At 71.8% G+C, this 112,897-nt stretch carries 113 protein-coding genes and 9 pseudogenes (2 of these 122 running past the window's edge); 61 read left to right on the top strand and 61 right to left on the bottom strand.

The window, feature by feature from the left end; genetic code table 11:
• The 7 genes from Pdca_RS12130 to Pdca_RS12095 all read left to right on the top strand — a co-directional run.
• Nucleotides 1–725, top strand: partial view of an ATP-binding protein gene (locus Pdca_RS12130; RefSeq protein ID WP_094927163.1) — the 3' portion only. The gene continues 700 nt to the left of window position 1, outside the view; the window shows 725 of its 1,425 coding nt (coding positions 701–1,425); the start codon falls outside the window, past its left edge; its stop codon occupies nt 723–725.
• Nucleotides 722–2,545, top strand: a complete 1,824-nt coding sequence (locus tag Pdca_RS12125; protein ID WP_085914923.1) for a type IV secretory system conjugative DNA transfer family protein — start codon at nt 722–724, stop codon at nt 2,543–2,545. The genes Pdca_RS12130 and Pdca_RS12125 overlap by 4 nt, the downstream gene beginning before the upstream one ends.
• Nucleotides 2,542–3,075: a DUF4913 domain-containing protein gene (locus Pdca_RS12120; protein WP_197719975.1), complete on the top strand. Its 534-nt coding sequence runs from the start codon at nt 2,542–2,544 to the stop codon at nt 3,073–3,075. The genes Pdca_RS12125 and Pdca_RS12120 overlap by 4 nt, the downstream gene beginning before the upstream one ends.
• 4 nt (nt 3,076–3,079) lie before the next feature.
• The gene (locus Pdca_RS12115) at nt 3,080–4,216 is read left to right on the top strand and encodes a VldE C-terminal domain-containing protein (protein ID WP_085914924.1); all 1,137 of its coding nucleotides are present in this window, start codon (nt 3,080–3,082) and stop codon (nt 4,214–4,216) included.
• A 103-nt stretch (nt 4,217–4,319) separates the two neighbouring features.
• A complete protein-coding gene (locus Pdca_RS12110; RefSeq protein WP_085914925.1) occupies nt 4,320–4,574 on the top strand; it encodes a hypothetical protein in 255 nt (84 codons plus the stop codon).
• A 154-nt stretch (nt 4,575–4,728) separates the two neighbouring features.
• A complete protein-coding gene (locus Pdca_RS12105) occupies nt 4,729–5,532 on the top strand; it encodes an HARBI1 family protein (RefSeq protein ID WP_166666051.1) in 804 nt (267 codons plus the stop codon).
• Between the two features lie 848 nt (nt 5,533–6,380).
• Nucleotides 6,381–7,301 (top strand): HAD family hydrolase, encoded by a 921-nt coding sequence (locus Pdca_RS12095; RefSeq protein WP_085914928.1) that lies wholly within the window; start codon nt 6,381–6,383, stop codon nt 7,299–7,301.
• On the opposite strand, the gene Pdca_RS12090 is transcribed toward Pdca_RS12095, so the two are convergent.
• Nucleotides 7,279–8,514: an NsdA family TPR-like regulatory protein gene (locus tag Pdca_RS12090; RefSeq protein WP_085914929.1), complete on the bottom strand. Its 1,236-nt coding sequence runs from the start codon at nt 8,512–8,514 to the stop codon at nt 7,279–7,281. The genes Pdca_RS12095 and Pdca_RS12090 overlap by 23 nt on opposite strands.
• Before the next feature lie 693 nt (nt 8,515–9,207).
• On the opposite strand from Pdca_RS12090, the gene Pdca_RS12085 reads away from it, so the two are divergent.
• Nucleotides 9,208–10,269 carry a magnesium and cobalt transport protein CorA gene (locus Pdca_RS12085; protein ID WP_197719974.1) on the top strand — a complete coding sequence of 354 codons (1,062 nt, stop codon included), beginning with the start codon at nt 9,208–9,210 and terminating at the stop codon, nt 10,267–10,269.
• A 73-nt stretch (nt 10,270–10,342) separates the two neighbouring features.
• Here the strand turns inward: Pdca_RS12085 and Pdca_RS12080 are convergent, their stop codons facing one another.
• The 4 genes from Pdca_RS12080 to Pdca_RS12065 all read right to left on the bottom strand — a co-directional run bounded on the left by Pdca_RS12080 (nt 10,343) and on the right by Pdca_RS12065 (nt 13,388).
• Complete coding sequence (locus Pdca_RS12080; RefSeq protein ID WP_125911374.1) at nt 10,343–10,633, bottom strand: vWA domain-containing protein; 291 nt, start codon at nt 10,631–10,633, stop codon at nt 10,343–10,345.
• Between the two features lie 123 nt (nt 10,634–10,756).
• Nucleotides 10,757–11,152 carry a DNA gyrase inhibitor YacG gene (gene yacG / locus Pdca_RS12075; protein ID WP_085916920.1) on the bottom strand — a complete coding sequence of 132 codons (396 nt, stop codon included), beginning with the start codon at nt 11,150–11,152 and terminating at the stop codon, nt 10,757–10,759.
• Nucleotides 11,149–12,012 carry an IS21-like element helper ATPase IstB gene (gene istB / locus Pdca_RS12070; RefSeq protein WP_085916919.1) on the bottom strand — a complete coding sequence of 288 codons (864 nt, stop codon included), beginning with the start codon at nt 12,010–12,012 and terminating at the stop codon, nt 11,149–11,151. The genes yacG and istB overlap by 4 nt, the downstream gene beginning before the upstream one ends.
• Nucleotides 12,009–13,388 carry a Mu transposase domain-containing protein gene (locus tag Pdca_RS12065; protein WP_085916918.1) on the bottom strand — a complete coding sequence of 460 codons (1,380 nt, stop codon included), beginning with the start codon at nt 13,386–13,388 and terminating at the stop codon, nt 12,009–12,011. The genes istB and Pdca_RS12065 overlap by 4 nt, the downstream gene beginning before the upstream one ends.
• An 81-nt stretch (nt 13,389–13,469) precedes the next feature.
• On the opposite strand from Pdca_RS12065, the pseudogene Pdca_RS12060 reads away from it, so the two are divergent.
• Nucleotides 13,470–14,087: pseudogene (locus Pdca_RS12060) on the top strand (IS3 family transposase); the annotation flags it as partial.
• Complete coding sequence (locus tag Pdca_RS12055) at nt 14,047–14,355, top strand: Sua5 family C-terminal domain-containing protein (protein WP_085916851.1); 309 nt, start codon at nt 14,047–14,049, stop codon at nt 14,353–14,355. The pseudogene Pdca_RS12060 and the gene Pdca_RS12055, both read left to right, overlap by 41 nt.
• On the opposite strand, the gene Pdca_RS12050 is transcribed toward Pdca_RS12055, so the two are convergent.
• Genes Pdca_RS12050 through Pdca_RS12040 form a run of 3 tightly spaced genes read right to left on the bottom strand, consistent with a single transcriptional unit; the run spans nt 14,342 to nt 16,943 of the window.
• Complete coding sequence (locus tag Pdca_RS12050; protein WP_232021539.1) at nt 14,342–15,754, bottom strand: UDP-N-acetylmuramoyl-tripeptide--D-alanyl-D-alanine ligase; 1,413 nt, start codon at nt 15,752–15,754, stop codon at nt 14,342–14,344. The genes Pdca_RS12055 and Pdca_RS12050 overlap by 14 nt on opposite strands.
• Nucleotides 15,755–15,786: 32 nt before the next feature.
• Nucleotides 15,787–16,656: a DUF6671 family protein gene (locus Pdca_RS12045; RefSeq protein ID WP_085916850.1), complete on the bottom strand. Its 870-nt coding sequence runs from the start codon at nt 16,654–16,656 to the stop codon at nt 15,787–15,789.
• Nucleotides 16,656–16,943, bottom strand: a complete 288-nt coding sequence (locus Pdca_RS12040) for a helix-turn-helix transcriptional regulator (protein ID WP_307724091.1) — start codon at nt 16,941–16,943, stop codon at nt 16,656–16,658. Before Pdca_RS12040 ends, Pdca_RS12045 begins: the two co-directional genes overlap by 1 nt.
• A gap of 138 nt (nt 16,944–17,081) precedes the next feature.
• Here Pdca_RS12040 and Pdca_RS12035 point away from each other — a divergent pair, with 138 nt between their 5' ends.
• The 3 genes from Pdca_RS12035 (at nt 17,082) to Pdca_RS12025 (ending at nt 20,146) form a co-directional block, all read left to right on the top strand.
• Complete coding sequence (locus tag Pdca_RS12035) at nt 17,082–17,543, top strand: hypothetical protein (protein WP_085916847.1); 462 nt, start codon at nt 17,082–17,084, stop codon at nt 17,541–17,543.
• Complete coding sequence (locus tag Pdca_RS12030; RefSeq protein ID WP_085916846.1) at nt 17,540–19,123, top strand: proton-conducting transporter transmembrane domain-containing protein; 1,584 nt, start codon at nt 17,540–17,542, stop codon at nt 19,121–19,123. The genes Pdca_RS12035 and Pdca_RS12030 overlap by 4 nt, the downstream gene beginning before the upstream one ends.
• Before the next feature lie 150 nt (nt 19,124–19,273).
• Nucleotides 19,274–20,146 (top strand): putative inorganic carbon transporter subunit DabA, encoded by an 873-nt coding sequence (locus tag Pdca_RS12025; protein ID WP_141287136.1) that lies wholly within the window; start codon nt 19,274–19,276, stop codon nt 20,144–20,146.
• 27 nt (nt 20,147–20,173) lie between these two features.
• Here Pdca_RS12025 and Pdca_RS12020 read toward each other — a convergent pair whose 3' ends face one another.
• Nucleotides 20,174–21,070, bottom strand: a complete 897-nt coding sequence (locus tag Pdca_RS12020; protein ID WP_125911301.1) for an IS3 family transposase — start codon at nt 21,068–21,070, stop codon at nt 20,174–20,176.
• Nucleotides 21,067–21,378 carry a transposase gene (locus Pdca_RS12015; protein ID WP_166665856.1) on the bottom strand — a complete coding sequence of 104 codons (312 nt, stop codon included), beginning with the start codon at nt 21,376–21,378 and terminating at the stop codon, nt 21,067–21,069. Before Pdca_RS12015 ends, Pdca_RS12020 begins: the two co-directional genes overlap by 4 nt.
• Before the next feature lie 85 nt (nt 21,379–21,463).
• On the opposite strand from Pdca_RS12015, the gene Pdca_RS12010 reads away from it, so the two are divergent.
• Genes Pdca_RS12010 through Pdca_RS11995 form a run of 4 tightly spaced genes read left to right on the top strand, consistent with a single transcriptional unit; the run spans nt 21,464 to nt 24,727 of the window.
• Nucleotides 21,464–22,375, top strand: a complete 912-nt coding sequence (locus tag Pdca_RS12010; RefSeq protein ID WP_331852686.1) for a putative inorganic carbon transporter subunit DabA — start codon at nt 21,464–21,466, stop codon at nt 22,373–22,375.
• Between the two features lie 50 nt (nt 22,376–22,425).
• Nucleotides 22,426–22,902, top strand: a complete 477-nt coding sequence (locus Pdca_RS36060; RefSeq protein ID WP_179956585.1) for a transposase — start codon at nt 22,426–22,428, stop codon at nt 22,900–22,902.
• On the top strand, nt 22,899–23,909 hold the full coding sequence (locus Pdca_RS12000; RefSeq protein ID WP_125911267.1) for an IS3 family transposase: 1,011 nt from the start codon (nt 22,899–22,901) through the stop codon (nt 23,907–23,909). The genes Pdca_RS36060 and Pdca_RS12000 overlap by 4 nt, the downstream gene beginning before the upstream one ends.
• Nucleotides 23,873–24,727 (top strand): putative inorganic carbon transporter subunit DabA, encoded by an 855-nt coding sequence (locus Pdca_RS11995; protein ID WP_232021537.1) that lies wholly within the window; start codon nt 23,873–23,875, stop codon nt 24,725–24,727. The genes Pdca_RS12000 and Pdca_RS11995 overlap by 37 nt, the downstream gene beginning before the upstream one ends.
• Nucleotides 24,728–24,780: 53 nt before the next feature.
• Here Pdca_RS11995 and Pdca_RS11990 read toward each other — a convergent pair whose 3' ends face one another.
• Entirely contained in the window at nt 24,781–26,037 is a 1,257-nt protein-coding gene (locus Pdca_RS11990) for an IS256 family transposase (protein ID WP_125911373.1), read from the bottom strand.
• A 48-nt stretch (nt 26,038–26,085) separates the two neighbouring features.
• Between Pdca_RS11990 and Pdca_RS35515 the strand changes: the two genes are divergently transcribed.
• The 7 genes from Pdca_RS35515 to Pdca_RS11960 all read left to right on the top strand — a co-directional run bounded on the left by Pdca_RS35515 (nt 26,086) and on the right by Pdca_RS11960 (nt 32,755).
• Entirely contained in the window at nt 26,086–26,226 is a 141-nt protein-coding gene (locus Pdca_RS35515; protein ID WP_166665940.1) for a hypothetical protein, read from the top strand.
• Nucleotides 26,227–26,405: 179 nt separating this feature from the next.
• Nucleotides 26,406–26,972, top strand: coding sequence for a hypothetical protein (locus Pdca_RS11985; protein ID WP_125911372.1), 567 nt, complete (start codon nt 26,406–26,408; stop codon nt 26,970–26,972).
• Between the two features lie 41 nt (nt 26,973–27,013).
• A complete protein-coding gene (locus Pdca_RS11980) occupies nt 27,014–28,459 on the top strand; it encodes an NADP-dependent isocitrate dehydrogenase (RefSeq protein WP_085916877.1) in 1,446 nt (481 codons plus the stop codon).
• 35 nt (nt 28,460–28,494) lie between these two features.
• Entirely contained in the window at nt 28,495–30,177 is a 1,683-nt protein-coding gene (ilvD, locus tag Pdca_RS11975) for a dihydroxy-acid dehydratase (RefSeq protein WP_085916878.1), read from the top strand.
• A 249-nt stretch (nt 30,178–30,426) separates the two neighbouring features.
• Nucleotides 30,427–31,212, top strand: a complete 786-nt coding sequence (gene fabI, locus Pdca_RS11970; RefSeq protein ID WP_085916879.1) for an enoyl-ACP reductase FabI — start codon at nt 30,427–30,429, stop codon at nt 31,210–31,212.
• Nucleotides 31,213–31,620: 408 nt separating this feature from the next.
• Nucleotides 31,621–32,409: an ATP-dependent dethiobiotin synthetase BioD gene (bioD, locus tag Pdca_RS11965; RefSeq protein WP_158228474.1), complete on the top strand. Its 789-nt coding sequence runs from the start codon at nt 31,621–31,623 to the stop codon at nt 32,407–32,409.
• Between the two features lie 106 nt (nt 32,410–32,515).
• Nucleotides 32,516–32,755, top strand: coding sequence for a phosphoadenosine phosphosulfate reductase domain-containing protein (locus Pdca_RS11960; protein ID WP_094931934.1), 240 nt, complete (start codon nt 32,516–32,518; stop codon nt 32,753–32,755).
• A gap of 13 nt (nt 32,756–32,768) precedes the next feature.
• On the opposite strand, the gene Pdca_RS37995 is transcribed toward Pdca_RS11960, so the two are convergent.
• A complete protein-coding gene (locus Pdca_RS37995) occupies nt 32,769–33,407 on the bottom strand; it encodes an IS3 family transposase (protein ID WP_281289208.1) in 639 nt (212 codons plus the stop codon).
• A gap of 17 nt (nt 33,408–33,424) precedes the next feature.
• Nucleotides 33,425–33,694: pseudogene (locus Pdca_RS37990) on the bottom strand (IS3 family transposase); the annotation flags it as partial.
• Nucleotides 33,695–33,798: 104 nt separating this feature from the next.
• Between Pdca_RS37990 and Pdca_RS38170 the strand changes: the two are divergent.
• A pseudogene (locus Pdca_RS38170) lies at nt 33,799–33,999 on the top strand (helix-turn-helix domain-containing protein); the annotation flags it as partial.
• Nucleotides 34,000–34,040: 41 nt separating this feature from the next.
• Here Pdca_RS38170 and Pdca_RS11950 read toward each other — a convergent pair.
• Entirely contained in the window at nt 34,041–35,051 is a 1,011-nt protein-coding gene (locus tag Pdca_RS11950; RefSeq protein WP_125911267.1) for an IS3 family transposase, read from the bottom strand.
• On the bottom strand, nt 35,048–35,524 hold the full coding sequence (locus Pdca_RS36055; RefSeq protein ID WP_179956585.1) for a transposase: 477 nt from the start codon (nt 35,522–35,524) through the stop codon (nt 35,048–35,050). The genes Pdca_RS11950 and Pdca_RS36055 overlap by 4 nt, the downstream gene beginning before the upstream one ends.
• A gap of 138 nt (nt 35,525–35,662) precedes the next feature.
• Between Pdca_RS36055 and Pdca_RS11940 the strand changes: the two genes are divergently transcribed.
• The 3 genes and pseudogenes from Pdca_RS11940 to Pdca_RS36050 all read left to right on the top strand — a co-directional run.
• Nucleotides 35,663–35,974, top strand: a complete 312-nt coding sequence (locus Pdca_RS11940) for a transposase (RefSeq protein WP_166665856.1) — start codon at nt 35,663–35,665, stop codon at nt 35,972–35,974.
• On the top strand, nt 35,971–36,867 hold the full coding sequence (locus Pdca_RS11935) for an IS3 family transposase (protein ID WP_125911301.1): 897 nt from the start codon (nt 35,971–35,973) through the stop codon (nt 36,865–36,867). The genes Pdca_RS11940 and Pdca_RS11935 overlap by 4 nt, the downstream gene beginning before the upstream one ends.
• A pseudogene (locus tag Pdca_RS36050) lies at nt 36,868–37,851 on the top strand (IS30 family transposase); the annotation flags it as partial.
• Between the two features lie 65 nt (nt 37,852–37,916).
• Here Pdca_RS36050 and Pdca_RS37985 read toward each other — a convergent pair.
• Both Pdca_RS37985 and Pdca_RS11920 read right to left on the bottom strand, forming a co-directional pair.
• Nucleotides 37,917–38,132 (bottom strand): annotated as a pseudogene (locus Pdca_RS37985) (transposase); the annotation flags it as partial.
• Between the two features lie 59 nt (nt 38,133–38,191).
• Nucleotides 38,192–39,013: an IS4 family transposase gene (locus tag Pdca_RS11920; RefSeq protein ID WP_232021535.1), complete on the bottom strand. Its 822-nt coding sequence runs from the start codon at nt 39,011–39,013 to the stop codon at nt 38,192–38,194.
• 245 nt (nt 39,014–39,258) lie between these two features.
• Between Pdca_RS11920 and Pdca_RS11915 the strand changes: the two genes are divergently transcribed.
• Nucleotides 39,259–39,483, top strand: a complete 225-nt coding sequence (locus tag Pdca_RS11915) for a hypothetical protein (protein ID WP_197719973.1) — start codon at nt 39,259–39,261, stop codon at nt 39,481–39,483.
• Here the strand turns inward: Pdca_RS11915 and Pdca_RS11910 are convergent.
• Nucleotides 39,476–40,684, bottom strand: coding sequence for an ISAs1 family transposase (locus Pdca_RS11910; RefSeq protein ID WP_197719823.1), 1,209 nt, complete (start codon nt 40,682–40,684; stop codon nt 39,476–39,478). The two genes, Pdca_RS11915 and Pdca_RS11910, sit on opposite strands and share 8 nt — an antisense overlap.
• Before the next feature lie 159 nt (nt 40,685–40,843).
• Between Pdca_RS11910 and Pdca_RS11905 the strand changes: the two genes are divergently transcribed.
• The 3 genes from Pdca_RS11905 to Pdca_RS35495 all read left to right on the top strand — a co-directional run bounded on the left by Pdca_RS11905 (nt 40,844) and on the right by Pdca_RS35495 (nt 42,439).
• A complete protein-coding gene (locus tag Pdca_RS11905; RefSeq protein WP_125911369.1) occupies nt 40,844–41,101 on the top strand; it encodes a hypothetical protein in 258 nt (85 codons plus the stop codon).
• The gene (locus tag Pdca_RS11900) at nt 41,098–42,108 is read left to right on the top strand and encodes an IS3 family transposase (RefSeq protein WP_125911267.1); all 1,011 of its coding nucleotides are present in this window, start codon (nt 41,098–41,100) and stop codon (nt 42,106–42,108) included. Before Pdca_RS11905 ends, Pdca_RS11900 begins: the two co-directional genes overlap by 4 nt.
• 154 nt (nt 42,109–42,262) lie before the next feature.
• The gene (locus Pdca_RS35495; RefSeq protein ID WP_158092386.1) at nt 42,263–42,439 is read left to right on the top strand and encodes a hypothetical protein; all 177 of its coding nucleotides are present in this window, start codon (nt 42,263–42,265) and stop codon (nt 42,437–42,439) included.
• Nucleotides 42,440–42,550: 111 nt separating this feature from the next.
• Here Pdca_RS35495 and Pdca_RS11895 read toward each other — a convergent pair whose 3' ends face one another.
• The 6 genes from Pdca_RS11895 to Pdca_RS11870 form a co-directional block, all read right to left on the bottom strand.
• Nucleotides 42,551–43,126 (bottom strand): methyltransferase domain-containing protein, encoded by a 576-nt coding sequence (locus Pdca_RS11895; protein ID WP_085916814.1) that lies wholly within the window; start codon nt 43,124–43,126, stop codon nt 42,551–42,553.
• Nucleotides 43,123–44,208: a TerC family protein gene (locus tag Pdca_RS11890; protein ID WP_085916821.1), complete on the bottom strand. Its 1,086-nt coding sequence runs from the start codon at nt 44,206–44,208 to the stop codon at nt 43,123–43,125. The genes Pdca_RS11895 and Pdca_RS11890 overlap by 4 nt, the downstream gene beginning before the upstream one ends.
• Nucleotides 44,102–44,845, bottom strand: coding sequence for a baeRF3 domain-containing protein (locus Pdca_RS11885; RefSeq protein ID WP_125911368.1), 744 nt, complete (start codon nt 44,843–44,845; stop codon nt 44,102–44,104). Before Pdca_RS11885 ends, Pdca_RS11890 begins: the two co-directional genes overlap by 107 nt.
• A complete protein-coding gene (locus tag Pdca_RS11880; RefSeq protein WP_085916815.1) occupies nt 44,731–45,420 on the bottom strand; it encodes a hypothetical protein in 690 nt (229 codons plus the stop codon). The genes Pdca_RS11885 and Pdca_RS11880 overlap by 115 nt, the downstream gene beginning before the upstream one ends.
• Complete coding sequence (locus Pdca_RS11875; protein WP_125911367.1) at nt 45,417–45,827, bottom strand: hypothetical protein; 411 nt, start codon at nt 45,825–45,827, stop codon at nt 45,417–45,419. The genes Pdca_RS11880 and Pdca_RS11875 overlap by 4 nt, the downstream gene beginning before the upstream one ends.
• Before the next feature lie 316 nt (nt 45,828–46,143).
• A complete protein-coding gene (locus Pdca_RS11870) occupies nt 46,144–46,632 on the bottom strand; it encodes a carbonic anhydrase (protein ID WP_085916817.1) in 489 nt (162 codons plus the stop codon).
• Between the two features lie 130 nt (nt 46,633–46,762).
• Between Pdca_RS11870 and Pdca_RS37980 the strand changes: the two genes are divergently transcribed.
• Entirely contained in the window at nt 46,763–47,413 is a 651-nt protein-coding gene (locus tag Pdca_RS37980) for a helix-turn-helix transcriptional regulator (RefSeq protein WP_373865555.1), read from the top strand.
• 177 nt (nt 47,414–47,590) lie between these two features.
• Here Pdca_RS37980 and Pdca_RS11860 read toward each other — a convergent pair.
• Both Pdca_RS11860 and Pdca_RS11855 read right to left on the bottom strand, forming a co-directional pair.
• Nucleotides 47,591–48,451: pseudogene (locus Pdca_RS11860) on the bottom strand (IS3 family transposase); the annotation flags it as partial.
• An 86-nt stretch (nt 48,452–48,537) separates the two neighbouring features.
• Nucleotides 48,538–48,828 carry a transposase gene (locus Pdca_RS11855; RefSeq protein WP_158092387.1) on the bottom strand — a complete coding sequence of 97 codons (291 nt, stop codon included), beginning with the start codon at nt 48,826–48,828 and terminating at the stop codon, nt 48,538–48,540.
• 148 nt (nt 48,829–48,976) lie between these two features.
• Between Pdca_RS11855 and Pdca_RS11850 the strand changes: the two genes are divergently transcribed.
• The 6 genes and pseudogenes from Pdca_RS11850 to Pdca_RS11825 form a co-directional block, all read left to right on the top strand.
• The gene (locus Pdca_RS11850) at nt 48,977–49,891 is read left to right on the top strand and encodes an IS3 family transposase (protein WP_085916820.1); all 915 of its coding nucleotides are present in this window, start codon (nt 48,977–48,979) and stop codon (nt 49,889–49,891) included.
• Nucleotides 49,892–49,906: 15 nt separating this feature from the next.
• Nucleotides 49,907–50,260: pseudogene (locus Pdca_RS36835) on the top strand (helix-turn-helix domain-containing protein); the annotation flags it as partial.
• Nucleotides 50,261–50,332: 72 nt separating this feature from the next.
• Nucleotides 50,333–50,809 (top strand): transposase, encoded by a 477-nt coding sequence (locus tag Pdca_RS36045; protein ID WP_179956585.1) that lies wholly within the window; start codon nt 50,333–50,335, stop codon nt 50,807–50,809.
• Nucleotides 50,806–51,816 carry an IS3 family transposase gene (locus Pdca_RS11835; RefSeq protein WP_125911267.1) on the top strand — a complete coding sequence of 337 codons (1,011 nt, stop codon included), beginning with the start codon at nt 50,806–50,808 and terminating at the stop codon, nt 51,814–51,816. Before Pdca_RS36045 ends, Pdca_RS11835 begins: the two co-directional genes overlap by 4 nt.
• A 31-nt stretch (nt 51,817–51,847) precedes the next feature.
• A pseudogene (locus Pdca_RS11830) lies at nt 51,848–52,891 on the top strand (IS30 family transposase); the annotation flags it as partial.
• Nucleotides 52,892–52,898: 7 nt separating this feature from the next.
• Nucleotides 52,899–53,201 (top strand): annotated as a pseudogene (locus tag Pdca_RS11825) (transposase); the annotation flags it as partial.
• On the opposite strand, the gene Pdca_RS11820 reads toward Pdca_RS11825, so the two are convergent.
• A complete protein-coding gene (locus Pdca_RS11820; RefSeq protein ID WP_125911366.1) occupies nt 53,184–54,563 on the bottom strand; it encodes a bifunctional folylpolyglutamate synthase/dihydrofolate synthase in 1,380 nt (459 codons plus the stop codon). The pseudogene Pdca_RS11825 and the gene Pdca_RS11820 overlap by 18 nt on opposite strands.
• Nucleotides 54,564–54,750: 187 nt before the next feature.
• Nucleotides 54,751–54,912 carry a hypothetical protein gene (locus Pdca_RS35490; protein ID WP_158228327.1) on the bottom strand — a complete coding sequence of 54 codons (162 nt, stop codon included), beginning with the start codon at nt 54,910–54,912 and terminating at the stop codon, nt 54,751–54,753.
• A gap of 254 nt (nt 54,913–55,166) precedes the next feature.
• Between Pdca_RS35490 and Pdca_RS37975 the strand changes: the two genes are divergently transcribed.
• The gene (locus Pdca_RS37975) at nt 55,167–55,340 is read left to right on the top strand and encodes a hypothetical protein (protein WP_158092275.1); all 174 of its coding nucleotides are present in this window, start codon (nt 55,167–55,169) and stop codon (nt 55,338–55,340) included.
• 282 nt (nt 55,341–55,622) lie between these two features.
• On the opposite strand, the gene chrA is transcribed toward Pdca_RS37975, so the two are convergent.
• The 3 genes from chrA to Pdca_RS11805 are packed head-to-tail and all read right to left on the bottom strand — an operon-like array spanning nt 55,623 to nt 58,062.
• Nucleotides 55,623–57,089, bottom strand: a complete 1,467-nt coding sequence (chrA, locus tag Pdca_RS11815) for a chromate efflux transporter (RefSeq protein WP_085915310.1) — start codon at nt 57,087–57,089, stop codon at nt 55,623–55,625.
• Nucleotides 57,090–57,127: 38 nt separating this feature from the next.
• Nucleotides 57,128–57,559, bottom strand: a complete 432-nt coding sequence (locus tag Pdca_RS11810) for a chromate resistance protein ChrB domain-containing protein (RefSeq protein WP_085915311.1) — start codon at nt 57,557–57,559, stop codon at nt 57,128–57,130.
• A complete protein-coding gene (locus Pdca_RS11805; RefSeq protein ID WP_085915312.1) occupies nt 57,556–58,062 on the bottom strand; it encodes a Chromate resistance protein ChrB in 507 nt (168 codons plus the stop codon). Before Pdca_RS11805 ends, Pdca_RS11810 begins: the two co-directional genes overlap by 4 nt.
• Nucleotides 58,063–58,659: 597 nt before the next feature.
• On the opposite strand from Pdca_RS11805, the gene Pdca_RS11800 reads away from it, so the two are divergent.
• A complete protein-coding gene (locus Pdca_RS11800; protein ID WP_085915313.1) occupies nt 58,660–58,851 on the top strand; it encodes a helix-turn-helix transcriptional regulator in 192 nt (63 codons plus the stop codon).
• A 68-nt stretch (nt 58,852–58,919) separates the two neighbouring features.
• Nucleotides 58,920–60,155, top strand: coding sequence for a tyrosine-type recombinase/integrase (locus tag Pdca_RS11795; protein ID WP_085915314.1), 1,236 nt, complete (start codon nt 58,920–58,922; stop codon nt 60,153–60,155).
• 315 nt (nt 60,156–60,470) lie between these two features.
• Here Pdca_RS11795 and Pdca_RS11790 read toward each other — a convergent pair whose 3' ends face one another.
• Complete coding sequence (locus Pdca_RS11790) at nt 60,471–61,058, bottom strand: TetR/AcrR family transcriptional regulator (RefSeq protein WP_085915315.1); 588 nt, start codon at nt 61,056–61,058, stop codon at nt 60,471–60,473.
• Between the two features lie 27 nt (nt 61,059–61,085).
• Here Pdca_RS11790 and Pdca_RS11785 point away from each other — a divergent pair, with 27 nt between their 5' ends.
• Nucleotides 61,086–61,640: an SRPBCC family protein gene (locus tag Pdca_RS11785; protein ID WP_197719972.1), complete on the top strand. Its 555-nt coding sequence runs from the start codon at nt 61,086–61,088 to the stop codon at nt 61,638–61,640.
• Nucleotides 61,641–61,656: 16 nt separating this feature from the next.
• On the opposite strand, the gene Pdca_RS11780 is transcribed toward Pdca_RS11785, so the two are convergent.
• A complete protein-coding gene (locus tag Pdca_RS11780; protein ID WP_197719971.1) occupies nt 61,657–62,142 on the bottom strand; it encodes a PaaI family thioesterase in 486 nt (161 codons plus the stop codon).
• 117 nt (nt 62,143–62,259) lie between these two features.
• Between Pdca_RS11780 and Pdca_RS11775 the strand changes: the two genes are divergently transcribed.
• Together Pdca_RS11775 and Pdca_RS11770 are read left to right on the top strand one after the other, a co-directional pair.
• Nucleotides 62,260–63,594 (top strand): aminotransferase-like domain-containing protein, encoded by a 1,335-nt coding sequence (locus Pdca_RS11775; protein WP_085915317.1) that lies wholly within the window; start codon nt 62,260–62,262, stop codon nt 63,592–63,594.
• Nucleotides 63,595–63,654: 60 nt separating this feature from the next.
• Entirely contained in the window at nt 63,655–64,329 is a 675-nt protein-coding gene (locus tag Pdca_RS11770; protein ID WP_085915318.1) for a class I SAM-dependent methyltransferase, read from the top strand.
• Between the two features lie 108 nt (nt 64,330–64,437).
• On the opposite strand, the gene Pdca_RS11765 is transcribed toward Pdca_RS11770, so the two are convergent.
• The 6 genes from Pdca_RS11765 to Pdca_RS11740 form a co-directional block, all read right to left on the bottom strand.
• On the bottom strand, nt 64,438–65,358 hold the full coding sequence (locus tag Pdca_RS11765) for an SIP domain-containing protein (RefSeq protein WP_085915319.1): 921 nt from the start codon (nt 65,356–65,358) through the stop codon (nt 64,438–64,440).
• A complete protein-coding gene (locus tag Pdca_RS11760) occupies nt 65,355–66,035 on the bottom strand; it encodes an isochorismatase family protein (protein ID WP_085915320.1) in 681 nt (226 codons plus the stop codon). The genes Pdca_RS11765 and Pdca_RS11760 overlap by 4 nt, the downstream gene beginning before the upstream one ends.
• A 25-nt stretch (nt 66,036–66,060) precedes the next feature.
• On the bottom strand, nt 66,061–67,269 hold the full coding sequence (locus Pdca_RS11755; protein ID WP_232021533.1) for an isochorismate synthase: 1,209 nt from the start codon (nt 67,267–67,269) through the stop codon (nt 66,061–66,063).
• 57 nt (nt 67,270–67,326) lie between these two features.
• Nucleotides 67,327–68,631 (bottom strand): lysine N(6)-hydroxylase/L-ornithine N(5)-oxygenase family protein, encoded by a 1,305-nt coding sequence (locus Pdca_RS11750; RefSeq protein WP_232021532.1) that lies wholly within the window; start codon nt 68,629–68,631, stop codon nt 67,327–67,329.
• The gene (locus Pdca_RS11745; RefSeq protein ID WP_085915321.1) at nt 68,624–68,860 is read right to left on the bottom strand and encodes an MbtH family protein; all 237 of its coding nucleotides are present in this window, start codon (nt 68,858–68,860) and stop codon (nt 68,624–68,626) included. Before Pdca_RS11745 ends, Pdca_RS11750 begins: the two co-directional genes overlap by 8 nt.
• Nucleotides 68,861–69,105: 245 nt before the next feature.
• Entirely contained in the window at nt 69,106–69,372 is a 267-nt protein-coding gene (locus tag Pdca_RS11740; protein WP_085915322.1) for a GlsB/YeaQ/YmgE family stress response membrane protein, read from the bottom strand.
• Nucleotides 69,373–69,592: 220 nt separating this feature from the next.
• Here Pdca_RS11740 and Pdca_RS11735 point away from each other — a divergent pair, with 220 nt between their 5' ends.
• Complete coding sequence (locus tag Pdca_RS11735; RefSeq protein ID WP_085915323.1) at nt 69,593–70,678, top strand: isopenicillin N synthase family dioxygenase; 1,086 nt, start codon at nt 69,593–69,595, stop codon at nt 70,676–70,678.
• Between the two features lie 295 nt (nt 70,679–70,973).
• Here Pdca_RS11735 and Pdca_RS11730 read toward each other — a convergent pair whose 3' ends face one another.
• From Pdca_RS11730 to Pdca_RS11715, 4 genes are read right to left on the bottom strand one after another with little or no spacing between them, the layout of a single operon-like run.
• The gene (locus Pdca_RS11730) at nt 70,974–71,408 is read right to left on the bottom strand and encodes a GlcG/HbpS family heme-binding protein (RefSeq protein WP_085915355.1); all 435 of its coding nucleotides are present in this window, start codon (nt 71,406–71,408) and stop codon (nt 70,974–70,976) included.
• A 34-nt stretch (nt 71,409–71,442) separates the two neighbouring features.
• Complete coding sequence (locus Pdca_RS11725) at nt 71,443–71,865, bottom strand: nitroreductase/quinone reductase family protein (protein WP_085915356.1); 423 nt, start codon at nt 71,863–71,865, stop codon at nt 71,443–71,445.
• 13 nt (nt 71,866–71,878) lie between these two features.
• Nucleotides 71,879–72,592 carry a M50 family metallopeptidase gene (locus Pdca_RS11720; RefSeq protein WP_085915324.1) on the bottom strand — a complete coding sequence of 238 codons (714 nt, stop codon included), beginning with the start codon at nt 72,590–72,592 and terminating at the stop codon, nt 71,879–71,881.
• A gap of 30 nt (nt 72,593–72,622) precedes the next feature.
• Nucleotides 72,623–73,513 (bottom strand): TIGR03619 family F420-dependent LLM class oxidoreductase, encoded by an 891-nt coding sequence (locus Pdca_RS11715; protein WP_085915325.1) that lies wholly within the window; start codon nt 73,511–73,513, stop codon nt 72,623–72,625.
• Nucleotides 73,514–73,551: 38 nt separating this feature from the next.
• On the opposite strand from Pdca_RS11715, the gene Pdca_RS11710 reads away from it, so the two are divergent.
• A complete protein-coding gene (locus tag Pdca_RS11710; RefSeq protein WP_232021531.1) occupies nt 73,552–74,511 on the top strand; it encodes a MerR family transcriptional regulator in 960 nt (319 codons plus the stop codon).
• On the opposite strand, the gene Pdca_RS11705 is transcribed toward Pdca_RS11710, so the two are convergent.
• On the bottom strand, nt 74,493–77,525 hold the full coding sequence (locus tag Pdca_RS11705) for a bifunctional [glutamine synthetase] adenylyltransferase/[glutamine synthetase]-adenylyl-L-tyrosine phosphorylase (RefSeq protein ID WP_085915327.1): 3,033 nt from the start codon (nt 77,523–77,525) through the stop codon (nt 74,493–74,495). The genes Pdca_RS11710 and Pdca_RS11705 overlap by 19 nt on opposite strands.
• A gap of 134 nt (nt 77,526–77,659) precedes the next feature.
• Between Pdca_RS11705 and Pdca_RS11700 the strand changes: the two genes are divergently transcribed.
• On the top strand, nt 77,660–78,871 hold the full coding sequence (locus tag Pdca_RS11700) for an FAD-dependent monooxygenase (protein WP_085915328.1): 1,212 nt from the start codon (nt 77,660–77,662) through the stop codon (nt 78,869–78,871).
• Between the two features lie 801 nt (nt 78,872–79,672).
• Here Pdca_RS11700 and Pdca_RS11695 read toward each other — a convergent pair.
• The 4 genes from Pdca_RS11695 to Pdca_RS11680 all read right to left on the bottom strand — a co-directional run bounded on the left by Pdca_RS11695 (nt 79,673) and on the right by Pdca_RS11680 (nt 84,201).
• Nucleotides 79,673–80,497: an alpha/beta fold hydrolase gene (locus tag Pdca_RS11695; RefSeq protein ID WP_166665937.1), complete on the bottom strand. Its 825-nt coding sequence runs from the start codon at nt 80,495–80,497 to the stop codon at nt 79,673–79,675.
• A gap of 144 nt (nt 80,498–80,641) precedes the next feature.
• The gene (locus Pdca_RS11690; protein ID WP_197719970.1) at nt 80,642–81,127 is read right to left on the bottom strand and encodes a cupin domain-containing protein; all 486 of its coding nucleotides are present in this window, start codon (nt 81,125–81,127) and stop codon (nt 80,642–80,644) included.
• Nucleotides 81,124–82,467, bottom strand: coding sequence for a glutamine synthetase family protein (locus tag Pdca_RS11685; RefSeq protein ID WP_085915329.1), 1,344 nt, complete (start codon nt 82,465–82,467; stop codon nt 81,124–81,126). Before Pdca_RS11685 ends, Pdca_RS11690 begins: the two co-directional genes overlap by 4 nt.
• Before the next feature lie 93 nt (nt 82,468–82,560).
• Nucleotides 82,561–84,201, bottom strand: coding sequence for an alpha/beta hydrolase (locus tag Pdca_RS11680; protein WP_232021530.1), 1,641 nt, complete (start codon nt 84,199–84,201; stop codon nt 82,561–82,563).
• 200 nt (nt 84,202–84,401) lie between these two features.
• Between Pdca_RS11680 and panB the strand changes: the two genes are divergently transcribed.
• Nucleotides 84,402–85,256: a 3-methyl-2-oxobutanoate hydroxymethyltransferase gene (gene panB, locus Pdca_RS11675; protein WP_085915331.1), complete on the top strand. Its 855-nt coding sequence runs from the start codon at nt 84,402–84,404 to the stop codon at nt 85,254–85,256.
• A gap of 59 nt (nt 85,257–85,315) precedes the next feature.
• Here panB and Pdca_RS11670 read toward each other — a convergent pair whose 3' ends face one another.
• Nucleotides 85,316–86,467, bottom strand: coding sequence for a glutamate-cysteine ligase family protein (locus Pdca_RS11670; protein ID WP_085915332.1), 1,152 nt, complete (start codon nt 86,465–86,467; stop codon nt 85,316–85,318).
• A gap of 185 nt (nt 86,468–86,652) precedes the next feature.
• Between Pdca_RS11670 and Pdca_RS35480 the strand changes: the two genes are divergently transcribed.
• Together Pdca_RS35480 and Pdca_RS11665 are read left to right on the top strand one after the other, a co-directional pair.
• Nucleotides 86,653–86,820 carry a hypothetical protein gene (locus Pdca_RS35480; protein WP_158092276.1) on the top strand — a complete coding sequence of 56 codons (168 nt, stop codon included), beginning with the start codon at nt 86,653–86,655 and terminating at the stop codon, nt 86,818–86,820.
• A gap of 5 nt (nt 86,821–86,825) precedes the next feature.
• Nucleotides 86,826–87,596, top strand: a complete 771-nt coding sequence (locus Pdca_RS11665; RefSeq protein WP_085915333.1) for a hypothetical protein — start codon at nt 86,826–86,828, stop codon at nt 87,594–87,596.
• A gap of 4 nt (nt 87,597–87,600) precedes the next feature.
• Here Pdca_RS11665 and Pdca_RS11660 read toward each other — a convergent pair whose 3' ends face one another.
• From Pdca_RS11660 to Pdca_RS11650, 3 genes are all read right to left on the bottom strand, one after another.
• Complete coding sequence (locus tag Pdca_RS11660; protein WP_232021529.1) at nt 87,601–88,377, bottom strand: maleylpyruvate isomerase family mycothiol-dependent enzyme; 777 nt, start codon at nt 88,375–88,377, stop codon at nt 87,601–87,603.
• The gene (locus tag Pdca_RS11655; protein ID WP_085915334.1) at nt 88,374–89,213 is read right to left on the bottom strand and encodes a fumarylacetoacetate hydrolase family protein; all 840 of its coding nucleotides are present in this window, start codon (nt 89,211–89,213) and stop codon (nt 88,374–88,376) included. The genes Pdca_RS11660 and Pdca_RS11655 overlap by 4 nt, the downstream gene beginning before the upstream one ends.
• 120 nt (nt 89,214–89,333) lie before the next feature.
• Complete coding sequence (locus Pdca_RS11650) at nt 89,334–91,709, bottom strand: xanthine dehydrogenase family protein molybdopterin-binding subunit (RefSeq protein ID WP_085915335.1); 2,376 nt, start codon at nt 91,707–91,709, stop codon at nt 89,334–89,336.
• Nucleotides 91,710–91,832: 123 nt separating this feature from the next.
• Between Pdca_RS11650 and Pdca_RS11645 the strand changes: the two genes are divergently transcribed.
• Complete coding sequence (locus tag Pdca_RS11645) at nt 91,833–93,482, top strand: fumarate hydratase (protein WP_085915336.1); 1,650 nt, start codon at nt 91,833–91,835, stop codon at nt 93,480–93,482.
• Between the two features lie 60 nt (nt 93,483–93,542).
• Here Pdca_RS11645 and Pdca_RS11640 read toward each other — a convergent pair whose 3' ends face one another.
• Genes Pdca_RS11640 through Pdca_RS11630 form a run of 3 tightly spaced genes read right to left on the bottom strand, consistent with a single transcriptional unit; the run spans nt 93,543 to nt 98,417 of the window.
• Complete coding sequence (locus Pdca_RS11640; protein WP_085915337.1) at nt 93,543–96,254, bottom strand: bifunctional acetate--CoA ligase family protein/GNAT family N-acetyltransferase; 2,712 nt, start codon at nt 96,252–96,254, stop codon at nt 93,543–93,545.
• 20 nt (nt 96,255–96,274) lie between these two features.
• On the bottom strand, nt 96,275–97,447 hold the full coding sequence (locus Pdca_RS11635) for an acetoin utilization protein AcuC (RefSeq protein WP_085915338.1): 1,173 nt from the start codon (nt 97,445–97,447) through the stop codon (nt 96,275–96,277).
• Between the two features lie 34 nt (nt 97,448–97,481).
• Complete coding sequence (locus Pdca_RS11630; RefSeq protein ID WP_085915360.1) at nt 97,482–98,417, bottom strand: sulfurtransferase; 936 nt, start codon at nt 98,415–98,417, stop codon at nt 97,482–97,484.
• Nucleotides 98,418–98,510: 93 nt separating this feature from the next.
• Between Pdca_RS11630 and Pdca_RS11625 the strand changes: the two genes are divergently transcribed.
• Both Pdca_RS11625 and galE read left to right on the top strand, forming a co-directional pair.
• A complete protein-coding gene (locus tag Pdca_RS11625) occupies nt 98,511–99,227 on the top strand; it encodes an iron-dependent transcriptional repressor DtxR (protein WP_166665936.1) in 717 nt (238 codons plus the stop codon).
• 87 nt (nt 99,228–99,314) lie between these two features.
• Entirely contained in the window at nt 99,315–100,283 is a 969-nt protein-coding gene (galE, locus tag Pdca_RS11620; RefSeq protein WP_085915340.1) for a UDP-glucose 4-epimerase GalE, read from the top strand.
• A gap of 5 nt (nt 100,284–100,288) precedes the next feature.
• Here galE and Pdca_RS11615 read toward each other — a convergent pair whose 3' ends face one another.
• Entirely contained in the window at nt 100,289–101,521 is a 1,233-nt protein-coding gene (locus Pdca_RS11615; RefSeq protein WP_085915341.1) for a DUF4192 domain-containing protein, read from the bottom strand.
• A 249-nt stretch (nt 101,522–101,770) separates the two neighbouring features.
• Between Pdca_RS11615 and Pdca_RS11610 the strand changes: the two genes are divergently transcribed.
• Together Pdca_RS11610 and sthA are read left to right on the top strand one after the other, a co-directional pair.
• The gene (locus Pdca_RS11610; protein ID WP_085915342.1) at nt 101,771–103,261 is read left to right on the top strand and encodes an FGGY-family carbohydrate kinase; all 1,491 of its coding nucleotides are present in this window, start codon (nt 101,771–101,773) and stop codon (nt 103,259–103,261) included.
• Nucleotides 103,262–103,319: 58 nt separating this feature from the next.
• Nucleotides 103,320–104,753 carry a Si-specific NAD(P)(+) transhydrogenase gene (sthA, locus tag Pdca_RS11605; protein WP_232021527.1) on the top strand — a complete coding sequence of 478 codons (1,434 nt, stop codon included), beginning with the start codon at nt 103,320–103,322 and terminating at the stop codon, nt 104,751–104,753.
• Here the strand turns inward: sthA and Pdca_RS36825 are convergent, their stop codons facing one another.
• A complete protein-coding gene (locus tag Pdca_RS36825; RefSeq protein ID WP_232021526.1) occupies nt 104,754–105,668 on the bottom strand; it encodes a M23 family metallopeptidase in 915 nt (304 codons plus the stop codon).
• Between the two features lie 567 nt (nt 105,669–106,235).
• Between Pdca_RS36825 and Pdca_RS11595 the strand changes: the two genes are divergently transcribed.
• The 3 genes from Pdca_RS11595 to Pdca_RS11585 all read left to right on the top strand — a co-directional run bounded on the left by Pdca_RS11595 (nt 106,236) and on the right by Pdca_RS11585 (nt 108,530).
• Nucleotides 106,236–107,048, top strand: coding sequence for an SGNH/GDSL hydrolase family protein (locus tag Pdca_RS11595; RefSeq protein WP_158092277.1), 813 nt, complete (start codon nt 106,236–106,238; stop codon nt 107,046–107,048).
• A gap of 83 nt (nt 107,049–107,131) precedes the next feature.
• A complete protein-coding gene (locus Pdca_RS11590; protein WP_085915362.1) occupies nt 107,132–107,953 on the top strand; it encodes a glycerophosphodiester phosphodiesterase in 822 nt (273 codons plus the stop codon).
• Between the two features lie 112 nt (nt 107,954–108,065).
• Nucleotides 108,066–108,530, top strand: coding sequence for a hypothetical protein (locus tag Pdca_RS11585; RefSeq protein ID WP_085915345.1), 465 nt, complete (start codon nt 108,066–108,068; stop codon nt 108,528–108,530).
• On the opposite strand, the gene Pdca_RS11580 is transcribed toward Pdca_RS11585, so the two are convergent.
• The 3 genes from Pdca_RS11580 to Pdca_RS11570 all read right to left on the bottom strand — a co-directional run bounded on the left by Pdca_RS11580 (nt 108,503) and on the right by Pdca_RS11570 (nt 109,900).
• Nucleotides 108,503–108,907, bottom strand: a complete 405-nt coding sequence (locus tag Pdca_RS11580) for a DUF1232 domain-containing protein (RefSeq protein WP_085915346.1) — start codon at nt 108,905–108,907, stop codon at nt 108,503–108,505. The genes Pdca_RS11585 and Pdca_RS11580 overlap by 28 nt on opposite strands.
• An 87-nt stretch (nt 108,908–108,994) precedes the next feature.
• Entirely contained in the window at nt 108,995–109,438 is a 444-nt protein-coding gene (locus tag Pdca_RS11575; protein WP_085915363.1) for a CBS domain-containing protein, read from the bottom strand.
• 111 nt (nt 109,439–109,549) lie between these two features.
• Entirely contained in the window at nt 109,550–109,900 is a 351-nt protein-coding gene (locus tag Pdca_RS11570; RefSeq protein ID WP_085915347.1) for a hypothetical protein, read from the bottom strand.
• 293 nt (nt 109,901–110,193) lie between these two features.
• On the opposite strand from Pdca_RS11570, the gene Pdca_RS11565 reads away from it, so the two are divergent.
• Nucleotides 110,194–110,853 carry a PadR family transcriptional regulator gene (locus tag Pdca_RS11565; RefSeq protein WP_232021525.1) on the top strand — a complete coding sequence of 220 codons (660 nt, stop codon included), beginning with the start codon at nt 110,194–110,196 and terminating at the stop codon, nt 110,851–110,853.
• An 18-nt stretch (nt 110,854–110,871) separates the two neighbouring features.
• Here the strand turns inward: Pdca_RS11565 and Pdca_RS11560 are convergent, their stop codons facing one another.
• A complete protein-coding gene (locus Pdca_RS11560) occupies nt 110,872–112,173 on the bottom strand; it encodes an MFS transporter (protein ID WP_085915348.1) in 1,302 nt (433 codons plus the stop codon).
• 163 nt (nt 112,174–112,336) lie between these two features.
• Between Pdca_RS11560 and Pdca_RS11555 the strand changes: the two genes are divergently transcribed.
• Nucleotides 112,337–112,897: the 5' portion of a proteasome assembly chaperone family protein gene (locus Pdca_RS11555; protein WP_085915349.1), read on the top strand. The gene runs 396 nt beyond the window's last position; only the first 561 of its 957 coding nucleotides appear in the window; its start codon is at nt 112,337–112,339; its stop codon lies beyond the right edge, outside the window.

Raw genomic sequence — 112,897 nt, 5'->3', positions numbered from 1 at the left:
CCATCGCCGCCACGCAGGACGATCTCGAGTTCCGTCGCACGTCGCGGACGCTGGTCAACGCGCTCGGGTTGCTGTGCGAGGGCGCGATCCGCGGCATCTTCGACCGCCCCAGCAGCGCCCGGTTCGATCCCGACACCCCCGCCCTCTCGCTGGACATCAGCGCGCTCGACGACGATGACGACGACGTCGTCGCGGCCGCGATGCTGTGCTCGTGGGCGTGGTCGGCGGCCCTGGCCGATGCCGCCGCCTACGGCGAGCGGCGCCGCAACGTCGTCCAGGTCCAGGACGAACTGTGGCGCGCCCTGCGTGTGGCTCCCGGCCTCGTGGAGCGCTCCGACCGGATCACCCGTCTCGGCCGCCACCGCGGCGTCGCGTCCTTCCAGGTCACCCACTCCCTCGACGACCTCGAAGCCCTCCCCACCGAGGCCGACCGCGCCAAGGCTCGCGGGCTCGCGTCCCGCAACGGGGTGCTGCTGCTCGGCGGCATGGCCGAGAAGGAACTCGATGGGCTGCGCCGTATCACCTCACTCAGCGAGGGCGAGGCCGCGTTGATCACCTCGTGGGCCGCGCCGCCGACCTGGCACGCCGGTCGGATCCATCCCGGCCGCGGCAAGTACCTGATCAAGTCCGGCCAGCGCGTCGGGCTCCCGGTCGCACTCACGCTCACCCCCAGCGAGATCGCGCTGCACGACACGGACCGCGCGTTCCGGCCCGGTGCCCGATGACGCCCGGACTGCTCCGCGAGGCAGCCGCGCCGCTGCTGCTGCTCGGCACGATCGCCGCGACGGCGCTGCTCGCCGTCGACGTGTGGGCCGCTGCCGGGGCCGCCGCACTCACCGGTACCGGCCACTGGACCCCGCCACCGGCCGGCCCGGCGCTGCTGTTCGGACTGCTCCGCGACGGGCCCGACGGAGTCCTCGCCGCCGGGGCCAGCACACCGGTGTTCTTCGCCGTCCTGGTCACGACCGTGACCCTGGAAGTGGCCGTCGGGATCGTCGCGGCGGTGCTGATCGGCAACCAGACCGGATCCCACGACCCACAGCGGTCTCTCCTGCAGGCCCGTGAACTGGGAGATCTGACCGGACAGGCCGCGATGAGCCGCGCTCGGAAACTCCGGCCGGGCACCGGCGACCTCGGCCCGTCGGATCAGGGCCTGCGCCTGCTGTCCATCCAGCGGCGCGAAGTCTGGATGTCCTGGGAGGACGTCGCCCTGGTCATCATGGGCCCGCGGTCGAACAAGACCAGCGCCATCGCCGTCCCGACCGTGCTCGCCGCGCCCGGGCTTGTCGTCGCCACCTCGAACAAGGCCGACCTGTGGGCGCTCACCTCCGGCATGCGCGCCAACGCCGGACCGGTGTGGACCTTCGACCCCCAACGCATCGCCCACGTCGAGCAGACCTGGTGGTGGGACCCGCTGCGCGCCATCGCCGACGCCGACCCCGCCGAGCGGGTCGAGGCCGCCGCCCGCCTCGCCGGGCACTTCGTCGGCACCATCGGCGGCGAACGCCGCGACCCGTTCTTCCACGCCGCCGGCGAACAGGTCCTCACCAACACCCTGCTCGCCGCCGCGCTCAGTGACGGCACCATGCGCGACGTCGTCACCTGGCTCCAACCCGGCCAACGCGGAGCGATCGCCGCCCTCGACAAGGCCGGCGCCGGCACCGAGGCCGCCGACCTCGAAGCCACCCTGTCCGGCGCCGACGTCACCACCAAGGGCATCTACCAGACCGCGCGCACCGCCACCAAGGCGCTGACCTCCGAGCGGCTCATGCGCTGGGTCAGCCCACCCGACACCTGGCGCGACGCGCCCACGACCACCGCGCCCGTCGAGCTGGACCTCTGGGACCTCCACGCCGCCGCCCGCCACGGCCGCGCCACCATCCACCTGCTGTCCAAGGAAGGCGCAGGCACCGCCGCCCCCGTCGTCACCGCGCTGGTCGACCGCATCCTGGAGATCGCCGAACTCCTCGCCCAGGCCTCCGGGGGACGGCTCGAACCACCAGTCGTGGCCGTGCTCGACGAGGCCGCGAACATCTGCCCCATCCGCGCCCTGCCCCAGCTCTACAGCCACTACGGGTCCCGCGGCATCCAGGTCCTCACCATGCTGCAGAGCTACCAGCAGGGCGTCGGCGTGTGGGGCGAGCAGGGCATGCAGGCCCTCTGGTCCGCCGCCACCGTCAAGCTCGTCGGCGCCGGCGTCGACGACCACGCCTTCCTGCAGAAGCTCTCCGGACTCATCGGCGACCACTACGTCGAACGAATCTCCACCAGCGTCGACCGCAGCCGCACCTCACGCCAGTACGCCCAGGCCCGTGAACCCGTCATGCCCGCCTCCGCCCTGCGCGCGATCACCCGCGACCACGCCGTCCTGCTCTCGACGGGACGCCAGGTCGGGCTCGGCCGGCTGCACCCCTGGTACCGCGAGCACGACCACGCCGACATCGGCGCCTACGCCGACACCGCCCTCGCCGAGCTGCGACGCGCAGCCGCGCGGGCCCTCGGGCCCGACAACCCCGTCAATCAGGCCGAAGGAGACCGACCATGACACCCGACGACCGGCCGATCGAGTCGACAATCAGCCCTCCGCCGGAGCGGTTGGTGGCGGAACTGTGCGCCCGCGTCCAGGCCCTGGAGGCCTGGCGGACCCACCAGACCGACCTGCTCGACGAACTCCTCAACGGCATGCCGGCCACCGAGCAGAGCCCATCGGATGCCGGTGAGGACGACGACCTCGACGGAGACGGACTCGACGCCGACGCTCTCATCGTCTGGGTGCACGACACGATCACCTCGATGATCGCCCGACCGCTGCGCGGAGAGCTCACCTGGTGTCCGCTGTGGTGGGAGCACCCCGAAGCGGTCTTCCGGCTCGAAGCGCTGCGCCGAGCCTGGACCGAACTCGCCCCCGAACCCGGCGCCGCCATGTCCATCTGGATCCGAGACCACCTCGACCCCTGCCTGCGTGAGCTGCTCACCCCACTCGGCCCCTTCGCCGACTGCGCCCACAACGAGCGCTACCGCGCCCTCAACGGACACACCCCGATCGCGACGCTGCCGACCCGGACACCGGCGTGACGGCATGCGGGGTCCGCTCATCGCGGGCGGCGGCCTGGTCGCCAGCCTGCTCCTCCCCCTGCTTCTGATCGCCGCACTGCTCGGCGGGCTCGCCAGCGCCGCACCGGTCCAGGCGGTGAAGACCGCAGCCATCCCGCCGCTCGCCGCGCAGCACTTCGAGACCATCGCCGAGATCACCACGACCACCTGCCCGGAGCTCCCGGCGCTCTGGATCATCGCCCACGTCCAGGCCGAGTCCAGCTGGGATCCGACCGCCTTCAGCGCCGACCGCAACGGCGGCGCCGCCGGGCTCTACCAACTCAACGAGGCCAACTGGACCAACGCCGGAGGCGCGGCGTGGTCGGCAACCCCGCCGCCCGATAACGCCGACGTCCTCCAGCCTGACGAGCACCTGCGCCGTGCGATCCCGTGGGTGTGCGCCAACCTGCGCGCCGCCAGCTCGCACATCGACGCGAGCGGCAAACCGATCAGCGCCCTGGACGGCATGCTCGTGTGCCACATCGCGGGGTGCGGTCGCCTCACCGGGTCGACCACGGGCATCCCCGCCGCGGGCGAGGCCGGCTGCGACCGATCCTGCGCCAACCTCGTCGCGACCTACATTGACCGCGTCCACGGGTTCGTCCAGCAATACGGTGCCGCGTCAGGGCCGATAGCCGTGGACGACCTGCCCGCCCCGACCCCGTTCACCGGCGTGAGCGCCATCTGCAGCGGCACCGACCCCACCGGCGGCCGCTGCCTCACCCCCGCCACCCGCCACGCCCACGACGAGATCACCCGCGCCTTCGGCCCACCCGGCCCTGGAGCCCCGATCCGCTCCGCAGGCTGCTGGGACGAACACGCCTGGAACCCCACCAGCGACCACCCCCAGGGCCGCGCCTGCGACTACTTCCTCGACGACGCCGGCACCTTCCCGCAGGGCCAGGAACTCCAGAACGGATGGCGACTCGCCACCTGGCTCCGCACCCACGCCCCCGCTCTCAAGGTCAAGTACGTGATCTGGCAGGGCCGCATCTGGTCGCCCGACACTTCCGACACCGACGACGGCTGGGGACGCCCCTACACCGGCGGCGGCATCTACGACGCCGACGACGCGACCGGCGGCCACTTCGACCACGTGCACATTTCGATCGAGAGCGAGTGATCATTGTTGCCCTGGATGCAGGATCGGCCCCCTCCCAAGGAGTTCTCCACAGGACGAGGAGGACTCGCTTGCGGATCGGACGCATCGTGCCGAGCCTGGGCCGATGCCGATCCTTTCCGCCCGCGGCATCGCCCTGCTCGTCATGGCCATCATGTTCGTGGCCGGATGCTCGACCAAGCCGGCATCGTCGGGTAATCTCGACCGGCGGACCGGGTGCTCGTCGGTGGTGGCCGGACGAAGCGTGGTCGGGGCGCAGGTGGTGATGGACGTGCGCGCAATCGACTGTCGCGGCCAGAACGGTCAGCTGCTGGAAGGTGCACTGGCAGTCGACCGGGTCGCGCACGCTGTGTGGCACTGAGCCTTTCCCGGTAGCGGGAGCAGCTGCTGGTGACACGCCGTGGGCGTGGAGATGATCAACGTGGGCGCGGGACCCCGGTAGAAGAGGTCGGTCCGCCTAAAGATCGACTCCACCACCGAGGTCCCGCGTGTCCGATCCTGTCATCTACACCGCCGTGCTCCCGATCGGGGAGCCCACCGCCGCGTTCGTGTCCCAGCTACTGGCCGGCGAACGCGCACGACGAGGCACCCGCCGGGGACGTCGTGCGCTGGGCTGCTACCGCCAAGCGGTGCTGGTGCTGCGCTGGTTCCTCGACGCCACCCGCGTCGCTCAACTCGCCGCAGACAACCAGCTTTCGAGTTCCACGACCTACCGCTACCTGCACGAAGGGATCGACGTGCTGGCCGCCGCCGCGCCCGGGCTACACGGGGCACTGCTGGCCGCACGAGCGGCCGGATACACCCACGTTCATCTCGACGGCACCCTGATCCGCACCGACCGATCCAGGGCCCTCGGACCGAACGTCCGGGTCGATCTCTGGTGGTCAGGAAAACACCGCCACCACGGCGGCAACATCCAGGCCCTCACCGCACCCGACGGGTGGCCACTGTGGACCTCGCAGGTCCGGCCAGGCCGGGAGCACGACACCACCTGCGCCCGCACCCACGACGGACTCCTCGACACCCTCCACGACTGGACCGACCAGACCCACGTCGTGCTCGCCGACCTCGGCTACGAGGGCGAGAACACCCGGCTGACCTGCCCGTTCAAAGCCCCGGCCGGAGGTGGGCTGCCCGTGGACCAGCGCGCCTACAACATGCTGCACTCCGCTACCCGAGCCCTGGCCGAGCGTGGGAACTCGCTGCTCAAGACGACCTTCCGCGCCCTGCGTCGGGTCACCCTGTGTCCCTGGCGGATCGGCGCAATCACCGCGGCGGCGCTGGTCCTGCTTCATCACGATCATGACCGAACAACCTGATCAACTCGCTACTGGGAAAGGTTCACTCACTCGAACTCCCCGTCGACGCCGTTCGCGTGAGCGTTGTCGCAACGGGGGGACCACCTGAGGACACGCCGACGACATTCACCCGCGACGAGCTCACCGAGCGGTTCGGTCGGGGCCCGTCCGGGGTCGTGTGGCCGGCGCGCGACAGGTCGAACGAGAGCATCTGGGTCGTTCTGCCTCTGGCGTACCTCGCCGCCGGTGTGGCGATGCTGCTCCTGGCACGACGCTTACGACGCGCGGGCCTGGTGGTCGTGCTTCTGCGCCGCTGACCCGACCAGCGGGGGGCCGTGCGCAGCGCCAGGCGCGGTGCCCCTGGATGGCCGGGCCAGGCCGGAAGTGGCGCGCAGCGGACGGGACAACGTCCACTCGCTCACGAACGTCGTGTGCCTTCCGGCCACACGACTTCGATCGAGCGTCCGCGGTCACGGGCATAGGCCACGGCGTCTGCCGTGCCGCCGCTGCTGGTTGCCGGCGAGCCATCCCAGACGGCGAGGAGCAGGTCGCAGCGGTCGATGAGGTGCTGGCTGGCGGCGAGGTAGGCCGCCGGACCGGACCTTTCGTGAGGCATCGTCACCGTCGACGCGGCCGCGTCGAGGTACGCCTCGCAACGCTCCCGGCTGGCCGGATCGGAGATCCCGGTGAAGTAGTCGCTCGCCGGGATGACGACTTCGAGAGCCCGCCGAGTTCCAGGACCGCATCGGCGAACGCCTGGTCGGCGCCCCGGCGAGGCAGGTCAACCCGACCAGGTCCTTCACGCGGGACCGGAGCAGGTCGATCAGCTCGCGCCGCACGAGATCGATCGATCCGCCTGTCAGATTCGAATGGCCGGTCACGCCGACGACAGCCATGCCGTACCCCTCCCTGCATCCGAACAGTGCCAAACCTATCCACCGGCGAGAGCCGGTTCCGAGCGCAGCCAGCCTGCTCGATCACGTCCACCCACCCACCGTGGCCACCTCGAATGTAGGTTCGTCTCGTCCGGCGACTGCAAGGGGCAGGAGAACATCCGCGTGGCGCAAGCGCAGGGAATCGACGGCACGGGTCGGCTTCGTGAGGCCGGTCTTCCTCGACAGGACCGCGCAGTGATCGACCCGATCGAGGCCGTCGTGTTCGACGTCGGCGAGTGCCTTGTCGATGAGAGCCGCGAGTACGGGACGTGGGCCGACTGGCTCGGCGTCCCGCGACACACGTTCGCCGCGGTGTTCGGCTCGGTGATCGCCCGGGGACTGGACTACCGGGAGACCTTCCAGGTCTTCGCGCCGGGGTTCGACCTCGCTGAGCAGCGGCAGGCTCGCGCGGAGGCGGGCATGCCCGAGTCGTTCGGCGAGGAAGACCTGTATCCCGACGTGCGGCCCTCCTTGACAGCGCTGCGCGCGGCCGGCTGTTGGGTGGGCATCGCCGGAAACCAGACCGTGCGTGCCGGCGGGATCCTCAGGTCCCTGAACCTCCCCACCGACATGATCGCCACCTCTGACGACTGGGGCGTGTCGAAACCGGACCCGGCGTTCTTCGACCAGGTGATCGCGGCCGCTCCCTGTGGGGCCAACCGGATCCTCTACGTCGGTGACCGGCTCGACAACGACATCCGGCCGGCCGCCGGGCGTGGCCTGCGTACCGCGCTGATCCGCCGCGGCCCGTGGGGCGTGATCCAGCAGCAGGACCCGGACGCCGACCGCGTACCGACCCTGCGCATAAGCAGCCTGGCCGAACTGCCCGTCCTCATCGGAGCGAGATCGCGTTGAGCGTCGTGGCCCAGCCGTAGAGCCGGTCGTCCAGCGACCGCACACACGCCTGGTCCTGCCACTGGCGCAACGATCGCCGGACGTCCCGGACGCGGTCCATCCCGGTCGCGTACCAGGTGCGCGACAGTTCGCCCAACGCCGCTTCCGCAAGGCGACAGGCCTCCTCGACATCGCCGGCAGCCACGGCGACGGCGGCCAGATCGCCGAGGACGACCGATCGCTGCTTCACGTCGGTCGCGGGAAGCGTGTCGAGTACGGCGCTCAGAGTCACCCGCGCCCGCTTGACCTGCCCAGCAGCCAGCTCGGTGTTGCCCTTGAACGCCGCCAGCCGGACTGGGGTGAACCAGTTCATCCAGTCCGGCACCGGCTGCTGGTCGTCGTCTGCAGCCAGCTCGGCTTCGGCCCGGCTGATGAGCCCGAGCGCCGCATTCGCGTCGCCGCACCGGCACGCACACTCCGCTTCGACGGCGTCGATCCAGGCCCGCATGAAGGCGGGAGCGGAACCTCGCCGCGCATATGCCCGGGCCGCCGCCAGGCGTTCCGTTGCCCCTTCGCGGTCCCCCGCCCAGCCGGGCACGAAGGCGGCGTGGGCCAGGATCGCCGCGCCGAGCAGCTGGTCGTCGGCCTCGCCCGCGAACTGGAGTGCACATGTGAACGTCTCCGCCGCAGCGTCAGGGCGGCGCAGGTCGAAGAACTCGATACGGCCCGCGAGCAACGCCGACTCGGCGAGCGCGCCGGCGATCCTGTCGCGCACCGTGCCGTCGGTCTCGCGCAGCAGCAGCGCCCCCAGCCCGACCTGCTCCTGCACCGACGCGAGCAGATGTGCCGGATCCACCGACCAGTACAGCCGGCGATGGGCCACCGTGACGGCCACGTAATCCGAGGCAACCGACGATGGATGGGTCGGCCGCTGCCGCGACCCGGCAGCCGTCGGACGTCGTGGTGGGGCCGGTCGACGCCTGTCGGGTGGCGGTTCCCCCTCCGACCATGGCGCGACGAAGCCCAGTTCATCCATCCGCAGACCGAGTACGTGCGTGAGGATCTGCTGGTGGTGTGGCTGCGGCCACGGCGGATCAGCGGACTCCCACCGGCGCACTTGCCGCGGCCCGATGCTGACACCACGCAGCCCGAGCTCGTCGGCTGCGGCGGTGAGCGCGGCGGCAAGACCTTCCTGCGAGCCGAACCCGCTCGCCAGGCGCGCGGCCTTGAGCATCCGGTTCCCCGTCGGGCGTGGCACGGACACCTCCGTCGGCTACGGCATCGAGGTCGCCAGTCTACGTTAGAAAGTCCGCTAGATGTCCCTTGCACGGCCTGTTTAAGGCCGTGGACGGCGTCGATAGTGGGACTACCTCGACAGATCGGCCACCGATGACTCCCACCACGCCACCGTTCGGACCGCGTGAGCACGGCTGCATCACCGAGGCCGCCTTGCTGCTCGCGCGCAACGACGGCGCCGCCGAACGGCTGCTGACCGCTCACCGACCAACGCCGGACGGTCGTTGCACAGGGTGTGGGGGTTCGCCGTCGCGGTGGCCCTGCGTACTCGTGGTGATCGCCGAGGAGGCCCGGAACCTGACCAGCGACGTGCGTATCCGCGCGGCAAGCACGTAGATCCGAACCGTCGAGCGCCGCACAGCCCGCGGCCTTGACGCGGTTCCGACACGGTGCCGGTCTACGATCACCGACGGCTCGCAGCTGGCGGACCGGACGAGACGGGGAAGGTGGGTGAGCGGCACATGGCCGGTGACAGTCCGAGCCCGGCTCAGCCGGCTCACCTCGCGGTCCTCACCTCGCCTTCCCCGCGCGCGGGCCACCCGGTGGGCCGCTGAATCCGGGCTGGTGACGGTGCCGCCCTCGGCGGTACCCGCCCTGTGTGTGCGCACCCCTCCGACGAGGAGGTCGTGTGGTGGCAATCATCGACAACGCGGTGTACGGCGCCGGGAAGCGGCTGACCCAGCCGCAGTCATTGGCGGATACCTACCGGCTGCTCAACGACTGCGACGGCAGGCTGGCCTGGATCGGGCTCTACCGACCCGAGCAGGACGAGTTCACATCGTTGGCTAAGGAGTTCGACCTGCACCCGCTGGCCGTCGAGGACGCCGTGCAGGCCCATCAGCGGCCCAAGCTGGAACGCTACGGAGACACCCTGTTCGTGGTGCTGCGCGCCGCGCGGTACCTCGACGCGGTGGAGGAGGTCAAGTTCGGCGAGGTCCACGTGTTCGTCGGACCGGACTTCGTGCTCACCGTCCGCCACGGCGAGGCCCCGGACCTGCACGGCGTCCGTACCCGTATGGAGCAGGACCCCGCGCTGTTGCGCCAGCGCCCCGAGGCGGTGCTCTACGCCATCCTCGACCGGGTCGTCGACGACTACGCCCCGGTGGTCAACGGCCTGGAGACCGACATCGAGGAGATCGAGACCCAGGTCTTCGCCCGGGTTCCCGAGGTGTCGCAGCGGATCTACGAGCTCTCCCGTCAGGTCGTGGAGTTCCAGCGGGCGGCGCGCCCGCTGGCCGCGGTGCTCAACGGGCTCAGTGCCGGGTTCGGCAAGTACGGCACCAACGAGGAGCTGCAACGCAACCTGCGCGACGTCCAGGACCACCTGGTGCAGGTGATCGAGCGGCTCGACGGGTTCCGGCAATTCCTGCAGGCGGTGCTCAGCGTCAACGCCACCCTGGTCGCCCAGCAGCAGAACGAGGAGATGAAGAACCTCACCGAGGCCGCGCTGGCCCAGAACTCGGAGATGAAGGTCCTCACCGAAGCAGCGCTGGCCCAGAACCTGGAGGTCAAGAAGATCTCCGCGTGGGCGGCGATCCTGTTCGCCCCGACCCTGATCGGCACGATCTACGGGATGAACTTCGACCACATGCCCGAGCTGAGCTGGGCCGTCGGCTACCCGTTCGCGCTCACCCTGATGGTGCTCACCTGCGCCGGGTTGTTCTGGAGCTTCCGGCGCCGCGACTGGCTCTGACCACCCGAGGGGCAGGCCGGTCCGGCATATCTACCCCGGCCGGCGGCCCGCTTCCGTCGCAGCAGGCAGGAGGTCAGGGGATGCGACGGCCGAACGCGAACGCCGAGCCCAGCCCCGCCATCGTGGCCAGCGTGCCGCCGGCCAGCCACGGCTTGCTCACGTCGACCTGCTTGGTCTCATAACCGATCTCCTCGCCCAACGCGGCGTAGACGTTGCGCAGCTCGCCCTCGCTGGTCGCGCTGAACGACTCACCCCCGGCCAGCCGGGCCACCTCGCGCATCGAGGGCTCATCCACAGCAACCGGGATCTGCTCTCCGTCGAGGTCGATCGAGCCGTACACGGTGCCGAACGCGATCGTGGACACCGGCACCTGCGAGTCCGCCGCAGCCCGCGCCGCAGTGAACGCCCCCCGCGGCTGCTGGCGCTCAGCGAAAATGACCAGTTCTGATCGGTGGAAGTGACCACCCTGGCGCGGCCAGAGTAGTGGTCAGGTCGGGGTCATGTGGGTCACCTCCGGGGTGCGGATGTGGGCGGCGCCGGCGGGGACGACGACGGTGATGACGGCCAGCTCGGTGCGGCAGTGCGGGCAGCGTTGGACGCCGTTCGCGGCGGGAACGGCGTGCCCGGGTGGGACGGCGTTCGGGACGGCGTCGGGAACGGCGTGGTCGCCGTTCGGGCTGGTGAGGGCATCGCGCGTGACGGCGTTCGCGGTGTTGAACGAGCCGGGAACGGCGTCCGGGACGACGTCCGGGGCGGTGTGCGGGTGGTCGCGGTGATGCGCGGCTCGACAGCGCGAGGAGCAGAACCGGCGGTTGGGGTTGCGTCGGGTCACGGTGACCTGCCGGCCGCAGGCCGGGCAGGGGTGCTCGCCCAGGATGGTCATGATCGGCCCTGCCCGGTCGGGTCGTGCTCGCCGAGCGCCAGCCGGAGTTGGTTACTGCGTTGCTGGTGGGCCCGCATCCGGTAGGAGGGCCCGTCGATGGCGACGACGATGCCCCGGTGCAGCAGCCGGTCGAGCAGCGCGGCGGCCAGCATCGGGTCGGCCAGCCGGTCACCCCAGCTGGCCACTCCGGCGTGGCTGGTCACGATCGTCGACGACTTCAGATAGCGGCGGTTGATCACCTCGAACAGGGCGGCGTTCGCGTCCGGGTCCGGCGCGGTGCGGGAGTAGGCGAACTCGTCGATCACCAGCAGCCGGGGGCCGCAGTAGAACCGCATCGCGGTGGCCCAGCGTCCTTCCAAGGCGGCCTTGCGGCAGCGTTTGGCCAGTTCGGCGGCGGTGGTGAAGTAGACCCGGTGCCCGGCATCGACCGCGGCCCGGGCGAGTGCGACCGCGAGCATCGTCTTGCCGGTGCCGGGTGGACCGACGAACAGGACGTTGCCGGCGTCGTCGAGGAAGCGCAGCGCCGCGAGCTCACGCACGAGTTTCTCGTCGACCCCGGGTTGGGCGGCGAAGTCGAACTCGTCCAGGGTCCAGGAGTGCGGCAGGCAGGCGAACCGCAACCTGCCGGCCAACCGACGGGCCTCGGCGTGGGAGACCTCGAGCCCGAGCAGCCGTTCCATCACCGCGGTGGGCGAGAGCTGCTCGGCGCGGGCGGCGTCGAGCACCCCGGTCAACGCCTCGGCGGCCGTGCCCAGCTTGAGGACCTCCAGGTGAGCGCGCAGCCGCTGATAGGTCGCCGCCTCGCTCGAGCCGTCGGGTTCAGCCTGGTTGACCGCATGGTCGGGCCGGTGGGTGTTCATGAGCTCTCCCGCCCATCCTGTCCGCTGGTCTCGCCGGTGTGGGCGCGTCCGCGCAGCGGGCGGGTGCCGGAGGCGTAGGCGTCGAAGTCGATGACGACCTGCTCGCCGCTGGCCGGGCCGGCCTGGGCGTGGCGGATCCGATCCGCTTCGGCCAGGGCGTCGGCGGTGGGTGGGCGGCGGTGCTTGCGCGGGCAGGGCGCGCGGTCGGTGAACTCGGCGAGCACCACCCGGGTCATGGCGTCGACGTGTTCGTCGAGGCGCACCAGTGCGCCGGCTCCGTCCGGGGACCGCAGGTGATGCGCCAGCGCGACACCGCGTGCGGTGGCGATGTCCAGTGCCGGGGTGCCGAGTTGGTGGCGAACGGTCACGATCTCGCCGGTGTGCCCGGGTGGGATCGAGTAGCGGTTGCCGCGGAACGCGACCAGGGCCTGCTCGGACACGGTGCGCTCGACGCTCAGCACCGCCGGCAGCGGCGCCGGTGCCGCCCGCAACGGCTCGGCCTCGGCCAGCGCGCCCACGGTCGTCTTGCCCCCGTCGGCGTCGGCGCGGCGGCGTCCGTCGAGGCGGGCGCAGATCCGGTCCAGCCCGGCCTGGGCCCCCGCGAGGGTGGTGTCGTCGGCCAGGGTGCGCCACCAGCGTTGGGCGATCACGTGCGCGCTCTTCTCCACCGCGCCCTTGCGCCAGGCGTGCCGCGGCGGGCAGATGTCGATCCCGACCCGGTAGTGCACCGCCACCGGTCCGAAGCTGACCGTGAGCCGGCCCGAGCCGGGATGACACACCGTGGACATCCGGTCGAACCGCCACCGCCGCGTCACCCCGCCGAGACGGCCGACGACCTGGTCGAGGCCTTCGATCAGGTGCGGCTGATCGAGCGACTCGGTGATCCAGCCCCGCCACCGGCTCGAGTGCGCCAGCACCCCGAGCAGCACGAACGCGCTGCCGGCGAACCCCCAGTGCGCGGGCGGGTCGGTCAGCTCCAGGTAGTCCCACTGGGTCTCGGCGCCCGGCGGATGGGCGATCACCGCCCGCTGGCTGGTCTTGCCCGACCGACACGGCTCGCAGGCCGGGCGCAGCTCCCGGGCGCGCAGCGCGCGCGTGAACGAGGGATACGAGCCCGCATAGCCCAGCGCGGTGACCTCGTCGAACAACGTGGTCGCCCACAGATGCGGGTCCGCACCGAGCCGCAGCCGGCAGTACTCGGCGAACCCCTCGAACGGATCCGGCACGCTGCGGGCCCGCTGCCCCGGCGTGTGTTCGCCGCTCAGATAGCGGCGCACGGTCACCCGTGTGACGCCCAGATGCCGGGCGATCGCGGAGATCGTCCATCCCTGCGCGCGTAGTGCTTGTGCTTCCACGTACGACTCCCATGCGAGCATCCCGAGTGGGCTCCCTCGACGACTTCCGGCCGGTTCAACCGGAGCGTCGAGGGGGCCCGCCTACTGGTGGTGGATCTCAGTCGGCGGGTCGCAAGGGTGGTCACTTCCACTGATCAGCAGTGGTCACTTTCAGATGAGCGGCGGCACCGCTTCGAGGCCGAGGCGCCCGACCAGCTGTGGGTCACAGATCTGACCTACGTTCCGACCTGGGCCGGGGTGGCCTACGTGTGTTTCATCGTCGACGCGTTCTCCCGCACGATCGTCGGGTGGCGGGTCGCCTCGCACATGCGCACCACGATGGTGCTCGACGCGATCGAGATGGCCCGCTGGTCACGGGGCACGGAGCTGGACGGGCTGCGGTGTCACTCCGATGCGGGGTCGCAGTTCACGTCGGTGCGCTACGGCGAGCGGCTCGCCGAGATCGGCGCCGTGCCGTCGATCGGTTCGGTCGGCGACTCGTACGACAACGCCCTGGCCGAGACCGTGAACGGCTACTACAAGGCCGAACTCATCCGCGGTCCTGCGCGGCAACAGCCGTGGAAGACCGTCGCCGATGTCGAGCTCGCCACGCTGGGCTGGGTGCACTGGCACAACACCGCGCGTCTGCACGGCTACCTCGACGACCGGCCGCCAGCCGAGTTCGAGCAGGCGTTCGACGCTGCCCAACGGGACGACCACGAAACGGTCGAAATCCCATAGAACGGGCCTCCATCAGACCCAGGACGACTCAACCGGCGCTGGCCCGGCAGCACCCGCGCGCGTTATCGCGGTGCCAGACTCGGGTGCGCGGTACGCGCGGCGGCTTTTTGAGTTTCTCCGTGACTTTGACCGGCATGGGTGCGAGGTCGTGGTGGCCTCGGTTCCTGCCCCGGACGGGCCCGGATTGGCGATCGCGGATCGGCTCCGCCGAGCGGCCGGGCCGCGCCGCCAGACCGGCCGCGACGTCAGCCGGTTCAGCGGTTGCTGAGCGCGGTGACGAGGTGTTCGAGGTGGGCGGCGCGGGATGCTTTGATCAGGACGAGATCGTCGGGACGAAGGATTCGACTTAGCACGTCGTGGGCGTCCTGGCTATCGGGGACGGCGATGATGTCGAGAGTGCTGTGCCCGGTGCCAGCCGCGTCGGCGATCAGGGGCGCGGTCTGGGTGCCGATGGTGATCAGGACGTCGAGGTCGGCGCGCGCGGCGAGCACGCCGAGGTGGTGGTGGGCGCCAGCGGCGTGGTCGCCGAGGTCGGCCATCTCGCCGAGGACGGCGATTCGGCGGCGGGCGGGCATGGTGCTCAGGGTGGTCAGCGCGGCGGCCATGGAGTCGGGGTTGGCGTTGTAGGCGTCGTGGAGGAGCGTGACACCGTCGCCGCGCACGATGGTTTGCATGCGGCCGCCGCTGGTGGGTTCGGCGGCGCTCAGGGCGTGGGCGATGGTGTGGTGGTCGAGGCCGAGTCCGTGGGCGAGGGCGGCGACGGCGAGGGCGTTGCCGACGTGGTGCCGGCCGGTCAGGCGGAGCGTGACGGGTGCGGTGCTTTCGGGGGTGTGCAGGGTGAAGCAGGCTCGGCCGTGGGGCGTGACGTGCACTTCCCGGGCGTGCACGCTGGTGGGGTGGGGGTGTTGGCTCCACCAGTGGGTGCGGGCGGGGGTGAGCGGGGCCATCGCGGCGACGAGCGGGTCGTCGGCGTTGAGGATGGCCAGCCCGCCGTGGTCGGCCGGGGGGAGTCCGGTGAGCAGTTCGCTCTTGGCCGCGGCGATGCCGGCTTGCCCGTCGGGGTATTGGCCGAGGTGGGCGGTGCCGACGTTGAGCACGACCCCCACGTGGGGCGTGACCAGACCGCACAGGTAGCTGAGGTGCCCACGGCCCCGGGTGCCCATTTCCAGGATGAGGTAGCGCGTGTCGGGGGTGGCGCGCAGGACGGTGAGGGGGAAGCCCAGTTCGTTGTTGAAGGAACCCCGGGTGGCGGTGACCGGGCCGTGGTGTGCCAGGACCTGGGTGGCGAGATCCTTGGTCGTGGTCTTGCCGTTCGACCCGGTGATGCCGATCACGGTCGCCGGCAGTCGGCCCGCGACGTGGCGAGCCAGGTCGCCGAGCGCGCGGGTGACGTCGGCGACTTGGACGGCCGGGGCGGCTGCCGGGCGTGAGGCCAGCACCAGGGCGGCTCCCGCGGCGAGGGCCGCGGGAGCGTGGTAGTGCCCGTCGGTGCGCCGGCCGGGGAGAGCGGCGAAAACGCCGCCGGGGTGGATCCAGCGGGAGTCGATGCTGGCGGGTGCGGTCACCAGCAGCGACGGGTCGGTCCCCGGGACGAGGTGGCCGTCGGTGGCTGCCGCGATCTCGGCGGCGGTCAGGGGGATCATGGGGTGACGCTCCTTCGGGCGCACAGCGGGGTGGGTCCGCGGGGTGATGTACCGGGTTAAGGGTTGCAGCACTCGCAGAACGTGGGATCGGCACGGCGTTGGCAGTCATCGCGGGGGTGGCGACTGCGGTGCGGGCAGTGGGCGCACCCGTGGATTGTTGCCAGGGTGAGGCTGGTGGGCTCGCCACACGTGCCGCAGGGCAGACCAGGTTCGCGGTCCACCGGGCCGTATCCGGGGGTGCCGCAGGCCGAGCACAGGGTGGCCAGACGCGAGGCGAGCTGGTGGGCGAGCACGCTGATCTCACGCATACGGGTGGGGTTGACGTGCGCGCGCATGTCGGTCTCCAGTCGAGCCAGGCCATCGGTGGAGTGCGCGGCGCACTCGCTGATCGCCGCGTCGAGGTCGGCGCGGGTCTGGATGCCCTTGCGGATGGGGCCTGGGGCCCGCGCGTCGGCGGGGGTGTGAGGGCGGACGATGACCGCGTGGCCGCCGAAACCGACGCGCGCCAGGAAGGCGTCAGTGGCCTCGTCGATGCGGCGGGTCGTGGTATGGCTGAAGTTCGTCGGTGTGGTTCGGCGCTCCAGGACGCACACATCCCGAGCGATGTCGAGAAAGGCGAGAATCTCCTGGCCAGCACTCAGCATCGGCGCGACCGGGTGCGGGCCGAAGGAACCTTCGCTGGCCACGGCGAGCCCGAGGCCGGTCGACTCGATCGCGAGGCGCGCTTTGCGGACCGCCGTCTCAGCCGCCGACCCGGTGCGGGGGATCTCACCTGTGAAGGTGCCGAGCCGATCGGTATCGACGTCGTGGGCGAGCACGAGGCGCATGCCGGGGATACGCGCCAGAGCGGCAGCGAGGGCCCGCTGCTTGCCGTGTCGGGTGGCCAGTGCGACCTGTGCGCCCGCGTAGGGGTGCACGGCGAGCATCACGCGACGTCGCCGGACCGGATGTCGATGCCGGTGAGCAGGGCCACGAGCTGCCCGATGGCGGTGTCGCGGTCCATGGGGTGCCGCAGCGGCAAGTCCGGGTGCAGCCGATACCGGTTGCGCCGCCCGTCCCGGGTGCGTTCCAGGTAGCCCGCCTCGACCAGGTCGGCCACGATGCGCTGCGCGGCCCGCTCGGTGATGCCCACCTGCTCGGCGACATCCCGCAACCGAGCTTGTGGATCACGCACCACGCACAGCAGGACGTGGGCGTGATTCGTCAGAAACATCCACTCCTGCATGGCCGTAACTCTACCTCGACCGGGGTAACGCGAGTCACGCTTGCCAATACACGTCACCGATGTCGTATGATTCATGTCGCGTATTAGAACACGTGTTACCGGTGACGTGCTTGGGAGGTGGGTGTCATGGGCGACAAGGAGATGGCGCACCCGTGGGAGAACGTGCTGAGAGAGGTGGGCGCGGTGGTCGACGCCGAGACGACGCGCGTGCTGACCGCCGGCGAGCCTGCGGCCGGTGAAATGTCGCGGCGCTGGGCGCACCGGTGGGGCTCGCCGCCGCCGGACGTGGTGATCGACACCAGCTCGCCGGGCGCGCGGCGAGGGGCCGCGCAGAGCGTGGGCATCTATATCGCCCGCGAGCTGGAACGAGGGCGGTCGCTGTACTGCGTGGTCCGCGATGACTTCGTTCGGGTGCGGGTCGGCGGTTTCGACGGGCGTGCCTTGCCTCCGCATTGCCTGGAACACCTCGACCCGACCCCCGAGCCCGCGGCGGGCACCGGCGCTGAGCCGCCCGCCACCGACGTCACCGGAACCCCGGCGACGCGCGGCGCGGCGGAGCGCGCGGCGGCGGGAGGTACGACGGCGTGACGGGGGTGTTGCTGCTCGCCGTGGTGGCCCTTCCCGCTGTCGCGGCCGCGGCCGGATCGGTCCGTTGCCTGCGGGCCCTGGCGCCCGCGCTGGGCGCCGGCGCGGCAGTGCTAGCCGCCGCGCTGGCGGGGACGCTAGCCGTGACGGTGGCGGACGGCGGGCCGGTGGCGATGGTTCTGGCCAACCCGGACGGGCGAGCCTGGACCGGGCTGGTGCTCGACCACGTCGGGGCGATCGTGCTGCTGTTGGTGTGCGCGGTCAGCGCCGTGGTCCAGGCATTCGCCCGCCGCTACCTGCGTGGTGACCCAGCGGCGGCCAGGTTCGCTGTCGCGGCTGGGGCGCTGACCGCCGCGACCACGGTCATGGTGACCGCGGCGACTCTTGTCACCCTGGCGGTGGCGTGGTCGCTGACCGGGGTGATCTTGTGTCGGCTGGTGGGTGTGTATCGGCCGGCTCCGTCGGCCGTTGACGCCACCCGCCGTACCGCACGTGCCGTCCTCGTCGGGGACGCCGCGTTGTGGGTTGGGGTTGTCCTCGCGGTCGCTGCCTGGGGTGATCTCGACCTACGCCACCAAGGCGACGTGGCGGTCGGCGGCGCGGTGGGCACGGCGGTGGCCTGTTCGCTGGTGGTTGCCGCGGCCGCGCGGTGTGCCCAGTTGCCGTGGCACCGCTGGCTGCCCGCGTCCCTGGCGGCACCGACCCCAGTCTCGGCGCTGCTGCACGCCGGCGTGGTCAACGCCGGCGGGGTGCTGCTGGTGAAGCTGTGGCCGATCTTCGGTGCCGCGCCGGTGGCGACACACCTGGCGTTCGCCATCGGAGTCGCCAGCGTCGTGGCCGCCACCGCGATCATGCTGGCCCGTCCCGACATCAAGGGTGCGCTGGTGCACTCCACGATCGGGCAGATGGGGTTCATGCTGATGACCTGCGGGCTGGGCCTCTACGCCGCGGCGGTGGTGCACCTGGTGGCGCATGGGCTGTTCAAAGCCGCCTTGTTCCTCGGTTCGGGGTCCGCCGTGCAACGCTACGCCCGCCACACCGTGGCTCCTCCCGTGCCTCGGATGGCTCCCGCGCGCGCGGCACAGGTTGCTGTATTCGCCGGGGCCGTCGCCGTCGCGGCGGTGACGGTGGCGGCCTGGTGGCTGCCCCCGCATGCCGGGGGCGCGGCGTTGTTGATCTTCGCGGTGGCCACCGCTGCCCGGCTGGCGTGGGGCTGGCTGCGGCGCCTCCCAACCGCCGGCGCGCTGGTCACGGTGGTGATCGTGCTGCCGGGCGCGGCGATCGGCTACCTGGCCGTGGTGGGCGCGGTCACGAAGTTCCTGGCCCCGAGCCTGCCCGCCGCCGTCACGGCAGCGGTCCCGGCCTGGTTGCTGGCGACCGTGGTGGCGGTGCTGGCGGCCGGCGCGCTGCTGCTCCACCTGGCGCCCACGACCGGTCTCCGCCGCTGGCGCGACCGCCTCTACGTGCTGGCCCTGTCAGCCGGGCAGCAGCGCACGCACACCGGCACCTGGGCGCACCCGCCACGGCTGGTGCCGACACCACGCCCGCGGCCGGTCCCCCAACTGGAAGGACCTCGGGCGTGATCAGGCGACCCCGCGCTCTCAACGGCACCGCGGAAAGCGATCCGCCGCTGTGACCGGAGCCACCGCCCCGGACGTGCGGTCGCCAGGGCCGCACACGATCGCACTGTTCGCCACCGTTATCGCCGTGCTCACGCAGGAGGGTTCCTCCCCATGACCACCAGCCCCGCCACCGACCTCGCCCCCGATGCCGTCCCTGACGTCTCCACCCAGCTGGCGGCAGTGCGCACCGAGATCGCCGACGCGGCCGGTTTTCTGGCACCGACCTGGCCACTGGCCGACTTCATCGCGGTCAACCCGTTGTCCGGCCTGCTGGACCGGCCGTTCGCCGAAGCGGCCACCATCGCCGCGGATCTGCTCGGAGCACGAGTCACTCCGGACGAAACGTGGCTGCGGGATGCCTGGCGGCACGGACGGATCACCGACGACGGCCTGCGTGCCGTGCTGGCCCGCCGCCACCCCGCGGCGCTGCGCCAGGGCCCACTCACCCTCGGCAACCGCGCCTACGACCCGGTCGAACTCCTGGTGGCCGACCTGCACCAGGGCGTCACGGGCCCACCGCCGCGCCGCCAGGTCCACACCGCGGCGGAAGCACTGGCCCCGGACGTGGTCGCCCTGCTCAACACCCACACGATCCAGTGGTGCGCCGCCTTCTTGGACGAGGGCCAGTCCACCTGGCGGATGCCGGGCCGCGACCGCGGCTTCTACCCCGCCTGGCGAGCCCTGGCCACCCACGACGCGACCTTGCCGCGGCCGGTGCGGGCGCGGCTGTGGCACCTACCCGAACGCGCCGAGCACGCCGTCCTGGAGGCGCTGGCCGCGCTCGGTGTCCCGGACAACCAACGCACCCGCTATCTGCAGGCCCACCTGGCCTGCCTTCCCGGCTTCGCCGCCCACATCCGGTGGCAGGGTCAGCGGCCCGACAGCGGCATCGACCTGGTCGACTACCTTGCGCTGCGGCTGGCCACCGAAGCCGCCACGCTCGCCGGCACCCACTCCCACGGCACAGCATGGGCCTCGGCCTGAGCTTCCCCCGGTTCGCCGGAGTGCGGGTTACCTGTCGGCGTCGCGCTGGGTGCGACGATAGTCGTCTTCGTACTCGTCGGGTGAGAGCCCGCCGAGGCGGGCCTGGATCCGGCGCGGGTTGTACCAGCCGTCGAGGTAGCGGATCAGGGCGTGCTCGGCGTCGCGGCGGGTTGTGAAGGTGGTGCCGGGCCAGTAGAGCAGCTCGATCTTGAGGGTGGACCACAGGTTCTCGGCGAGGGCGTTGTCGTAGCTGTCCCCTGTGGACCCGGTCGACGGGGCGACACCGGCGTCGACCAGGCGCTGGGTGAGTCGCAGCGCCGTGTACTGGGCTCCCTTGTCGCTGTGAAAGATCAACTGGCCGGGGCGCAGGTCCCGCGAGCGCAGGGCGTGGTTGAGCGCGGTGAGGACCAGCGCGGTCGTCGCACGGGGGTCGGTGGCCCAGCCGACGACCCGGTTGGAGAACGCGTCACGCACCGAGGCCAGCCACAACACGCCCTCGCCGGTGACGATCCGGGTCAGGTCGGCCACCCAGACGCGGTTCGGCGCGGTCGCGGTGAAGTCGCGTTCGAGCAGGTCCGGCGCCGGCCGGTGGGCGGGGTTCTGCCGGGTCGAGCCGCCCTTCCAGCCGCGGCGCAGGTGGGCGCCCTGTAGGCCGTGCTCGCGCATGATCCGCTCGACGCGCTTGCGGCCGACGTGCACGCCCTGGCGGCGCAGCTCGAGCCAGACCCGCGGGGAGCCGTAGGTGGTGGCGAACTCGCTGATCGAGCGGATCTTCACGATTTGCTCGAGCAGGACGGCGTCGTCGAGCTGCCGCTGCGATGGTGACGCGCGGCGGGCGCGCCAGTCGTAGTAGGTCGAGGCCGCGATGTTCAGGACCCGTAGTACGAGACCGACGGGGAAGTCATGGGCGTCGACGAAGCTCATGACCACCTCCGGGTCGGGCCGATCTCGCTGGCGAAATAGGCGCTCGCCGCGCGCAGGACCTCGTTGACCCGCCGCAGCTCGGCGTTCTCCTTCGCCAACCGCCGGTTCTCGGCGAGCATGTCGGTCGACGGCCGATCATCGCGCTCGCCCTTGTCGGCCTCCGCTTGGCGGACCCAGTTGCGCAGGGCCTCGTGATGCACCCCGAGCTGCTGCGCGAGCCCGCGGAACGTCGGGCGGGGGTCGGACTCCCGATACAGCCGGACCGCTCGTTCGCGCAGCTCATCGGGGTACTTCTTCGGTGCGGGCACCAGTGCCTTCCTTCCTGGTTCTCAAGATCGAACCAGTGTTCAGACACTCCGGCAAAGCGGGGGAACCTCAGCCTCGGCAGGCTGGATCGACACCCGGCAGGCCACCGTCGACCCGGGCGGCCGGGCCCACCACCTGCTGGGCGCGCTGGAAGTCACCGACACTGACGCCGCGCAGCGGAGCGCACTGGCGCGGTTGCTCGACCACCTTCCGCTGCAGCAGCGGGCACTGGTCTGGCTGGACGCCTACGAGGACCACTACCGGGGGCAGTTGCTGCGCACCCTCAGCCGACACCAGCCTGAGCAGCCCGACGCCCCACCGCGGGCGCAGGTGGTGTGCTGCATCGATCCCCGTTCCGAAGGGCTGCGCCGCCACCTGGAAGCGCTCGGCAACTACCAGACCCTGGGCTTCGCCGGCTTCTTCGCGGTCGCCATGCGCTACCGCGACCTCGCCGGTGGTGCCGCTCGCGCCCAATGCCCGGGCCCGATCACGCCCCGGCACACCGTCACCGAACGCCCTACCCCTGGCCGGCAGCGCGCGGCCGAGCGGTCACTCGCCGGTCGCCGGGTGCTCGCCGCCATTGAGCACTCCCTGCACACCGCCAAGGACGACCTGCTGGCGCCGTTCGTTCTCGCCGAATCCGCCGGCTGGCTGGCCGGCCCGCTGGCCGCGGCCAAGACCTTCGCTCCCCGCGCCGCCGGCGCCACACGCGCGTGGGGGGCCCGCCGCATCACCCCCGACCCGCCGACCGAGATCTCCATCACCGACGTCCTCACCCCCGAGGAGCGCGCCGCGACCGCCGAGACCATCCTCACGCTGATGGGCTTGACCCGGGGCTTCGCACGCCTGGTCGTGTTCTGCGGGCACCGCGCCCATACCGACAACAACCCCTACCAGGCCGCGCTGGACTGTGGTGCCTGCGGGGGCCATCCCGGGGGGCCCAACGCCCGCACCGCCGCCGCCCTGCTCAACGATCCCCTCTCTGCCAAGATCACCTGAGACAGGTTGAAGTCAGCGGTTCACAGTAGAGGGCGTGATCGGAGATCCTGGTGCTCGTGTCATCGGAGGAGCGTCGCGGTGCGGGGGCCGGCAGCAGCGGGTCGACGGCGTCGTCGTCGGGTCCGCGGTCGGCTGGTGGTCCGTCGCCGCGTCCGTCGCGTAGGTCGTTCAGCGCGGAATACAAGCTGGCGATCGTCGCGGAGTATGAGAACGCGCCGAACGGTGAGAAGGGCGCGGTCCTGCGCCGGGAGGGCCTGTATTCGTCGCACGTGATCGAGTGGACCCGGGCCCGGGACGTCGGCGCGCTGGAGGGCGTAGCCGATTCGAGGCGGTCGGCGAAACGTCCGAAGCGGTCGGCGGAGGCGGCCGAGTTGGAACGGCTCCGGGCCCGGAACGCGAAACTCGAATCCGACCTGACGAAGACGCGGACCGCGTTGGACATCATGGGAAAAGCGCACGCGCTCTTGGAGCAGCTGTCCGAGAGCGCGGACGACCAGGAACCACCGGCGCCGCGGAAGCGGCGTTGAACGGCGCGTTCACCGAGTTGCGCGCCGCTGAGGTGTCGATCAAGGCGGCGTGCGCGTTGACCGGTCGGTCGCGGGCCACGCACTACCGCCGCGCCGACCCGGCGGGGGTGACGCTCGGGCCGCTGCACGGCCCGCACCGTGCGCGCCGGCTCCCGCCCTCGACGATCACCGACGACGAGCGTGCCGCCGTGCTCGCGCTGCTGAACTCCGAGGACTACCGGGATCTGGCCATTCCGCAGGTGTGGGCCCGGGAGCTCGACGAGGGCCGGTGGTGGTGCTCGCAGTCGAGCATGTACCGGATCGCCCGCGCAGCGGGTCAGAACCGGGAACGGCGCGCCCAGGCCACGCATCCGCCGCGGGTGCGCCCGGAGCTGGTCGCTCATGGCCCGAGCGAGGTGTGGTCGTGGGACATCACCGCGCTGAAGGGCCCGCGGAAGGGCGAGTGGTACAAGCTGTATGTGGTGCTCGACATCTTCTCCCGCTACGTAGTCGGATGGCTCGCCGCGAACGCTGAGGATGCCGTCGTGGCGAAGGATTTCCTCGCCGACGCAGTCGCCCGCAACCACGTCATCCCGCAGACGATTCATGCCGACCGGGGCGGGTCGATGACCTCGAAACCGGTATCGGAGCTGATGGTCGATCTCGGTATCTGCCGGTCACATTCCCGGCCGCAGTGCTCGAATGACAACCCGTTCTCCGAGGCGCAGTTCAAGACGCTGAAGTACGTGCCGGACTTCCCGGACCGGTTCGGCTCGCTCGCTGATGCCCGCGCGTTCTGCGAGCGGTTCTTCGAGCACTACAACCACGAGCATCGGCACTCCGGCATCGGCATGCACACCCCGGCGTCGATCCACTTCGACACCGCGACCGAGGTCCGGGCTCAGCGTCAGACCGTCCTCGACCGCGCACACGCCCAGTATCCCGAGCGATTCAGTCGCCGGCCCAGCCCGCCGCGCCTGCCCGAGCAGGCGTGGATCAATCAACCCGTCCTACAGCCAACTCAGTAAGATCAACTGTCTCAGTTGACTTGACAGCTACCGATCCGCAGGTCCGCCGTCACCTGGCCGCCCGCGGCATCACCATTCCCGACGACACCTGGTTCATCCCGGCCGAACACGACACCACCACCGACACCGTGCGCCTGCTGGACGCCCACCTCCTGCCCGACAGCCACCGCCGGGACGCCGACACGCTCACCGCCGATCTCCGCACGGCCGGCACCAGACTGGCCGCCGAACGCTGCGCCATCCTGCCTGGCGCACCCACCCGGCCCCGCCCCCGGCGCGCGGCCCGCCACACCCGCGCCCGTGCCCGCGACTGGGCCCAGGTCTTCCCCGAATGGGGTCTCGCCGACAACGCCGCCTTCGTCATCGCGCCGCGCGCCCTCACCCGCGGCATCAACCTGCACAGCCGCGCGTTCCTCCACGACTACGACCCCGACCTCGACCCGGCTGGCACCGTCCTGGAAACCATCCTCACCGCGCCGCTCGTCGTCGCGCACTGGATCAATAGCCAGTACTACTTCGCCACCATCGAGCCGCACGCCTTCGGCGCCGGCAGCAAGACCCTGCACAACGTCACCGGCGGGGGCCTGGGTGTCATGAACGGCCACACCAGCGACCTCCTGCCCGGCCTGCCCTGGCAGTCCCTCACCGACGGACACCACGCCCGACACGAACCGCAACGCCTGCTCGCCATCGTGCAGGCGCCCTTGCGCAGGCTGGACACCCTCATCGCACGCAACACGGTACTGCACCACATGTTCAGCCACGACTGGGTCGGCCTCACCGCGCGGGAACGCCCCGATGACCGGTGGCACCGCTAGGTCAAGTCCGCTGGCGTGGTGTGTGACGACTACCGCGTGATCTTCTAGTTCTGTCAGGCGCTGAGCGCCGGGATCGTGTCTGTTGAGGTCACCTCCTCGCTGCTGGAGCCGGTGCCGGGGACTGCGGTGACGCGGGAGCGGGCGAGGACCTCGAGGCCGAGGTAGCGGCGTCCCTCGGCCCATTCGTCGTGTTGCTCGGCCAGCACGGCGCCGACGAGACGGATCAGCGAGTTGCGGTCCGGGAAGATGCCGACGACGTCGGTGCGACGCCGGATCTCGCGGTTGAGTCGCTCGGAGGGGTTGTTCGACCAGATCTGTCGCCAGACCTCTTTCGGGAAGCTGGTGAAGGCCAGGACGTCGGCGCGGGCGGTGTCGAGGTGCTCGGACACCGTCGGGAGTTTCTCCGCCACGCCGTCGAGGACCCGGTCGAACTGGGCGTGAACGCTGGTGGCGTCGGGCTGGTCGTAGACCGAGTGCAGCAGCGCCCGCACCCACGGCCAGCTGGACTTGGGGGTAGCGGCCATCAGGTTCGCCGCGTAGTGCGTCCTGCAGCGCTGCCAGGCAGCGCCGGGCAGGGTGGCGCCGATCGCGTGGACGAGCCCGGCATGAGCGTCGCTGGTGACCAGCCGGACCCCGGACAGGCCGCGGGCGGTCAGGTCTCGGAAGAACCCGAGCCAGCCGGCTCCGTCCTCGGCGGAGGTGACCTGCAGGCCGAGGATCTCCCGGTGCCCGTCAGCGTTGACGCCGGTGGCCAGCAGAGCGTGCACGTTGACCACCCGCCCGCCCTCACGCACCTTCAAGACCAGGGCGTCGGCGGCGATGAAGGTGTACGGGCCCTGGTCGAGCGGGCGGGTCCGGAACTGCTCGACCTGGCCGTCGAGGTCTCGGGCCATCTCCGAGACTTGCGACTTCGACAGTCTGGTGATCCCGAGGGACTCGACGAGCTTCTCCATCCGCCGCGTCGACACCCCGAGCAGATAGCAGGTCGCGACCACCGTCGTGAGTGCCCGCTCCGCCCGGCGGCGACGTTCCAGCAACCAGTCGGGGAAGTAGGAACCGTTGCGCAGCTTCGGGATCGCTACGTCGATGGTGCCCGCGCGGGTGTCGAAGTCACGGTGTCGGTAGCCGTTGCGGATGTTCGTGCGGGCCTCGCTGCGCTCGCCCCACGCTGCCCCGCACACTGCGTCGGCATCGGCGGACATGAGTGTGTTGATGAACGTGGTGAGCATCTGGCGCAGCAGATCGGGACTCGCCTGGGACAGCTGCTCGTGCAGGAACTCGGAGGGGTCGATACTGGAGGGTGCGGTCATCGCGTGGAACTCCTGAAGCACTGTGGAAGGTCTCCAGAAGATCACGCGGTGGCCGCCCCACACCTCGACGCCACGGCCCTGACCAGGACCGGGTCGCACACCACCTTGGTGGACGCCACTCACCGCTACACCCCCACCGGGTGGCAGCCCTGGCACCCCAGCACCGACACCCAGGAGACGCTCCCGTGACCGCCCCACACCACCCATGCCCACACCACCCGAAGGCGGCGTCCCACCCGGCACGACGCGGGAGGACCTGGCTCCGCCGCGACGCCGCAGGCGCACGGCACGAGCCCGACGGAACAACCACGTAACAGAGCCGCTTGAAAGAGAGGTACCCCATGAGCGTGCTTCTACTGATCCGAAGCGTGGACCTCGCCGAGGTCTCCGTCGAGCAGGCGAGCGACTACCTGGTCCACCACCGTCGCTACGGCGACGATCCAGATCAGTGTGACACCCTGCTCGGGATATGGATCCGCCGCGAACTTGACGCGGACCTGCCCACGTTGTTCCCGTGCGGCGAGCGTCGGCAGACCTGCGGATGCGCCGTCGACGACCCCCCGGAAGAGCGCCTGCCAGAAGTGCCGGTGGGGATCCGGACATCCTCCTCGGTGTCCGGGCTGTGGTCGCTGTGCTGGCTCGGCGGTCCCGCCCTGCGCGAGGCCCACAACCCCCACCAGCGACGGCACCGGGTCCTCGACTTCCTGGTGCAGGGCGCGGCGCCCGCGGCGAGCCTGCCGGGAGCGTTCTTTCCGGTGTTCGCGCACACCGACTCCGACCACACCGTCAACGCCAACCAACTCCGCAGCCGCTATCCGCACCTGGTCGCGACCCACTGGTACATCGATGACCCAGAGCAGGGCATCAGTGGACCGTGCGGCACGACCAGCGCCGGATGCCGGCTCTTACGCGGCACCGCAACGACTCGCCCCTAGCCCACCCATCGTCCCGTCACGTCCTCGGTCTCAGGAGCAGCATGACCACGCATTCCACATCCGCACCGATCACCGTCGCCCACGGAGACGGAATCGGTCCGGAAATCATGGAAGCCACCCTTTCGGTGCTCCACGCCGCAGGCGCGGCCCTTGATATCGACACGATCACCATCGGAGAGTCGGTCTATCAGGCTGGCAATCCCGCCGGCGTCACTCCCGAGGCGCTCGAGTCGATCCGCCGCACGGGTGTGTTCCTCAAGGCGCCCATCACCACCCCTCAAGGCGGAGGGTTCAAGAGCCTCAACGTCACCGTGCGCAAGACGTTCGGTCTCTATGCCAACGTCCGGCCATGCGTCGCCTACGCACCGTTCGTCGCCACCAAGCATCCTGGCATGGACGTCGTCATCGTCCGGGAGAACGAAGAGGACCTCTACGCCGGCATCGAGCACCGCCAGACCGACGAGGTCGTGCAGTGCCTCAAGCTCATCTCCCGGCAGGGATGCGAGCGGGTAATTCGCTACGCCTTCGAGTACGCCACCGCCTATCGGCGAACCAAGGTGACAGCGTTCACCAAGGACAACATCATGAAGATGACCGACGGCCTGTTCCACCGGGTGTTCGACGAGGTCGCCGCCGACTACCCCGATATCCAGGCAGAGCATTGGATCGTCGACATCGGTGCGGCCAAGCTCGCCGACACCCCCGAGGCGTTCGACGTCGTCGTCCTGCCGAACCTCTACGGCGACATCCTCTCCGACATCGCCGCCCAGATCGCCGGATCTGTTGGCCTCGCCGGAAGCGCGAACATCGGCGAGCGAGTCGCCATGTTCGAAGCCATCCACGGATCCGCCCCCCGGCGAGCCGGCCAAGACGTTGCGAATCCTTCAGGGCTGCTGCTGGCCGCGGTGCAGATGCTGGTCCACATCAGACAAGCCGACGTCGCGAGCCGAGTCCACAACGCCTGGCTGCGGACCATCGAAGACGGCATCCACACCTACGACATCTACGAGCCCGATACCAGCACCTCCAAGGTCGGCACCACGGCGTTCGCGGCATCGGTCATCGACCGTCTCGGCCAAGAACCCACCCGGCTGCCGGCAACGCACTACGCCCAGCACAGGCCGATCACCGTCAAGCTCGCGGGCCGATCCGCTGCCGCCAAGACCCAGCTCGGCGTCGATGTGTTCGTCCACAGCCCAGACACCACCCCAGACGAACTCGCCGCCAAGCTTCGTCCGTTCGCCGCACCCCTGCACCTTGACATGATCTCCAACCGGGGACAGAAGGTCTGGCCAGGCGGCGCGCCCGAGACCCTGCTCACCGACCACTGGCGATGCCGCTTCCTCGACCCGCGCGGGACCACCACCGCCGCCGAGGTCGTCGCCCTCCAGGCCCGAATGGTCGAGCACGGCATCGAACCGATCAAGACCGAAGGCCTCTACGCCTTCGACGGCGAACCCGCATTCACCCGAGGCCAGGGCCAGTGAAGGGCCGAGCTGACCAAGCGAAGCTGGGAGAAGACATGGACCCGCGTCACCGTAGCCGAATCGTCACCGACGGCGTCACCCGAACACCGGCTCGGGCAATGCTGCGGGCAGTCGGCTTCGACGACGAGGACTTCACCCGGCCGCAGATCGGCGTGGCCGCGGCCGCCAACGACCTCACACCCTGCAACACCGGCCTCGACCGCCTGGCAGGCGCGGCGGCCGACGGGGTCAGAGAGGCCGGCGGGGTGGCGATGCGGTTCTCGACCATCGCCATCTCCGATGGGATCGCCATGGGGCACCGCGGCATGCGCGCGTCACTTCCCAGCCGGGACCTCATCGCAGATTCGGTCGAGTGCGTCATGGAGGCCGAACAGCTCGACGCGATGGTCACCATCGCCGGCTGCGACAAGAGCCTTCCCGGGATGCTCATGGCCGCCGCACGCCTCAACGTACCCACGGTGTTCGTGTACGGCGGTTCCTCCCTCCCCGGTAGCTGGCGGGGTCAGCCGGTGACGATCCAGGACGTTTTCGAGGCCGTCGGCGCGCAGGCAAGCGGCCTGCTCAGCACCGACGACCTGGACGATCTGGAACGCGCCGCGTGCCCGGGAGCCGGGTCGTGCGCCGGCATGTACACCGCCAACACGATCGCCGCCGAAGCCGAAGCCCTTGGTATCGCACTGCCCGGTTCGGCATCCGCACCCGCTGTCGACCCCACCCGCGCAGGCATCGCCCACGACAGCGGCACAGCCGTCATCGCCGCCCTGCGCGCCGGGATCCGCCCACGCGACATCCTCACCCGCGAAGCGTTCGAGAACGCCATCACCGTGGTCATGGCCCTGGGTGGGTCGACCAACGCCGCGCTGCACCTGCCCGCCATCGCCCACGAAGCCGGCGTCCGCCTCACCCTCGACGACTTCGACCGGATCAGCCGACGCACCCCCCACATCGCTGATCTCCGTCCCGGTGGGCGCCACGTCATGGTCGACCTGCACCAGGTCGGTGGCGTGCCCGCAGTGCTCGCCGTGCTGCTGGACGCCGGGCTGCTCCACAGAGACTGCCTGACCGTCACCGGAGCCACCCTGGCCGAGAACCTCGCCGAACTCGCAGCCCCGAAACCCGACGGTACGGTCCTCCGAACGCCAGACGACCCGCTCCGCCCCGACGGCGGCCTGGCCATCCTCCGCGGGGCACTCGCCCCCAGCGGCGCGGTGGTCAAGATGGCCGGCCTGAGCGTCGACCGCTTCCAGGGCACGGCCCGGGTCTTCGACAACGAAGACGCCGCCATGAGCTACGTCGCAGGCGGCCGCCTCACCGCAGGCGAGGTGATCGTGATCCGGTACGAAGGCCCACGCGGCGGGCCGGGAATGCCGGAGATGCTCGCCGTCACCGCCGCTGTCCGCGGCACCGGCCTGGGTGACCAGGTGGCGCTGGTCACTGACGGCCGCTTCTCCGGCGCCACCACCGGCCTCTGCGTCGGCCACGTCGCCCCCGAGGCCGCTGCCGGCGGGCCGCTGGCGCTGGTCGCCGACGGCGACCCGATCATGATCGACATCCCAGCACGCACCATCGATCTCGACGTCAACCCTGCCGAACTCGAACGACGCCGTCACCGCTGGCACCCACCCCCTGCCCCGACCGGCAACGGCTTCCTAGCCAAGTACAGCCGCCTCGTCGGCTGCGCCTCGCAGGGGGCGCTCGTCGGCGCCACCCCACGATGAGCAGCCCTCCCGACGGAAACAACATCATGTCACGCGAGCGATCCGGCTTTCTCCTGTCGCCGTGCCGCCGGCGCCTGCCGGCGGCACGGCCTGCGGGGCGCATCGGCGGTGCCGCCAACGCCGACCGCCCTATCGAAGGAATCACCGCCACGACCGGACCCGGCATCCGCCGGGCCATCGACGCCCACCAAGCGCCACGGCCCACGCCTGCCGGGCCGCAGACACCAACCCCCGCGAAGGAGCCGCACTGTGTTGAACGGCAAGCACATCCTGGTGACCGGGGTCGTCACCACCGACAGCATCGCCTTCGCCGTCGCCCGCCGCGCCCAACAGCTCGGCGCCGAGGTGCTGCTCACCGGGCTCCCCCGCGACCTCGATCGGGCCCGTGCGGCGGCAGCGCAGCTCACCGGCGACATCGACGTCATCCCCTTCGACGCCACCGCCTCCGACGACGCCGCCCGGCTCACCGCAACGATCGCTGAGCGGTGGGAGAGACTCGACGGCGCCCTGCACGCCATCGCCTTCGCACCCGCCGACGCCCTGGCAGGCCCCCTACTCAACGCCCGACCCGAAGGGATCGGACTGGCGTTCCAGACCAGCACCGTATCCCTCGCCGCGCTCGCCGCGGCGGTGAACCGGCTCGCCCCACCCTCCGGCGCCAGCCTGGTCGGGCTCGACTTCGACGCCGGCGCCGCGTGGCCGGTCTACAACTGGATGGGCGTCTGCAAAGCCGGACTGGAGTCGCTCAACCGGTACCTCGCACGCGACCTCGGGCCTGCCGGAATCCGGGTCAACCTCGTCGCGGCCGGGCCGATCCACACCCGGGCGGCCACCGGCATCCCCGGCTTCGAAGCCCTGCTCGACGCCTGGGCAACCCGTTCGCCCCTGCGGTGGGACCCAGCCGACTCGACCCCGGTGGCCGACGCCGTCTGCTTCCTGTTCTCCGACCTCGCCCGCGCTATCACCGGCGAGATCCTCCACGTCGACGGCGGCTACCACGCCATGGCCGCGCCCCTGCGCCAACAGGGATCATGATGGGCCACGCGGACGTCCAACACCTCCACACTGACCAGGGCAGGTGCGTGGCGATAGACCGCACCCAGGCCGAAGCCGGCCCACCCAGAGATCACGATCGCGGTGACACGCCACGGTGGACCACCACCGGCCACTACACCAGGGGGACCGGAGACTCACCACATCAGACCGAGCAACATCTCGTCGACACCGCCACGGCCGTCGGCTGCGCAGGCAAGGAACGAGATTCGCCCGACGTGGTCCACCGACAGGCGCCGGTGACCGCCGTGCCGATGTCGCTCGGCTACAGCGTCGGCGCCGGGGCCTCGCCACCCCCGCCTGGATGCGCACGGACCGCGACCGGAGCCACCGCAGCGACAGCGGGTTCGATGCCACGTCCGCCACCTTCACCCAGACCGTGCCTCCCGGATGCAGGACGACCGACTCAACAGCGGCGACGTCACGGTCCCCTTCGACCTCCCACCGGTTCAACCAGCCGAGATCTTGCCCAGTCTGCGACCAGCCAGCGAGCGCTCCATGACCCGACCTAGCCGACTCATCCTGGTCACCGGCACCGGCACCGAGGTCGGCAAGACCTGGGTGACCGCCGCCTTGTCGCGACGATTGCGAGCATTTGGCATCGAGGTCGCGGCCCGCAAACCGGCGCAGTCGTTCACACCCGGTGAGACCGCGACCGACGCCGCCGTGCTCGGCGAGGCAACCGACACGCCCGCCGACACGGTGTGCCCGCCACACCGGTGGTACCCGGTACCCCTCGCGCCACCGATGGCCGCCGACACCCTACAACTGGCTCCGATCCTGCTCGACGACCTCGTCGCCGAACTCGACTGGCCCGCAGGCGTCGCCATCGGCTTCGTCGAGGGCGCAGGCGGGCTGTGCTCACCAATCGCCCATGACGGCGACACCCTCTCACTGGCGCAGCGGGTGAGACCGGACCTCGTGCTACTGGTCACCGAGCCTGTCCTAGGAGTTGTGTCCCAGGTGCGCCTCGCCGCGCGAGCCCTCACCGGATACGAGGTGCTAGTCGTCCTGAACCGATACGACCCCAGCGACGAGGTGCACCGGCGTAGCCGCGACTGGCTGACAGCCATCGACGCGCTCGCCGTACTCACCAACCACGACCTCGCCGACACCGTTGATTCCGACGCGGCCTGGCGCGCCATCAGCGGCGAGCCACCCTCGGCAAGCAATCCCTGACCACGCCCCTCGGTCACTGACCCGCTTACCCACGTCCTGGACCCGAGCGGTCGGTCAGACGGGGTCAGTTTTCACCCGGCGGCGACAGTCACCATGAGTGATCGCGATGGGTGACCACTCGGCGCCAGCCGACATTGCTCAGTGCCAGCAGACACCCTTGAGCCGCGACGAGGCCGCCAGCAGTGGCCGGCGAACCGTCGACACCTGGCTGCCGATCCACGACTGGACCGAAGCCCAGGTCTGGCAGCGAATTCGCCAGTCCGGCGTCCCGTACCACGCGGCCTACGACCAAGGTATGAGCCGCCTGCCGTGCTCGCTGTGTGTTCTTGTGAGGTTCCCCCGGTAGCGCGGAGTGTCGGCTACCTGGCGGCGGCCGGGTCGGGTTCGGCAGCGTCAGCTGCCGGGTGATCGTCGGTCTGGACATGCCAGGCCGCTTCGTACTCGTCGGGTGAGAGCCAGCCGAGCCGGGCTTGGATGCGTTCGGTGTTGTACCACCCGTCGATGTAGGCGAACAGCGCGTTCTCCGCCTCGTCGCGGGTCCGCCACGATGTCCGGTAGACCAGTTCGGTCTTGAGCGTGGAGAAGAAGTTCTCCATCAGCGCATTATCGTAGGAATCCCCGATCGAACCCATCGACGCGAGAATGCCGTGGTCGTCGAGTCGCTGCCCGAAGCGCAGCGACGTGTAGTTCGAGCCGCGGTCGGAGTGATGGACGACCTGGCCGTCGCGGATGCCGCGTGACCAGACCGCGTACTCCAGGGCGCCGAGGATGAGGTCGGTGTCGCAGCGGTCCGAGCAGCGCCAGCCGACGATCCGGTTGGAGAAGGCGTCGCGGACCGCGGCCAGCCAGAACACGCCCTGCCCGCACGGGATGGGGGTGGCGTCGGCGACCCAGAGCTGGTTCGGCGCGGGTGCGGTGAAGTCCCGGTTGACCAGGTCCGGTGCTGGTGTCGCGGCCTGGTTCTGCCTGGTCGAGGACGTGCGCCACTTCTTGCGCAGGAATGCGCCCTGCAGGCGTGCTCGCGCATCAGTCGCTCGACCCGTTTGCGCGAGATGCGCCCCCCGCGCCGCTGCAGGGTGGCGTGGATCCGCGGCGAACCGTAGGTGCCCCCGGAGCGATCGTGGATCTCGACGATCTCCGCGAGAACCTGCTCGTCGGTCCGTCGGCGGTCGGACGGGTGGCGTTGTTGGGCGAGCCAGCCGTAGAACGTCGAGGGGGCGACGTCGAGGACCCGCAGGATCGGGTCGACCCCGAACCGGTCGCGCAGATGGGCGACGGCGTTCAATATCGCCTCCTTGTCGGGTCGATCTCCTGGGCGAAAAAAGCACTCTTGGACTCAACCGGTCAGCGCAACACCCCACAGGTAGTTGATCATGATAGGGGTGGGCGATGGCACGCTTGGGCAGGCCGGGGATGTCCGATGAGGACCGCACTGATCTGTGGGTCCGCTGGGGGCGCGGGGAGTCGATCAGTGACATCGCTCGGGCGATCGAGCGGCCCCCGGGTTCAGTGTTCACGGTGCTCAAGTCGAGCGGGGGCTATGTTCCGCCGCCACGCCGGCGCCGACCGGGGACGCTGACTGCCGCCGAGTGAGGTTCCGGTAGCTGTCAAGTCAACTGAGACAGTTGATCTTACTGAGTTGGCTGTAGGACGGGTTGATTGATCCACGCCTGCTCGGGCAGGCGCGGCGGGCTGGGCCGGCGACTGAATCGCTCGGGATACTGGGCGTGTGCGCGGTCGAGGACGGTCTGACGCTGAGCCCGGACCTCGGTCGCGGTGTCGAAGTGGATCGACGCCGGGGTGTGCATGCCGATGCCGGAGTGCCGATGCTCGTGGTTGTAGTGCTCGAAGAACCGCTCGCAGAACGCGCGGGCATCAGCGAGCGAGCCGAACCGGTCCGGGAAGTCCGGCACGTACTTCAGCGTCTTGAACTGCGCCTCGGAGAACGGGTTGTCATTCGAGCACTGCGGCCGGGAATGTGACCGGCAGATACCGAGATCGACCATCAGCTCCGATACCGGTTTCGAGGTCATCGACCCGCCCCGGTCGGCATGAATCGTCTGCGGGATGACGTGGTTGCGGGCGACTGCGTCGGCGAGGAAATCCTTCGCCACGACGGCATCCTCAGCGTTCGCGGCGAGCCATCCGACTACGTAGCGGGAGAAGATGTCGAGCACCACATACAGCTTGTACCACTCGCCCTTCCGCGGGCCCTTCAGCGCGGTGATGTCCCACGACCACACCTCGCTCGGGCCATGAGCGACCAGCTCCGGGCGCACCCGCGGCGGATGCGTGGCCTGGGCGCGCCGTTCCCGGTTCTGACCCGCTGCGCGGGCGATCCGGTACATGCTCGACTGCGAGCACCACCACCGGCCCTCGTCGAGCTCCCGGGCCCACACCTGCGGAATGGCCAGATCCCGGTAGTCCTCGGAGTTCAGCAGCGCGAGCACGGCGGCACGCTCGTCGTCGGTGATCGTCGAGGGCGGGAGCCGGCGCGCACGGTGCGGGCCGTGCAGCGGCCCGAGCGTCACCCCCGCCGGGTCGGCGCGGCGGTAGTGCGTGGCCCGCGACCGACCGGTCAACGCGCACGCCGCCTTGATCGACACCTCAGCGGCGCGCAACTCGGTGAACGCGCCGTTCAACGCCGCTTCCGCGGCGCCGGTGGTTCCTGGTCGTCCGCGCTCTCGGACAGCTGCTCCAAGAGCGCGTGCGCTTTTCCCATGATGTCCAACGCGGTCCGCGTCTTCGTCAGGTCGGATTCGAGTTTCGCGTTCCGGGCCCGGAGCCGTTCCAACTCGGCCGCCTCCGCCGACCGCTTCGGACGTTTCGCCGACCGCCTCGAATCGGCTACGCCCTCCAGCGCGCCGACGTCCCGGGCCCGGGTCCACTCGATCACGTGCGACGAATACAGGCCCTCCCGGCGCAGGACCGCGCCCTTCTCACCGTTCGGCGCGTTCTCATACTCCGCGACGATCGCCAGCTTGTATTCCGCGCTGAACGACCTACGCGACGGACGCGGCGACGGACCACCAGCCGACCGCGGACCCGACGACGACGCCGTCGACCCGCTGCTGCCGGCCCCCGCACCGCGACGCTCCTCCGATGACACGAGCACCAGGATCTCCGATCACGCCCTCTACTGTGAACCGCTGACTTCAACCTGTCTCAGGTGATCTTGGCAGAGAGGGTTCCCCCGCTTTGCCGGAGTGTCTGAACACTGGTTCGATCTTGAGAACCAGGAAGGAAGGCACTGGTGCCCGCACCGAAGAAGTACCCCGATGAGCTGCGCGAACGAGCGGTCCGGCTGTATCGGGAGTCCGACCCCCGCCCGACGTTCCGCGGGCTCGCGCAGCAGCTCGGGGTGCATCACGAGGCCCTGCGCAACTGGGTCCGCCAAGCGGAGGCCGACAAGGGCGAGCGCGATGATCGGCCGTCGACCGACATGCTCGCCGAGAACCGGCGGTTGGCGAAGGAGAACGCCGAGCTGCGGCGGGTCAACGAGGTCCTGCGCGCGGCGAGCGCCTATTTCGCCAGCGAGATCGGCCCGACCCGGAGGTGGTCATGAGCTTCGTCGACGCCCATGACTTCCCCGTCGGTCTCGTACTACGGGTCCTGAACATCGCGGCCTCGACCTACTACGACTGGCGCGCCCGCCGCGCGTCACCATCGCAGCGGCAGCTCGACGACGCCGTCCTGCTCGAGCAAATCGTGAAGATCCGCTCGATCAGCGAGTTCGCCACCACCTACGGCTCCCCGCGGGTCTGGCTCGAGCTGCGCCGCCAGGGCGTGCACGTCGGCCGCAAGCGCGTCGAGCGGATCATGCGCGAGCACGGCCTACAGGGCGCCCACCTGCGCCGCGGCTGGAAGGGCGGCTCGACCCGGCAGAACCCCGCCCACCGGCCGGCGCCGGACCTGCTCGAACGCGACTTCACCGCGACCGCGCCGAACCGCGTCTGGGTGGCCGACCTGACCCGGATCGTCACCGGCGAGGGCGTGTTGTGGCTGGCCTCGGTGCGTGACGCGTTCTCCAACCGGGTCGTCGGCTGGGCCACCGACCCCCGTGCGACGACCGCGCTGGTCCTCACCGCGCTCAACCACGCCCTGCGCTCGCGGGACCTGCGCCCCGGCCAGTTGATCTTTCACAGCGACAAGGGAGCCCAGTACACGGCGCTGCGACTCACCCAGCGCCTGGTCGACGCCGGTGTCGCCCCGTCGACCGGGTCCACAGGGGACAGCTACGACAACGCCCTCGCCGAGAACCTGTGGTCCACCCTCAAGATCGAGCTGCTCTACTGGCCCGGCACCACCTTCACAACCCGCCGCGACGCCGAGCACGCCCTGATCCGCTACCTCGACGGCTGGTACAACCCGCGCCGGATCCAGGCCCGCCTCGGCGGGCTCTCACCCGACGAGTACGAAGACGACTATCGTCGCACCCAGCGCGACGCCGACAGGTAACCCGCACTCCGGCGAACCGGGGGAAGCTCAGAGCGCGAGGAGATCTCGCGCGGGCTGGGCCAGAACAAGTCGATGCGCGCGATCGCGGCCGAGATCGGCCGACCCGCCTCGACGGTGAGCCGCGAGATCGCCCGCAACAAGGGCCGGCGCAAGTACCGGGCGGTCGACGCCGAGGATCGTGCCTGGCGCCGGGCACGGCGCCCGAAGGTGTGCCTGCTCGCGCGGCGTCCGCTGCTGCGCGGGTTCGTCGCTGACAGACTCGGCGAGGACTGGTCGCCCGAGCAGATCGCCGGGCACCTGGCCAAGCACTTCGAGCCGGGCTCAGGGATGCGGGTGTCGCACGAGACGATCTACAAGTCGCTGTTCGTGCAGACCCGCGGCGTACTGGCCAAGACCCTGCAGAAGCACTTGCGGTCGGGGCGGCCGATCCGGCGCAACGTGCACAACACCACCACCGGGCAGTGGCGCTCGCAGATCACCGACGCGGTCTCGATCCGCGAGCGCCCCGCCGAGGTCGCCGATCGGGCGGTGCCCGGGCACTGGGAGGGCGACCTGCTGCTCGGGCGCGGCACGACCCAGATCGCCACCGTGGTCGAGCGCACCACCCGGTTCACCGTGCTCGTCGCCCTGCAGGGACGCGACATGGACACCGTCACCTGGGCGCTGTCGCAGCAGATGTGCCGGCTGCCCGAGCAGTTGCGCCGCTCGCTGACCTGGGACCGCGGGATGGAACTGGCCCGACACAAGATCGTCACTGCGCGGACCGGGCTGGAGGTCTACTTCGCCGACCCGGCCAGCCCCTGGCAGCGCGGCACGAACGAGAACACCAACCGGCTGCTCCGGCAGTACTTCCCGAAGGGCACCAGCCTCGGCGACGTCACCCAGGCCCAGCTCGACGAGATTGCCCACCGACTCAACACGCGCCCCCGTAAGACCCTCGACTTCGACACCCCGGCTGATAGATTCGAAGCACTGTTGCGCTGACGGGTTGAGTCCAAGCTCGCCGCCTTCAGGATCTCGTTGGCCCGGCGCAGCTCGGCGTTTTCCTTGCGGAGCCGGCGCAACTCCTCGACTTCCGCGGTGGTGGGCAGGTCGGTGCGCTGGCCGCGGTCGGCCTGGGCCTGGCGGATCCAGGTCCGCAACGCTTCGTGATGCACGCCCAACTGCTCGGCCAGCCGCCGGATCACCGGACGCGGCTCGGACTCGAAGTACAACCGGACCGCGCGCTCACGCAGCTCGTCGGGGTACTTCTTCGGTGCTGCCACAGAGACTCCCTTCACGGCCTACGGCCATGATCGTCGGTCTCCGAGCTAGCGGGGGAACCTCAACATGCGCGACCTCGTGTCGCACCCCACCGCTGTTGGTAGAGGGTGATGATCTCTGCGGCCGGGTAGTCGGGGTCGGTCACGGTGGTGACCAGCCGGTAGATCTCGCTGCGCGGCCCGCGCTGATGGTGATCGTGATCCGGGCGGTGATCACCCGGACCTCGACCCGGTCCGATCCGGGAGACATACGAGCCGTCGCGCAGGCGGCGGCATACCGGTAGGGCCCGGTTGAGCTTGACCCGCACGAGCACGTCCGCGCCGGTCGCGACGACCGCGACGACCGCGACGACCGCGACGATCCAGGCGCGGACAGCGAAGGTCCGATCGGCCAGCACGATCATCCCGGCCCGGAGCGCGGCGAGCAGGTCGTGGGCGTAGCGGGTCTCCCCGACCCGATCGGTGCCGAACGTGGCGTCGATGATCGTGCGAGTGCCGCAGGCAACCAGCGTGAGCAGCCGCACCATCGGGTACCCGGTGCCGCCGTGGTTGCCGGCACCGCGTCGATACACCGTCAGGTTCGCGGGGGTGTCCGGGCAGCACAGGATGGTCCCGTCGATCGCGCAGACCAACCGGCCGCGCCACCACACCCCGGTCCGGGACAGGCCCGACGCCGGACCGCGTGGCAGGTCGAACAGGGCCCGCAGCGGAGCTGGGCCGATCCGGCGGCAGGCCTGGGCCAGTGCGCTCGGGCTCGGTCGGGCCGGCGCGAGCCCGGCCAGTGCAGCGGTCATCCGCGCCCACACCTGTCGATAGCCCAGCTCGGCGAACAACCCGCCCGCGAGGAGCAGATAGACCACGACCCGGGAGGGCAGCAGCCGCACCCGCTGTTGGGTCGTGTTCGTCTCTCGGCCAACACCGCGTCGACCATCTCGAAAGGCTCGATCCGGGTCAGCTCACCGACATGGCCCGGCGCGAACCAGCCCGCGGCCACTCTCACGACGCGACTGATGACAGAATCCGTGCTCAGCGAAGCTCCAGGTAGGGCAGAGGATGCCCTCTCTGCCAAGATCACCTGAGACAGGTTGAAGTCAGCGGTTCACAGTAGAGGGCGTGATCGGAGATCCTGGTGCTCGTGTCATCGGAGGAGCGTCGCGGTGCGGGGGCCGGCAGCAGCGGGTCGACGGCGTCGTCGTCGGGTCCGCGGTCGGCTGGTGGTCCGTCGCCGCGTCCGTCGCGTAGGTCGTTCAGCGCGGAATACAAGCTGGCGATCGTCGCGGAGTATGAGAACGCGCCGAACGGTGAGAAGGGCGCGGTCCTGCGCCGGGAGCAGGGGGTCGGCAAAGTCAGATGATCTTGAGGAGCTGGAGGGGCCGCAGTGCGTCGCGGCTGTGATGTCGTAGTGCGGCGGCGATGTTGGTGGCGCCGGCCAGACGGTGCAGGCTGATCGCCAGGTTCCGTAGCGCAGCCATGACCTGCGGTGCGGCACCGGTGCGCACGGTGGAGAGATCTTCAGCGAAGGTCACGTCGCGGACCCAGTGCAGCCCGTTCTCGATCTGCCAGTGTCCGCGGATCCAGCCGGTGAGCTCCTCGGGACGGGCCTGGTGCGGACCGAGGTCGGTGATCGCATAGACGGTCTCGGTGCGCCAGCGTGCCCTCCGGCCTGATCGGGTGTTGGCCGGGCGGGTCTTGCGGATGAGCTGCACGGCTTGACGGGCGTGCGGGAACTCGATCCCGGCCGCGATGGTGACGACCCTGAGCGTGCGGATCTCCCGGCGTCCGTGCGCGGTCTCGACGCTGCGGTGGTCGGGCTCGACGCCGCGCCACGGGAGCCCGGCGAGCTGGCGGCGTAGCCGGGGCTGGTTGCCCTTGACCGTGAGCACCCAGTGCGCTCCACGGCCGGCGAGGTACTCGACGTGCTCGCGCTGGGTGTGCAGCGCGTCCGCGGTGATCACCACCCCGGCCAGGTCCAGGCCGTGCAGGGTGTCGAGCAGCGGGGCGAACGCGGTGATCTCGCTGCCCTTGCCCGCGACTGCGTTCGCCTGGCGCTGACCGAGCACGACCCGGGTCTGCTGGTCGATCACCGCGAACAGATGACGAGCCGGACCGGCGGGGCCTCGTGAGCCGCGCACGGTCTTGCCGTCCACCGCCAGCACCCGGCGCCGCCCGACCGGCTCGGTCGCCGCGCACAGGCGCTGCACGAACGCGCCGATCGCGGCGTCGAACCGGTCGGCGTCAACCTGGCCCAGGATCCGGCGAATCGTCGACTCCGACGGGCATCGGACGTCGGTCCCGAGCACGGCAGCCACCTCGACCGGCAGGTCGGCGACCCACTCGGCAACCGCGACGAACGAGCGCGCCCCGGCCGCGACCGCGCACACCGCGGCCGTGAGCACCACGACCAGCCCATGTCGAACCCCCCGACGCCGGCGCGGGTCAACCACCCCGGCCAGGGCATCGGTCAGTCTCGGAGCCAGCGCGACCGGATCGGGTAGCTCCACCCCGCCCACCTGATCGGCGACGGCAGCGATCGACAATGATGCAGGCGCGGGCACGGCTCTCTTCCGATGATCAAGGCTGGCGTGAGAACCGCCATGATCACCACCAGGGTCGTGCCCGCACCCCTACCTCGACCGCGTGTCGTCGCAGCTCAGCACCCACTCACCGCGACTTTGCCGACCCCCTGGCGCCGGGAGGGCCTGTATTCGTCGCACGTGATCGAGTGGACCCGGGCCCGGGACGTCGGCGCGCTGGAGGGCGTAGCCGATTCGAGGCGGTCGGCGAAACGTCCGAAGCGGTCGGCGGAGGCGGCCGAGTTGGAACGGCTCCGGGCCCGGAACGCGAAACTCGAATCCGACCTGACGAAGACGCGGACCGCGTTGGACATCATGGGAAAAGCGCACGCGCTCTTGGAGCAGCTGTCCGAGAGCGCGGACGACCAGGAACCACCGGCGCCGCGGAAGCGGCGTTGAACGGCGCGTTCACCGAGTTGCGCGCCGCTGAGGTGTCGATCAAGGCGGCGTGCGCGTTGACCGGTCGGTCGCGGGCCACGCACTACCGCCGCGCCGACCCGGCGGGGGTGACGCTCGGGCCGCTGCACGGCCCGCACCGTGCGCGCCGGCTCCCGCCCTCGACGATCACCGACGACGAGCGTGCCGCCGTGCTCGCGCTGCTGAACTCCGAGGACTACCGGGATCTGGCCATTCCGCAGGTGTGGGCCCGGGAGCTCGACGAGGGCCGGTGGTGGTGCTCGCAGTCGAGCATGTACCGGATCGCCCGCGCAGCGGGTCAGAACCGGGAACGGCGCGCCCAGGCCACGCATCCGCCGCGGGTGCGCCCGGAGCTGGTCGCTCATGGCCCGAGCGAGGTGTGGTCGTGGGACATCACCGCGCTGAAGGGCCCGCGGAAGGGCGAGTGGTACAAGCTGTATGTGGTGCTCGACATCTTCTCCCGCTACGTAGTCGGATGGCTCGCCGCGAACGCTGAGGATGCCGTCGTGGCGAAGGATTTCCTCGCCGACGCAGTCGCCCGCAACCACGTCATCCCGCAGACGATTCATGCCGACCGGGGCGGGTCGATGACCTCGAAACCGGTATCGGAGCTGATGGTCGATCTCGGTATCTGCCGGTCACATTCCCGGCCGCAGTGCTCGAATGACAACCCGTTCTCCGAGGCGCAGTTCAAGACGCTGAAGTACGTGCCGGACTTCCCGGACCGGTTCGGCTCGCTCGCTGATGCCCGCGCGTTCTGCGAGCGGTTCTTCGAGCACTACAACCACGAGCATCGGCACTCCGGCATCGGCATGCACACCCCGGCGTCGATCCACTTCGACACCGCGACCGAGGTCCGGGCTCAGCGTCAGACCGTCCTCGACCGCGCACACGCCCAGTATCCCGAGCGATTCAGTCGCCGGCCCAGCCCGCCGCGCCTGCCCGAGCAGGCGTGGATCAATCAACCCGTCCTACAGCCAACTCAGTAAGATCAACTGTCTCAGTTGACTTGACAGCTACCGATGTCTTGGAGGACGACCTCTCCTACCGGAGCTCCGCTCCCATGATCGGCACCGACACGCGAGACCCGACGATCCTTGACCGCCAAGCCCAGCCGCTAACTGAACGGCTTTGACCCTAGCCGTGGCCACCCCGATCGCGCGGTGCGTGATGGTCACCCGCGCCCAACCGGGCGGGATCGACATTGACCGCGAGGTGCCGCGGCGCATCCACCGCGACCGGGCCAGGAACCTGTCGGTGGGCGGTTCGGTCACCGACCCGGGACTGGTACAGATTGGCGACGAGCTCACCACGACCTGACCCCGGGCCGGATCATCGATCCCCATGCGGGCGGGGCGCCACGGTCTCGGCGGGGGTTGCCTGCTCGCGCATCTGCATGCCCATGATGTTGATCTGACATCAAGTGGCCCGTCAGGTGTCGGCCCGCACCGCGGGCAGCCGGTGTCCTGTCCTGTCTGGCGGTGTCGGGCTGGTGCTCGGACGTAACAGAGTGAGGTAGCGCAGCCGTCCGGTGTGGTGTTCGACCCGGAATCGGTGTCTCCGGGCGAGGGCGTGGGTGTCGCGCAGCGTGAGCCAGTGGGCGCGGTAATGCTCGGCGATCACGAGCCGGCCACCGGGTCGCAGCACGCGGTGCAGTTCGTCTAGGACGCAGCCGGGGTCGGGCAGGGTGGACAGCGCCCCGACGAGGTAGGCGGCGTCCATCGAGTGGTCGTCGAGAGGTAGGCGGCGGGCGTCGGCGACCCGGGCGATCACCCGGGGCTGGAGCCCAGCGGTGCGCAGGCGGGCGTCGTCGAGCATGTGCTCGGGGGTGTCGAGCAGGTGCACCTGACCGCTGGGGCCGACGAGCCCGGCGATGTGGCGGGCGTGGTGGCCCAGGCCGGGGCGGATCTCGAGGATCCGCTCCCCGGTGCGCGGTCGCAGCACCCGGGCCAGCTGCGCGGGAGTGGGCGCGGGTCGCATCGCGGCGAGAACCTGTCGGGCGATCATCGATCCTCGCCTGGTCGTGGCGGCGGTGGTGTGGTCGTGTGGTCGGCGGGTGCCGGTTCGCTGCGGCGCCCGGCTCGGCGGGGTCGCCAGGTCGGTTGCAGGGCGGCGATCTCGGCGGGGGTGGCGATCCGGAACGGCGGGTTCTCCGGTTCGGTGATCGCCTGGCGGGCTTGTCCGCGGGTGGCGCGCAGGCTGGCACCGATGGACACGGCGAGGATGGTGACGATGACGGCGAGGGAGATCGTGGTGGGGATGTAGAACAGGTCGACCTTGAGCGCCATCTTGATCCCGACCCAGATCAGGACCAAGGCGAGGCCGAGCTTGAGGTAGATGAAGCGGTGCATGAGGTCAGCGAGCAGGAAGTACATTGCGCGCAGCCCGAGGATGGCGAAGGCGTTGGCGGTGAACACCAGGAACGGTTCGTCGGTGACGGCGAAGATCGCCGGGATGGAGTCGACGGCGAACACGATGTCGGTGACCTCGACGAGGACCAGCACCGCGAGCAGCGGAGTGGCGAGCAGGATCCCACCGCGGCGGATCAGCAGCCGTTGACCGTGGTAGGCATCAGTCATCGGGACCATGCGCCGGAACAGGGCCAGGGCGCGGGATTTCGCCGGGTCGAGGTGTTCGTCGCGGGTGCGGATCATCCGGTAGCCGGTGTAGATCAGGAACGCGGCGAACAGGTACAGGATCGCGGAGAAGCTGGCGATGATGACCGAGCCGGCGGCGATGAAAATCCCACGGAACACCAGCGCGCCGAGGACGCCGAGGAACAGCACCCGGTGCTGGTACTCCCGTGGCACGGCGAAATAGCTGAAGATGATCGCCCAGACGAACACGTTGTCCACGGCGAGGGACTTCTCGATGAGGTAGCCGGCGAAGTACTGCTGGCCCAGTTCGGCGCCGTAGAGCGACCAGATCAGGACACCGAACCCGACCCCGCACGCCACCCACACCACCGACCAGGCGGCGGCCTCACGGACGCCGATGACATGGGCGCGCCGGTGGGCGAACAGGTCGATCGCGAGCATTACCAGGATCACGGCGAGAACCGCGAGCCAGGCCCAGAGGGGAACGAGCAACACACACCACCTTCAGGACAGGGGTTCCGGATCGACGGGCAGGGGCGTCCGTCGCGCCGCGGGTACCAGGAGTGCAGGAACCGGGGCGGGGTGACCGTGGCGGGTCAGGGTGCAGAGTGAGGGCGACGCGGCCGTCGGCGGGCAGGGTCCGGTCGGCCAGCAGCGCGACCCACCCGCCGCGGGCCAGGACCGCCTCGATGAGCTCGTCGACGGCGTCGTCGAGCACGTCCGGAGCACTCAGCTGCGCCACCTCGCTAGTCGGGAAGTGGGTGTCCCCGTCGGCGGAGAGCCGAGCCGGCTGGAAGTAGCCCTGCTCGACCGCGAGCATCTCGGGGCGTTCCCACCGCGAGGCCAGCCAGGCCCGTTCGATGCCGTGCACCGCGCGGCCCTGGTCGGCCCGTTCGGCGAGCAGGGTGAGCGCTTCGGCCTGGCGGGAGAGCAAGTAGTCCTCGATCATCGGCCGGACCCGGGTCTGCAGCTGCTCGCGCGGGGTGGACAGGTGGTTCCCGGTCAGTGTGCCGGTCAGCCGGGCGGTGTGGCGCGAGAGCCGGCGGAACGTGGCCAGGGTGGGCTGCGCGGCCGCGAGGACCAGCGGGGCGGGATGCAGTCGCAGGTAGGCGCCCAGCGACTGGTCCACCTCACGGAGGACCGCTCCCGGGCCGGCTCACCACGTCGGTGCCCCGGGTCGGTGCGCGGGAATCCATGGGTCACCGGGCTCATCCGTCCCCCGGGCGCGTCGAGTAGGCGGGCCTCGTCAGCGGCCAACAGCAGCACTACATGGCGCGGGGTGCGGTGCAGGGCGCGCACCAGGTCCCGGGTGGCGAAGGTCGGGTCGATCACGCACCGGTCGCTCACCTCGACCGGCAGGTCGAACCGGGCTACATGTCCGGTGGAGACGAACAGGCCCAGCCCACGATCGAGCGGGCCGACGATCCCGGCGACCACGGCATCGAGCACACGCACCAGGTCCCGCGTGGCCGCGTCGTCGACGCCGAGCAGCCGCCGACGCGCCTTGCGCGCCAACGCATCCATGGCGGCCCGACCCTGGCTGTCCAGACCTTCCCCCGGTGTGGTGGTCAGCAGCAACGACACGGTCGGGAAGGCGCGATGACCCTGCAACCCCAGCACAGCCGCCGCGGTCAGCGGGGTCGGGGCCAGCGAGGTCGGGGATACGGAACCGTCAGTGTGGGCCGGCGTGGCGTTCGCGGTCACCGGGGGCCCCCGTCGTCGCACCGGTCGACGGGGTGCAGCTCTGCACCCAGGTTACCGGCGAGCGCGTGCAGCCGGCGGGTCAAGGCACGGCGTCGCCCCGCGCGGGTCCACCGCACCGGTTCCCGCACCACGACGGTCTCGGACACCTCGACCCCGACCATCGTGCTCATCAGGCGGGCCGCCCGCGACAAGCTGGCGACCTGGTCCCCGACCCGGCGCGCGACCAGCGCCTGCACCACCGGGTTGATCGTCAACGGAGCCGCCGGGCGGACCACCACAACCACCAGCGACCGCTCCTCGGCCACGGAACGACCGGCCGCGTCGACCAGCGAACCGGTCACGTCCCGCGGACCGGCCACCACCACCAGCAACGGCGCAACCACACCACTGCCGTTCCGACGGGGCAAGCGACAAACCACAGACGGGTCGCCGAGCCTCGGCGGCGGGCCGGATGCTGCGGAGAGAGGTGTCATGACGGGCTCCTCGGCTGAGCCGCCCGCAACCAGCACGGACGGGGATAGCGAGGTCTCCCTCCACCCGCACCGGACCATCTTGCCGGTGTCGCGAATGGGTTCGCCGGGCACCTGCGGAGGTGCCGTGATGACGACGGATACCGGATCGAGGTACTCCCCTCACGAACCACTATACACGAAATGTAGTTCGTGTACCACAGTGCAGTCTTACTAGCGGTGGGTGCCGCCAGGCGCGCTGTCACGACTGCGCTCACGGTGCTGACATTCCGTGCGTGACCGGCCCGTGGGCGACCACCCTGTCGACACGGCCCTCGGCCAGGGCGTAGCCGAGACCGACGACCGCGCAGCGGCCGGCGTCGACCCGCCCGCGTAGGCCGGGGGCGTCGTCGAGCAGCCGGTGAGCGGTGCTGGCGATGTGCAGGCGGGTGATCGCGTCGGGGTCGGTGATGCCCTCGGCCTGCGCGCGTAGGATCTCCGGGCTCAGCCGCTCCACCACCACGCGCAGGTGCCCGGTCGGGGCGCGACCGCTGTCGTGGGCGGCGATCGCCGCCGCAACGGCGCCGCAGCGGTCGTGGTCCAGCACCACGACCAGCGGCACGTCCAGGCCCAGGACGGCGAACTCGATGCTGGCCAGAACCTCGGCGCCGAGCATGTGCCCGGCGGTGCGCACCACGAACAGGTCACCCAGACCGCGGTCGAACACGATCTCCGCGGCCACCCGCGAGTCCGAGCAGCCCAGTAGCCAGCGCGATCACCACAGTGGCGGCGAAGGCCCACCACAGCCACAACGGAACGTCGAACACGAACACTCCTCGGGACCTGACCAGCCTCAACCGCAGCCGGTGTAGCGAAACAGGCTTCGTACATGGATGATGCTGCGCACCGACGTAGACTCAGAGGGGCGGGCCGTGAACCGGGCAACAGGCCAGGCCGGGACGACGAACGGATCCACGGGAGCGCAGCCGACAGAAGCGATGCCGGCAGCCTCGCGACCGGCGAACCCGGATCCGGTGGGGCCGGCATGGACCTTCCTGACCAACCACGCCCACGTACTGCTGGCCATCGCCGCAGACCCGGAGACCCGGATGCGTGACGTCGCCACCGCGGTCGGCGTGACCGAACGAGCCGTTCAGATGATCGTCGCCGACCTCGAGGCCGGCGGCTACCTCGCCCGCACCCGGATCGGCCGCCGCAACCAGTACCCGTCAACCAGGCAGGCCGGTTCCGGCACCCCGCCGAGAGCGAGCACCGTATCGGTGCACTGCTCGCCCTGTTCGCACCGGACACCGCGGCGGCAACTGTCGACCGACACTGACCCCCCTCCTTCACTTCTACTCGCCCGCCCCAGACGCGCTGACGCGTCCCGCGCAACCCCAGGCTGGCCCCTCGGTGTCGATCCGAACCACCTTGAGCCGACCAGCCCACGACCATCACCACACCGTCTGCTCACACCCCGTCACCGCCTTAGCGCACTCATAATCGCGAAACATGATTCGTACGTCAAGGGCGCGGTCACATGACTATCCATGGTGGACCTGGTGATAACCCGCTATATCGCCAGGTCGGCGATCCGCTGCCGAACCCGATCCGCGTCGTCGTGCGCCCCGCCGCGGCGCAGCGCTCGACCGCCTGGAGCCGCGCCCGTTCGGCATCGTCGAGCCTGACGTGGACCGCGCCGACGCTTCCCAGGGCCTGACTCAGGGATCGTGACGTAGGTCACTGAAAGTTGTTCGGGGGTGGCGGCTCGGCCAGCACCAGAAGGGAGCATCGACTGCTGTACGGAGTAGGCAGTCAATTTCGTAGTCCACCGGCGAGAGCATTCCGATGCTGGAATGTCGCCGCTTGGGGTTGTACCAACACTCTATCCACTCGAATATCGCGTGGGCAAGCCCCGCACGAGTCGTCCAGGTTCTGGAATCGAGTAGTTCGAGTTGCATCGTGCCCCAGAACGACTCCATCATGGAGTTGTCGTAACAATCACCGATCGAGCCCATCGAGCCGACGAGGCCTGCGTCGATCAATCGCTGCCCGAACGCCCACGACGTGAATTGCGAGCCGTGGTCGGAGTGCAGGATCGCCGAATGATACTCGGGGGTGCGGCGGCTGATTGCCATGCCCAGCGCGTCGACGACGAGCGCGGTGCGCATGGTGCTGTCGATCGACCATCCAACAATGCGCCGCGAGTAGGCGTCGAGAACGGCCGCGCAGTACACCTTCCCCTCCAGGGTCGGGTGTTCGGTGATGTCGGTGCACCACAACTCGTCCGGCCCGTCCACGACGAAGTCCCGGTCCACCAGGTCGGCGTAGGGCTCGGCGTGCAGGTCACGGACGGTGCAGCCACGGCGCCGGCGCCGGTAGAGGCCCTGGATGCCGGCCTCGCGCATCAACCGCGCGACCCGCTTGTGGTTGACCGTCATGCCCAGGCCGAGGGACAGCTCGGTGTGCACCCGCGGCCACCCATACGTGCCGCGGGAGTCTTCGTGGATCGTCTCGATGTGTTTGAGCAGCATCTCGTTCTCCAGTGTGCGGGCGGACTTCACTCCGGATCGCCATTCGTAGTAGCCCTGGCGTCACACGTTCAACACCCGGCAGGTCACCGCGACGTCGAAGCCGTCGTCGGCGAGTTCACGGACCAGCGGGAACACTACTTTAGGAGGACGTTCTCCCGGGCGAAGTAGGCGGCAGCTCGTTTGAGGATCTCGTTCTCGACCTCGAGGCGGCGATTGGTCTTGCGCAGCTCGGCGAGCTCACGCTTCTCATCGCTGCTCAACCGGGAGCTGGTGTTGCCGTCATCGGCGTCGGCCTGGGCCATCCAGTTCCGCAGGCACGACTCGGAGATCGACAGCTCTTTCGCGATCGCCGAGATCGGTTTCTCGCCCAGACGACCCAGCTCGACGGCGCGACGCCGGAACTCCGGCGGGTGAGGTGCAGGCACGAACGACATCCTCCCTGGCGGACCGGGTCCACCTCAGGTGACGTGATGTTGACCCCGCTTCACGGACACAGTGATGTTGACCCCGCTCAGCGGACACGGACGTGAGGAGACATAGTGTCCGACGATCTTGTGAAGGAGATCGTCCGTCGTGCCGAAGCCCTACCCGCCGGAGTTCCGGCGCCGCGCCCTTGATCTGCTCGACTCGGGACGTTCAGTGCGGGACGTGGCGACGTCGCTGGGCATCGCGGAGTCCTGCCTGCATCGCTGGAAGTCCCGGGATCTGCTCGACCGAGGGCTCAAGACCCCGACCCCTGAGCAGGTCGAGTCGGCAGCGCTCACCGCGGCCAAGGCGCGGATTGCAGAGTTGGAGACTGAGGTCAAGATCCTGCGCAGGGCAGCTGCCGCAGTCGAGCAGGTGGTGCCCCCAAAAGCTCGGTTCGCCCTCGTCGCGGGACTGGCCGCTGAGGGCGTCCCGGTCAAGCAGGCCTGCCTGTCCCTCGGGGTGTCCCGGGCGGGCTTCTACGAGGCTCGCGGCCGCCCTCCCTCGTCTCGGACGATCCGGCAGGCCTGGCTGACCGACCGGATCACCGCTGTCCACGAGGCGTCCCGCCAGACCTACGGGGCGCCGAGGATTCGCGCCGAACTCGTCCTCGGCCAAGGCGTGATCGTGTCCCGCAAGACCGTCGCAGCGCTGATGCGCCGCGCCGGTCTGGCCGGACTTCCGTTGCGGCGCAAAGCGAAACGGGTCCCTTCGGCGAGGACCGTGACTGACCTGGTCAAACGCGACTTCCGGCGTGACGGTCCGAACCAGCTCTGGGTCACCGACATCACCGAGCACCCCACTCGCGAGGGAAAGCTCTACTGCTGCGTGGTCCTCGACGTCTTCTCCCGCCGGGTCGTCGGCTGGGCCATCGACTCCCGTCAACGAGCGGACCTGGCCACTTCAGCCCTCGGAATGGCCATCGACTCGCGCGGCATCGCCGGGCAGGTCCCGGGCGGGATCATCCACGGTGATCATGGAACCCAGGGCGGACTCAATCGGTCGTCGCAACACCTCTCCTGATCTCGGAGGTGTTCGATGGCACGGCGTCAGCAACAGGCGGATCGGGCTCTGCGACCGGCGATGCGCTCGCCGGGCCGGCCGATGCCGGCGCGGCATGTGGAGCGCGCCTTCTGGCGGCTGATCGCGCAGGGCAAGCGCACAGAAGAGGCGGCGCTGGAGATCGGCGTGTCGACGCCGGTCGCGGTGCGCTGGTTTCGCCAGGCTGGTGGCATGCCGCCGCTGAGCCTGGCCGAGCCCACCGGCCGCTATCTGTCGTTCTCCGAGCGTGAGGAGATCGCGCTGCTGAAGGCGCAGGGCCACGGCGTCCGTGAGATCGCCCGGGAGCTCAGGCGCGATCCCGGGACGATCTCACGCGAGGTGCGGCGCAACCCTCTCTGCCAAGATCACCTGAGACAGGTTGAAGTCAGCGGTTCACAGTAGAGGGCGTGATCGGAGATCCTGGTGCTCGTGTCATCGGAGGAGCGTCGCGGTGCGGGGGCCGGCAGCAGCGGGTCGACGGCGTCGTCGTCGGGTCCGCGGTCGGCTGGTGGTCCGTCGCCGCGTCCGTCGCGTAGGTCGTTCAGCGCGGAATACAAGCTGGCGATCGTCGCGGAGTATGAGAACGCGCCGAACGGTGAGAAGGGCGCGGTCCTGCGCCGGGAGGGCCTGTATTCGTCGCACGTGATCGAGTGGACCCGGGCCCGGGACGTCGGCGCGCTGGAGGGCGTAGCCGATTCGAGGCGGTCGGCGAAACGTCCGAAGCGGTCGGCGGAGGCGGCCGAGTTGGAACGGCTCCGGGCCCGGAACGCGAAACTCGAATCCGACCTGACGAAGACGCGGACCGCGTTGGACATCATGGGAAAAGCGCACGCGCTCTTGGAGCAGCTGTCCGAGAGCGCGGACGACCAGGAACCACCGGCGCCGCGGAAGCGGCGTTGAACGGCGCGTTCACCGAGTTGCGCGCCGCTGAGGTGTCGATCAAGGCGGCGTGCGCGTTGACCGGTCGGTCGCGGGCCACGCACTACCGCCGCGCCGACCCGGCGGGGGTGACGCTCGGGCCGCTGCACGGCCCGCACCGTGCGCGCCGGCTCCCGCCCTCGACGATCACCGACGACGAGCGTGCCGCCGTGCTCGCGCTGCTGAACTCCGAGGACTACCGGGATCTGGCCATTCCGCAGGTGTGGGCCCGGGAGCTCGACGAGGGCCGGTGGTGGTGCTCGCAGTCGAGCATGTACCGGATCGCCCGCGCAGCGGGTCAGAACCGGGAACGGCGCGCCCAGGCCACGCATCCGCCGCGGGTGCGCCCGGAGCTGGTCGCTCATGGCCCGAGCGAGGTGTGGTCGTGGGACATCACCGCGCTGAAGGGCCCGCGGAAGGGCGAGTGGTACAAGCTGTATGTGGTGCTCGACATCTTCTCCCGCTACGTAGTCGGATGGCTCGCCGCGAACGCTGAGGATGCCGTCGTGGCGAAGGATTTCCTCGCCGACGCAGTCGCCCGCAACCACGTCATCCCGCAGACGATTCATGCCGACCGGGGCGGGTCGATGACCTCGAAACCGGTATCGGAGCTGATGGTCGATCTCGGTATCTGCCGGTCACATTCCCGGCCGCAGTGCTCGAATGACAACCCGTTCTCCGAGGCGCAGTTCAAGACGCTGAAGTACGTGCCGGACTTCCCGGACCGGTTCGGCTCGCTCGCTGATGCCCGCGCGTTCTGCGAGCGGTTCTTCGAGCACTACAACCACGAGCATCGGCACTCCGGCATCGGCATGCACACCCCGGCGTCGATCCACTTCGACACCGCGACCGAGGTCCGGGCTCAGCGTCAGACCGTCCTCGACCGCGCACACGCCCAGTATCCCGAGCGATTCAGTCGCCGGCCCAGCCCGCCGCGCCTGCCCGAGCAGGCGTGGATCAATCAACCCGTCCTACAGCCAACTCAGTAAGATCAACTGTCTCAGTTGACTTGACAGCTACCGCAACGCCGCGACCCGCGGCGGCAAGCCCGACTACCGGGCCAGTGTCGCGCAGTGGAAGGCGCAGACCGCGGCGCGGCGTCCCGAGCCGGCGAAGCTGGCGAGCAATCCACGGCTGCAGGACTACGTCCAGGCCCGGCTGAGCGGGCAGTTGCAGCGTCCCGATGGGACCGTCGTGGCCGGCCCGCCGACGACCTGGAAGGGGCTGAACAAGCCGCACCGCGCCGATCGACGCTGGGCCACGGCGTGGAGTCCGGAGCAGATCTCCCGGCGGCTGGTCCTCGACTTCCCCGACGATGTCGGCATGCGCATCAGCCACGAGGCGATCTACCAGGCGCTCTACATCCAGGGACGCGGCGCGCTCAAGCGTGAGCTGGTGGCCTGCCTGCGCACCGGTCGCGCGCTGCGCAAACCGCGGGCACGGTCGCGGAACAAGCCCCAAGGCCACGTCACCGCCGACGTCGTGTTCAGCGAACGGCCCGCCGAGGCCGAGGACCGGGCGGTGCCCGGTCACTGGGAGGGCGACCTCATCATCGGATTGAACCGGTCCGCGATCGGCACCGTCGTGGAGCGCAGCAGCCGCTACACACTGCTCGTGCACCTTCCCCGACTCGAGGGCTACGGCACCATCGCGCCGGTCAAGAACGGGCCCGCTCTGGGCGGCTACGGGGCCATCGCGATGAAGGACGCCCTCACCACGACGATGACCACGATGCCCGCCGAACTGCTGCGGTCGCTGACCTGGGACCGCGGCAAGGAGCTGTCCGCTCACGCGCAGTTCAAGGTCGACACCGGCATCGCCGTCTATTTCGCCGACCCGCACTCGCCCTGGCAGCGCGGCACGAACGAGAACACCAACGGCCTGTTGCGACAGTACTTCCCCAAAGGCACCGACCTGTCTCGCTGGACCCACGACGAGCTACTCGCCGTCCAGGCGGCGGTCAACAGCAGACCCCGGAAAGTCCTGGTCTGGAAGACGCCGGCCGAAGTTCTCGACGAGCAGCTACGGTCGCTGCACCAAGCCGGTGTTGCAACCACCAGTTGAGCCCAGGCAGTTCACCTCCTGGACCTTCACCGAACGCGCCCGCAGAGCGGGCCTGCTGCCCTCGCTGGGCAGCATCGGCGACCCGTACGACAACGCCGTCGCCGAGGCCTTCTGGGGACGGATGCAGACCGAGCTACTCGACCGCCGGCGCTGGCGCACCCGCGTCGAGCTCGCGAATGCGATCTTCGAGTACATCGAGGGCTTCTACAACCGACGCCGCCGACACTCCGCATTGGAGTGGATGAGCCCCGTACAGTTCGAAACCATCGACCGCCCGTCGGGCCTGATCTCCTCACCGACGTGTCCGTGAAGCGGGGTCAACATCACAGTGTCCGGTGCCAGGGGCCAAGCTCAATGCCAGTGAGCGCGCAACCGGCAGTGCCTCGCCCGCGACATACAGCGATCCAGTGACCACCGCGACACCACGGTCGCGGTGGCGGGCAGCATGGCGGACCGCTGCACCGACGTCGGCCTCGACCTCGACAGTCCGCGCGCCTACCGCTCGCGCGGCAGCGACTAGCGCGCTGACCGGCATTGCCCGGGTTGTGCGAGGCGATGTGCAGATGACCAGACTTGCGGGCCGCACTCCAAGGGCACGCAAGAACGTCTCGGGATCGCGCTCCCCAGTCATGCCGACCACCACGGTGGAAGCAGGCCCGGCGAACCGCTCGCGCAACCCGCGGGACAGGGCGGCGGCTGCCGCGGCGTTGTGTGCCCCGTCCACGACGAGAGGACCCGGAGCGTGCACGAGCTCGAACCGCCCCGGGGCGTGCGTCGCAGCGAACACGTCCCGGACCACCTGGTCGTCCACCGCCGCGCCGAGCCACGTCTCTGCCGCGGCCAGCGCCACGGAGGCGCTGGCCGTCTGCCACGGCGCGAGCAAACGCAGGAAGACCTCGTCGTACGTCGCGGCTGGTGTGAACAACGACACCGATCGCCCGGCCGCCACCGGCGAGTCAGCAATGACACCGAAGTCGTGACCGGTGATCAGCAGCAAGGACGGGCAGCGCGCCTCGAACGGCGGGTGAATCGCCGCGTCCGGCTCACCGAGCACCACGGCCGCTCCCGCCGGGACGGCACCGGCTTCGGCAATTGCGTTGTCCCACAGGGTTGCGCCGAAGTACTCGACGTGATCGATCCCCACCGACGTGACCGCCACGACCCGAGCGCCGAGCGCGGTGGTGGCGTCGCCGCTGCCGCCGAGGCCAGTCTCGACCACCGCGACATCGACACCCTGGTCGGCGAACCAGCGGACGGCGGCCGCGGTCATCAGCTCGAACCAGCTCGGCGGCTTCGATCCGTCCCGCTCATGCTCGACTACCGGGCGGAGCACGGACGCAAGTTCCTCATCGGTGATCGTGGTGTCCCCGATGACGATGCGCTCGTGCGGCACATCGAGATGAGGACTGGTGTACAGCCCTACCCGAAGACCACTGCGCTCCAACAGCCGGGCGAGGACCCGAGCAGTCGTCGACTTGCCGTTCGTTCCGGCCACGAGCACCACCGGTAGCTGACGCTCGGGATGGCCCAGCACGCCGAGGAGCCGCTCCATGGCGCCGAGGTCAGGGCGCGGCAACACCGACCCACCAGGCGGGATGCCCACTCCCGTTTCACGGTTGACGTGAGCATCCAGCCATGACCAGACCGATGTCCGCGACTGCCCCTGCTCCACGGTGCGAGATTCTAGGCTCTTCGACTTTAGGCGGGCACCGTCGGATTCCTCGCTGACAATCGGCGGGTCTGCCGGGTGCAGTGCAACCGTACCCGGCGCCAGTAGTTGTCCCGGTTCCGGAATCCGCAGGCGGCGGCCGCGGGCCGCTGCTTGTCACGTTGCTCGGGGTGGCGGCGTTCGCGCTGGCCTACACGCTGTTCGCCGTGGCCGGGCCCGAGCTGGTCGTGCTCACGGTGGCGTTCGCGTACGCGGGGGTCGGGATCGGCTGCGCCGAGACCGCCGAACACGCCGCCATCGCCGCCACCGCGCCGCCTGGGCTGCGCGGGTCGGCGTTCGGAATGCTCGCCACGGCAGGCCGGTGGCAACGTCGCCGCCAGCGCCGTCGCCGGGCTGCTCTACACCTTCGCCTCCCCGAGCGTCGCGTTCGGCCATCTCGTCGCCTGGATGGTCGTCGCGCTCGCGGTGCTCGGCTGGTCGCTGCGCACGTGAGGGCGCATCGCGTCATCGTGCGGTCACCGAGGCCGACGCGCGGGTGTGGTGGGCGAGGACGGCGTGCGGGTCGTCCCCGAGTCGCTACCGGGGCCTGACGTACACGGTGGACGGGTGGAGCTTCGGTACGGCGTGCAGCAGCCGGTGCTCGGTTGTGTGGCGACGTCGTGGGCCGCGCTGCGCAGCACGACCGGGATCACCACGGTGATGAGCAGGCCGATGATCAGGTCGACCAGCGGCAAGCCAACGAGCACGCCCGGCGCGGCGGGGACGACGGCGAGGGGGTGAGGACGTCGGTGCGGGCGTGCAGGCCGTCGGCGACGAGCGCGGCCGACCTGTTCCGACGCCCGACCCGGATCCGGTAGACCGCGGCAAGCTCGTTGCCGGCGGACCCGATCGACCCTCCGCCAGCTCGACATGACCCCCGACGAGCTCGCCGTCACGTCCGCAGCGGCGGCCTCGACCTCACCACCGGCGATGTGGCCGAGCTGGCCGTACGCCCACCACGCCCGCTGGCCGACTGGCTCGCCGGCCCAGGTGCACTCCGGCCGATGCAGGCGCGAGGGCAGCTCAGCTGACCGGCAGACCGACCAGCCCGGCTCCCAGCCCGAGCAGAGCGCACACCCCGAGGACCCGCAGTACCGGCCATCGCGCCCCGAACACCAGCCCGGCGGCGACGACGGCGATCCCGAGCGCGACCGGACGCAGCGACGCGACGTCCGGCACCGTCGCCACGAACGGGCCGGCCGCCACCACCGGGGTGGTGGCGAACAGGGTCGCGGCGGCGAAGAACACCGCCAGGTGCGCGATCACCCCCACCACCGCGGCGGTGATCCCGGCCAGCGCCGCCGCCAGACCCCGGTGTGCGCGCAGCGCCTCGATGTAGGGGGCGCCCAGGAAGATGAACAGGAAGCTCGGCACGAACGTCACCCACGTCACCAGCACGGACGCCAGCACCCCGGCCACCCACGGATCGAACGGCCCCGGGTCGGCGTACGCGCCGAGGAACGCCACGAACTGCACCACCATGATCAACGGACCGGGGGTGGACTCGGCCAGCGCCAGCCCGCGGACCATATCCCCCGCGCTCACCCACCCGTAGGTGGACACCGCCTGCTGCGCGACGAACGCCAGCACCGCATACGCCCCGCCGAAGGTGACCAGCGCCGTGCCGCCGAAGAACACACCCTGCGTGGTGAAGACGCTCCCCACCCCGGTCACCAGCGCCACCACCCCCACCGGCGCGGTCCACAGCAGCAGGCCGATCCCCAGCAGCCGCACCGTCCGCCGCATCGAGGGTCGCTCGGCGTGCAGGTGATCATCAGGCACCAACGGTGCAGCACCCTCCGAACCGGGGTCGTGCCCGGCCGGTCGGGTCAGGGTCGGGATCCGTCGCCCCGCCAGCAGCCCCACCACGGCAGCGCCGCCGACGACCACCGGGAACGGCACGGCGAACCCGGCCAGCGCGACGAACGCGGCCACCGCCAGCACCACCAGTACCGGATGGGTCAGCGCGCGCCGCCCGACCCGCACCACCGCCTGCACCACCACCGCGACCACCGCGGCTCCCAGGCCGGTGAACAGCGCCGCGACCGCGGTGGTGTCGCCGAACTCGACATACAGTGCCGACAACGCCAGCAGGGCGACCATCCCAGGCAGCACGAACAGCACCCCGGCGGCCACCCCGCCGCGCAGCCCGTTGAGCAGCCAGCCCACGTAGATCGCTAGCTGGTGCGCCTCCGGGCCGGGGAGCAGCATGCAGTAGTTCAACGCGTGCAGGAACCGGCGCTGCCCGATCCAGCGCCGGTCATCCACCAGCGCCCGTTGCATCACCGCGATCTGCCCCGCCGGACCCCCGAAGGTCTGCAACGAGATCGCGAACCACGCCCGCACCGCCGACCCGAACGGCACCACATCACCGTCGGAGCGCCCCGGCCCACTAGGGGACGCCACCACCGGAGATGCCGCAGGCCCGGAGGTGATGTCCGGCGGCCCGGTCCGGGCGCCGGGGGTCGGGTCGTCGGCGGGGTGGGTCATCGTTCTCCTTGTCAGGGGGCAGGGCGGGGTCGGGGTGGTCAGGCCGGGGGCCGGTCGAGCAGGGTGGCCCGGCGGAAGTACTCGTAGAGCCCGTCGAACACCGGTCTAGTCACAGCCAGCACCGCCGCGTCGTCACACACCATCGACAGCCCGCGCAGCACCACGTCCAGACCCGCCGCCTCGGGGGCGTCGAAGAGGCCGTCCTCCAGGTCGGCCTCGTGCACGATCCGCGCCAGCGACCACAGCACCGGGTCGGCCAGCCCGTGATGACGCAGGATCGTCTCGAAGGAGCAGTCGGCGCCCTGGTGCCCCAGCACCACACCGCGCATGTCGAACGGTGTCGCGTCCCCAGGGACCTGTTCGGGATCGTCGACGAACACGAACTCGGCATCCTCGTCGACGGCACGGCGGATCAACCAGGCGCACGCCGCACGGTCGATGTGCACCCCGGCCCGGGTCGCCCACCTCATCGACCTGCCTCCGCCGCAACGTCGGTCCGGGCGTCGATATCGGCGGCCAGCGCGGCCACCGCTGCCCGGGCCGCCGCCCGGGCCGGGCCGGGGAAGTAGTCCCGCCGCTCCACCCGCCGCAGTTCGGCCCGCACCCTGCGCAGCGCCCCCACCCGGCCCGGCGCCGCCCGGTCCGGGTCCGCGGTCGCCTGCCGCACTGTGTCGACCAGCCGCACGTACTCCTCGTCCCGAGCCGCACGCATCCGCTCCGCCAGCTCCCGCGCCTGCCGCGCCGCGCCCGGCCAGGCCACCCACACCATCGCCGAGCCGCCGACCCGCACCACGTCCTCGGCCACCCACTCCAGGTGCTCACGGGTCCGGGCGTCCGCCGGCAGCGCCACCACCCCGTCCCCCACCTGCGCAACCCCCAACGCCTTCAACCGTCGCCACACCGCGATCCGCGGCGTTGACGGCTCCCGAGGCACCCGGTAGCACAGCAGCACCCACTCGCCACCCGCTGTCATGCAACCATGGTTACAGCAGTATTGCTGTCGTCGTCAAGGTGCGCCCGCGCAATCGGCGGACGTTGCATCCGTGATGGGACCGCACGTACCGGCGAAAGTCGTCATCTGTCGTCGGGATCCGTGCCTGAGCTTCGACTGCCGAATCAGGCGGGTCGCCATCGACGCTCAGCTCTCGACCCGGCGCTCAAGACGAGATGCTGAGCGGACATGTCGTTCGCCAGCCGCCGCGCCTACAACGCGAACCGCGCTTCACGTCGCAGGGCGTGGACGTAGTGGTCAAGACGGTCCTCGGTACCGAACCCCCACCACGTCCTCGGGCAGCAACGCATTGACCACGGATACGCCACGCTGCGACCACGGATCGATCGGGATCTGTCGGGGAGGTGGTTGATCCACCTCCCACAGCTAGCCTGCGGGCCGGACAAAACAACGTGGTTGTGCCGTGATCGACCGCGATGCGACCGGCGCAAATACCGGCGATCCCTCATGGATGAGCCCGCGAACCCGGTCATGACCGCGATCGACCACACGAAGCAACGCAGCCACAGCAACGGCCGCGAACTCTCCGGATAGAGGCACATCATTTCGGAGGAATCGATGGAAGGTCAGCCGCACCAGCTGTGGGGCGTCCATGAGGTCGCCACCTACCTCGGCGTTCCCGTCGCCACTCTCTACCAATGGCGCCACCGCGCGTACGGACCCCGAGGCCGTCGCGTTGGCCGCTATATCCGCTACGACCCTGACGATGTCCGCAGCTGGTTCAGCGACCAAAGCGAGACGGTCACGTGATCTCCCCCGCCGCGGCCTCGCGCGGCCCGTTCCGGCGAGGCCGCCTGCCGACGCACGTCGGGTAGCCGATGGCCACCGTCGACGACAACTGGTACGCACTGATCAAGCGGCCGGACGGGACCACGCAGAAGGTCCCCACATCGCGCCACGGTGTCGGTTCCCGGTGGCTGGTCCGATGGCGCGACGACGCGGGCACACCCCGTAAGAAGTCCTTCGCCCGCAAGGCAGACGCCGAACGCGCCGCGGCCGAGATCGAGACCGAACTGGCACGAGGGACCTACCTCGACCCGGACGCCGGCATGATCCGCTTCCGCGACTACGCCGAGCAGTGGAGACAGGCGCAGTTCTCCGACCCTGGAACCACCTACCAGGTCGGGATCAGGTTCCGGCTCCACGTCTACCCGACGTTGGGGCACCTGCCCCTGCGCACCATCACCCCATCCTTCATCCGCCAGTGGACGAGCGGCCTGCGGATGGCGCGCAGCTACCAGCGCACGATCTTCGCCAACGTCTCCCAGGTCTTCAACGCCGCCATCGCCGACGACCTCATCGCCAAGAACCCCTGCCAATCCGGGACCGTTCGCAAACCGGTCCCTGACCCGCGCACGATCATCCCGTGGCCAGCGCGGTGGGTCGCCGACGTCCGCGAAGCCCTTCCCGCCCGGTACGCCGTCCTCGCCACACTCGCCGCAGGCGCGGGACTGCGACAGGGCGAGATCCTGGGCCTCACCCCCGACGACATCGACACCCGGCAGGGGACGGTCCATGTTCGACGGCAGGTCAAGCTCACGGCCAGCAACCAGCCGTACCTCGCCCTGCCGAAGGGCCGAAAGACCCGGTCGGTTCCCGTTCCCGCATCGGTGATCGACGCGGTCCTCGACCAGATCACGGACCACCCCGCCCGGACGCTGACATTGCCGTGGGACCGACCCGACGGAGACCCGCTCACCGTCTCGCTGGTTTTCACCAGCCGGGAGTCCACGCCGGTGAACCGGCACTACTTCAACGCGAAGATCTGGAAGCCGGCCCTCGTCGTCGCCGGTGTCCCGCCGACGCGGGACAACGGCTGCCACGCGCTGCGGCACTACTACGCGAGCGTCCTGCTCGACGGCGGCGAGTCCATCAAGACGGTCAGCGAACGCCTTGGCCACGCCGACCCAGCGTTCACCCTGCGCACCTACACCCACCTCCTCCCCAGCAGCGAGAGCCGAACGAAGGAGATCATCGACTCGGCACTGCCGGCGCTCCCCCGGCGTCCCGGGCCGCGCCCATGTGCCACAGATGTGCCACGATCTTCGAGATGATGTTCATCCGCGCAGGTCAGCGCAATACATAGCGCTCTACTACGACGTGTGATCTGAGGGTTCCCGCCCTCTGTCAGTAGTTGCCGAGAACGGCGGCTGACCTGCGGAGACGTCTTTAGGCGTCATCCGGGTCAGCCGCCGTTCTCGTTGTACGTGTCACCAGTGCGCGACCAGCGTCCGCCGTCGGCGCGGCGCGCACCTGTCCGACATGAAGCTCCCCGTCCGGTCCCGCAGAGGAGCCGGCCAGGGCGCTCCCTCACCTGCTCGGGTTCGAGCCCGAGGAGTCGATCGTGTTCACGGCGGCCTCGTCCGGGACTACCCGATGAGTTCCAGCGCCAGTTCGCGCGCTCGGTCGAGTTCCTTCTCGCTGCCGAACAGTTCTCGGTGGACGTTCGCCGCACACAGGTAGGCGTCGATGCGGAACGCGTCCCCGGCCGGGTCGCCGACCCCTGCCTCGCGCAGCGAGGACTCCAGCAGATCGAGCCACTCACGTTTCAGCGCACGCACCGCGTCGGCCACGGCACCCTCACGGCGCCCGTACTCGGCCGTGCTCGCCACGATGAAACAACCGCCGGGAAAGATCTCTGCCCGCAGGTAGGCGACCCAGCAGTCCAGCAAGGCCCGCAGCCGCGGCCTGCCGGACTCATGCCCCCACGCCGGAGTCACGACAGCATCCAGATAGATCGCCCGCGCCTCGGCGACCGCTGCGACCTGAATCGCCTCCCGGGTGCCGAACACCGTGAGAATGCCGCTCTTGCTGAGCCCGGTGGACCGTGCGAGCGACCCGACGCTGATCGAGTCGAGCCCATGGGTGGTGGCCATCTCCGCTGCCTTCCGAGCAGCGGTACGCCGCGTGAGGTCACCACGCGCCCGGCGCCCATCGGCGTTCGAATCCGACGTCATGGAGCGAGAATATGCGACCGACTGGACGTGAAGCACCATCGGCCTTACGCTCTGCGAAAACGTCCGATCGAACGTATTACTGGGAGCCCCTCAGTGCCCCTCGCCCACGCCGAACTCCTGCGCGACACCATCGACATCGAAGCCCCACCGGACCGGGTCTGGGGGCTGATCAGCGACGTGCGCCACATGTCGAGGTGGAGCCCCCAGGTCGACTCCGTGCGACTGCGCGACGGCGTCGACCAGATCGGACCGGGGACCGAGTTCACGAATCTCAACCACGAGGGCGAGCTGAGATGGACGACCCACGGAACGATCGTCCGGTTCACGCCTGAGCAGGAGATTGCTTTCCGGATCGAGGAGAACTGGACCATCTGGTCGTTTCGGATCACCCCCCTGCCCGACGATCGCACACGCCTGATCCAGCGACGCGGGACACCGGACGGCATCTCGGACTACTCGCTCGACGTCACCGAGAGGTATCTCGGCGGACAGCAGGCCTTCACCCACATCCTCCGGGCCGGAATGCGTCAGACGCTCCAGAGGATCAAGGCCGCCGCCGAACAACCGGACGCCGCCGTCTGACATGCGGGGGTCGTCATCATCGCCCCTCCGCCTTGTCACCACGCAGGGTCATGACAGCGCTCGCCACGGTCGCGACGGGCTTGCCGTCGCCGCGCGTGATCTCACACAGATAGTGGCTGACGGTCCGGCCGGCATGGGTGGCGTACGCCGTCGCCCTCAGCCGCTCGTCCCAGACCGGGCGAAGGAACGTTGCCCTCAGGTCGATGCTCGTGAACGACTCGGCCGGCCCGGCCAGGGTGGACCGGGCGGTGCCGATCGCGGCATCGGCCAGTTCGACCAGCATCCCACCGTGGACCGTCCCCTGTTGGTTGCCGTGCACCGAGGCATCGGCGTCGAACTCCACCACCGCCCGCCCCGGGGCGATCTCGACGATCCGGAATCCCAGCAGCTGCGAGATCGCCGTCGGGTACCGCATGTGCGTCCGGTCCGCAGGCGAGAGTTCCCCCGCGATCTGCTTGCGCAGGTAATCGATCACCGGCAGGTCGTGGACGGTCTCGGACACGGGCGACTCCTCGGATGGATCCCACACCACACTGACGTGGCACCCGCGACGCTAACGACCTAGCCTAGGACGATCCACACAACGTCATAGATACATGTGCCGCCGGGGAGGCACTCGATGCGACCTGCCGCCTACAAGCCGATCGTTGATCGTCTCGCCGCTGCCATCCGCACCGGCGGCCTGCCGGCGGGCACCAAACTGCCCACGCACCGGGCACTCGCCGCCGAGCACCGCATCGCGCTCGCGACCGCAACCCGGGTCTATGCCGAGCTCACCACGATGGGCCTGGTCGCCGGCGAGCCCGGCCGCGGAACGTTCGTCCGCGATCAACACGGCCACGACGGCATCGAGCCCGACCGCCGGTTGCCCGTCCCCCGCACCGCGGATCTCTCCTTCAACCAGCCGCCGGCCACCGAGCAGACTCCCCAGCTGCGCCACGCCCTGCGTGAGCTGTCGACATCGGGCAATCTCGAAGCCGTCCTCTACCAGCAGCCGCCCGGCGGACGCTCCCACGAGCGGGCCATCGTTGCCACGTACCTCCTCGACCGGGGCATCGACACCCCTCCGGCCGGCGTGTTCCTGACCAACGGCGCCCAGCAGGGGCTCGACGCCGTGCTGTCCGCCACGACACGGCCGGGCGACGTCATCGCCACCGATGCCCTCACCTATCCCGGCCTCAAGATCCTCGCCGCCGCGCGCTTCCTCGAGATCGCCCCCGTACCCCTCACCGCACACGGGCCGGACCTCGACGCGCTCGAGCGGCTCTGCGCGGCCCGGCCGGTCCGCGCGATCTACACCATCCCCACCGTCCACAACCCTCTCGGCTGGACGCTCGACCAGGCCACCCGTGAACGCCTCGTCGGCATCGCCCGCACCCAGGACACCCTGCTCATCGAGGACGCCACCTACGCCTTCCTCGACGAGTACGCCCCACCACCGGTGCAGACCACTGCCCCTGAGCGCACCTTCTACATCTCCGGCCTGTCCAAGAACGTCGCCACCGGCCTGCGCTTCGGCTTCACCGTCGCGCCCGACGAACACGCCCGCGCACTGACGCGCGGCCTGCGCACCACCACCTGGGGCATCAGCGGCATCGTCACCGCCCTGGCCACCGGGTGGATTCACGACGGCACCGTCACCCGCCTGGAGAAGGACCGCCGCGACGACGCCAGAACCCGCCAGCACATCGCCCGCGCAGCCTTGACCGACCTCGACTACACCGCCCACCCCTCGTCGTACTTCGGCTGGCTACGCCTGCCCGAAGGCATCCGGGCCGACCAGGCCGCCGCCGCACTCGCGGGCGAAGGCATCCTCGTCTCCACCGCCGACGCCTTCTCCACCGCACCCCATCCGCCCCACGCCCTCAGACTCGCGCTCGCCACCCCGGCCCGAGAGGACCTTCCCGACGTCCTGGAACGCCTGCGCGCCACCATCGCCGCCATGCCGTGGTGAGGACACGTGAGACGTCGAGGGCCCACCCGTGACCGGGCCGCAGGCGGGCACACTGGCGCCATGCCTGCACGGACCGCCTACCACGGCAGCCTCGGCGACCTCTTCGCCCGGCACGCCGGGACCAGCCCCTACAACGCGGCCGTCGACCGGCCGGCGATGATCGAGCTGGCCGGCCCGGTCGCCGGTCTGACCGTGCTGGACGTGGGCTGCGGGGCCGGGCACCACGCGGCCGAGCTCGGGGCACGCGGCGCACGGATGATCGGGTTCGACGGCAGCGAGACGCTGCTCGGACACGCGCGGCGCCGGCTGGGTGATGCCGCGGAGCTCCACCTGCACGACGCCGAGGAACCGCTGCACTTCCTGCCGGACGGCAGTGTCGACGGGGTGCTCTGCGCGCTGGTCTACCACCACGTGTCCCGTCGTCGCGAGCTGCTGGCGGAGCTCCGGCGGGTGCTCCGGCCGGGTGGCTGGCTGCTCGTGTCCACCTCCCACCCGGCGGGCGACTGGCAGCACTTCGGCGACTCGTACTTCTCCGAGGACTGGGTCGATCTCCCACTCGGCGACAGCGGTGAGTCGATCCACTACCAGCGGATGACCTTGGAGGTGTTCCTCGGCGAGCTGCTCGGCGCGGGATTCGCCCTGGAGCGGCTGGTGGAGCCGCGGCCCGTGGATCCGGCACTCGAGCGGCTCCGGCGGGCTCCGTCCTTCGTCGCCGTCCGGATGGTGCGTCCGTGACGCCGTAGTGCCCGGCCGCCCGGCCGCGGTACCGCGCCGGGCCGCCGGGCTGCTGGTCCGCAGTGCCACACCAGGCTGCCGCACCGGGCTGTCGGGCTGCCCGGGCCGTCACGCCACGGCCGGGACCGCCCCGTAGGGCTCCGCGACGCACCGTCCGGCCAGCGCGGGGAGCGCGGCCAGGGCCTCACCCAGCGCATGCACCCGGTGCCGCTCCCCTGCCAGCCAGGCCCGCCCACGGCCGGTCCCCGGCACCGCCGCTCGGACAGCACGCAGCACGGGCTCGACGTCGCCGGTGTGCACGAACACGGTCGTGAGGTCGGCAGCGGTCGGCAGCAGCTGTTCCTCCGCCGCGTCCGGAACCACCGCGACCACGACCGCCCGGTCCGCCGCCCCCAGGGCGGCCACCCGGGCCGCGAGCGCCGGCTGCGCCGGATGGTCGGCGACCAGCAGCGTCCAGTCCGCTGGACCGCCGGGCAGCTCCGGCACCCCGTGCGGCCCGTCGAGGAGGACCTCGGCACCACGGCGGACACCGCCCGCCCAGCGGCCGAGCGGACCCTGGTCGTGGACGACCAGATCGACGTCCACCTCGCCGCTGGCGGGGTGCGGGTGCACGGTGACCGGCCGCGCCTCGGCGATCCCGTCGGCGCGCAGCAGCGCGTACGCGCCGGGCCGGGCACCGGCGAACCGCGCCGCACGGTCGTCCAGGGTGACCCGGACCATCCGCGGGGTGAGCTGCTCGATCCGCAGGACGGTCGTGGTCAGCGGGCCGGCCGTGCCGGGAGCCGGATCCGCGCTGGGCGCCCCGGCGCGGAGCAGCTCCAGCCACCCGGCGAGGGTGGGCCGCTCGGCGAGGCCGACCAGGTCGACGTCGAACCCGGCGCTCTGCCAGCGCTCGACGAGCAGCATCAGCCGGACCGAGTCGATGCCCAGGTCGAGCAGGTCCTCCGCCGGGCCGACGCCGTCGAGCCCGCCGGGGAACACCGCCGTCACCTCCGCGTGCAGCCATTCCGGTCCGGGTGACGCGGTCACCGGCCCTCCGCCGGCACCGGGGCCAGCGCGGCCGACACCTCGGCCAGCGAGGTCACCACGCCGCACCGGCGGGCCACCCAGTCGATCGCGGTGTCGTGGTCGGCCCGGGAGAAGTCGGCGACGCCGTCGCCGACCAGGAACGGCTGGACGTCGAGCATGAACGCCTCGATCGCGGTGGCCAGGCAGCCGATCGAGGCGTACACCCCGGTGATCAGCAGCTGGTCGCGTCCGAGCCGGGTCAGCTCGGCGCGCAGCGGGGTGCGCTGGAAGGCGCTGTAGCGCCACTTGACCAGCTGCAGGTCGCCCGGCTCCGGAGCCACCTCGTCGACGATCGCCTCCAGCTCCGGTGCGGTGTCGACGACCCCACCGATACCGGCACCCCACATGTCGGTGAGCAGGCCGCGTTCCTGCGGGGTCTGCCGGCCCGGCTGCGCGGTGTAGATCACCGGGACACCCGCGGCGCGGCAGTTCCGCACCAGTGCGGCCAGCCCGGTCAGCAGGCCGGGCAGCGGCCGGTCGCCGGGGCCGAACGGGCGCAGGAAGTACCGCTGCATGTCGTGCACCAGCAGGGCGGCCCGGCGCGGATCGGGCCGCCAGCCGACCCGGCCCGGGGGGAAGTCCGCCGGGTCCGGCGGGTCGTACGGGTCGATCCGTCCGAGGGAACGTCCGGTGGTCATGCGTCCAGCCCTTCTCCGGTGGTGCTCACGGCTCGGCGTCCAGTCCGACGGCGGCGAGGAACGTCCGGAACTTCGCCCGCGTCTCGGCCAGCTCCGCGGCCGGCTCGGAGCCGGCGACGATGCCGCCGCCCGCATAGAGGCGCAGTGCCGCGCCCCGGACCTCGGCGCAGCGCAGGACGATCGCCCACTCCCCGTCGCCGTGCTCGTCGGTCCACCCGACGACACCGGTGTAGTAGCGGCGGTCGTAGCCCTCCGCCGTCGCGATCAGCCCGGTCGCGGTGGCGAGCGGCACCCCGCCGACGGCCGGTGTGGGATGCAGCGCCTGCGCGATGTCGAGTGACCCGGTCTCCGGGTCCCGCACCGTCCCGGTGACCCGGGTCGAGAGGTGCCACATCGACGGCGTCCGCACCAGCACCGGCTCCGGCGGCACCACGAGGTCCGCGCAGAGCGGGGCCAGCCGGGCAGCGAGATCATCGACGACGGCCCGGTGCTCCCGGCGGTCCTTCTCCGACGCGACGAGCGCGGCGGCCCGCGCACGGTCGGTGACCGGGTCCGGATGCCGCGGGGCGGAACCGGCGAGCGGATTGGAGACCACCGCGCTCCCCCGCCGGGACACCAGCAGCTCCGGGCTGGCGCCCACCAGCATCCTGGTCCCGGGCTCGCCGGGATCGGAGACGTCCGCGGCGAACACGTGCCCGCAGGCGTTGCGGTCGGCCAGCCGGCGCAGCAGCGACCCGATCGGGACCGGCCCGTCGCCGGTCAGGTCGAGCGCCCGGGACAGCACGACCTTCTCCAGTTCACCGGCACCGATCGCGCGGACGGCGGCCTCGACGCCGGCCAGGTACTCCTCGACCGGCGGGGTGTGGGCCACCCGCCAGCGTCCGGGCAGTGGCGGCGGGACCCCGGGCAACCACCGCGGCGGACGCCCCCGGACCACCTGCTGCGGCACCAGCAACCGCGCCGGGGTGGCCGGATCGAAGCCGAGTGCACCGACGACGACCGGATCGGCGATCCCGCGGGCGCGGGCCACCGTGAGCAGCGACGACGCGGCGTCCGACCAGCGGGCGACGGGCCCGGCGTGGTCGGATGCGACGGCGGTGCCGCGGGCCAGCAGGCTCCGGTAGGGCGAGGAGAAGAAGTAGTCCCCGTGCCGGTAGCCGGGCAGTGGCGACGGCGCCGGCTCGGCCGCCGGCCGCTCCGCGGTCGCGGCGGGCACGGAACGCTGGTCGGTCACGGGAGCGGGTCTCCTTCCCCGGTGGGCCGGTGGCCGGCGACGTGGGCCGGCGGCCGCTCAGACGGCGAGCGCACGGGCGGGCCGGATGCCGGATCCCGCGGTGCCCCGCAGGTCGAGCACCGCATCGAGGATCTCGCCGCTGCGGACGGCGACGTTCGACAGCAGCGTGGACGCCAGTCCGTGGGTGTGCTCGGTCGCACCCTGGACGAACACCGGGGCATCGGTACCGCGCACCGGCAGCCGGTAGTTCCGGCCGATCGGGATCCGGCCGCACTCGTCCCGGTGCACCGTGAGCCCGCCCCCGAGGAACCGGGCCGGGTCCCCGGAGCGGTATCCGGTGGCGAAGACGACCGCGTCCGCCCGCAGGTCCGAGACCACGCCGTCCACCCCCGAGCGGACGGTCACATCGGCGCCGCGCTCGTTCGCGGCCAGCGCGACGACCTCGCTCATCCGGTGGAAGTGCAGGCGTTCACGCCCGGCGACCCGCTCGGCGTAGTGCGTCTCGTACAGCTCGCCGATCAGGTCCGGATCGACCACCGAGTAGTTGGTGTTGCGGTGCCGCTCGGTGATCCGCTGCCGGAGTTCGGGGGTGCTGCGGTGGAAGTCGTCCACCGCGTCCGGGTCGAACACCCGGTTGGCGAAGGGGCTGTCGTCGGCCGGGCTGTAGCCCCAGCGTCCGAACACCGCGTGCACCTGCGCGCCGGGGAAGCTGCGGTGCAGGTACTCGACCGACTCGGCCGCGCTCTGCCCGGCGCCCACGACCACGAACCGGCGTGCGTCGTCCCCGAGGTCGGCGACGAGCCGCTCGACGTTCGGGACCAGGTCGCGGTTGTGCCAGACCCGGTCGCCGAGGGTGACGCCGTCGGGCAGGTGCGGGGCCAGCCCGGTCGCGATCACCACCGCGCGGGCGCGGTAGCGGACGACGGCACCGGCCCGGCGGGCCTCGATCTCCAGTACCGGCCCGGCGGGGCGGACCGCGGTGACCTCGGTGCCGTAGTCCACGACGTCGTCGAGCCGGGCCGCCGCCCAGCCGAGGTAGTCGTGGTACTCCAGCCGGGTCGGGAAGAACGTCTGCCGGTTGAGGAAGTCGATCAGCCTCCCCCGGTCCGCGAGATAGTTGAGGAACCCGAAGCTGCTGCTCGGGTTACGGACCGTCGCGAGGTCCTTCACGAAGTTGACCTGCATCCGGGCGCCCGGGATCAGCATCCCGCCGTGCCACCCGAACCGGGCCTGGCGTTCGAGGAAGCGGACCGAGAGCGGCTCGGCGTGCTCGGTCGCGGCGACGGCCAGTGCGAGGTTTCCCGGCCCGAAACCGATCCCGACGACGTCGAGGATCGGCCCGGCGCCGCCGATCTCACCCACCGGCGTGCTCGCCCGCGTCGCGCTCCATCCGCTCGACCAGACTTCTCGGGCGCATGTCGGTCCATACCTGCTCGATGTGGTCGAGCACGTCCTGCCGGGGGCCGGGGCCGTACGCCACGGTCCAGCCGGACGGGACCTCGGCGAACGTCGGCCAGAGCGAGTACTGGCCCTCGTCGTTCACGAGGGCGTGGAACTCGCCGTCCTCGTCGTCAAACGGGTTCGTCGACATCAGTTGCAACTCCAGAGAGCGAGACGCTGTGACACTGTGCTTGACGTAGGGAACCCTAAGCTCTCATGTGGTCAGGTTTAGTTAGGCCAATCCGGTGATAGGTGGATCACGGCGTCGGAGTGACGAACTCGGAAGTTCGGGATCCCTCCCCCGGACCGGTCCGGACGTCGACCGACCCCGGACACACCTCGGCGCCGCCCGGCAGAGCCGGACGGCGCCGAATGAGCTGGGAGGTGCGTCTGGCGTCAGGCCTTGACGCGACGTCCGACCACGACCCGGTAGATACCCAGCAGGAGCAATGAGCCGAGGATCGCAACGATCCAGGTCTGGAAGCTCCAGAAAGTGTCCAAACCGATGCCGAAGATCGCGCTGCCCAGGAACCCGCCGACGAGCGCACCAGCCACGCCGATGCCGAGGGTCACGAAGATGCCACCCGGGTCCTTGCCCGGCATAATCGCCTTGGCGATCGCCCCTGCGAGCAGTCCCAGCACGATCCATCCGATGATGCCCATTTTCAGTCCTCCCCTTGCCGATCTGCCCCTGTGGCAGACCAGGATGATCACTGGTCCAAGCTGCCATGGAGTGACCAGTGGAACGCCGATCGAAACGTTGCCGAGCGTAAACCTCCGCACAGGCCCCGGCATGCAGGAAACGCCCCGGCACACCCGATCCGGGGTCCCCGGATCGATATGAGGGTCGTCCCGGATGCGCGGACCGGGGAGGATGGTGGCCATGACCGGGCTGACCACCGCGAACGACCCCGTCCCGACGTTGCGACTGGACCGCGCACGCCGACCGGACGGGAGCTTCGACCCCGCGTTCACCGACGCGCTGCGGGACGCACTGCACCGGATCGGGTTCCTGCGGCTGCACGGCTTCGGCGTGGCCCCCGGCCAGGTCGCGGAGCTGATGGCGGCGGCGGGCGCGTTCTTCGATCTGCCGCCCGAGCAGCGCCTGGCGCTGGACAACCGGGAGTCCCCGCACTTCCGCGGCTACACCCGGCTGGGTCACGAGATCACCGCCGGCCGGCCGGACGCCCGCGAGCAGATCGACTTCGGCCCGGAGCTCCCGGCCCGGCCGCGCGCCGAGTGGGACGAGCCCTACCAGCTGCTCGAGGGCCCCAACCGGTGGCCGGACGACACCGTCCCGCAGCTGCGCGAACGGGCGCACGACTGGGCCGATCTGATGTCGCGGGTCGCCACCGAGCTGACCCGGGCACTCGCGGCCGGGCTCGGACTGCCCGAGGACCACTTCGATCCGCTGTTCACCGGTGAGCCGCACTGGTTCGGCAAGGTCATCCGGTACGTCGGCCCGCCGGCGGGCGAGACGCTCACACCGGACGCACAGGGTGTCGGGCCGCACGCCGACTGGGGATTCCTCACCCTGCTGCTGCAGGACCCGGAGGGCCCGGCCGCCGGGCTCCAGGCGCGCCCTCCCGGCTCGGACTGGGTGGACGTGCCACCGCACGGGGACTCGCTGGTGATCAACGTCGGCGAGATGCTGGAGGTCGCGACCGACGGCTACCTGGTCGCGACCCCGCACCGGGTGCTGGCCTGCGGGCCCGGCACCACCCGGCAGTCGGTCGGGTTCTTCTGGTCCCCCCGGCTCGACGCCCGACTCGATCCGGTGCCGCTGCCCGCCGACCTGGCGGCACAGGCGCCCGGCGTGCACGAGACGGCGCAGAACGCGCTGCTGCCGCGGTTCGGGGACAACGCGCTCAAGGGATGGTTGCGTTCACATCCCGAGGTCGCGATCCGGCACCACCCCGAACTCGTCCGGACCGCCCGCGGTAGCGTGGACGCAGAATCGGTCCAGTGATCCGCTCGCGAACCGCGTGAGCGGAGACGTTGACAGAGAGCCGAGCCACTGGTTGACTCGCAGGTACCGTGTTCCACGTCACACCGCGTGACGGCTGTACCGGCCTGACCACGAACGTGACGGACCGCCGGCGTACGTCCCGGCCACCACCACGCGATGACCCGCACGCGCTACTCCACGAGTGCGCGTGCCCACGCACGTGCACGATCCTTCCTCGGCGGCAGGATCGTGTCCCCTCCGCGCCCCCGGGCTGACCTAGTCGCCCGGGGGTGCGGCTCGTTCGGGGCCGCCCGTCCTACTCGGCGCCGGTGACGGCGACCAGCCCGGCGGCCTCGATCCCGGCCAGCGCGGCCGCCTCGTCGTTCAGCGAGGCGTCACCGGTCACGCCGACCGCACCGAGCAGCGCACCGGACTCGTCCTTCACGAACACACCGCCCGGCACGGAGAGGATCTTTCCGCCGGCCAGGTTGGCGACCGAGGTGAAGAACTCCGGCGAGTCGGCCGCCCGAGCCGCGATGGCGCGGTTGGTCATCCCCAGCGCCAGCACCCCGCTGGCCTTGCCGATCGCGAGATCGGGCCGCAGGAAGCCGGAGCCGTCCTGGCGGGCCAGTGCGACAACGGCGCCACCCGGGTCGAGCACCGCGACCGTCAGCGGGTTGAAGCCCTGCTCGGTGCCGTGCTGCAACGCCGCGGCCGTGATGGTCTGTGCCTGCTCGAGGGTGATCGTCATGTCCAGCACCTTGCCATCACCGGTCCGTGGATGCTCAGCGCGGGGTGAGCGCCAGCAGCGGGATCGTGCGGTCGGTCCGGCGCTCGTACTCGGCGAACGCCTCGTTGTCGTCGGTGATCCGGGTCCAGATCCGGTCCCGGTGCTCGCCGGTCAGCTCACTCGTGCGCACCGTGACGGTGTCGACCCGGCCCGCGCCGTCCGAGACCTCGACGACGGTGTCCGGGTTCGCCTTCAGGTTGTGGTACCAGGCCGGGTGGTCCGGCGCGCCCGCGTTGGACGCCACGATCACGTAGCTCCCGCCGTCGGCGAACCAGCGCAGCGGGGTGATGCGTTCGGTGCCGCTCCTCGCCCCCACGTGGTGGACCAGTGCCATCGGCAGGCCGGTGAAGGGCTCGCCCACCCGGCCGTCGTTCTCCCGGAACTCGCGGATCACACGACTGTTGAAATCCTCTGCCATGCCGGCGATCCCATCACGCCGGGGCACCTCCCGGCGCGAACACCACCCATCCGGCAGCCGCCGTCGCCAGCACCGAGGCGAGCACGAAGAACGCCGCCCAGGCGCCCCCGGACAGCGGGGTCAGCTCGGCGAGCCGGTCGGCATCGGAGTGACGCAGCCGCCCGCCGCGCCGGCCGCGGCGCAGCTCGACGCACGCCTTCACCCCGCCGAAGAGCAGGAACCAGCTCAGCGCCGCGGCGAACCCGGTGCGCAGGTCCTCCTCGGCCCGCACCGCGACCAGTACCAGCAGCGCGCCGGTGGCGACGACCGCGAGCCCGCCGTAGATGTTGCGGATCTGCAGCAGCGTCGCCGCGAGCAGCACCGTCCCGATCCACAGCATCGCGCCGGCGGCGTCGGCGCCCACCAGCACCGCACCACCGAGCCCGAGCAGCGGTGGGAAGAGATACCCGGCGAGGAACATCGCAACCACCCCGGGCCCGCGCCCCGCACCGGTCGAGTAGGTGACGCCGGAGGAGTCCGCGTGCAGCCGGATGCCGGTCAGTCCGCGGCCGACCAACACCGCGACCAGGGCGTGCCCGCCCTCGTGCGCGATCGTCACCGCGGTCCGGGTGAGCCGCCAGGTCGGCCGCCACGCCACCACCGCCAGCGCGAGTAGCGCCGCCAGCAGGGACGCGGGCCGGGCGGCGACCAGCTCGTAGCCTCGCGTGATCAACTCCAGGGGGGCCACCCGACCAGTGAACCAGTGGGCGTGACCCGATCAGACGGCGGCCAGGATCTCCTCGACGGCCCGCAGCGCGTCCGCACCGCCGGCGCCCGCGCCCGGCAGGTACATCAGGTCGACGAAGGCGTGCGGGACCGCGGTGTCCTCGCGGACCCGGCGCAGCGTCGCCGCCGCGTCGGCGGTGGTCGATCCCGGTGGCAGGTTGATCCGCAGCACGGCATCGATCCCGGCCGGGTCGCGCCCGGCGTCGGCCGCGGCGGCGCGCAGCTCCGCCCACGGCGCCGAGACGGCCGCGCTCAGGTCCCGGACCTGTGGTGTCACCACGGGCAGGAACCCGTCGGCGTGCAGTGCGATCCGGCGGCGGGCCCGTGGCGCCCACCCGGCCAGGTACACCGGGATGCCGTGCGGCTTCACCTGCACGTGCGACGGCGCGATGGTGGCCGCCGGACCGTCGTGAGCGACCGGATCGTCGTTCCACCAGGCGTCGAGCACCTCGAGTGCCTCGTCGAGACGGTCCCCGCGGCGTGCCATCGGCACGCCGACCGCGGCGTACTCCTCCGGTGACCAGCCGGTGCCCAGGCCCAGCAGCAGCCGCCCGCCGGAGAGCCGGTCCACGGTGAGCGCGTGCCGGGCGAGCAGCGCAGGCGGGTACCACGGCGCGTTCAGCGTGCTGGTACCCAGCTGCACGCCGGTGGTGACGGCGGCCGCCGCCGTCAGCAGCCCGAGCGGATCGAGCGAGGCCCGGAACTGCTCGGGAACGGTGTCGGTGCCGCCGTAGCCGACCGACGGCTCGACCGCGGTCAGCAGCCGGTCCCCCGCCCACAGGCTCGCCGCGCCGAGCTCCTCGGCCCCGGCCGCGAACAGCATCGTCTCGTCGGCCCGGGCGGCGGCCGCACCGAACTGCGGCAGGCCGAATCCGATTCGCACTTGACCTCCAGTAACTGGAACCCGCGATGCTGTCCTCCGTGACCGCACCGCACACCGGAGATCATCCCGTGTCCCTGACGATCGGCCTGCTGGCCCGGCGGACCGGGGTGTCGGTACGCACGATCCGCTTCTGGTCGGACGAGGGGCTGGTGCCCTCCGACCGGAGCGTCTCGGGCCACCGGGTGTACGACGCGGCCGCTGTGGCCCGCCTCGACCTGGTCCGGACCCTGCGCGAGCTGGGGCTGGGCCTGGACGACGTGCGTTCCGTGCTGTCCCGCCGCCGAGGGGTCGGCGAGGTGGCGCAGGCGCACGTGCGGGCGCTGGAGAGCCGGATCCGCGAGCTGAAGGCGCAGCGCGCGGTGTGCGTGCTGCTCGCGCGATCCGGCTCATCCGGCCCCACCGACCCCATCGAGCCCGATGAGAGGACCGTGACCCTGATGAACGATCTCGCCCGGCTGTCCGTCACCCAGCGGCAGAACCTGATCGACGAGTTCGTGACCGAGACCTTCGCCGGAACCGACCCGGACGCCCCGGGTGCCGGCATCGCCGCCGGGATGCGGGCGCTGCCGTCCGAGTTACCCGACGATCCGACGCCCGAACAGGTCGGGGCGTGGGTGGAGCTCGCCGAGCTGGTCGCCGATCCCGGCTTCCGGGCCCGCTGCCGGGAGATGGCGGTCGCCGGATCCGATGCCACCGCCGAGCACCGGCAGCTGGATCCGGCCGCCGTGATCGAGCACGCCGGGCGTGCCGAGGCCGCGGGGATCGACCCGGCGTCCGCCGAGGGTGCCGCCGTGCTCGCCCGGATCCCCGATGTCGACGGGCTCGGCCCCGCCGAGCGGATCCGGACGGCGGAGACCATCGAGCTGTTCTCCGACCGGCGTGTCGAGCGCTACTGGACGCTGCTCGGCACGCTCAACGGCTGGCCCGCCCGGGAGCCGGCGATCCCGGCGTTCGAGTGGGTGGCACGCGCGCTGCGCGCTCAGCCCTCCCAGCCGTAGAACACCCGCTCGACGACGGCGCGGGCCCGCCGGGTGATGCGCCGGTAGTCGTCGAGGAACACGCCCGGATCGCCGCCCGCCGGATAGCCGAGCGCGGCGGCGACCGCGACCAGCTCCCGCCCCGAACGCGGGAGCTGGTCGCCGGGCTTGCCCTTGACCAGCATGATCGCGTTCCGGGCGCTGGTCGCGGTGCGCCAGCCCTCCTCGAGCTCCTGTGCGTCGCCGTCGTCGATCAGGCCGGCCTCGGCGGCCTCCCGCAGCCCGTCCAGGGTCGAGGTGGTCCGCAGCTCCGGCAGGTCACCGGCGTGCTGCAGCTGCAGCAGCTGCACCGTCCACTCGACGTCGGCGAGCCCGCCCAGCCCGAGCTTGGTGTGCGTGGACCGGTCCGCGCCGCGCGGCAGCCGCTCGGCGTCCACCCGGGCCTTGATCCGGCGGATCTCGGCGACCGAGGAGGCGGCGATCCCGTCGGCCGGGTAGCGGATCGGGTCGATCATCGCGGTGAACTCCCGGCCGAGCATGCGATCCCCGGCGATCGGGCGGGCCCGCAGCAGTGCCTGGGCCTCCCACACCTCGCCCCAGCGGGCGTAGTACTCGCGGTACGACGCCAGCGTGCGCACCATCGGGCCGGACCGGCCCTCCGGGCGCAGGTCGGCGTCCACCGGCAGCGCCGGGTCCGGGCTGGGCGACTCGAGCAGCCTGCGCACCTTCTCCACCACCCGGGTCGCCCACCGGACGGCGTCGTGGTCGCTGACGCCCTCGGCGGGAGCGCAGACGTACATCACGTCGGCGTCGCTGCCGTAGCTGGACTCGCCGCCGCCGAGCCGGCCCATCCCGATCACCGAGAGGACGGCCATCCGCTCCTGCTCGGCCCGCAGCACGGCGTCCAGCGTCGAGGCGATCACCGCCTCGTTCACCGAGTTCAGCGCCGCGAAGACCGCGTCGACCTCGACCAGGCCCAGCAGATCGGCGCAGGCGATACGGAGCATCTCGTGTCGCCGGTAGGAGCGCGCCGAGGCGACCGCGGCCTCGGGTGAGCTCTGCCGGGCGACCGTGGTGCGCAGCGCCACCGACACCTCTGCCGGGTCCCTGGTGAGCTCCGGGCTCTGCACCCCGGAGGAGGTCGCGAGCATCCGCAGCACCTCGGGGGCCCGCTGCAGCAGGTCCGGGACCAGCGCGGACGTCCCGAGCAACGTCATCAGGCGCTGGGCGACGGCGCCCTCGTCACGGAGCAGCCGCAGGTACCAGGGGGTCGCGGCGAGTGCCTCGGACACCCGCCGGTAGGCGAGCAGCCCGCGGTCCGGGTCGGGGCTGTGGGACAGCTCGTCGAGCAGCACCGGCAGCAGCGCACGCTGGATCGACGCGGCCCGCGACACCCCGCCGGTGAGCCCCCGCAGGTGCCCGAGCGCGCCTTCCGGCGACGCCCAGCCGAGCGCCTTCAGCCGGGCCTTCGCGGCGTCCGGCGACAGGACGGCGTCCGCCTCCTCCCCCGCCAGCCGGGAGACCGCGGAGAGCAGCGGCCGGTAGAACAGCTTCTCGTGCAACCGGCTGACCCGCCGGGCGTTGCGCTGCCACTCGGTGACCAGCACCCCTACGACGTCGCGCCTGCCGTCCGCCCGGATCCGCGCCGAGCGGGCCAGCCAGCGCAGCGCGTCGGTGTCGTCGGCGGCGGGCAGCAGGTGGGTGCGGCGCAGCTTCTGCAGCTGCAGGCGGTGCTCCAGCAGCCGCAGGAACCGGTACGACGCGGCGAGGTTGGCGCCGTCGTCGCGTCCGACGTAGCCACCCTCGGCGAGCGCGGCCAGCGCGTGCAGCGTGTTGCCCGAGTGCAGGGTGTCGTCGCTGCGGCCGTGCACCAGCTGCAGCAGCTGGACGGCGAACTCGACGTCGCGCAGCCCGCCCCGGCCCAGCTTCAGCTCACGTTCGCGCTGGTGGGACGGGATGTTCTCGACGACCCGGGTACGCATGGCCTGCACGTCGGCGACGAAGTCGTCGCGGGTCGACACCTGCCACACCAGCGGTGCGAGCGCGTCGACGTAGGCCTTCCCGAGTTCGGGGTCGCCGGCGATCGGGCGTGCCTTGAGCAGCGCCTGGAACTCCCAGGTCTTCGCCCAGCGCCGGTAGTAGGTGATGTGCCCGTCGAGGGTCCGGACCAGCGCGCCCTGGCGGCCCTCCGGCCGGAGGTTCGCGTCGACCTCGAAACACGCCTCCCCGGCGACCCGCATCACCCGGGAGGCGAGCTTCGTCGCGGATTGGGTCAGCTCCCCGCCGGGTTCGGCGACGAACACGACGTCGACGTCGGAGACGTAGTTCAGCTCCCGGCCGCCGCACTTGCCGAGCCCGATCACCGCCAGCCGCAGCTCGTCCGGTGGCTCCTGCTCGGCGGCGGCGACCGCGAGTGCCGCGGTCAGCGCGGCCTCGGCCAGGTCGGCGAGCTGGGCGGCGACGTCGTCGACCTCCATCACCGGCAGCGCCGGGTCGCCGACCGCGGCGAGATCGGCCGAGGCCAGCCCGAGCAGTTCGTCGCGGTAGGCGGAGCGCAGCGCGGTCACCGCCTCGGCGCCGGTGAGGGTGGCGCGGGCACCGCCCGGGGTGCCCGGGGGCGGTGCGGACGGGTCCGCGCCGACGGCCCGCAGCAGGTTCGCGGTGCGCCGGGCGAGGTCCGGCGGCGGGTTCCGGCGGTCCGGGGTGTCGGCGAGCAACTCCCACCGGTCCGGGTGGGTGATCAGGTGGTCGCCCAGCGCGGTGGACGCGCCCAGGGTCGCGAACAGCCGGCCGCGTAGTCCGCGGTCGGTGCGCAGGGTGCGGTCGACCGCGGGCCACGGCGGGGTCTGTGCGAGCCGCTCCACCGCGCGCAGCGCGAGCTCCGGATCGGGGCTGCGGGCCAGCGCCCACATGATCTCCTCGCAGCCGGCGACCGGCGCGTCACCGTCCCACCAGCCCAGTTCGCGCAGTGTCGCGTCCGCGCCCGGGCCGGTGAGGCCGAGCCGAGCCAGCGACGTCCCCGTTCGCCGATCCATCACGACTGTCGATCCTGCCCCATCACGCCCGGGTCACGGCACACGCCACCACGACCGGTCGGCGGGAACCGGCTTGCCGTGCAACGGCAGCCGGGGCACCCTCGACGGCCGGAGGCAGCAACGAGGGGGGCCGGATGCCGGACGTCGTCGTGGTCGGGGGCGGGATCGGGGGGCTGGTCACCGCGCTGGCGCTGCACCGGGTGGGGGTCGGTGTGGCCGTGTACGAGCAGGGCAGCGGACGTCGTGAGCTGGGCGTCGGGCTGAACGTGCTCCCGCACGCGGGCCGGGTGCTCGCCGATCTCGGCCTGCTCGACCGGCTCGCCGAGGCCGGAGTCCGGACCGCCGAGATGACCTACGCGCACCGCCTCGGTATGCCGGTGGTGCGCCGGCCGGTCGGTGTCGCCGCGGGTTCCGAGCTCCCGATGGTGGCCTGTCACCGTGGCCGGCTGCAGCGGATCCTGGTGGACGCGGTGCGCGAACGGCTCGGGCCGGACGCGGTCCGCACCGGGTCCCGGGTGGTCGCGGTCGATCCGGACGGCGGTGCCGTCACCCTCGCCTCCGGGGCCGTCGTCGCCGGTGACGTGCTGGTGGGCGCGGACGGGATCCACTCCGTCGTGCGGGACCGGTTGTTCCCCGACGAGGGGCCGCCGCGCTGGAACGGGGTCGCGATGTGGCGCGGGGCGACCGACTGGCCGCCGTTCCGCGGGGGCCGGTCGATGATCGTCGCCGGTGGCACCGACGCGAAGCTCGTGGTCTATCCGATCGGCCCCGGCCGGACGCCCGGCACGGTGCTGACGAACTGGGCGGTGTGCATTCGCACCGGTGTCGACGGCGGCGCTCCCCCGCAGCGCCAGGACTGGGCCCGGATCGCCGATCCGGCGGACCCGGCCCGGCACGCGCACCGGTTCCGGCAGGACGAGGTCGACCATCACGCGCTGATCGCCGGCACCGCCGAGTCGTACGAGTTCCCGATGTGCGACCGCGATCCGCTGCCGCACTGGAACCACGGCCGGACGACGCTGCTCGGCGATGCCGCGCACCCGATGTTCCCGATGGGCTCGAACGGTGCCGGCCAGGCGATCCTGGACGCCGAGGCACTGGCCCGGCACCTGGTCACCGCCGGCAGCACCGGGGCCGCGCTGCGCGCCTACCAGGACGAGCGGCTCCCGGTCACCGCCGACATCGTGCTGCGCAACCGGGCCGGTGGGCCGGAGCAGGTGATCGACGAGGTGGAGCGCCGGGCCCCGGACGGGTTCGGCGACCTGTCCGAGATCATGTCGATCGAGGAACGGGACGCGATCCTGGCCTCCTACGCCGCCGCCACCGGCGCCGCCCCGCCCCGCTGACCGGCTGCCCCACTGACCGGCCGCCCCGCTGACCGGCCGCCCCACTGACCGGCCGCCCCACTGACCGGCCGCCCCACTGACCGGCCGCCCCACTGACCGGCCGCCCCACTGACCGGCCGCCCCGCTGGCCGGCTGCCCTACTGATCGGCTGCCCCGCTGCCGGCTGATCGTCTGCCCTGCTGATCCGTCGCCTCGCCGGCTCGCCGGCCCCGCCGGCCCCGGTGCCCGCCGACGCCCCACCCGCCCCGCGCCGGTCGGGGTCGCCGCTACGGCCCCGCACGGGATTCCGCACCTCGCACGGGTTCACCTCGCTCGCACGGGTTCGGATCCCGTGCGAACGGGGTGAACCCGTGCGGACACGCAGACACCCGCGAGGGCAGAGTGGGCCCGGCGCGAACAGGCAGACCCGCGCGAACGGGGCGGCCCCGCCGCCACCGGCGCTGCCCCGCCACCTGCCCCGCCCCGCTGATCCGCTGATCCCCACCGCGCCGCCCCGGCACGGCACGGGACCCCACATCTCGCACGGGTTTACCTCGTTCGCACGGGTTCGGATCCCGTGCGAACGAGGTGAACCCGTGCGGACGGGGGCAGACCCGCGCGAGCAGGGTTGGCGCGGCGCGGACCGGGCGCATCCGGCGCGGACCGGGTGAACCCGTGCGAGTTGGGCAGGCGCGTGCGAGCTGGGCAGCGCGTGCGGGCACGAGGGCAGGCGCGTACGGACGGGCGGCGCGGACGCGGGGCGCGCGGGCGGTCGGGCGGTCGGTCGGTCGGTCGGTCGGGCGGGCGGTCGGGAACGGGTGGTCAGGGCGTGGCGACCGGGTCGCGGTCGGGATCGGCCAGGGCGTCGAACAGGGCGTCGAGGGTTCCGGTCGAGGGCAGGTGACCGGGCTCGACCTGCTCCAGCAGCCGGCCGCCGGGGACCAGCGCGATGGTGTCCTCCACCGCGTCGAACGGGACCTGGTCGTCGCCGCGGGAGTGCCACGCGGTGATCGGGCGGAGCACGTCGGCCGGGGTGAACCCCCACGGACGGACCTGCAACCGGGCCTCTCTGGCCGGGCCCGCGTACCCGGTCGCCAGGTTCGCGGCCAGCGCCCGCTGCGTCGGCGGGTGCTCGGCGAACGCCGCGACGAAGCGGTCGTGTTCACCCGCGAAGTACGACCCGACCTGCTCGGGCTCACCGGTGCCGAAGAACTCCCAGGCCCGCTGGGACGCGTCGGGATAGTGGCCGCGGACGGCGTCGTCGTACACGTAGGGCAGACCGGACAGCAGCCACCCGGCCCGCACCCGCTCCGGGCGGAGCGCGGCGAGGGCGTAGGTGTAGGGCGCACCCGCCGAGATGCCGACGACGTCCACCGGGGCGCCGAGCAGCTCCAGCAGCGGGTCGACGATCCCCGCCCAGTCGGCCACCGATCGCATCTGCGCGGGTGCCGACCCGCTGTATCCCGGTCGCTCGACCGCGACCAGCCGGATGCCGGCCCGCTCCGCCCGGTCGGCCCAGACCTCACCCAGTTCGGCCGATCCGAACAACCCGTGCTGCAGCAGGACCGGGGGCCCGTCGGCCCGCCCGTACTCGGCATAGCCGAGGGGCAGCCCGTGCCCTCCGATCAGTGTCCGTCGCTCTCCCACGGCCACATCATAGGCAAGGCATGCCTTACTTCTCGAGTGGATGACAGCCGTCACGCGGATCGTGGCCGCTCCGAGCACGGTCACCCCGGCCTGGGTCCACACCGGCGCCCGGACACCCAGGCGCGCGGTCGTCGGGCAGGCCGCTCAGTCCGCGCCGGGCACCGTGCCGGGCGGGAGGAAGTCCACGTCGTGCAGTGCCGACTGCCGCACCACCTCGGCCGGATCGGTGAGGTCGTGCAGCTGATCGAACAGGTGCGCGAGCCGCCCGGCCGGGCTCACCCAGAACAGCGCGCGGGCATTGCCCTGCTCACGGTTGTAGTAGGCGTGCGGCAGCCCCTTGGGCATGAGCACGGTGTCGCCCGGACCGGCCTTCTCCCACTGCCCGTCCAGGTAGAGGGTGAACACCCCGTCGATGACGTGGATGTGCTCGTCCTGGGTGGTGTGCACGTGCGGCGGGACGCCCGTGCCCGGCGGGTCGAGCGTCTCGAACGCGAAGCTGGTCTCGCTGACCGCCTTCGCCCAGTAGGTGTGGCCCAGCACGTTCCACACCCGCTTGTACTGGCCCTCGCCGGCCCGGGTGATGCCCTTCGGCAGCGGACCCAGGATGATCTCGTCCTCGAAATCGCTCACAGCACGGGAAGATACGTCGCGAGTTCGTGCGGCGTCACGTTCCGGCGGTAGGCGTCCCACTCGGCACGCTTGTTGCGCAGGAAGAAGTCGAAGACGTGCTCGCCGAGGTACTCGGCGACCAGCTCGGAGCGCTCCAGGACGTCGAGTGCCTCGGTCAGGTTCTGCGGCAGCAGCTCGTAGCCCAGCGCCTTCCGCTCGGTGTCGGTGAGCGCCCAGACGTCGTCCTCGGTGGCAGGCGGCAGCTCGTAGCCCTTCTGGATTCCGGTCAGCCCTGCCCCGAGAATCACCGCGTACGCCAGGTAGGGGTTGCACGCCGAGTCCAGCGTCCGGACCTCGATCCGGCGCGACGACGACTTCCCCGGCGAGTACATCGGCACCCGGACCAGCGCCGAGCGGTTCGCGTGCCCCCAGGACACGGCGGTCGGCGCCTCGCCACCGGTGATCAGCCGCTTGTAGGAGTTCACCCACTGGTTGGTGACGGCGGTGATCTCCCGAGCGTGCTTGAGCACGCCGGCGACGAACGCCTTGCCGGTCGCGGACAGCTCGTAGGGGTCGTCCGGGTCGTGGAAGGCGTTGTGATCGCCCTCGAACAACGAGAAGTGCGTGTGCATCGCCGAGCCGGGGTGCTGGGAGAACGGCTTGGGCATGAACGAGGCCCGCACGCCCTGCGTCAGCGCGACCTCCTTGACGACGTAGCGGAACGTCATCAGGTTGTCGGCCATCGTCAGGGCGTCGGCGTAGCGCAGGTCGATCTCCTGCTGGCCCGGGCCGCCCTCGTGGTGGCTGAACTCGACCGAGATGCCCATCGACTCCAGCGTCTCGATGGTGTTGCGCCGGAAGTGCGGTGCGACGTCGTGGCTGGCCTGGTCGAAGTAACCGCCGGAGTCGGCCGGGATCGGCGGGCGGCCGTCGTCGGGCAGGTCCCGCAGCAGGTAGAACTCGATCTCCGGGTGCACGTAGCAGGTGAACCCGGCCTCGCCCGCCTTGTTCAGCGCGCGGGTCAGCACGTGCCGTGGGTCGGCCCAGGACGGCGAGCCGTCGGGCATCGCGATGTCGCAGAACATCCGCGCCGAATAGTGCTCACCGGACGCGGTCTCCCAGGGCAGCACCTGGAACGTCGACGGATCCGGCTTCGCGACCATGTCCGACTCGTAGACCCGGGCGAACCCCTCGATCGCGGAGCCGTCGAAGCCGATGCCCTCGGCGAACGCCCCCTCCAGTTCGGCCGGGGCGATCGCCACCGACTTGAGGTACCCGAGCACGTCCGTGAACCACAGGCGTACGAAACGGATGTCGCGCTCCTCGAGCGTGCGGAGAACGAACTCCTGCTGGCGGTCCATGCGGCGGAGCCTAGGAAGTCCGTGTTACGCGGAAGTTACCGGGGTGTGCGGTTGCGCCGTGCGAGGCGACCACCACCCGGCCGGGGCCCGGCGTCACGACGGCATCAGGGTGCACTCGGAGCCCTCCCCGGGCACGGTCAGGTTCACCAGGTAGTCGATCGCGAGACCGTCCACGCAGGGATCTCCCTGCAGGGATGCGGTGTGCTGCTCGCCGTTGACCGAGATCAGGCTGCCGCCGAGCTGGTCGGCCAGATCGACCCCGGCCTGGTACGGCGTGGCCGGGTCACCCGTGACCGACACCACCACGACCGGCGGAAGCCCGTCGACCTGCGGCGTGTGCGGCTCGCTGGTCGGCGGTGCCGGCCAGAACGCGCAGGCGTCGCGCGCGCCGACCGGGCCGCGCCCGGTGGACCGGAACGGCGCCGCCTCCTCCGCCTGGGTGGCGAGCTCGAGCGCCTCCGCCGGCTCGGTCAGCGCCGGCTGGTTCACGCAGGTGATCGCCTGGAACGCCTGCAGCATGTTGGAGTACTCGCCCTGCGCGTCACGCCGGTGGTAGAGGTCGGCGAGCTGCATCAGGAAGTCGCCGTTGCCGTTGGCCACCTGCGAGATCCCCTGCTGCAGGGCGGGCCACAGCTGGGAGACGTAGAGCGCCTGGCTGACGCCGGTCTGCGCGTCGTTGAAGCTCAGCATCCGGCCGTCCCCGGCCGGGACCGGGTTGTCGATCAGCTGCTGCATGATCGTCTGGAACGCGGCGGTCGCCTGCGCCGGATCGGTGCCCAGCGGGCAGTTCTGCCGGCTGGTGCAGTCCTTCGCGAAGTTGTCGAAGGCGAGCTGGAACCCGGCGTTCTGCTTGACCGTCGACTCGATCGTGGTCTGCGTCGGGTCGACCGCACCGTCGAGCAGCAGCGCGCGCACGTTCTGCGGGAACGCCTCGGCGTAGGCGGTGCCCAGCTCGGTGCCGTAGGAGAACCCGGCGTAGGTCATCTTCTCGTCGCCGACGACGGCACGCAGGATGTCCATGTCCTTGGCGACGTCCCGGGTGCCGACGTTGGCCAGCACTTCGGCGCCGGTGCGCTCGGTGCACCGCTCGGCGAACTGCCGGCTGTGCGCCTCGGCCGCGGCGACGCCCTCCGGCGAGGGGTCGGCGAAGACCTTCGTGCGGTCCTCGTCGTTCTCCTGGTCGGTCAGGCACTCGATGAGCGGCAGGCTGGCGCCGGTGCCGCGCGGGTCGAAGCCGATCAGGTCGAACCGGTCGCCCAGCCCGTTCGCCGACCAGGTCGACGCCTGGCCCGCCATGAACGAGGTGCCCGAGGCGCCGGGCCCACCGGGATCGGTGAACAGCGAGCCGATCTTGTCGCCGGTGGCCTTCTTGCGCAGCAGCGCGATCTGCATCGTCTCGCCGTCGGGCTCGGCGTAGGCCTGCGGGACGGTGACCCGGGTGCAGTCGAGCTCCGGATCGGCGTAGGCCGCAGTGTCCTCCGAGGTCGGCGCGTAGTCGGCGCACGGGCCCCAGCTGAGCTCCTGGTCGTAGAACTGAGCGAGCTCCTGCGGCTGCTCCGGGGCCTGCGCCTCATCGGTCGTGCCTGCGCTCGCACACGCCCCGACCAGCACCAGCACGGCCACCCCGAGCGTCGCGACCCCCGCCGCCCGCCCGCGCCGCCGGGCCGGCAGCGCCCCGGGGCGCGATCGTGACGTGGGTCCGCCGACCCGGGAGCGCAGCATTCGGGGGAGCATCTCCGGAGCATGCCATCGACCTCCGACGGTCACCGACGCGGCACCGGCGGTACCGGCGGCGCGCTGCGGCCGGCATCGGGTGAGCGTTCCCACACCCGGGCCCGGCCGTTCGCCGACGCTGCCACCCTGGAACCAGCCATCGACGGCGAACCCGGGGACCCGTGATCAGCACGGGCCTCGAGGACGGAAGGAGCTCACCGATGAGCACACAGGACAACGGCGAGGTCACCGCGCCCTACCGGGCCCCGGCGGCACCGCCGAAGCGCACCCGCGTGCACCACCTGCTGCAGTGGAAGCAGGAGGGCAGGCGCTGGCCGATGCTGACGGCCTACGACGTCTACACCGCCGAGATCTTCGACGACGCCGGTATCCCGGTGCTGCTGGTCGGCGACTCGGCGGGCAACAACGTCTTCGGCCACGACAACACCATCCCGGTCACGGTGGACGAGCTGCTCCCGCTGACCCGGGCCGTGGTGCGCGGGGCGCGCAGTGCGCTGGTCGTGGCGGACCTGCCCTTCGGCAGCTACCAGGTCTCCCCCGCCCAGGCCCAGGAGACGGCGTTCCGGTTCATGAAGGAGGCCGGCGCGCACGCGGTGAAGCTGGAGGGCGGCGCCCGGTTCGCACCGCAGGTCGAGGCGCTGACCGCGTCCGGCGTCCCGGTGATGGCACACCTGGGCTTCACCCCGCAGAGCGAGCACGCGCTGGGCGGGTTCCGGATCCAGGGCCGCGGCGACGGCGCCGACCGGCTCGTCGAGGACGCGCTGGCGCTGCAGGAGGCGGGCGCGTTCGCCGTCGTGCTGGAGATGGTGCCCGCCGACGTGGCGAAGCGGGTCACCGCGGAGCTGCGGATCCCGACCGTCGGGATCGGCGCCGGCCCGGAGTGCGACGCCCAGGTGCTCGTCTGGTCCGACATGGCCGGGATGAACCGCGGGAAGGTGCCGCGCTTCGTGCGCCGCTACGCCGACGTGGGCGGGGTGCTGCACGACGCGGCCGCCGCGTTCGCCGCCGAGGTGCGCGACGGCGAGTACCCGGCCGAGGAGCACAGCTACCACTGAGCACGCCCGGCCGGGTGTGCTCAGACCCCGGGTCCGGCACACCCGGCCGGCGCGCGGTGCTACCCGCCGTGCGGCACGGCCACGACGCCGGGGATCCCGCCGCCCGCGCGGTGTCGGGCGAGCATCCGGGCGGCCGGGTTCTCCCGGCGGGCGAGCAACGTGCGGAGCAGCTCCAGCCGCTCGCCGTGGCCCGGCTCCCCGCGCAGCGCGGCCGCCGCGGCGTCGAGCACCGCCTGCGAGCCGCTCCGGACCGCCGGGTCCGACCAGCCGCGCAGCGCGGCGCGCCGGTGCGCCTGCGCGTCCGGGGTGCGCCGGCGCCCGGTCAGGGTGTCGTCGCGCAGTACGCCGGTCAGCAGGGTGAGCAGCGCGCCCGGCAGCCCCGGCAGCCCGCCGTCGGCCGGCTCCTCCCCCGGCACCGCCGCGATCGCGTCGAACGCCTTGAACTCGATCCGCCCGATCTCGCCGGGGATGCCGGCGTGCCGGGTCAGGCTCGGATCGGTCGGCAGCAACGCCGCGCCCGGCTCCAGGTAGGCCAGCGCGGCCGGGCGCGGCCCGGTCCGCCGCGACGTCCGCGCCGACTCGCCGCCCCACGGGCGCCCGTCGCGGAACGGCGACGAGAACGACCACGGCACCAGATAGGGGCTGTAGTAGGTCAGCTTGGCGGCGGCGTCGGCCAGCCCGGCCGGATCGGTGCCGGACTCCGGGAAGGACAGGTTGAGGTCCGGACCCCAGGTGACCATGTGCAGGTGGGCGGTCCGCTCCTCGGGCGAGGACGCCATCAGCTCCCGCTCGTGCGCGTTCGCCGGCGGATCCAGGTGGTAGTCCGAGCGGAACGGGTGGAAACCGAGCGCGACCGGTCGCAGTTCGTGCCGGGCCGCGACCTCGGCGAGCAGCCGGGCGTCGGCACACAGCGCGGACTCGGCGGCCTCCACCGAGTCGTGCACGGCGGTGCGGATCTCGATGCCCTTCGGGTCGAACCGCCACAGCCCGCCGTGCTCGTCGAGCCGCTCGTAGCCCTCGGCGTACCAGTGCTTGCGACGGATCCCGGCATCGCCGATCCGCAGGTCGCGCTGGCCGTCGGGGAGCTCGGGCAGCTCGTCGACGACGGCCGCGACCTCGGCGTGGCTCAGCGTCGCGAAGTCCGCGAGCGAGCCGTCCGCCCGCAGCAGGGCCAGCTCGTGCTCGATGCCGTACCGCGCCGGCCCCCGCACCGATCACCCCCGGTTCGACCGTCATGAACGCTGAGTGAGCCTACCGGCGCCCGGCGGCCGTCCGGATGTGATCCGAACCGGATGTGCTCACCCGTTCCGCCCTGGACAACACCACACGGAGGGGTCAATCTGGTGACGGCGGCCACACGAGGTCCGCCCGGGAACCCCGGATCACGGGAGGCATCATGAGGCTGGGCCGCAAGATCTCCGAGGGATTCGCCGTGGACCACGAGGCCGACCGGGTCGCCGCGGCCCAGGAGGGCCCCCGGCCCACCGCCATCGAACCCGAGTTCGGTGACTGGTCACCGGTGGATCACGAGCACCCGGCGCGCTCGGGGTCCCGCGAGGACTGATCGAGGTGCGCGGTCCGTTCCATCGCACGCCGCGGGAGCACCCGACCGGCCCGCTGGAGGGGTACAAGCTGGCCTTCCCGATGCTGTCCGCGGACGGCACGCGGACCGGTTTCAGCGGCGTCACCCTCGGCCGGGCGCACGTCTACCGCACCGTCGACGACGCGGTGTGCGCGCACGGCTGCCGGCACGCCTGCCCGTCCCGCTGGTGTGACTGCGGGTTCTACTGCTTCCACTCCGACTCCGACGCCCGGGAGCTGGCCTGCGCGCCGGAGCACCAGGGCTCGATCCTGCTCGAGGTCGCGGTGTCCGGCCGGTTCCGCCGCTACGAGCTGGGACTTCGCTACTCCCGGCAGCGGGTCCGGGCGATCCGGATGCGGCCGTGCCGGTGCGGGACGACGGTGTCGGCGCTGGCCGACACCGGTGCCGGCCAGCGGGGCTGGCGCCGGCTCGAACCGGTCTGTGCCCGCTGCGCGGGTGCCCGGCCGGTGCTGACCCCGGACCGGTTCGCCCGGCTGGCCGAGATCGAGCTGCTGCCCGAGGAGGTCCCGGCGGGCCCGCTGACCCCGGTCGGCGCGCGCGGCGGCGAGGCCGATCGCCTGCTGGACGACTCGGCGTTCGGGGGGCGGGACCCGATCGAGGGCGACCCGCTCGCGACGGCCGGGGCGGTCGCGGTGCTCACCGCGGAGATGGCGCTGTTGCAGGCCCGGCTCGACGAGATGGCCCGTCAGCTCGGCCGGGCCACCGCACGGCTCGACGAGCTGGAGGGCCGGGACTGAGCCCTCACAGCCACGACGGCAGCGGTCCGGGCAGGTTGCCCTCGGCGTCCCGCAGTCCCTTGCCGAACGGCCGCCCGAGCACCCAGGCGACGAGATCCGGGCCGCGGCCACGGATCGTCCCGAGATCGGCGAGAGCCGATCCGTCGAGTGCGGGCCCTGGCCCGAACTCGAGCACCTGGCCGGTACGCGACTCCTCCAGCCGGACGTGCGGGCAGCCGGGACTGCGCTCGAGATGTGCCACGACGTCGGCCACCAGCACCTGGCGCATCGGGATCGGCAGGTCCGCGAACGACGCCCCGACGTCGAGATCGACGGCGTGGATCCACACCTCCCTGGCCCGCAGCCACGGCACCGCCGTGACCGGGATCTCGACGCCCTGTGCGGTGCGGACGCGGGCCGACCAGGACCGCGCCGGCATCGCCCGGACGACGTCGGCCAGCCGGTCGGACGAGGCGACGACATCGGCCCGGATCTCGTCGGGGCCGCGCGCTGCGCCCGCGGCGATGTCGGCGTCGCGCGCCTGCGGGCTGCGGTAGGCGGGCGTCTCGGTGCCGGTGCGTGCCCAGGTCAGCAGATTGCACATCGCGTCGGCGTTGCGGGCGACGTGGGTGAGCACGTGCGCCCGGGTCCAGCCGGTGAGCAGCGACGGCGCGGTGAACGCCTCGCCGCCCATCCGGGTCATCAGGCCGCGCAGATGCGCCTGGCCGTCACCGGCCCAGGCCAGCGAGTCGGCGAGCGGTGGCGGGACGGTGATCTCTGCGGCGGGTGGGGCCCCGCTCACCGCACGGACCGGCAGACGTTGCGGCACTCGCCGACCCCGTCCACCGCAGTGACGATCTCGCAGCCGTCGGTCAGGTAACGCGGCGGCTTACGGGCGTCGCCGACGCCGCCGGGGGTGCCGGTGGCGATGACGTCGCCGGGATTGAGGGTGAGAATCGTGGAGAGGTACACGACCAGGTCGACGACGCCGAACACCAGCTGGTCGGTGGTCGAGTCCTGCATGATCTCGCCGGCCAGCTCCGACCGGATGCGCAGCACGCCGCCGTCCGCCGGGTCGGCGGGCAGCTCGTCCGGGGTGACCAGCTCGGGGCCCAGCGGGGTGGAGTGCTCCCAGGTCTTGCCCTGCAGGAACTGCTTGGTGCGCCGCTGGTAGTCGCGCATGCTGACGTCGTTGAGCACCGTGTAGCCGGCGATCGCGGCCCGGGCCGCCGCCGGATCGGCGTGCCGGACCGACTGCCCGATGACGACGGTCAGCTCGGCCTCGTAGTCGACCCGGTCGGACTCGGCGGGCAGTTCGATCTCGTCCCGGGCACCGATCAGCGCGGGTGCGAACTTGCCGAAGATCGTCGGGTACTCGGGCAGCTCGTTGCCCATCTCCAACACGTGGTCGCGGTAGTTCAGCCCGACACAGATGATCTTCTCCGGGCTCGGGACGAGCGGCGCGTGGTCCAGGCCGGCGGCGTCGTGCACCGGACCGGCCGCACCGGCGGCGTGCTCGAACCAGTCCGGACGCTCCAGCAGCGCGCGGAGGTCTGCTTCCCCCGTCTCGACGGCGGTGTCGCCGTCGATTCGCACCGCCCGGTGCCCGGTCGCGGTCCGGATCGTCGCGAGCCTCATCGTGCGGGTCCCTCCAGTGAGTCCGTCGGCGGTGCCGGCGGCCGAGCCGCCCGCGTCCGGATCAGAGTCTGCGGCACCGCCTCCGGCGACCCCACCGAGGGGGTGGGGTCGCCGGAGCGCTCAGATGGCGCCGGCCTCGTCGTCGGCGGCCTCCCCGCCGCGGACCGGGAGATCGGCGAACACCGCGGGCGGCTCCCGCCAGGCGTCCTGAGGGGTACCGGAGCGGGCGGCGGCGACGGCCCGCCACACCCGCTCCGGGGTGCACGGGAGGTCGATGTGCCGAACCCCGAGATCGGCCAGCGCGTCGACCACCGCGTTCTGCACCGCGGGCGTCGAGCCGATCGTCGCGGACTCGCCGATCCCCTTGGCGCCCAGCGAGTTCAGCGGGGTCGGGGTCTCGGTGGTGGCCACCTCGAAGCCGAACATGTCGGCCGCGGTCGGCACCGTGTAGGCGGCCAGGCTGGAGGTCATCGGCTGGCCCTCGTCGTCGAACAGGACCTGCTCGTACAGCGCCTGCGCGATCCCCTGGGCCAGGCCACCGTGCTGCTGACCCTCGACCAGCAGCGGATTGAGGATCCGGCCACAGTCGTCCACGGCGATGTGCCGCAACGGGGTGACCCGCCCGGTGTCGGTGTCGACCTCGACGACCGAGACGTGCGCGCCGAACGGGAACGTCGCCCCGTCCTGCTGGGAGTCCAGGCCGACGTGCAGCTCCTCCCCCGTCAGCACGGCCTGCCGGTGCACGTCGCTCCAGCCGACGGTCGGGCCGCCCGGCACGCCGGCGACGCCGAACCGTCCGTCGTCGGTGATCTCGACGTCGTCGGCGGAGGCCTCCAGCAGGGCGGCGGCGAGCTTGCGGGCCCGCTCGTACAGCTCGTGCGCGGCCTCGGCGACGGCGGTGCCGCCCAGCTGCAGCGAGCGCGACCCGCCGGTACCCGCGCCGCGTGGCACGAGCGCGGTGTCCGACTGCACGTACCGGATGCTCTCCAGCGGGATGCCGAGCCGGTCGGCGACCAGCATCGAGAACGACGTCGCGTGCCCCTGGCCGTGCGCCGAGGTACCGGCGGACACGGTGGCGGTCCCGTCGTCGTGCACGGTCACCGAGCCGTACTCGCCGCCACCGCCACCCGCGGTGACCTCGACGTAGGCGGCGATGCCGATGCCGAGCCGGACCGGGTCGCCGGCCGCCCGGCGGCGTGCCTGCTCGACGCGCAGCTCTTCGTAGCCGGCGATCCGCAGGGCCTCGCGCAGCGGCAGGTCGTAGTCGCCGACGTCGTAGGTCGCCCCGGTCGGCGTGGTGTGCGGGAAGGCGGCGGGATCGAGCAGGTTGCGCCGGCGCAGCTCCACCGGGTCCATCCCCAGCTCGGCGGCGGCCACGTCGACCAGCCGTTCCAGGTGCGCGGCGGCCTCCGGACGGCCGGCGCCGCGGAACGCGCCCATCGGTGTGGTGTTGGTCAGCGCGGCGACGGCGTCGTAGCGCAGCACCGGGATGTCGTAGACCCCGGTCGCCATCAGGTAGGTGGTCCGCAGCGGCAGCGCACCGCCGAACCCGGCGTACGCGCCGGAGTCGCCGATCACCCGGGCGCGCAGGCCGGTCATCCGGCCGTCCCGGGTGAGCCCCAGCTCGTAGTACCCGACCTGGCCGCGGCCGTGCGGCATCGAGACCAGGTTCTCCGAGCGGGTCTCCACCCAGGTCAGCGGACGCCCGAGGGCACGGGCGGCGACGACGGTCGCGGTGTGCTCGGCGAGCACACCCGCCTTGGCGCCGAACCCGCCGCCGACGTGCGGCGCGATCACCCGGACGTCGCCGGGCTCCAGTCCGAGCAGCCCGGCGAGCTGAGCGCGGAAACCGTGCGGCATCTGGGTGGAGACGTGCACGGTGAGCGCGAACTCGTCGCCGGGGCCACCGGGTTCGACGGCGATCGCGTTGCCCTCCAGCGGCACGGCGGCCACCCGCTGGTTCTCCATCCGGGCCCGGACGACGATCTCGGCGCCGTCGAGCGGGTCCGGGCCGGGACCGCGCTCACCGCCCGCGAGGTTGCTGCCCAGCTCCGGGAACTGCAGCTCGGCGCCGTCGGCCAGCGCGGCCTCCGGATCGGTGACGGCGGGCAGTGGGTCGTAGTCGACCTCGACCAGCTCGGCCGCGTCCACCGCGGCAGCGCGGCTGTCGGCGACGACCAGCGCGACCGCCTCGCCGACGAACCGGACCCGGTCGGTCGCCAGCGGGGGGCGCGGGGTCTGCGGGTTCAGCACCATCAGACCGTGGTGCGCGGGCAGCTCGAGATCGGCTGCGGTGTAGACGGCGAGCACTCCGGGCGCTGCCGCGGCGGCGCTGGTGTCGATGCCGGTGACCAGGGCGTGCGCCAGTGGCGAGCGGACGAAGACGACGTGCGAGAGCGACTCCCGGCGCAGGTTCCCCACATAGGTGCTGCGGCCGGTGATGAGGTCGGCGTCCTCGACGCGACGGACCGATGTTCCGAGGATCGAACCAGGCATGTGACCCACGCTACCGGACAACCGGAGGATCGTCCGGTTAGGCGGTGCGGCGGTCGGGATCACGTCGTCGCGTGCGTCTCCACCTGCGGTCGCGCGTCGGGCCGGCCCGGTAGCGTCCCGGCCATGCCCGAGTTCCACCACACCGACGTGCTCCCGCTCGGCCCGGACGACACCGAGTACCGCGAGCTCGACCTGCCCGCGGGCGTCGTGACCGAGGCCGCCGGCCGCACCTTCCTCGAGGTGCCGCCGGAGACGATCACCGGCCTGGTCCGCGCCGCCGTCACCGACATCCAGCACCTGCTGCGGCCGTCGCACCTGCGGCAGCTGCGCGCCATCGTCGACGATCCGGAGGCGAGCGGCAACGACCGGTTCGTCGCCACCGACCTGCTGCGCAACGCCTGTGTCTCGGCCGGCGGCGTGCTGCCGATGTGCCAGGACACCGGCACCGCGATCGTGGTCGGCAAGAAGACCGAGACCGTGCTGACCGGGGGTGACGACGAGGCCGCGGTCTCCCGCGGCGTGTTCGAGGCCTACCAGGAGCTGAACCTGCGCTACTCGCAGATGGCGCCGCTGAGCTTCTGGGACGAGAAGAACACCGGGACCAACCTCCCGGCGCAGGTCGAGCTCTACGCCAAGCCCGGCCGGGACCCGTACTACGAGTTCCTGATCATGGCCAAGGGCGGCGGGTCGGCCAACAAGACGTTCCTGTACCAGGAGACGAAGGCGCTGCTGAACCCCAAGCGCCTTGCCGCCTTCCTCGACGAGAAGCTGCGCTCGCTGGGCACCGCGGCCTGCCCGCCGTATCACCTCGCGATCGTCGTCGGCGGCATGTCGGCCGAGTACAACCTGAAGGTCGCCAAGCTCGCCTCGGCCCGCTACCTGGACAATCTCCCCACCGAGGGGTCCGAGCTCGGGCACGCGATCCGGGACACCGACCTCGAGCAGCAGGTGCTGGAGCTGACCCGCAACTTCGGGATCGGCGCCCAGTTCGGCGGCAAGTACTTCTGTCACGACGTCCGGGTGATCCGGCTGCCCCGGCACGGTGCGTCGCTGCCGGTCGGGGTGGCCGTCTCCTGCTCGGCCGACCGCCAGGCCAAGGCGAAGATCACGCCGTCCGGGGTGTACCTGGAGCAGCTGGAGCGCGACCCGGCGCAGTACCTGCCGGAGGCCACCGACGGCGACCTGTCCGACGAGGTCGTGCGGGTCGACCTGAACCGGCCGATGGACGAGATCCGGGCTCAGCTCTCGCAGCTGCCGGTGAAGACCCGGCTGTCGCTGACCGGGCCGCTGGTCGTCGCCCGGGACATCGCGCACGCCAAGATCGCCGAGCGGCTCGACGCCGGCGAGCCGATGCCGCAGTACCTGCGCGACCACGCCGTGTACTACGCGGGCCCGGCGAAGACCCCGGAGGGCTACGCGTCGGGTTCGTTCGGCCCGACCACGGCCGGCCGGATGGACTCCTACGTGCAGCAGTTCCAGGAGGCCGGCGGGTCGCTGGTGATGCTGGCGAAGGGCAACCGGTCCAAGCAGGTCGTGGACTCGTGCGCGGCCAACGGCGGCTTCTACCTGGGCTCGATCGGCGGCCCGGCGGCCCGGCTCGCGCAGGACTGCATCCGCAAGGTCGACGTGCTGGAGTACCCGGAGCTCGGCATGGAGGCGGTCTGGAAGATCGAGGTCGAGGACTTCCCGGCGTTCGTCGTGATGGACGACAAGGGCAACGACTTCTTCGCCGACACCTCGGCCCCGACCCTGCAGGTGTCGTTCCGCAACTGATCGCGACCGGCCGGCGCGTCCGGCGGCGCGAGCCGTGCGCGCCGGTCTCCGCCGCCGGGCTCAGGCCAGGCGGCGGGGACCGGCGTCGCGCCTGCTGGGCGGGCGGCCGACGGTCACCCTGGCCCCGGTGACGAAGGCGCCCTCCGGGGACGCCAGCACCGGGTCCAGGGCCAGCGACCGGATCTGCGGGATGTCCTCGGTGAGCCGGCCGACCCGCAGCACGATGTCCTCCAGCGCGGCGGTGTCGACCGGTTCGGTGCCGCGGTAACCGGTCAGCAGCGGGGCGGCGCGGGGCGCCCGGATCAGCCGTCGCGCGTCCTCGGTCGACACCGGGAGCACCCGGTAGGCGCGGTCGTCGAGCAGCTCGGTCGCCATGCCGGACAAGCCGAACGCGAGCAGCGAGCCGAACGACTGGTCGTCGACGACCTCCAGCTTGCAGGACGTGCCCTTGGGTGCCATCCGCTGCACGTACACCTCCGCCGACCCGGTGAGCCGGAACAGCTCGGCGTGCGCCGCGCGGACCGCCTCGGCCGAGATCAGGTCGAGCCGGACACCGACGAAGTCCCCGCGGTGCCGCCACTCGTCGGCAGTCGCCTTGAGTACCACCGGGTAGCCGACCCGCTCGGCCGCGGCGACCGCGGCGTCGGCGCCCTCGGCCCGCTCGAACCTGATGACCTCCAGGCCGTAGCAGTCGAGCAGCTCGACGGCCTCGGCGTCGGTCAGCTGATGCTCCGCGTCCGGCCCGAACGAGGCGACGAGCCGCCGCGCCCGCTCGGTGTCGATCCCCTCGGGGACGACGAACTCACCGACCGGCGTGTTCCGCCACTCCGCGTACCGGGCGACCCGGCCGAGAGCCGACGTCGCCCGCTCCGGGCTGGCGTAGCTGGGCACCGAACCGCGGCCCGGGGTGCCGTCGGGCTGCGGCACCGACAGCTCCTCCGGTATCCCCTCCGCCGCCAGGAAGACCGCGAGCACCGGGACCCCGGCACCGTCCGCGGCGTCGCGCAGCGCGTGCGCGTGCGCGGTGCCCTCGACGGCGATCGGCGGGACGAACACCGCGATCAGCGCGTCCGGATGTTCCGGCCCGGCCAGCGCCGAGCGCACCGCCCCGGCGAACTCCTCCGGCGATGCCCGGGTGCCGACGTCGACCGGATCGGCGGCCGGCTCCAGCCCCTCGTCCAGCAGACCGTCGGTGACCAGCAGGTTCACCGCCGTCGAGTTGCCGACGACACGGACCCGTCGCCCGCCGGGCAACGGCTGGTAGGCCAGCAGCAGCGCGGTGTCGAACAGCTGCGGCAGGGTCTGCACCCGGATGACACCGGACTGCTCGAACAGCGCCTGCACGCTCGGCTCGTCGATCGGCGCGGCGACCGACGCCAGCGACGGCAGCGGCCCGGTGTGCCGGCCGGACTTCACCGCCACGATCGGCTTCGTCCGGGCCAGCCGGCGAGCGACCCGGGCGAACTTGCGCGGGTTGCCGAACGTCTCCAGGTAGAGCAGCACCTGATCGGTGGCCGGGTCGTTCTGCCAGTACTGCATGAGGTCGTTGCCGGAGACGTCGGCGCGGTTGCCCGCCGACACGAACGAGGACAGGCCCAGCCCGCGGCTGCGCGCGTTCGCGAGGATCGCGGTGCCCAGCGCGCCGGACTGGCAGAAGAACCCGGTGCTGCCCGGGCCGGGCAGCGCCGGGGCCAGCGTCGCGTTGAGCCGGACGGCCGGATCGGGATTGGCCACGCCGAGCGCGTTCGGCCCGACCACCCGCATGCCGTGCGCGCGGGCCTCGGCGACCAGCCTGCGCTCGGCGACGGTGCCGCCGGCGTCGCCCGCGTCGGCGAACCCGGAGCTGATCACCACCAGCACCTTGACGCCCTTGGCCAGGCAGGAGTCCATGACCTCGTCGATGTTCGCGGCCGGGACGGCGACGACGGCGAGATCGACCTCGTCCGGGATGTCGATCACGGACGGGTAGGCGCGCACCCCGCGCACCGAACGCGCGTCCGGGTTGACCGGGTACACCGGGCCGGTGAACCCGGCCTGCAGCAGGTTCGACAGCACGGTGTGGCCGAGCTTGGTCTCGTCCGCCGAGGCGCCGATCACCGCGACCGAGCCGGGGTGCAGCAGGTTCGCCACGCTGCGCGCCTCGGCGGCCTGCTCCCGGGAGTCGCGCACGGCGATCGACTTCTCGGTCTGGTCGATGTCGAACTCCAGGTGCAGCACGCCCTCGGCGAAGGCCCGCTTGACCTGGTAGCCGGCCTCGCGGAAGACCCTGACCATGGCGTGGTTCTCGACCAGCACCTCGGCCTCGAACCGGGACAGGCCGTTCTCCCGGGCGGCCGCGGCGAGATGCTCCAGCAGGATCGAGCCGAGCCCGCGGGACTGATGGTCGTCGCGCACGACGAACGCGACCTCGGCGGAGGTGACCGGCTTGTCGGTGCCCGCCCCCTCGGACACCGCCGCGCCACCGTCGGTGGTCAGCCCCTCGTAGCGGCCGACCGCGATGATCTCGTCGCCGAGCAGCGCCAGGAACGCGACCCGGGTGCGGTGGTCGACGACGGTGAAGCGCTCCAGGTCACGCGGCGAGATCCGCGGGTAGGGGCCGAAGTAGCGCAGGTAGCGCGTGCGGTCGGACAGCTTGGAGTGGAAGGCGAGCAGCTCGTCCGCGTCGGCGGCGGTGATCGGGCGCAGGTGCACGATCCCGCCGTCGGAGGCGACGACGTCGGCCTCCCACTGCCGGGGGTAGGGGTGGTCCTGCTGCGGATCGTCGTCGGGCATGGGTCCGTCCTGTCCGCCGGTCAGTCCCGCGGGTCGTCGGGGTCGAGGCCGTGCAGCGGGAAGAGCGCACGGCGGGTCTCCAGGATGGCCGAGTCGACCCGCTCCCCGAACGAACCACCCCAGCGTTCGAACGACGGGTCCGCGCCGTCGGACATCGAGACGGGTAGCGGCGCCCGGGTGTGGGTGGCGGCCTTCGCCGTCCAGTCCGCCGGGATCGCGGCCTCCGGATCCAGATCGCGGTCGAGCGCGACGGCCATCAGGTGCGTCCAGGAGCGCGGGACCACCCGGTACAGGGCGTAGCCGCCACCGCCGAGGACCAGCCACTTCCCGCCCGCGGTGGTCTCGGCGAGCTCGCGCAGCGCGTGGTACATGGCGCGGTGCCCGTCGACCGACAGCTCCAGGTTCGCCAGCGGGTCCTCGGCGTGCGTGTCGGCCCCGCACTCGGTGACCAGCACCTGCGGCCGGAACTGCTCGAGCAGCGACGGCACCACGCCGTGGAAGGCGCGCAGCCAGCCGGCGTCCCCGGTCCCCGGCGGGAGCGCGATGTTCACCGCGTAACCCTCGCCGTCGCCGCGGCCCAGCTCGCCGGCCCAGCCGGTACCCGGCCACAGGGTCAGCGGATGCTGGTGCATCGAGATGGTCATGACCCGCGGGTCGTCGTAGAACGCGGCCTGCACGCCGTCGCCGTGGTGCACGTCGACGTCGAGGTAGGCGATCCGCTCGTAGCCCTGTTCCAGCAGCCAGGCGATCGCCACCGAGCAGTCGTTGTACACGCAGAACCCGGCGGCCCGGTCGCGCATCGCGTGGTGCAGCCCGCCCGCCATGTTCACCGCCCGGTCCGCGCGGCCCTCCGCGATCTCCCGGGCCGCCCGCACCGAGCCACCCGCGATCAGGGCGGCCGCCTCGTGCATCCCGAAGAAGATCGGGTTGTCGGCGGTGCCGAGCCCGTGGCCGACGCCGAACGGCGCCTCGGGCGCGGATCGGATCGCCGTCTGGTAGCCGGGGGTGTGCACCAGGGTGAGCTCGGCCTCGGTCGCCGCTTCCGGCTCGATCAGCTCGACGCCGTCGAGCACGCCCAGCCCGTGTGAGAGCTCCATCATCAGCTCGAGCCGCACCGGGTTGAGGGGATGGTCGTCGGACAGCTGGTAGGTGAGGAATTCCGGTGTCCACACGACCGACGTGCGCGCGCTCATGGGAGGGGACCGTATGCCAGATGCAGGTTCACGGTCACTCCCGAGCCGCCCACGGCCGGTCACCGGTGGCGGCGGGGCGCTGCGGATCCGCGCTCCACTCGGACCACGATCCCGGGTAGAGCGCGGCCGGTGCGTCCGGCGTGGTGAGCCCGGACTCCTCCAGCGCCAGCACCAGTGCGCAGGCATTGACACCCGATCCGCAGTAGGCCCCGGCCGGGGTCCCCGGCGCCATTCCGGCGGAGCGGAACCGGTCCGCCAGCACCTCGGGGGTGTGCCAACGCCCGCCCGGCCCGGCGTTCGCCGCCGCCGGGGTGTTGCGGGCCCCCGGGATGTGCCCGGCCCGCGGGTCGACCGGCTCGGTCTCGCCGCGGAAGCGCGCCGTGGCGCGGGCATCGAGCAGGACGCCGTCGCGGGCCGTCGCGGCCGCGCCGTCGGCGTCGAGCACCGGCATCGCGCCACCCCGGACCACCAGGTCACCGGGCGCCGGCGCCGGGGGCTCCGGTGCGGAGTCAGCTGAGGCCCCGGTTCCGGCGACCGGTAGTCCGGCCGCCTCCCACGCGGTGAACCCGCCGTCGAGCACCCGGACCCGGCCGGGTGCGACACCGGCCCAGCGCAGCAGCCACCAGGCGCGCGCGGCGACCGAGCCGTCGATGTCGTCGTAGGCGACGACGAGCTGGTCCGGTGCGTCGTCGCGGATTCCCGCGGCGCGCAGCACGACCTGCAGTGCGGCCGGGTCAGGCAGCGGGTGCCGGCCGCCCGGCCCCGGCGACGACGGGCCCGTCGCCAGCTCGGTGTCGAGGTCCACGAAGACCGCGCCCGGGATCCGGCGGGCTGCGTGGTCGGTCCGCCCGGGCGGGCCGAGCAGCCGCCATCGCACGTCGAGCAGCACGGGTCGGGTGGGCTCGAGCGGGCCGCCCGCACCGCCCGCGGCGGGGGCGAGCAGATCCGCGAGATGCTCGGGCGAGATCATGGAACCGGACACGCGGCCCATCCTGCCCCGGAAGGGCGCACCATGCCCGGGTGCAGGCCTGGGTAGACTGGCCACCGAATGAAGGGGCCCCACGTGAACGACCTCATCGACACCACGGAGATGTATCTCCGCACCATCTACGAACTCGAGGAAGAAGGCGTCGTCCCGCTGCGTGCGCGGATCGCCGAGCGCCTCGGTCAGAGCGGCCCGACCGTCAGCCAGACCGTCGCCCGGATGGAGCGCGACGGGCTGGTCGTCGTGGCCGGGGACCGCCACCTCGAACTGACCGACGACGGCCGCAGCCGGGCCGTCGCCGTCATGCGCAAACACCGCCTCGCGGAACGCCTGCTGATCGACGTGATCGGCCTGGAGTGGGAACTCGTCCACGCCGAGGCGTGCCGCTGGGAGCACGTCATGAGCGAGGATGTCGAGCGCAAGCTGCTCCGGCTGCTCGACAAGCCGACCGTGTCGCCGTACGGCAACCCGATCCCGGGCCTCGAGGAGCTCGAGCGGGGCGACGGCGTGTCCACCTCGTCCTCCGTGCCGCCCGCGCTCGAGGTCGGGCTGCAGCGGCTCGACGAGCTGGCCCGCCGCGGCGGCGGCGGGGTCGAGGTGCGCCGGATCGCCGAGCACGTCCAGAACGACGCGGACCTGATGGCCGAGCTCAAGCAGGCCGGGATCGTGCCGGGACACATCGTCGAGGTCGGTTCCATCCCGCGGTTCGGCGACCCCGTCCCGGTGCTCACCGACGGCGAGAAGGCCACCGTGGCACCCCTGGTGGCGCACGCGGTCCTCGTCAGGGCCCAGTAGGAGCCCCGCGCCCCGGGGGCACGACGACGCACCCGGGAGCGGGGTGAGAGGCTCGCACCGTCGGATCGGCACGGTGGGAGGACCGGAGTGAAGCTGCTCGTCACCGGTGGTGCGGGGTATGTCGGCAGTGTGTGCGCGGCGCACCTGCTCGGGGCCGGGCACGAGGTCGTCGTGCTCGACGATCTGTCCACCGGCCATCGGGACGCCGTCCCCACCGGAGCAACCTTCGTCGAGGGCGAGCTCGGTGCGGCCGCCGGCGATGTCCTGGCCGGAGGCCGGTTCGACGGAGTCCTGCACTTCGCCGCACGATCGCTGGTCGGCGAGTCGGTGGAGAAGCCGGAACGGTACTGGGACGGCAACGTCGTCGCCTCCTTCCGGCTGCTGGAGGCGATCCGCGAGCACGCGGTCCCGCGGCTGGTCTTCTCCTCGACCGCCGCCACCTACGGCGAGCCGGACCAGGTCCCGATCGCGGAGACCGCGGCGACCAGGCCGACCAACCCGTACGGCGCCAGCAAGCTCGCGATCGACCACATGATGACCTCGTACGCGAACGCGCACGGTCTCGCCGCGACCAGCCTGCGGTACTTCAACGTCGCCGGTGCGCACCTCGGCGACGGACACCGGCTCGGCGAGCGGCACGCTGTCGAGACCCACCTGATCCCGCTGGTCCTGCAGGTCGCCGCCGGTACCCGCGAGTCGATCTCGATCTTCGGTGACGACTGGCCGACCCCGGACGGCACCTGTGTGCGCGACTACATCCACGTCGACGACCTGGCCGATGCGCACCTCCTCGCACTGGAGCACGCCACTGCCGGCCGGCACGACATCTACAACCTGGGCAGCGGCCACGGGTTCTCCGTGCTCGAGGTCGTCGAGACCTGCCGCCGGGTGACCGGGCACCCGATCCCGGCCGTCGTGGCACCGCGCCGGGCGGGCGACCCGGCGGTGCTGGTCGCCGCGGGCGACCGGGCGGCCGAGCAGCTGGGCTGGAAGCCATCGCGCACCGAGATCGAGCGGATCGTCTCCGACGCGTGGGAGTTCACCCGCCACCGCTGACCCGGTCACCGGGGGCCGTCCGGCCCGTCGGTGCCGAGCATCGCGGTGAGCAGCCGGCGCAACCCGCCGGGCCCCGCGTACGGCGACACCGCCCCCGGTGTCATCGCGCCGCGCAGCGAGGTGTCCACCACCGCGGCGAGGGTGTGCCCCGGGCAGTCGTCGAGTGCCCGCTGCACCGCGAGTGTGGCCAGCGGCCCGTCGCCGCGCAGCAGCGCGCACACCGCCAGCAACGCCGCCGGCGCTGCCCGCCAGGGGGCGGGCAGCGCCCTGGTCAGCGTCGCCCACAGCTGTTCGGCGTGTGGCGCCTGCGGCCCCAGGCAACGCCGCAGCGCCTCGTCCCGGAATGCCGGGTCGTCGAGGGCGGCGCGGAAGCGTTGTGCGCTCCCGTCGTCGATCGTGAGGCGGCCTTCGGCGGCCTCGACCAGGGCGACCCCCAGGAGGCCGGGCCCGGGGCGGTCCCGCAGCGGCGCCGCCGCGGCCAGGCGCTCCCGGCGTTCCCGGTCGGCGGCGGTGCCTTCGAGCTGGGTGCGGACCGCGGCCCGGTCGGGGAGCACCGCCCGGCCCTGCAGCACCGCGGCGGCCGCGAACGGGGTGGCCGCCGGAGCGGGCACCACCCCCGAGCACCCGCATTCCCGGCCCGGCAACGGGTAGCAGCTCCAGCGGTCGCCCTCCCGGGTGCCGGCCGCCCAGACGACCGCGAGCGGAGCGATCCCCGCCCATCCGAGCGCACGCCGGGCGGCGACCGCCACGTCCCGGCGGGTGCGGCGCGGCGCCCGGCGCGGCGTGGCCGCCGTCGCCGGGGCACCCCGGACGACGACCGCCACCGCGCGGGCCGGGCCGTCACCGGAGAGCACCGACACCGCCTCGGCACATACCCGGCGGACCCGGTGCGGGGGCGGCAGGTCGACCCGCAGGGTGAGCCCCACCCGTCCGCCGCGCTCGGGGCCGCCGATCGCCACCAGGACCAGCGAGTCCTCCGGGTGGAAACCGATCAGCACCGGGATCGCGGCGAGCACATCACCGGTGTCGGCGAGCCGCAGCCGCGGCCCGGCCGGGTCACCGGCCGTCACCCGGGGCCACGGATCGGCGGGGGTGCCGCCGGGTGGCCAGTGCGGGGTGAGGGTCGGCGCCGGTGGCACGGCGCCCGGCGCCGGATCCCGCCGGGAACCCGGTATCGGCGGGGGTGCCGGCTGGGCACCGGTCGGAGCGGCGGGATCGGGCTGTGCGGGGATCGTCATGCGGCGATCCTGCGCCGCAACGCCGGCTCCGCGCCGGGATCGGCGCTGCGGCTGTGGACAACTGGTCCGGGGACCACTTCCGGAGGGAGTGTCGTGGACAACTCGGGCTCCGGCGTCCGCGGAAGGCCCGGATTGTCGGAGGGGTCTGCTACGAGGCGACGTGCGAGCCCGGATCCGGGCCCCGAACCTGCACCGATGTTCTGCTCTGCACCGCTGCGCAGCACACCCCCGGGAGGGTAGGAAAGTGCCATGCAGGTGTATCTGGGCGTCGACATCGGAACCTCCGGCTCGAAAGGTGTCGTCGTCGACGTGGACGGTCGGGTGATCGCCCGTTCCGATCGCGCGCACGACACGTCCCAGCCGCGCCCGGGATGGGTCGAGCACGACGCCGAGGCCATCTGGTGGGGCGACTTCACCGAGATCGTGCGCGAACTGCTCGCCGCCGTACCCGACGCCCGGCCGGCGGGCCTCGGCGTGTCCGGGATCGGCCCCACCCTGCTCCCGGCGGACGCCGACGGGCGCCCGCTGCGCCCGGCGATCCTCTACGGCGTCGACACCCGGGCCGGGGTCGAGATCGACGAGCTGACCGCCGAGCTGGGCGCCGAGGAGATCCTCGCCCGGGCCGGGACCCCGCTGTCGTCCCAGGCGGTGGGTCCCAAGTGGCGCTGGCTGGCCCGCCACGAGCCGGAGGTGCACCGGCGCACCGCACTGTTCCTGATGTGCTCGTCGTACCTGGTGCACCGGCTCACCGGCGAGTACGTGCTCGACCACCACTCGGCCAGCCAGTGCGACCCGATGTACGACCTGGCCGCCGCGGGCTGGGCCCGCGACTGGGCCGAGCTGACCGCCCCCGGGATCGAGCTGCCCCGGCTGCTGTGGCCGACCGAGGTGGCCGGGCACGTCAGCGCCGCTGCTGCCGCCGAGACCGGGCTGCCGCAGGGCCTGCCGGTCACCGCCGGGACGGTCGACGCCTGGGCGGAGGCGACCAGCGCCGGCGTCACCTCGCCCGGTGAGGTCATGGTCATGTACGGGACCACGATGTTCCTGATCGAGGTGATCGACCGGGCGCACCCGCACCCGTCCATGTGGACGACCCGCGGCGTGGTCCCCGGCAGCACCACCCTGGCGGCCGGGATGGCCACCTCCGGCGCGATCACGAACTGGCTGCGGGACCTGACCGGCGAGGGATTCTCCGAGCTGGTCGCCGAGGCCGCGCAGGTGCCGCCGGGCAGCGGCGGTCTGCTGCTGCTCCCCTACTTCGCCGGCGAGCGCACGCCGCTGTTCGATCCGGACGCCCGCGGTGTCCTCGCCGGACTGACCACCGGGCACACCCGCGGCGAGGTCTACCGGGCGGCGCTGGAGGGCATCGCACACGGCGTCCGGCACAACCTGGAGGTGATGCGGCAGGCGGGCGGCGGGACGAAGCGGCTGGTGGCGGTGGGCGGCGGGGTCCAGGGCGGACTGTGGACACGGATCGTCACCGACGTGACCGGAGTGCCCCAGGACGTCCCGGAGCAGACCGTCGGGGCCGCGCTCGGCGACGCATGGCTGGCCGCCGTGGCCACCGGCGCCGAGCCCGAGCTGCGCCGATGGAACCCGGTCGCCCGGACCATCGAGCCGGATCCGGCGGCCCGCGAGATCTACGACCGGTTCCACCCGCACTACCGCTCGCTCTACACCGCGACCCGGGAGACCGCACATTTCCTGGCCGAAGAGCGGCGGCGGGCCTATCGGTCGTGACACTCTGTTCATCCGCGGACTGTTGCCGGGTGAACCGGCGACGATGAGGCTGGTCGGCGTGACCGACCCGGAGGTGCACCCCGTGTACGACTATGACCTGTTGGTGATCGGATCCGGCCCCGGTGGGCAGAAGGCCGCCATCGCTGCCGCGAAACTCGGCAAACGCGTCGCCATCGCCGATCGCGGGCACATGATGGGTGGCGTCTGCGTCAACACCGGGACGATCCCGTCGAAGACGCTGCGCGAGGCGGTGCTGTACCTGTCCGGGTTCAGCCAGCGCGAGATGTACGGCGCGAGCTACCGGGTCAAGGCCGAGATCACGATCGACGACCTGCTGGCCCGGACCAGACACGTGATCGGCCGCGAGGTCGAGATCGTGCGCAACCAACTGTTACGCAACCACGTTGACATCGTGACCGGCACCGCCCGGTTCACCGATCCGCACACGGTGACCGTCGAGGGGCACGGCCGGGGTGACCACACCACGGTCACCGCGGCGCACTTCGTGATCGCCACCGGGACCCGCCCGGCCCGCCCGGACACCGTCGCGTTCGACGGCGAGCGGGTCGTCGACTCCGACCAGATCCTGGAGCTCGGCCGGGTGCCCGGGTCGCTGGTCGTCGTCGGCGCGGGGGTCATCGGCATCGAGTACGCCTCGATGTTCGCCGCACTCGGCACCCGGGTCACCGTGGTCGAGAAGCGGAACGCGATGCTCGATTTCTGCGATCCGGAGGTCATCGAATCGCTGAAGTTCCATCTGCGTGACCAAGCCGTCACGTTCCGGTTCGGTGAGGAGGTGTCCTCGGTGTCCGTCAACGGGCGGGGCACGGTCACCAGCCTGGCCAGTGGCAAGAAGATCCCGGCCGACATGGTGATGTACTCGGCGGGCCGGCAGGGCCTGACCGACGAGCTGGACCTGGAGAACGCGGGCCTGACCGCCGACCGCCGTGGCCGGATCGAGGTCGACAAGCAGTTCCGGTCCTCGGTGGAGCACATCGCCGCCGTCGGCGACGTGATCGGGTTCCCGGCGCTCGCCTCGACCAGCATGGACCAGGGCAGGCTGGCCGCGTACCACCTGTTCGACGAGCCGGTCCGCCAGCTGCACGAGCTGCAGCCGATCGGCATCTACACGATCCCGGAGATCTCGTTCTGCGGACACACCGAGGCCGAGCTGACCTCCGCCGCGATCCCGTACGAGACCGGGCTCGCCCGCTACCGGGAGCTGGCGCGTGGCGCGATCGTCGGCGACTCCTACGGGATGCTCAAGCTGCTGGTGTCCTCCGAGGACCGGAGGCTGCTCGGCGTGCACGTCTTCGGGACGAACGCCACCGACCTGGTGCACATCGGACAGGCCGTCATGGGCTGCGGCGGGACGGTCGACTACCTGGTCGACACCGTCTTCAACTATCCGACGCTGTCCGAGGCGTACAAGGTGGCGGCCCTGGACGCGACGAACAAGATCCGCGCACTGGAGAGCGTGCAGAACTCCTGATCAGCTGTAGGAGAAGCCCCGGGCGTCCAGCCACGGCTTCGGGTTGATCTTCGTGCCGCTCGGGTCGACGACCTCGATGTGCACGTGCGGCCCGGTCGACTGGCCCCGGTTGCCGACCTCGGCGATCTGCTGCCCGGCGGTGACCCGCTCGCCCACCGACACCAGCGAGCGGTTGATGTGGCCATAGACGGTGATGGTGCCGTCGTCGTGCTGCACGCGCACCCACATGCCGAAGCCGCTCGCCGCGCCGGAGCTGATCACCGTGCCGGCGATCGGGACGTTGATCGGGGTGCCGATCGGAGCGGCGATGTCCAGGCCCATGTGCTGGGAGCCCCAGCGCGAGCCGAACCCGGAGGTGACCCGACCGGACACGATCGACACGGCGCCGCCGGCGACCGGCGACTGCTCCAGCGACCCGGTGGCGCCGGCCGCCCGTGCGGCCTCGGCGGCGCGGGCCTGCTCGGCCGCGGCCTCCTGCACCTTCGCGATCGAGGCGACGGCACCATCGACGGCGTCGGCGGCACTGGAGTGCACGCCGGCGCCGGCGATGACGGTCTGCGCGGCGGCCGACGCGCCGCCGGCGGCCGGGGTGGCCAGCGCGGCGATCGTGCCGGGATCCGCGATCGGAGTGGATGCGGGCACGGCCGCGGGCACCGCCTCGGGCAGCGCGGCGGAGGCCGCGCCGCTGCCACCGGTGAAGGCGGCGGACGCGCCGTCCAGCCAGCCGGTGACCGGGGCGGGCAGTCCGCCACCGCCGACGGAGGCGTGCGCGGCACCGGCGATGCCGCCGACCGCGACGACCGCCGCCGCGATCCGAGTGCTGACCGAGTACCGGGAGCGGTCCTCGGCGCGCCGGGAGCGCCGCACGTGCGGGCCGGACGGGAACGCGCCGGCCAGGCCTCCGACCCCTGCCACCGCGAACTGCGGTGACAGGAGCCCGAGGCTCGTGGGCCGACCCTGGGGGGAGCGATGCCGTGCCACGTCTTCCTTCCGGATCGCGGAACGGTGGACAACCCGTGGGGAGCGGGGCAGCCCGTCGGGGGGTCGGGCTGCGTCCGGTTCGTGACCGTTCCGTGATCTGTAACCGACGCTAGCCCGACGCGATGCGACGGCAAACCCGATGGAGTGCCGGCGAGACCACTGGGAGCCGTCGGGCGGTGAGCGGACGCTGGGTGACGAGAGCGGTCGCCACCCGCCGTTCACCGCAGGGACAACTGGTCGATGCGCCGACGAATCGGCCGCTGAACTGGGACGACGTCATCGCGTCGGCGACGGGCGAGTGGTACGTCCGTTTGCCGGGCTGTGTCGCCGATCACCCAGCGTGTTCGCGACGGCAACGCCGCGAGCTGGGGCGACGCCGCGGGCGCCGCCGGCCGGCAGATCCGGCACACCCGTTCGGCCCACCGGCTCCGCACCGCCCGTACCGCGCCTCACCCGGAACCGCGATTGCCCGGCCCGCCCGGGCCGGGTTGGCTGGAGGGCGTGCGCCGACTCCTGGTCCCCGTGCTGGCCGTGCTGTTGCTCGTCGGCCTCGCCCCGTCGGCGCTCGCCGCTCCGAGCGGATCGACGCAGACCGCGACCCGCTACGTCGCCCTCGGCGACTCCTACGCGGCCGGCGTCGGCGCCGCGGCCGATCCGGCGAGCGGCGAATGCCTGCGCGGCCCCGACGCCTACCCGGCGCTCTGGGCCGAGCAGCACGCGCCCGCGTCGTTCACCTCCGTCGCCTGCAGCGGTGCGACCAGCGGCGAGGTCATCGCCCGCCAGGTCAGGACGGTCGCCGCCGACACCACCCTGGTGACGATCACCGTCGGCGGCAACGACACCGGCTTCGGGCCGGTGCTCGCCACCTGCAGCACCGCCCCGGACGACGAGACCTGCTTCCGCGCGATCCGCGGCGGTGAGCGGATCGCCGAGCTGTTCGCCCCGGGCGGGCTGATCTCGGTGATCGTCGGGGTCCGGCTGCAGGCACCGGACGCACGGATCGTCGTCCTCGGTTACCCGCGGCTGTTCGAGCCCGGTGCGAGCTGCGACGTCGCCGGCGTCCCGAACGCGGCCCGCCGCGAGGCGCTGAACCGGGCCGCCGACACGCTGAACGACGCGCTCGCCGACGCGGCACAACGCTTCCGCGGGCAGTTCGTCGACGTCCGGGACGCGTTCGGCGGGCACGGGCTCTGCGGCGCCGATCCGTGGATCAACCCGCCGGGGGCCGGCAGCCCGGCCGCCTACCACCCGACGTCCGCCGGCTACCGGAACGGCTACCTCCCCGTCCTGGACGCGGCCGCCGCCCGCCCGTGAGCCACGATCGGTTCGACCCGGCGTCGTCCCTCCGTCATCCGGCGTGCACCGGCCGGACCGGCCCGCCGTGCAGGGTCGGGGACATGCGCCGCCTTCTCGGCTTCCTGCTCGTCCCGGCCGCACTGCTGGCCCTCGCCCCCATCGCGTCCGCCGCCCCGGGTGCCGACGGCACCGGCGTGGAGGTGATCGCACACCGGGGCGCCTCCGCCGACGCCCCGGAGAACACCCTCGCCGCCGTCGACGAGGCACTCACCCAGGGCGCCGACTCGATCGAGATCGACCTGCAGCGGACCGCCGACGGCCACCTCGTCCTGCTGCACGACAGCACGCTCGCCCGCACCACCGACGTCGCGACCGTCTTCCCGGACCGGGCCGGCGAACCGGTCGGCGGGTTCACGCTCGCCGAGCTGAAGCGGCTCGACGCGGGCTCGTGGTTCGGCCCGGCCTTCGCCGGGGAGCGCATCCCGACCCTCGCCGAGCTCCTCGCACGCATCGGGGACCGGGCCGGGCTGCTGATCGAACTGAAGGACCCGGCGTCGTACCCGGGGATCGAGCAGCAGGTCGCCGACGGGATCGGGGCGCCGCGCGCCGATCTCGTCGTGCAGTCCTTCGATCACGACGCGATGCGCCGGTTCGCCGCCGTCGCGCCGGACGTCCCGGCCGGATGGCTGTTCGGCACCCGGCCGACCGAGGCAGAGCTCGACGCCGCCGCGGCCGTCGCCGACCAGATCAACCCGAGCTTCCGGGTCACCGACGCCGAGCTGGTCACGGCGGTGCGGGCCCGCGGGATGGAGACCGGGGTCTACACCGTCAACTCCGAGGCCGACATGCGCCGGATGATCGACGCGGGGGTGCACCGGATCATCACCGACGTACCGGCCGCGCTGCGGGCGGTGCTCGGCTGAGGCCGGTGGGACGAGCGGCACACCGCTCATCGGCAGGTCCACGACACCCACCTCACAGACCCGGACCTAGACTCTCCGGAACCCGATCGGTGGTGGTGAGTGGAGGAACCCGATGACGCCTGTCCGGCGGTGTGCGCTGCTCGTTCCGGCAGCGCTGTTGCTGCTCGCCGGCTGCGGCGGTTCGCTCGCGACCCAGCCCGGCACGTCGCGCCCGGCGACGACCACCGCGGCACAGGCGAGCACGCCGTTCTGTGACGCCGTGCAGGCCAGCCGCGAGGCCACCCAGCCGGTCGGCGGGATCGGCCTCGGCCGCGCGGTGGAGGACGTCGAGTCGGTCGCCTCGAACGTGCGACGCGCCAACCAGCAGGTCACCGGACTGGCGCCGCAGGAGATCCGGACCGACTTCGACCGGGTGAACCAGATCGTGGAGCGTCAGCTCCAGCTGCTCGAGGCGAACGGCGGCGACACGGTCGCCGTCGCCCGGAACCCGGAGATCGCCGAGGCCCGCAGCGACCCCGAGTACCAGGCCTCCAGCCAGCGGATCAACGACTACGTCCGGTCGAACTGCGAGATCTGACCGCCGTCGACAACGATCGCCGGCTCACTGCGCCAGCCGAGGTAACGGTCGGCCTCGACGAGCAGTGCACCGCCCAGCCACATCGCCACGATCGCGTCGTCGCCGAGGCCGAACACGCTGAGGAAGGCCTCCGGCACCAGGTCCACCGGTGAGACCAGGTAGGCCAGCGCGAGCAGGAACAGCGCCAACCGGCCCTTCCCCAGGTGCGGGTAACTGCCGCGCCACGCGTCACCCAGCATGGCGGGCAGTGCCCGGAACCGCTGGGCGGGCCCGGGCTCGCCGGGTGCGCCACGCCGGGTGAGGGCACGGAAGAGCGTCGCGAAGGCGGCCGTACGGCCGGCACGACGACCCGCGGTCGAAGCAGAAGCTGCGCTCATGTCCGGTGCAACGCTCGGACCGCCCCCGTCGTTCCCGGCGACACGCCGGTCCGGTGCCGCCGGGGCCGTTCTCTCGGTGCTGCTCTCTCAGTGCGATGCGATGTAGATGTCGCGCAGCACCCCGGTCTCGGTGCTCATCTCCGCCAGCCGCTGCTTCACCACGTCACCGATGCTGACCATGCCGCACAGCTTCCCGTTCTGCACCACCGGGAGGTGCCGGTGCCGCCAGCGGTTCATCAGGACCATGACCTCGGCGATCGAGTCATCCGGCGAGCAGGTGACCACCGCCCGGGTCATCACGTCGGCGACGGTGAGCCGGGTCAGCCCGGCCCCCTCGGTCGCGAACCGCCGGACGATGTCGCGTTCGGAGATGATGCCGGCGACCCGCTCGCGGAATCCGTCGTCGGAGACCACGAGGGCTCCGATCGCGGGCGGCCCGGACAGCCGTGTGGCCGCCTCGCCGATCGTGTTCCAGGACAGCACCGTGTGCACGCTGTCGCCCTTGATCCGCAAGATGTCGGACACCTTCATCTGTACCTCCATCGCCACCGCCGCGAGCATCGAGTGTCCACCCGGCGGGCAACGTTGCACAAGCCAACGGTCGGGCCGTCTCGACTCGTAGGCGGCCTGTTCCGGCCGGTCTCAGCGCTGCCGGGGCCTGCGCGTCCGCCGGAGCACCAGAACCGCACCGATCCCCGCGGCCAGCGCCCCACCGGCGAACGGGACCGCCGCCCGCGCCATCTCGCCGGCCCGCACGACGAGTGCCTCCCGGCGGTAGGCGATGCCCGCCGCCAGCCGGTCCAGGCTCGCCCGCAGCTCGGTGGCCGCCGCGACGACCCGGTCGTCGCGGCCGTCGGAGTGCGCGGAGAGCCGGTCGCGCAGCACCGCCGGGGAGACCTCGCTGAGGTCGAGCTCCTCCGCCGAGTCCGTCACCTCTCCGATCTCGCCGGCACCGCTGTCCCCGGTGGACTTCCGCTGGTCGTGACGCCCCACGACGGTCCCTCCCCTCGTCCGGCCCGGCCGATCCGGACCCCGCCCGATCAGTCAACGGCATCGCGCCCGGCCCGGCCAGCGACGGACCGGCCCACAGGAAACTCTCAGACACATCTCGTTGCAACGGTAATAGATCGCGATATATCGTGATGGCACACGAGCCGATCGAGAGGCAGGCTCACGACGAGAGGACACCAGCCATGACCACCCGAGACATGCACGATCACCGGTGGCCGTTCGGCCGCTCCGGACCGTTCCAGCGACCCGGCCCCCGAGGCCGCGAGGAGGCCCCCGTGAACGACGAGTACACCGACCCCGACGACGGGGGCGACCCGCGCCGCCGCCGTCCGCACCGCGGCGGGCCGCACGGGCGGGGCCGCGGCTTCGGACCGGGCGGCGCGTTCGGCCCGGGCGGCTTCGGCCCCGGGGGCCCGTTCGGCGGGCCCGGCGGCCCGTTCGGGCCGGGCGGGCCGGGCCGAGGTTTCGGCAGGCGCGGCAGGCGGACCGCCCGCGGCGACGTCCGGACGGCGGTGCTCGCGGTCGTCGCCGACGGCCCGCGGCACGGCTACGAGATCATCCAGGAGATCACCGCCCGGACCGGCGGGCAGTGGAAGCCGAGCCCCGGCTCGGTCTATCCGATGCTCTCCCAGCTGGAGGACGAGGGACTCGTCCGGTCCGAGCAGACCGAGGGCCGCCGCGTCGTCCACCTCACCGAGGAGGGCACCCGGCACGTCGAGGAGCACCGCGCGGCGCTGGACGCGGTGTGGGCCCCGTTCGCCGATGACGGCGAGGCCGCGTCCGACGACCCGGCCACCGGTCTGGGCGAGGAGCTGGCCCGGCTGCACGCGGCAGCCCGGCAGGTGGCCGACGCCGGCACGCCCGAGCAGATCACCTCGGCCACCGAGGCGCTGACCGAGGCGCGCAAGGCGCTCTACCGGCTGCTGGCCGAGTAGCCCGCGCCGGCGGGACGCTCACGAGCCGGGGCGGCCCCGCCGGCGCAGCACCTCACGCAGCGGCGGCACGACGGTGCCCTCCTCAGCCAGCACCCGGCGGGCCTTGCGGCGCGCGACGAGCACCCCGGCCGTGGTGATCGCCCAGATCGGGAACTGCACCAGCCAGGCGATCCGGAACGCCTCCGGGGTGTAGCCGCCCGCGATCCCGAGCACGGCGCCGACCAGCAGCGTCGTCAGCAGCGACGCGGTGAACCCGCCGACGTTGACGATCCCGACGGCCGTTCCGCGCCGGTGCTCGGGATTGAAGGTGCGGGCGTAGTCGAACCCGACCGCCGAGCACGGCCCGTTCGCGGCGAGCACCACCACCAGCAGCACCAGCAGCCACAGCGGTGCCGGCGGCGGCACCAGCAGCACCACCGCCCACACCAGCGCGGTCGCCCCGATCACCGTGAGCACCAGCCAGGATCGGCGCAGCGGGTGCCGCGCGGTGAACTCGCCGAACACCGGCCCGGCCACCGCGCCCGCGGCGACCAGCACGGTCAGCATCACCGAGGCACCCGCCGGGCTCATCCCCTGCCCGGCGACCAGGTACGGCACGCCCCACAGCAGCGCGAACACCAGGCCGGAGAACTGGGTCCCGGCGTGCGACCACAGCCCGAGCCGGGTGCCCGGATGCCGCCAGGCCCCGACGAGACCGTCCAGCACCTCGCGGGGGCTCGCCGCCGGGGCCGGAGCCGGGCTGCCCGGCGGGCGGTTCGCGAACACCGCCAGCACCGCGATCGTGGCGACCAGCCCGGCCGCGGCAGCGGCGAGGAACGCGGTCGTCCAGCCGTAGCCGTGCAGCAGGGTCGCCAGCGGGATCGCCGACAGCACCTGCCCGAACTGGCCGAGCAGCGCCGTCACCTGGGTCATCAGCGGCACCCGGCGGGCCGGGAACCAGGCCGACACGACCGAGAGCACCGAGATGAAGGTCAGCGCGTCGCCGACCCCGACCAGTACCCGGGCCGCGATCGCCAGCGGCAGTGCGGTCGCCAGCGCGACCATGACCTGCGCCGCGGTCATCGTCAGCCCGCCCGCCAGCACCATCGCCCGCGCGCCGAACCGGTCGAGCAGCAGGCCGACCGGGACCTGTAGTGCGGCGTAGACGAGCAGCTGCAGTACGAGGAACCCGGCGAGGACGGTCGGGGAGGCGTCGAACCGCTCCGCGGCATCCAGCCCGGCGACGCCGAACGAGCTGCGTTGCAGTACCGCCACCGTGTAGGCGAGAAGACCGGCGGACCAGACCAGGTAGGCGCCGCGCGGCGCCGAAGACGTTGCCATGACGAACGTCCATCCTGGTGCATTCCGGCCCGGAGCACCCGCTCGGCCGACCAGTGTCACACCCGGTCCGGGCCGCCGCCCCGCACCACCACCCGACGTCCGGCTAGGGTCGGACGGGCGGCGGGCCTCGGCCGCCGCGGACGCCACCACACGGAGGACCTCGGTGCTCGATCCCGCTCAGCTCTACCAGGTCGATCCGGCCGCACCGCACCTCGACGAGCCCGTGCTGATCGTCGTACTGGACGGGTTCGTCGACGCGGGCAACGCCGGAGCGCTCGCCGTCGGCGCGATGACCGACGAGCGGGAGGTCAGCCGGGTCGCGACCTTCGACATCGACCAGCTCGTCGACTACCGGTCGCGACGGCCCCCGCTGCGCTTCGAGAACGACCGCTGGGCCGACTACGACCCGCCCACCCTCGAGGTCGTCGCGCTGCCCGACACCGGCGACACGCAGTACCTGCTGCTCGCCGGGCCGGAGCCGGACACCCAGTGGGAGCGATTCGTCGCCGCGGTGGGGCTGCTGGTCGAGCAGCTCGGTGTGCGCCTGGTGATCACCCTGCAGGGCATCCCGATGGCGGCCCCGCACACCCGTCCGATCGGCGTCACGGCGCACGCGACGCGGCCCGAGCTCGTCGAGGGGCACCAGCCCTGGTTCGCGACCGCGGACGTGCCGGGCAGCGCGGCCGCGCTGCTGGAGTTCCGGCTCGGCCAGGCCGGGCAGGAT

This window comes from Pseudonocardia autotrophica (genome assembly GCF_003945385.1).
GTDB lineage: Bacteria > Actinomycetota > Actinomycetes > Mycobacteriales > Pseudonocardiaceae > Pseudonocardia > Pseudonocardia autotrophica.
Note: the sequence above shows the minus strand (reverse complement) of the source record. Positions and strands in the feature narration are given on the sequence as shown.

Coding starts and splice junctions, on each gene's coding strand:
- ilvD (WP_085916878.1), top strand. CDS start 28,495: ATGGACCCGCGTCACCGTAGCCGAATCGTCACCGACGGCGTCACCCGA.
- Pdca_RS11615 (WP_085915341.1), bottom strand. CDS start 101,521: ATGACGATCCCCGCACAGCCCGATCCCGCCGCTCCGACCGGTGCCCAG.
- Pdca_RS11700 (WP_085915328.1), top strand. CDS start 77,660: ATGCCGGACGTCGTCGTGGTCGGGGGCGGGATCGGGGGGCTGGTCACC.
- chrA (WP_085915310.1), bottom strand. CDS start 57,089: ATGACCCACCCCGCCGACGACCCGACCCCCGGCGCCCGGACCGGGCCG.
- Pdca_RS12110 (WP_085914925.1), top strand. CDS start 4,320: ATGCCGATCCTTTCCGCCCGCGGCATCGCCCTGCTCGTCATGGCCATC.
- Pdca_RS11560 (WP_085915348.1), bottom strand. CDS start 112,173: ATGGCAACGTCTTCGGCGCCGCGCGGCGCCTACCTGGTCTGGTCCGCC.
- Pdca_RS11610 (WP_085915342.1), top strand. CDS start 101,771: ATGCAGGTGTATCTGGGCGTCGACATCGGAACCTCCGGCTCGAAAGGT.
- Pdca_RS11805 (WP_085915312.1), bottom strand. CDS start 58,062: ATGACAGCGGGTGGCGAGTGGGTGCTGCTGTGCTACCGGGTGCCTCGG.
- Pdca_RS11745 (WP_085915321.1), bottom strand. CDS start 68,860: ATGTCGACGAACCCGTTTGACGACGAGGACGGCGAGTTCCACGCCCTC.
- Pdca_RS11960 (WP_094931934.1), top strand. CDS start 32,516: ATGGGTGACCACTCGGCGCCAGCCGACATTGCTCAGTGCCAGCAGACA.
- Pdca_RS12035 (WP_085916847.1), top strand. CDS start 17,082: ATGGGCGACAAGGAGATGGCGCACCCGTGGGAGAACGTGCTGAGAGAG.
- Pdca_RS11935 (WP_125911301.1), top strand. CDS start 35,971: ATGAGCTTCGTCGACGCCCATGACTTCCCCGTCGGTCTCGTACTACGG.
- bioD (WP_158228474.1), top strand. CDS start 31,621: ATGCAGGACGACCGACTCAACAGCGGCGACGTCACGGTCCCCTTCGAC.
- Pdca_RS11795 (WP_085915314.1), top strand. CDS start 58,920: ATGGCCACCGTCGACGACAACTGGTACGCACTGATCAAGCGGCCGGAC.
- yacG (WP_085916920.1), bottom strand. CDS start 11,152: ATGACCATCCTGGGCGAGCACCCCTGCCCGGCCTGCGGCCGGCAGGTC.
- Pdca_RS12090 (WP_085914929.1), bottom strand. CDS start 8,514: ATGCTCAAGGCCGCGCGCCTGGCGAGCGGGTTCGGCTCGCAGGAAGGT.
- Pdca_RS12065 (WP_085916918.1), bottom strand. CDS start 13,388: ATGCTCGCATGGGAGTCGTACGTGGAAGCACAAGCACTACGCGCGCAG.
- Pdca_RS11725 (WP_085915356.1), bottom strand. CDS start 71,865: ATGGCAGAGGATTTCAACAGTCGTGTGATCCGCGAGTTCCGGGAGAAC.
- Pdca_RS12045 (WP_085916850.1), bottom strand. CDS start 16,656: ATGCTCGCCGTGCACCCCTACGCGGGCGCACAGGTCGCACTGGCCACC.
- Pdca_RS11680 (WP_232021530.1), bottom strand. CDS start 84,201: ATGCTCCCCCGAATGCTGCGCTCCCGGGTCGGCGGACCCACGTCACGA.
- Pdca_RS11990 (WP_125911373.1), bottom strand. CDS start 26,037: ATGACCGCACCCTCCAGTATCGACCCCTCCGAGTTCCTGCACGAGCAG.
- Pdca_RS11735 (WP_085915323.1), top strand. CDS start 69,593: ATGACCGGGCTGACCACCGCGAACGACCCCGTCCCGACGTTGCGACTG.
- Pdca_RS11650 (WP_085915335.1), bottom strand. CDS start 91,709: ATGCCTGGTTCGATCCTCGGAACATCGGTCCGTCGCGTCGAGGACGCC.
- Pdca_RS11580 (WP_085915346.1), bottom strand. CDS start 108,907: ATGAGCGCAGCTTCTGCTTCGACCGCGGGTCGTCGTGCCGGCCGTACG.
- Pdca_RS12040 (WP_307724091.1), bottom strand. CDS start 16,943: ATGTTTCTGACGAATCACGCCCACGTCCTGCTGTGCGTGGTGCGTGAT.
- Pdca_RS11775 (WP_085915317.1), top strand. CDS start 62,260: ATGCGACCTGCCGCCTACAAGCCGATCGTTGATCGTCTCGCCGCTGCC.
- Pdca_RS11635 (WP_085915338.1), bottom strand. CDS start 97,447: ATGAGCGCGCGCACGTCGGTCGTGTGGACACCGGAATTCCTCACCTAC.
- Pdca_RS11685 (WP_085915329.1), bottom strand. CDS start 82,467: ATGGACCGCCAGCAGGAGTTCGTTCTCCGCACGCTCGAGGAGCGCGAC.
- Pdca_RS11590 (WP_085915362.1), top strand. CDS start 107,132: ATGCGCCGCCTTCTCGGCTTCCTGCTCGTCCCGGCCGCACTGCTGGCC.
- Pdca_RS11655 (WP_085915334.1), bottom strand. CDS start 89,213: ATGAGGCTCGCGACGATCCGGACCGCGACCGGGCACCGGGCGGTGCGA.
- Pdca_RS11895 (WP_085916814.1), bottom strand. CDS start 43,126: ATGATCGCCCGACAGGTTCTCGCCGCGATGCGACCCGCGCCCACTCCC.
- Pdca_RS11705 (WP_085915327.1), bottom strand. CDS start 77,525: ATGGATCGGCGAACGGGGACGTCGCTGGCTCGGCTCGGCCTCACCGGC.
- Pdca_RS12025 (WP_141287136.1), top strand. CDS start 19,274: ATGACCACCAGCCCCGCCACCGACCTCGCCCCCGATGCCGTCCCTGAC.
- istB (WP_085916919.1), bottom strand. CDS start 12,012: ATGAACACCCACCGGCCCGACCATGCGGTCAACCAGGCTGAACCCGAC.
- Pdca_RS12020 (WP_125911301.1), bottom strand. CDS start 21,070: ATGAGCTTCGTCGACGCCCATGACTTCCCCGTCGGTCTCGTACTACGG.
- Pdca_RS11640 (WP_085915337.1), bottom strand. CDS start 96,254: ATGCCCGACGACGATCCGCAGCAGGACCACCCCTACCCCCGGCAGTGG.
- Pdca_RS11630 (WP_085915360.1), bottom strand. CDS start 98,417: ATGATCTCGCCCGAGCATCTCGCGGATCTGCTCGCCCCCGCCGCGGGC.
- Pdca_RS11645 (WP_085915336.1), top strand. CDS start 91,833: ATGCCCGAGTTCCACCACACCGACGTGCTCCCGCTCGGCCCGGACGAC.
- Pdca_RS12095 (WP_085914928.1), top strand. CDS start 6,381: ATGGCCGGTCACGCCGACGACAGCCATGCCGTACCCCTCCCTGCATCC.
- Pdca_RS11760 (WP_085915320.1), bottom strand. CDS start 66,035: ATGACCACCGGACGTTCCCTCGGACGGATCGACCCGTACGACCCGCCG.
- Pdca_RS11810 (WP_085915311.1), bottom strand. CDS start 57,559: ATGAGGTGGGCGACCCGGGCCGGGGTGCACATCGACCGTGCGGCGTGC.
- Pdca_RS11730 (WP_085915355.1), bottom strand. CDS start 71,408: ATGACGATCACCCTCGAGCAGGCACAGACCATCACGGCCGCGGCGTTG.
- Pdca_RS11585 (WP_085915345.1), top strand. CDS start 108,066: ATGACGCCTGTCCGGCGGTGTGCGCTGCTCGTTCCGGCAGCGCTGTTG.
- Pdca_RS11790 (WP_085915315.1), bottom strand. CDS start 61,058: ATGACGTCGGATTCGAACGCCGATGGGCGCCGGGCGCGTGGTGACCTC.
- Pdca_RS12125 (WP_085914923.1), top strand. CDS start 722: ATGACGCCCGGACTGCTCCGCGAGGCAGCCGCGCCGCTGCTGCTGCTC.
- Pdca_RS11575 (WP_085915363.1), bottom strand. CDS start 109,438: ATGAAGGTGTCCGACATCTTGCGGATCAAGGGCGACAGCGTGCACACG.
- Pdca_RS12120 (WP_197719975.1), top strand. CDS start 2,542: ATGACACCCGACGACCGGCCGATCGAGTCGACAATCAGCCCTCCGCCG.
- Pdca_RS12115 (WP_085914924.1), top strand. CDS start 3,080: ATGCGGGGTCCGCTCATCGCGGGCGGCGGCCTGGTCGCCAGCCTGCTC.
- panB (WP_085915331.1), top strand. CDS start 84,402: ATGAGCACACAGGACAACGGCGAGGTCACCGCGCCCTACCGGGCCCCG.
- Pdca_RS11980 (WP_085916877.1), top strand. CDS start 27,014: ATGACCACGCATTCCACATCCGCACCGATCACCGTCGCCCACGGAGAC.
- Pdca_RS11740 (WP_085915322.1), bottom strand. CDS start 69,372: ATGGGCATCATCGGATGGATCGTGCTGGGACTGCTCGCAGGGGCGATC.
- Pdca_RS37980 (WP_373865555.1), top strand. CDS start 46,763: ATGATGCTGCGCACCGACGTAGACTCAGAGGGGCGGGCCGTGAACCGG.
- Pdca_RS11770 (WP_085915318.1), top strand. CDS start 63,655: ATGCCTGCACGGACCGCCTACCACGGCAGCCTCGGCGACCTCTTCGCC.
- Pdca_RS35480 (WP_158092276.1), top strand. CDS start 86,653: ATGAGGCTGGGCCGCAAGATCTCCGAGGGATTCGCCGTGGACCACGAG.
- Pdca_RS11800 (WP_085915313.1), top strand. CDS start 58,660: ATGGAAGGTCAGCCGCACCAGCTGTGGGGCGTCCATGAGGTCGCCACC.